The organism is Cellulosimicrobium cellulans, from assembly GCF_016907755.1.
GTDB lineage: Bacteria > Actinomycetota > Actinomycetes > Actinomycetales > Cellulomonadaceae > Cellulosimicrobium > Cellulosimicrobium cellulans_D.
Genome location: NZ_JAFBCN010000001.1, coordinates 4,480,080 through 4,592,764, shown reverse-complemented (window position 1 = coordinate 4,592,764; position 112,685 = coordinate 4,480,080). Strand labels below are relative to the sequence as shown.

At 74.5% G+C, this 112,685-nt stretch carries 99 protein-coding genes, 1 tRNA gene and 1 riboswitch (2 of these 101 cut by a window edge); of the genes, 46 read left to right on the top strand and 54 right to left on the bottom strand.

Annotated elements, in window-relative coordinates:
- On the bottom strand, nucleotides 1–914 hold the 5' portion of the coding sequence (locus JOE63_RS19850) for a sensor histidine kinase (RefSeq protein WP_204543158.1). The gene continues 337 nt to the left of window position 1, outside the view; 914 of the gene's 1,251 nt are visible here — the first part of the coding sequence; its start codon is at nucleotides 912–914; its stop codon lies off the left edge, out of view.
- 225 nt (nucleotides 915–1,139) lie between these two features.
- Here JOE63_RS19850 and JOE63_RS19845 point away from each other — a divergent pair, with 225 nt between their 5' ends.
- On the top strand, nucleotides 1,140–1,616 hold the full coding sequence (locus JOE63_RS19845; protein WP_204543157.1) for a DUF6069 family protein: 477 nt from the start codon (nucleotides 1,140–1,142) through the stop codon (nucleotides 1,614–1,616).
- A gap of 167 nt (nucleotides 1,617–1,783) precedes the next feature.
- Nucleotides 1,784–2,404 carry a dihydrofolate reductase family protein gene (locus JOE63_RS19840; RefSeq protein WP_204543156.1) on the top strand — a complete coding sequence of 207 codons (621 nt, stop codon included), beginning with the start codon at nucleotides 1,784–1,786 and terminating at the stop codon, nucleotides 2,402–2,404.
- Here the strand turns inward: JOE63_RS19840 and JOE63_RS19835 are convergent.
- The 7 genes from JOE63_RS19835 to pgi all read right to left on the bottom strand — a co-directional run bounded on the left by JOE63_RS19835 (nucleotide 2,362) and on the right by pgi (nucleotide 10,440).
- A complete protein-coding gene (locus tag JOE63_RS19835) occupies nucleotides 2,362–3,972 on the bottom strand; it encodes a fused response regulator/phosphatase (protein WP_204543154.1) in 1,611 nt (536 codons plus the stop codon). The genes JOE63_RS19840 and JOE63_RS19835 overlap by 43 nt on opposite strands.
- Entirely contained in the window at nucleotides 3,969–5,696 is a 1,728-nt protein-coding gene (locus JOE63_RS19830) for an ATP-binding protein (protein WP_204543152.1), read from the bottom strand. Before JOE63_RS19830 ends, JOE63_RS19835 begins: the two co-directional genes overlap by 4 nt.
- On the bottom strand, nucleotides 5,693–6,733 hold the full coding sequence (locus tag JOE63_RS19825) for an ATP-binding SpoIIE family protein phosphatase (RefSeq protein ID WP_204543150.1): 1,041 nt from the start codon (nucleotides 6,731–6,733) through the stop codon (nucleotides 5,693–5,695). The genes JOE63_RS19830 and JOE63_RS19825 overlap by 4 nt, the downstream gene beginning before the upstream one ends.
- Nucleotides 6,730–7,152 carry an ATP-binding protein gene (locus JOE63_RS19820; protein ID WP_087470053.1) on the bottom strand — a complete coding sequence of 141 codons (423 nt, stop codon included), beginning with the start codon at nucleotides 7,150–7,152 and terminating at the stop codon, nucleotides 6,730–6,732. The genes JOE63_RS19825 and JOE63_RS19820 overlap by 4 nt, the downstream gene beginning before the upstream one ends.
- Nucleotides 7,149–7,553, bottom strand: a complete 405-nt coding sequence (locus JOE63_RS19815; RefSeq protein ID WP_047233648.1) for an STAS domain-containing protein — start codon at nucleotides 7,551–7,553, stop codon at nucleotides 7,149–7,151. The genes JOE63_RS19820 and JOE63_RS19815 overlap by 4 nt, the downstream gene beginning before the upstream one ends.
- Nucleotides 7,550–8,389 carry an STAS domain-containing protein gene (locus JOE63_RS19810; protein WP_204543148.1) on the bottom strand — a complete coding sequence of 280 codons (840 nt, stop codon included), beginning with the start codon at nucleotides 8,387–8,389 and terminating at the stop codon, nucleotides 7,550–7,552. Before JOE63_RS19810 ends, JOE63_RS19815 begins: the two co-directional genes overlap by 4 nt.
- A gap of 323 nt (nucleotides 8,390–8,712) precedes the next feature.
- Nucleotides 8,713–10,440 (bottom strand): glucose-6-phosphate isomerase, encoded by a 1,728-nt coding sequence (pgi, locus tag JOE63_RS19805; RefSeq protein ID WP_204543146.1) that lies wholly within the window; start codon nucleotides 10,438–10,440, stop codon nucleotides 8,713–8,715.
- A 214-nt stretch (nucleotides 10,441–10,654) separates the two neighbouring features.
- On the opposite strand from pgi, the gene JOE63_RS19800 reads away from it, so the two are divergent.
- Entirely contained in the window at nucleotides 10,655–11,233 is a 579-nt protein-coding gene (locus tag JOE63_RS19800; protein WP_239576776.1) for a dienelactone hydrolase family protein, read from the top strand.
- A gap of 27 nt (nucleotides 11,234–11,260) precedes the next feature.
- Here JOE63_RS19800 and JOE63_RS19795 read toward each other — a convergent pair whose 3' ends face one another.
- The 3 genes from JOE63_RS19795 to JOE63_RS19785 all read right to left on the bottom strand — a co-directional run bounded on the left by JOE63_RS19795 (nucleotide 11,261) and on the right by JOE63_RS19785 (nucleotide 14,227).
- Nucleotides 11,261–12,484, bottom strand: coding sequence for a GNAT family N-acetyltransferase (locus JOE63_RS19795; RefSeq protein WP_204543144.1), 1,224 nt, complete (start codon nucleotides 12,482–12,484; stop codon nucleotides 11,261–11,263).
- Entirely contained in the window at nucleotides 12,481–13,665 is a 1,185-nt protein-coding gene (locus JOE63_RS19790; protein WP_204543143.1) for a GNAT family N-acetyltransferase, read from the bottom strand. The genes JOE63_RS19795 and JOE63_RS19790 overlap by 4 nt, the downstream gene beginning before the upstream one ends.
- A gap of 292 nt (nucleotides 13,666–13,957) precedes the next feature.
- Nucleotides 13,958–14,227, bottom strand: a complete 270-nt coding sequence (locus JOE63_RS19785; protein WP_087470048.1) for a GlsB/YeaQ/YmgE family stress response membrane protein — start codon at nucleotides 14,225–14,227, stop codon at nucleotides 13,958–13,960.
- Between the two features lie 174 nt (nucleotides 14,228–14,401).
- On the opposite strand from JOE63_RS19785, the gene JOE63_RS19780 reads away from it, so the two are divergent.
- Nucleotides 14,402–14,782, top strand: coding sequence for an RNA-binding S4 domain-containing protein (locus JOE63_RS19780; protein ID WP_087470047.1), 381 nt, complete (start codon nucleotides 14,402–14,404; stop codon nucleotides 14,780–14,782).
- 136 nt (nucleotides 14,783–14,918) lie between these two features.
- Here JOE63_RS19780 and JOE63_RS19775 read toward each other — a convergent pair whose 3' ends face one another.
- The 5 genes from JOE63_RS19775 to JOE63_RS19755 all read right to left on the bottom strand — a co-directional run bounded on the left by JOE63_RS19775 (nucleotide 14,919) and on the right by JOE63_RS19755 (nucleotide 19,813).
- The gene (locus JOE63_RS19775) at nucleotides 14,919–15,857 is read right to left on the bottom strand and encodes a hypothetical protein (RefSeq protein ID WP_204543142.1); all 939 of its coding nucleotides are present in this window, start codon (nucleotides 15,855–15,857) and stop codon (nucleotides 14,919–14,921) included.
- A 194-nt stretch (nucleotides 15,858–16,051) separates the two neighbouring features.
- Nucleotides 16,052–16,717, bottom strand: a complete 666-nt coding sequence (locus tag JOE63_RS19770) for a lytic polysaccharide monooxygenase (RefSeq protein ID WP_231581868.1) — start codon at nucleotides 16,715–16,717, stop codon at nucleotides 16,052–16,054.
- A 289-nt stretch (nucleotides 16,718–17,006) separates the two neighbouring features.
- The gene (locus JOE63_RS19765) at nucleotides 17,007–17,771 is read right to left on the bottom strand and encodes a lytic polysaccharide monooxygenase (RefSeq protein WP_239576774.1); all 765 of its coding nucleotides are present in this window, start codon (nucleotides 17,769–17,771) and stop codon (nucleotides 17,007–17,009) included.
- A 404-nt stretch (nucleotides 17,772–18,175) separates the two neighbouring features.
- The gene (locus JOE63_RS19760) at nucleotides 18,176–18,901 is read right to left on the bottom strand and encodes a lytic polysaccharide monooxygenase (RefSeq protein WP_204543141.1); all 726 of its coding nucleotides are present in this window, start codon (nucleotides 18,899–18,901) and stop codon (nucleotides 18,176–18,178) included.
- Nucleotides 18,902–19,234: 333 nt separating this feature from the next.
- Nucleotides 19,235–19,813 (bottom strand): 1-acyl-sn-glycerol-3-phosphate acyltransferase, encoded by a 579-nt coding sequence (locus tag JOE63_RS19755; RefSeq protein WP_087472569.1) that lies wholly within the window; start codon nucleotides 19,811–19,813, stop codon nucleotides 19,235–19,237.
- A 152-nt stretch (nucleotides 19,814–19,965) separates the two neighbouring features.
- Here JOE63_RS19755 and JOE63_RS19750 point away from each other — a divergent pair, with 152 nt between their 5' ends.
- From JOE63_RS19750 to JOE63_RS19740, 3 genes are read left to right on the top strand one after another with little or no spacing between them, the layout of a single operon-like run.
- Entirely contained in the window at nucleotides 19,966–21,171 is a 1,206-nt protein-coding gene (locus tag JOE63_RS19750) for an ROK family transcriptional regulator (protein ID WP_087470042.1), read from the top strand.
- Nucleotides 21,168–22,118 carry a polysaccharide deacetylase family protein gene (locus JOE63_RS19745; RefSeq protein ID WP_307840255.1) on the top strand — a complete coding sequence of 317 codons (951 nt, stop codon included), beginning with the start codon at nucleotides 21,168–21,170 and terminating at the stop codon, nucleotides 22,116–22,118. The genes JOE63_RS19750 and JOE63_RS19745 overlap by 4 nt, the downstream gene beginning before the upstream one ends.
- Entirely contained in the window at nucleotides 22,115–23,563 is a 1,449-nt protein-coding gene (locus JOE63_RS19740; RefSeq protein ID WP_307840254.1) for an MFS transporter, read from the top strand. The genes JOE63_RS19745 and JOE63_RS19740 overlap by 4 nt, the downstream gene beginning before the upstream one ends.
- Nucleotides 23,564–23,670: 107 nt before the next feature.
- Here the strand turns inward: JOE63_RS19740 and JOE63_RS19735 are convergent, their stop codons facing one another.
- The gene (locus JOE63_RS19735) at nucleotides 23,671–24,207 is read right to left on the bottom strand and encodes a MarR family winged helix-turn-helix transcriptional regulator (RefSeq protein WP_204543140.1); all 537 of its coding nucleotides are present in this window, start codon (nucleotides 24,205–24,207) and stop codon (nucleotides 23,671–23,673) included.
- A 91-nt stretch (nucleotides 24,208–24,298) separates the two neighbouring features.
- On the opposite strand from JOE63_RS19735, the gene JOE63_RS19730 reads away from it, so the two are divergent.
- A complete protein-coding gene (locus JOE63_RS19730; RefSeq protein ID WP_204543139.1) occupies nucleotides 24,299–25,249 on the top strand; it encodes an LLM class flavin-dependent oxidoreductase in 951 nt (316 codons plus the stop codon).
- Nucleotides 25,246–27,588, top strand: coding sequence for an LLM class flavin-dependent oxidoreductase (locus JOE63_RS19725; RefSeq protein ID WP_087470039.1), 2,343 nt, complete (start codon nucleotides 25,246–25,248; stop codon nucleotides 27,586–27,588). The genes JOE63_RS19730 and JOE63_RS19725 overlap by 4 nt, the downstream gene beginning before the upstream one ends.
- Before the next feature lie 33 nt (nucleotides 27,589–27,621).
- Here JOE63_RS19725 and JOE63_RS19720 read toward each other — a convergent pair whose 3' ends face one another.
- Nucleotides 27,622–28,851, bottom strand: coding sequence for a benzoate/H(+) symporter BenE family transporter (locus tag JOE63_RS19720; RefSeq protein WP_239576772.1), 1,230 nt, complete (start codon nucleotides 28,849–28,851; stop codon nucleotides 27,622–27,624).
- 82 nt (nucleotides 28,852–28,933) lie between these two features.
- Here JOE63_RS19720 and JOE63_RS19715 point away from each other — a divergent pair, with 82 nt between their 5' ends.
- Entirely contained in the window at nucleotides 28,934–29,554 is a 621-nt protein-coding gene (locus JOE63_RS19715; protein ID WP_307840252.1) for a helix-turn-helix domain-containing protein, read from the top strand.
- Between the two features lie 21 nt (nucleotides 29,555–29,575).
- On the opposite strand, the gene JOE63_RS19710 is transcribed toward JOE63_RS19715, so the two are convergent.
- The 3 genes from JOE63_RS19710 to JOE63_RS19700 all read right to left on the bottom strand — a co-directional run bounded on the left by JOE63_RS19710 (nucleotide 29,576) and on the right by JOE63_RS19700 (nucleotide 32,512).
- Entirely contained in the window at nucleotides 29,576–30,874 is a 1,299-nt protein-coding gene (locus JOE63_RS19710) for a PrsW family intramembrane metalloprotease (protein ID WP_307840251.1), read from the bottom strand.
- Between the two features lie 62 nt (nucleotides 30,875–30,936).
- Nucleotides 30,937–31,356, bottom strand: coding sequence for a hypothetical protein (locus tag JOE63_RS19705; RefSeq protein ID WP_087470037.1), 420 nt, complete (start codon nucleotides 31,354–31,356; stop codon nucleotides 30,937–30,939).
- Nucleotides 31,357–31,510: 154 nt separating this feature from the next.
- A complete protein-coding gene (locus tag JOE63_RS19700) occupies nucleotides 31,511–32,512 on the bottom strand; it encodes a LacI family DNA-binding transcriptional regulator (RefSeq protein ID WP_087470036.1) in 1,002 nt (333 codons plus the stop codon).
- 267 nt (nucleotides 32,513–32,779) lie between these two features.
- On the opposite strand from JOE63_RS19700, the gene JOE63_RS19695 reads away from it, so the two are divergent.
- The 6 genes from JOE63_RS19695 to aspA all read left to right on the top strand — a co-directional run bounded on the left by JOE63_RS19695 (nucleotide 32,780) and on the right by aspA (nucleotide 41,808).
- The gene (locus JOE63_RS19695; protein WP_087470035.1) at nucleotides 32,780–34,066 is read left to right on the top strand and encodes an ABC transporter substrate-binding protein; all 1,287 of its coding nucleotides are present in this window, start codon (nucleotides 32,780–32,782) and stop codon (nucleotides 34,064–34,066) included.
- 8 nt (nucleotides 34,067–34,074) lie between these two features.
- Entirely contained in the window at nucleotides 34,075–35,094 is a 1,020-nt protein-coding gene (locus JOE63_RS19690) for a carbohydrate ABC transporter permease (RefSeq protein ID WP_087470034.1), read from the top strand.
- Nucleotides 35,094–35,987, top strand: a complete 894-nt coding sequence (locus tag JOE63_RS19685; protein ID WP_087470033.1) for a carbohydrate ABC transporter permease — start codon at nucleotides 35,094–35,096, stop codon at nucleotides 35,985–35,987. Before JOE63_RS19690 ends, JOE63_RS19685 begins: the two co-directional genes overlap by 1 nt.
- A 175-nt stretch (nucleotides 35,988–36,162) precedes the next feature.
- On the top strand, nucleotides 36,163–38,640 hold the full coding sequence (locus JOE63_RS19680) for a beta-xylosidase/alpha-l-arabinosidase (RefSeq protein WP_307840334.1): 2,478 nt from the start codon (nucleotides 36,163–36,165) through the stop codon (nucleotides 38,638–38,640).
- Nucleotides 38,637–40,229 (top strand): glycoside hydrolase family 43 protein, encoded by a 1,593-nt coding sequence (locus JOE63_RS19675; protein WP_204543136.1) that lies wholly within the window; start codon nucleotides 38,637–38,639, stop codon nucleotides 40,227–40,229. The genes JOE63_RS19680 and JOE63_RS19675 overlap by 4 nt, the downstream gene beginning before the upstream one ends.
- Nucleotides 40,230–40,278: 49 nt before the next feature.
- The gene (aspA, locus tag JOE63_RS19670; RefSeq protein WP_204543135.1) at nucleotides 40,279–41,808 is read left to right on the top strand and encodes an aspartate ammonia-lyase; all 1,530 of its coding nucleotides are present in this window, start codon (nucleotides 40,279–40,281) and stop codon (nucleotides 41,806–41,808) included.
- A 120-nt stretch (nucleotides 41,809–41,928) separates the two neighbouring features.
- Here aspA and JOE63_RS19665 read toward each other — a convergent pair whose 3' ends face one another.
- Nucleotides 41,929–42,483 (bottom strand): TetR/AcrR family transcriptional regulator, encoded by a 555-nt coding sequence (locus JOE63_RS19665; RefSeq protein WP_204543134.1) that lies wholly within the window; start codon nucleotides 42,481–42,483, stop codon nucleotides 41,929–41,931.
- 61 nt (nucleotides 42,484–42,544) lie between these two features.
- Between JOE63_RS19665 and JOE63_RS19660 the strand changes: the two genes are divergently transcribed.
- The gene (locus tag JOE63_RS19660; RefSeq protein ID WP_087470029.1) at nucleotides 42,545–43,453 is read left to right on the top strand and encodes an alpha/beta fold hydrolase; all 909 of its coding nucleotides are present in this window, start codon (nucleotides 42,545–42,547) and stop codon (nucleotides 43,451–43,453) included.
- 7 nt (nucleotides 43,454–43,460) lie between these two features.
- Here the strand turns inward: JOE63_RS19660 and JOE63_RS19655 are convergent, their stop codons facing one another.
- Nucleotides 43,461–44,639, bottom strand: coding sequence for an APC family permease (locus JOE63_RS19655; protein ID WP_204543864.1), 1,179 nt, complete (start codon nucleotides 44,637–44,639; stop codon nucleotides 43,461–43,463).
- Nucleotides 44,640–44,896: 257 nt separating this feature from the next.
- Between JOE63_RS19655 and JOE63_RS19650 the strand changes: the two genes are divergently transcribed.
- Nucleotides 44,897–46,999: a hypothetical protein gene (locus JOE63_RS19650; protein ID WP_087470028.1), complete on the top strand. Its 2,103-nt coding sequence runs from the start codon at nucleotides 44,897–44,899 to the stop codon at nucleotides 46,997–46,999.
- A gap of 18 nt (nucleotides 47,000–47,017) precedes the next feature.
- Here JOE63_RS19650 and JOE63_RS19645 read toward each other — a convergent pair whose 3' ends face one another.
- On the bottom strand, nucleotides 47,018–48,310 hold the full coding sequence (locus JOE63_RS19645) for a metal-dependent hydrolase family protein (RefSeq protein WP_087470027.1): 1,293 nt from the start codon (nucleotides 48,308–48,310) through the stop codon (nucleotides 47,018–47,020).
- Between the two features lie 135 nt (nucleotides 48,311–48,445).
- Nucleotides 48,446–50,365, bottom strand: coding sequence for a glycoside hydrolase family 18 protein (locus tag JOE63_RS19640; protein ID WP_204543133.1), 1,920 nt, complete (start codon nucleotides 50,363–50,365; stop codon nucleotides 48,446–48,448).
- A gap of 160 nt (nucleotides 50,366–50,525) precedes the next feature.
- Between JOE63_RS19640 and JOE63_RS21530 the strand changes: the two genes are divergently transcribed.
- The 6 genes from JOE63_RS21530 to JOE63_RS19610 all read left to right on the top strand — a co-directional run bounded on the left by JOE63_RS21530 (nucleotide 50,526) and on the right by JOE63_RS19610 (nucleotide 57,458).
- A complete protein-coding gene (locus tag JOE63_RS21530; protein ID WP_087470025.1) occupies nucleotides 50,526–51,473 on the top strand; it encodes a cold-shock protein in 948 nt (315 codons plus the stop codon).
- A gap of 158 nt (nucleotides 51,474–51,631) precedes the next feature.
- On the top strand, nucleotides 51,632–53,029 hold the full coding sequence (locus JOE63_RS19630) for an alanine--tRNA ligase-related protein (RefSeq protein WP_204543132.1): 1,398 nt from the start codon (nucleotides 51,632–51,634) through the stop codon (nucleotides 53,027–53,029).
- Nucleotides 53,030–53,189: 160 nt separating this feature from the next.
- Nucleotides 53,190–55,073, top strand: coding sequence for a molecular chaperone DnaK (gene dnaK, locus JOE63_RS19625; protein ID WP_204543131.1), 1,884 nt, complete (start codon nucleotides 53,190–53,192; stop codon nucleotides 55,071–55,073).
- Entirely contained in the window at nucleotides 55,070–55,732 is a 663-nt protein-coding gene (grpE, locus tag JOE63_RS19620; RefSeq protein WP_087470022.1) for a nucleotide exchange factor GrpE, read from the top strand. Before dnaK ends, grpE begins: the two co-directional genes overlap by 4 nt.
- Nucleotides 55,733–55,924: 192 nt before the next feature.
- Nucleotides 55,925–56,917, top strand: coding sequence for a DnaJ C-terminal domain-containing protein (locus tag JOE63_RS19615; protein ID WP_204543130.1), 993 nt, complete (start codon nucleotides 55,925–55,927; stop codon nucleotides 56,915–56,917).
- A 139-nt stretch (nucleotides 56,918–57,056) separates the two neighbouring features.
- The gene (locus tag JOE63_RS19610) at nucleotides 57,057–57,458 is read left to right on the top strand and encodes a heat shock protein transcriptional repressor HspR (RefSeq protein ID WP_239578483.1); all 402 of its coding nucleotides are present in this window, start codon (nucleotides 57,057–57,059) and stop codon (nucleotides 57,456–57,458) included.
- 19 nt (nucleotides 57,459–57,477) lie between these two features.
- Here JOE63_RS19610 and JOE63_RS19605 read toward each other — a convergent pair whose 3' ends face one another.
- Nucleotides 57,478–58,206 carry a phosphotransferase family protein gene (locus JOE63_RS19605; protein WP_204543129.1) on the bottom strand — a complete coding sequence of 243 codons (729 nt, stop codon included), beginning with the start codon at nucleotides 58,204–58,206 and terminating at the stop codon, nucleotides 57,478–57,480.
- Between the two features lie 207 nt (nucleotides 58,207–58,413).
- Here JOE63_RS19605 and JOE63_RS19600 point away from each other — a divergent pair, with 207 nt between their 5' ends.
- Entirely contained in the window at nucleotides 58,414–58,722 is a 309-nt protein-coding gene (locus JOE63_RS19600; protein WP_204543128.1) for a DUF1540 domain-containing protein, read from the top strand.
- A gap of 115 nt (nucleotides 58,723–58,837) precedes the next feature.
- On the opposite strand, the gene JOE63_RS19595 is transcribed toward JOE63_RS19600, so the two are convergent.
- Nucleotides 58,838–59,635 carry a hypothetical protein gene (locus tag JOE63_RS19595; protein WP_239576770.1) on the bottom strand — a complete coding sequence of 266 codons (798 nt, stop codon included), beginning with the start codon at nucleotides 59,633–59,635 and terminating at the stop codon, nucleotides 58,838–58,840.
- A gap of 176 nt (nucleotides 59,636–59,811) precedes the next feature.
- On the opposite strand from JOE63_RS19595, the gene JOE63_RS19590 reads away from it, so the two are divergent.
- Nucleotides 59,812–64,737 (top strand): sigma-70 family RNA polymerase sigma factor, encoded by a 4,926-nt coding sequence (locus JOE63_RS19590; RefSeq protein ID WP_204543127.1) that lies wholly within the window; start codon nucleotides 59,812–59,814, stop codon nucleotides 64,735–64,737.
- 49 nt (nucleotides 64,738–64,786) lie between these two features.
- On the opposite strand, the gene JOE63_RS19585 is transcribed toward JOE63_RS19590, so the two are convergent.
- The 3 genes from JOE63_RS19585 to upp form a co-directional block, all read right to left on the bottom strand.
- Nucleotides 64,787–65,509 (bottom strand): NAD(P)-binding oxidoreductase, encoded by a 723-nt coding sequence (locus JOE63_RS19585; protein ID WP_087470016.1) that lies wholly within the window; start codon nucleotides 65,507–65,509, stop codon nucleotides 64,787–64,789.
- A 161-nt stretch (nucleotides 65,510–65,670) separates the two neighbouring features.
- Complete coding sequence (locus tag JOE63_RS19580; protein ID WP_087470015.1) at nucleotides 65,671–66,354, bottom strand: winged helix-turn-helix domain-containing protein; 684 nt, start codon at nucleotides 66,352–66,354, stop codon at nucleotides 65,671–65,673.
- A gap of 326 nt (nucleotides 66,355–66,680) precedes the next feature.
- On the bottom strand, nucleotides 66,681–67,316 hold the full coding sequence (gene upp / locus JOE63_RS19575; protein WP_087470014.1) for a uracil phosphoribosyltransferase: 636 nt from the start codon (nucleotides 67,314–67,316) through the stop codon (nucleotides 66,681–66,683).
- Between the two features lie 303 nt (nucleotides 67,317–67,619).
- Between upp and JOE63_RS19570 the strand changes: the two genes are divergently transcribed.
- Nucleotides 67,620–68,051 (top strand): nucleoside deaminase, encoded by a 432-nt coding sequence (locus JOE63_RS19570; protein ID WP_087472561.1) that lies wholly within the window; start codon nucleotides 67,620–67,622, stop codon nucleotides 68,049–68,051.
- A 102-nt stretch (nucleotides 68,052–68,153) separates the two neighbouring features.
- On the opposite strand, the gene JOE63_RS19565 is transcribed toward JOE63_RS19570, so the two are convergent.
- The 4 genes from JOE63_RS19565 to JOE63_RS19550 form a co-directional block, all read right to left on the bottom strand.
- A complete protein-coding gene (locus tag JOE63_RS19565; protein ID WP_087472560.1) occupies nucleotides 68,154–68,978 on the bottom strand; it encodes an NAD-dependent protein deacetylase in 825 nt (274 codons plus the stop codon).
- A 595-nt stretch (nucleotides 68,979–69,573) separates the two neighbouring features.
- On the bottom strand, nucleotides 69,574–71,661 hold the full coding sequence (locus JOE63_RS19560) for a carbohydrate-binding domain-containing protein (RefSeq protein ID WP_204543126.1): 2,088 nt from the start codon (nucleotides 71,659–71,661) through the stop codon (nucleotides 69,574–69,576).
- Nucleotides 71,661–72,545 carry a polyphosphate polymerase domain-containing protein gene (locus JOE63_RS19555; protein WP_204543124.1) on the bottom strand — a complete coding sequence of 295 codons (885 nt, stop codon included), beginning with the start codon at nucleotides 72,543–72,545 and terminating at the stop codon, nucleotides 71,661–71,663. Before JOE63_RS19555 ends, JOE63_RS19560 begins: the two co-directional genes overlap by 1 nt.
- Nucleotides 72,542–73,285, bottom strand: coding sequence for a DUF4956 domain-containing protein (locus tag JOE63_RS19550; protein WP_204543122.1), 744 nt, complete (start codon nucleotides 73,283–73,285; stop codon nucleotides 72,542–72,544). The genes JOE63_RS19555 and JOE63_RS19550 overlap by 4 nt, the downstream gene beginning before the upstream one ends.
- A gap of 235 nt (nucleotides 73,286–73,520) precedes the next feature.
- On the opposite strand from JOE63_RS19550, the gene JOE63_RS19545 reads away from it, so the two are divergent.
- The 4 genes from JOE63_RS19545 to JOE63_RS19530 all read left to right on the top strand — a co-directional run bounded on the left by JOE63_RS19545 (nucleotide 73,521) and on the right by JOE63_RS19530 (nucleotide 77,102).
- Nucleotides 73,521–74,360, top strand: coding sequence for a siderophore-interacting protein (locus tag JOE63_RS19545; protein WP_087470010.1), 840 nt, complete (start codon nucleotides 73,521–73,523; stop codon nucleotides 74,358–74,360).
- 8 nt (nucleotides 74,361–74,368) lie between these two features.
- Entirely contained in the window at nucleotides 74,369–75,388 is a 1,020-nt protein-coding gene (locus JOE63_RS19540; RefSeq protein ID WP_204543120.1) for an iron-siderophore ABC transporter substrate-binding protein, read from the top strand.
- Nucleotides 75,389–75,554: 166 nt separating this feature from the next.
- Nucleotides 75,555–75,644 (top strand) — tRNA-Ser (locus JOE63_RS19535).
- A 768-nt stretch (nucleotides 75,645–76,412) separates the two neighbouring features.
- The gene (locus tag JOE63_RS19530) at nucleotides 76,413–77,102 is read left to right on the top strand and encodes a hypothetical protein (protein ID WP_204543118.1); all 690 of its coding nucleotides are present in this window, start codon (nucleotides 76,413–76,415) and stop codon (nucleotides 77,100–77,102) included.
- A gap of 94 nt (nucleotides 77,103–77,196) precedes the next feature.
- On the opposite strand, the gene JOE63_RS19525 is transcribed toward JOE63_RS19530, so the two are convergent.
- A complete protein-coding gene (locus JOE63_RS19525; protein WP_204543862.1) occupies nucleotides 77,197–78,189 on the bottom strand; it encodes an L-lactate dehydrogenase in 993 nt (330 codons plus the stop codon).
- Between the two features lie 311 nt (nucleotides 78,190–78,500).
- Here JOE63_RS19525 and JOE63_RS19520 point away from each other — a divergent pair, with 311 nt between their 5' ends.
- On the top strand, nucleotides 78,501–80,252 hold the full coding sequence (locus tag JOE63_RS19520) for a glycosyl hydrolase family 18 protein (RefSeq protein WP_204543116.1): 1,752 nt from the start codon (nucleotides 78,501–78,503) through the stop codon (nucleotides 80,250–80,252).
- A gap of 207 nt (nucleotides 80,253–80,459) precedes the next feature.
- On the opposite strand, the gene JOE63_RS19515 is transcribed toward JOE63_RS19520, so the two are convergent.
- From JOE63_RS19515 to JOE63_RS19505, 3 genes are all read right to left on the bottom strand, one after another.
- A complete protein-coding gene (locus JOE63_RS19515; protein WP_087470005.1) occupies nucleotides 80,460–81,155 on the bottom strand; it encodes a phosphatase PAP2 family protein in 696 nt (231 codons plus the stop codon).
- Entirely contained in the window at nucleotides 81,155–81,877 is a 723-nt protein-coding gene (locus JOE63_RS19510; protein ID WP_204543115.1) for a phosphatase PAP2 family protein, read from the bottom strand. Before JOE63_RS19510 ends, JOE63_RS19515 begins: the two co-directional genes overlap by 1 nt.
- A 61-nt stretch (nucleotides 81,878–81,938) precedes the next feature.
- The gene (locus JOE63_RS19505; protein ID WP_087470003.1) at nucleotides 81,939–82,334 is read right to left on the bottom strand and encodes a RidA family protein; all 396 of its coding nucleotides are present in this window, start codon (nucleotides 82,332–82,334) and stop codon (nucleotides 81,939–81,941) included.
- A 180-nt stretch (nucleotides 82,335–82,514) separates the two neighbouring features.
- Here JOE63_RS19505 and JOE63_RS19500 point away from each other — a divergent pair, with 180 nt between their 5' ends.
- Nucleotides 82,515–83,006: an NUDIX domain-containing protein gene (locus JOE63_RS19500; RefSeq protein ID WP_204543114.1), complete on the top strand. Its 492-nt coding sequence runs from the start codon at nucleotides 82,515–82,517 to the stop codon at nucleotides 83,004–83,006.
- A 9-nt stretch (nucleotides 83,007–83,015) separates the two neighbouring features.
- Nucleotides 83,016–83,303: a hypothetical protein gene (locus tag JOE63_RS19495; RefSeq protein ID WP_204543113.1), complete on the top strand. Its 288-nt coding sequence runs from the start codon at nucleotides 83,016–83,018 to the stop codon at nucleotides 83,301–83,303.
- Here JOE63_RS19495 and JOE63_RS21525 read toward each other — a convergent pair.
- The 3 genes from JOE63_RS21525 to JOE63_RS19485 all read right to left on the bottom strand — a co-directional run bounded on the left by JOE63_RS21525 (nucleotide 83,288) and on the right by JOE63_RS19485 (nucleotide 86,223).
- The gene (locus tag JOE63_RS21525) at nucleotides 83,288–83,416 is read right to left on the bottom strand and encodes a hypothetical protein (protein ID WP_264031249.1); all 129 of its coding nucleotides are present in this window, start codon (nucleotides 83,414–83,416) and stop codon (nucleotides 83,288–83,290) included. The genes JOE63_RS19495 and JOE63_RS21525 overlap by 16 nt on opposite strands.
- 209 nt (nucleotides 83,417–83,625) lie before the next feature.
- Complete coding sequence (locus tag JOE63_RS19490) at nucleotides 83,626–84,858, bottom strand: acetyl-CoA C-acyltransferase (protein WP_204543112.1); 1,233 nt, start codon at nucleotides 84,856–84,858, stop codon at nucleotides 83,626–83,628.
- Between the two features lie 114 nt (nucleotides 84,859–84,972).
- Complete coding sequence (locus JOE63_RS19485; protein WP_204543111.1) at nucleotides 84,973–86,223, bottom strand: acyl-CoA dehydrogenase family protein; 1,251 nt, start codon at nucleotides 86,221–86,223, stop codon at nucleotides 84,973–84,975.
- Nucleotides 86,224–86,418: 195 nt separating this feature from the next.
- Here JOE63_RS19485 and JOE63_RS19480 point away from each other — a divergent pair, with 195 nt between their 5' ends.
- Together JOE63_RS19480 and JOE63_RS19475 are read left to right on the top strand one after the other, a co-directional pair.
- On the top strand, nucleotides 86,419–86,763 hold the full coding sequence (locus JOE63_RS19480) for a VOC family protein (RefSeq protein WP_204543110.1): 345 nt from the start codon (nucleotides 86,419–86,421) through the stop codon (nucleotides 86,761–86,763).
- Nucleotides 86,764–86,772: 9 nt separating this feature from the next.
- Entirely contained in the window at nucleotides 86,773–87,438 is a 666-nt protein-coding gene (locus JOE63_RS19475) for a hypothetical protein (RefSeq protein WP_204543109.1), read from the top strand.
- A gap of 28 nt (nucleotides 87,439–87,466) precedes the next feature.
- On the opposite strand, the gene pnuC is transcribed toward JOE63_RS19475, so the two are convergent.
- From pnuC to JOE63_RS19460, 3 genes are all read right to left on the bottom strand, one after another.
- The gene (gene pnuC, locus JOE63_RS19470; RefSeq protein WP_204543107.1) at nucleotides 87,467–88,168 is read right to left on the bottom strand and encodes a nicotinamide riboside transporter PnuC; all 702 of its coding nucleotides are present in this window, start codon (nucleotides 88,166–88,168) and stop codon (nucleotides 87,467–87,469) included.
- Nucleotides 88,169–88,321: 153 nt separating this feature from the next.
- Nucleotides 88,322–88,445, bottom strand: a riboswitch (FMN riboswitch).
- A 102-nt stretch (nucleotides 88,446–88,547) separates the two neighbouring features.
- Nucleotides 88,548–89,312, bottom strand: coding sequence for a TetR/AcrR family transcriptional regulator (locus JOE63_RS19465; protein ID WP_087469995.1), 765 nt, complete (start codon nucleotides 89,310–89,312; stop codon nucleotides 88,548–88,550).
- 46 nt (nucleotides 89,313–89,358) lie between these two features.
- Nucleotides 89,359–90,504, bottom strand: coding sequence for a class I SAM-dependent methyltransferase (locus JOE63_RS19460; protein WP_087469994.1), 1,146 nt, complete (start codon nucleotides 90,502–90,504; stop codon nucleotides 89,359–89,361).
- Between the two features lie 184 nt (nucleotides 90,505–90,688).
- Here JOE63_RS19460 and JOE63_RS19455 point away from each other — a divergent pair, with 184 nt between their 5' ends.
- Both JOE63_RS19455 and JOE63_RS19450 read left to right on the top strand, forming a co-directional pair.
- The gene (locus JOE63_RS19455) at nucleotides 90,689–92,212 is read left to right on the top strand and encodes a 3' terminal RNA ribose 2'-O-methyltransferase Hen1 (RefSeq protein WP_204543105.1); all 1,524 of its coding nucleotides are present in this window, start codon (nucleotides 90,689–90,691) and stop codon (nucleotides 92,210–92,212) included.
- 68 nt (nucleotides 92,213–92,280) lie between these two features.
- Nucleotides 92,281–94,935, top strand: a complete 2,655-nt coding sequence (locus JOE63_RS19450; RefSeq protein WP_204543860.1) for a polynucleotide kinase-phosphatase — start codon at nucleotides 92,281–92,283, stop codon at nucleotides 94,933–94,935.
- A gap of 18 nt (nucleotides 94,936–94,953) precedes the next feature.
- Here the strand turns inward: JOE63_RS19450 and JOE63_RS19445 are convergent, their stop codons facing one another.
- The 3 genes from JOE63_RS19445 to JOE63_RS19435 form a co-directional block, all read right to left on the bottom strand.
- Nucleotides 94,954–95,217, bottom strand: coding sequence for a hypothetical protein (locus tag JOE63_RS19445; protein WP_204543103.1), 264 nt, complete (start codon nucleotides 95,215–95,217; stop codon nucleotides 94,954–94,956).
- Between the two features lie 174 nt (nucleotides 95,218–95,391).
- Entirely contained in the window at nucleotides 95,392–95,679 is a 288-nt protein-coding gene (locus JOE63_RS19440) for a hypothetical protein (protein WP_239576766.1), read from the bottom strand.
- The gene (locus JOE63_RS19435; protein WP_204543101.1) at nucleotides 95,676–96,314 is read right to left on the bottom strand and encodes a TetR/AcrR family transcriptional regulator; all 639 of its coding nucleotides are present in this window, start codon (nucleotides 96,312–96,314) and stop codon (nucleotides 95,676–95,678) included. Before JOE63_RS19435 ends, JOE63_RS19440 begins: the two co-directional genes overlap by 4 nt.
- Before the next feature lie 146 nt (nucleotides 96,315–96,460).
- On the opposite strand from JOE63_RS19435, the gene JOE63_RS19430 reads away from it, so the two are divergent.
- A complete protein-coding gene (locus JOE63_RS19430; RefSeq protein WP_204543099.1) occupies nucleotides 96,461–98,362 on the top strand; it encodes an ABC transporter ATP-binding protein in 1,902 nt (633 codons plus the stop codon).
- A 185-nt stretch (nucleotides 98,363–98,547) separates the two neighbouring features.
- Nucleotides 98,548–99,147 carry a dihydrofolate reductase family protein gene (locus JOE63_RS19425; RefSeq protein WP_204543097.1) on the top strand — a complete coding sequence of 200 codons (600 nt, stop codon included), beginning with the start codon at nucleotides 98,548–98,550 and terminating at the stop codon, nucleotides 99,145–99,147.
- 26 nt (nucleotides 99,148–99,173) lie between these two features.
- On the opposite strand, the gene JOE63_RS19420 is transcribed toward JOE63_RS19425, so the two are convergent.
- The 3 genes from JOE63_RS19420 to JOE63_RS19410 form a co-directional block, all read right to left on the bottom strand.
- Nucleotides 99,174–99,374 (bottom strand): DUF2510 domain-containing protein, encoded by a 201-nt coding sequence (locus JOE63_RS19420; RefSeq protein ID WP_157759479.1) that lies wholly within the window; start codon nucleotides 99,372–99,374, stop codon nucleotides 99,174–99,176.
- A gap of 175 nt (nucleotides 99,375–99,549) precedes the next feature.
- Complete coding sequence (locus JOE63_RS19415) at nucleotides 99,550–100,443, bottom strand: LLM class flavin-dependent oxidoreductase (RefSeq protein ID WP_204543095.1); 894 nt, start codon at nucleotides 100,441–100,443, stop codon at nucleotides 99,550–99,552.
- A 10-nt stretch (nucleotides 100,444–100,453) separates the two neighbouring features.
- Nucleotides 100,454–100,741 (bottom strand): hypothetical protein, encoded by a 288-nt coding sequence (locus JOE63_RS19410; protein ID WP_204543094.1) that lies wholly within the window; start codon nucleotides 100,739–100,741, stop codon nucleotides 100,454–100,456.
- Between the two features lie 208 nt (nucleotides 100,742–100,949).
- On the opposite strand from JOE63_RS19410, the gene JOE63_RS19405 reads away from it, so the two are divergent.
- Nucleotides 100,950–101,249, top strand: a complete 300-nt coding sequence (locus tag JOE63_RS19405) for a Dabb family protein (RefSeq protein ID WP_087469986.1) — start codon at nucleotides 100,950–100,952, stop codon at nucleotides 101,247–101,249.
- A 157-nt stretch (nucleotides 101,250–101,406) separates the two neighbouring features.
- Nucleotides 101,407–102,330, top strand: coding sequence for an LLM class F420-dependent oxidoreductase (locus tag JOE63_RS19400; protein ID WP_204543856.1), 924 nt, complete (start codon nucleotides 101,407–101,409; stop codon nucleotides 102,328–102,330).
- Nucleotides 102,331–102,463: 133 nt separating this feature from the next.
- Here the strand turns inward: JOE63_RS19400 and JOE63_RS19395 are convergent, their stop codons facing one another.
- Entirely contained in the window at nucleotides 102,464–103,453 is a 990-nt protein-coding gene (locus JOE63_RS19395) for a hypothetical protein (RefSeq protein ID WP_087469985.1), read from the bottom strand.
- Entirely contained in the window at nucleotides 103,450–104,094 is a 645-nt protein-coding gene (locus JOE63_RS19390) for an RNA polymerase sigma factor (RefSeq protein WP_204543093.1), read from the bottom strand. Before JOE63_RS19390 ends, JOE63_RS19395 begins: the two co-directional genes overlap by 4 nt.
- A 669-nt stretch (nucleotides 104,095–104,763) precedes the next feature.
- Between JOE63_RS19390 and JOE63_RS19385 the strand changes: the two genes are divergently transcribed.
- The 4 genes from JOE63_RS19385 to JOE63_RS19370 all read left to right on the top strand — a co-directional run bounded on the left by JOE63_RS19385 (nucleotide 104,764) and on the right by JOE63_RS19370 (nucleotide 110,940).
- Nucleotides 104,764–106,596: a glycosyltransferase gene (locus JOE63_RS19385; RefSeq protein ID WP_204543092.1), complete on the top strand. Its 1,833-nt coding sequence runs from the start codon at nucleotides 104,764–104,766 to the stop codon at nucleotides 106,594–106,596.
- Nucleotides 106,593–107,324, top strand: a complete 732-nt coding sequence (locus JOE63_RS19380; protein WP_204543091.1) for an HlyD family efflux transporter periplasmic adaptor subunit — start codon at nucleotides 106,593–106,595, stop codon at nucleotides 107,322–107,324. The genes JOE63_RS19385 and JOE63_RS19380 overlap by 4 nt, the downstream gene beginning before the upstream one ends.
- Nucleotides 107,325–107,419: 95 nt before the next feature.
- On the top strand, nucleotides 107,420–109,480 hold the full coding sequence (locus JOE63_RS19375; protein WP_307840243.1) for a glycosyl hydrolase: 2,061 nt from the start codon (nucleotides 107,420–107,422) through the stop codon (nucleotides 109,478–109,480).
- A 125-nt stretch (nucleotides 109,481–109,605) separates the two neighbouring features.
- Nucleotides 109,606–110,940 (top strand): uracil-xanthine permease family protein, encoded by a 1,335-nt coding sequence (locus JOE63_RS19370; protein ID WP_204543089.1) that lies wholly within the window; start codon nucleotides 109,606–109,608, stop codon nucleotides 110,938–110,940.
- A 276-nt stretch (nucleotides 110,941–111,216) separates the two neighbouring features.
- Here JOE63_RS19370 and JOE63_RS19365 read toward each other — a convergent pair whose 3' ends face one another.
- Both JOE63_RS19365 and JOE63_RS19360 read right to left on the bottom strand, forming a co-directional pair.
- The gene (locus JOE63_RS19365; RefSeq protein ID WP_204543087.1) at nucleotides 111,217–112,059 is read right to left on the bottom strand and encodes a type IV toxin-antitoxin system AbiEi family antitoxin domain-containing protein; all 843 of its coding nucleotides are present in this window, start codon (nucleotides 112,057–112,059) and stop codon (nucleotides 111,217–111,219) included.
- A gap of 272 nt (nucleotides 112,060–112,331) precedes the next feature.
- A protein-coding gene (locus JOE63_RS19360; RefSeq protein ID WP_204543086.1) for a GNAT family N-acetyltransferase crosses the window boundary here: on the bottom strand, nucleotides 112,332–112,685 show its 3' portion. 255 nt of this gene lie beyond the right edge of the window; only the last 354 of its 609 coding nucleotides appear in the window; the start codon falls outside the window, past its right edge; it ends in the stop codon at nucleotides 112,332–112,334.

Sequence of the window (112,685 nt, the reverse complement as noted above, 5' to 3'; positions counted from 1 at the left end):
GATCGCTCGTAGGTGACGTCGCCGCCCGCCTCGCGCGCCTCGGCGACGAGGCGGTCGACGTCGTCGAGCGTGGGCTGGGGTGCCGGGGCGCCCCCGTCGACGTCGTCGGGGTCGGCACGCAGCACCCGCACGACGTCGCGCAGGTCGCCGAGCGCGGAGCTCACCCCGGCCCGGACGAGGCCCGCGGCCCGGGCGAGCTGCGCCGGGTCGGCGTCGGGGCGGTACTCGAGCGCCCCGGCCGTCGCGGCGAGGAGCGAGAGCCGGTGGGCGAGGGTGTCGTGCATCTCGCGGGCGATCCGCGTGCGCTCCGCGACCCGGGCCTCGGCGACGCGGCGCTCCTGCTCGCGCTCGGCACGCCGGGCGCGGTCGCGCAACGACCACATGAGCTGGGCCCGCGCCTGCCAGTACATGCCCCAGCCGAGCAGGGCGGCGTGCACCGCGAGGTCGCACAGGAGCCACCAGCCGAGCGGCAGGGCCTGCGGCCGCCACAGCGCCTGCACGGCGTGGCCCAGGAACCCGGCGACCGCGACCGGGACCGCGGTGCGCGCCGGGTACCAGCGCGCGACCTGCAGGGTCGCGACCGTCGAGGCGGGTGTCGCCGCGCCGGAGTACGCGGCGAGCGACGCGAGGACCAGGGCGCCGAGCACGGGGGCGTTGCGCGGGGACCGCGACCACAGCAGCGGCAGCGCCGCGAGGGCGAGGACCGCGACGAGGACGTCGAGCCAGGTGCCCGCGCCGGGCGCGTCCTGACCGACGATCCCGGCGGTCGCGAGCGCGGTGAGCGCCGCGACGGCGACCCACGCGACGGCGAACGTCCACCAGGGGACGAGCGGGCGGTTCCCGTCACGGCGGGCGGCGGCCGTCGCGAGGACGGGGCGTCGCGCGAGCGGGGGGCAGTCGGTCGGTGTGGTCATGCTCCGGACGCTAGGGGGCGGCGCGGCGGGCGACCACCGACCAAGGTCGGGGGTCACGGTCCGGCGGGAGGGTCGGGGACCGACGGGGGTCGGGACGGCCGTCGACGTCCGGCCGGTGCGGCCGACGCCGTGCGACCGCGAACGTGGGGGACGTCGGCACCCCGCCGACCGCGGCCCCGGTCGCGAGAGCCACGCGGCACCGTCGCGTGACGAAGGAGGAGTGTCATGTCCACGACGCCGACCACCACGTACCGCACCTCGGACGTCCCTCGCCGCGGCGCGTCCGCCGCGCCGGCACGTTCGACGGTCCCCGGGGCCGCACCGGCCCGGCGCCGCGTCCCCCGCTGGTCCGTCCCGCTCGTCGCCGCGGTCGTGGCCGCGGCGGTGCTGCTCGTCGGGACGGCGCTCGGCGTCGACCCGGAGGTGCGCACCGCGACCGGCACCCAGACCGTCGGGGTCGTGGCCGCGGCCGTCACGGCGCTCGTCGTCGGGTACGCCGCGTGGGGCGTGCGCGCCCTGCTCGGCCGGCTGTCCGCCCGTCGGCCCCGCCGGGGCGAGATCGCCTGGCTCGTGACGTGCGCCGTCGTGCTGCTCGTCTCGCTCCTGGGCCCCCTCGGGGCGGTGACGCCCGAAGCGGTGGCGCTCCTCGCCGCCGAGCACCTCGCCGTCGGCCTGACCCTCACGCTGGCCCTCCGCCGCTGACCCCACCCCTCGGGATCAGCCGAGCACGACGTTGCTGCCGTTATCCGCCGGATAACGACAGCAACGTCGTGCTCGACCGCGCGCGAGGTCGTGCTCGGCGGGACGATGAGTTCGCGCGGGTGCGACGGTCTGCCCCGTCGTCTCGTCCTCGACCGGAAGGCCATCCCATGACCGCGACGCTCGTGTCCACGCTGTTCCTCTCGCTCGACGGCGTCGCCGAGGTCGACCCGGCGTGGCACTTCCCGTACTTCGACGACAACATGGCGGCCGCCGTCGACGAGGACTACCAGGACGTCGACGCGCTCCTCCTCGGTCGGGTGACCTACGACAGCTTCGCGGGCGCGTGGCCCGAGCGGGAGACCGCCGGGGGCGAGGACGCGTCGTTCGCCGCGCGGCTCGGCGACATGCGCAAGGTCGTCGCGACGCGCGGCGACCAGGACCTCGGGTGGCGGCACGTCGAGCGGCTCGACGGCGACCTCGTCGACGCCGTCCGTGCCCTCAAGGAGGAGCCGGGCCTGGGCAAGGTGCTCGTCGCCGGGTCGATCTCGGTGGTGCGCCAGCTCCTCGCCGCCGGTCTGCTCGACGAGCTGCGGCTCCTCGTCCATCCCGTCGCGGCCCGCACGGGCGAGCGGCTCTTCGACGAGGGCGAGCCGTACTACCCGCTCACGCTCCTGCGGTCCGAGACGTTCCCGACGGGCGTCGTGCGCCTGGTCTACGCGCCCGCCGAGCCCCCGGCGGAGGTCACCTACGACGACGTCGCGGACAAGGTGCCGTCCGGCGACGCCTGACGCGCGACCGCCACCACGGCGACGTCGTCCTCGCGGCCGGGGTCGTCGAACGCGGCGACGAGGCGGTCGCACAGGACGGCGGGGCCGACGCCCGCGTTCTCGGAGGCGACCCGCGCCAACCGGTCGAGGGCGTCGACGAGCGACCCGCCGCGCCGCTCGACGAGCCCGTCCGTCACGAGCACCAGGAGGTCGCCCGGCCGCAGGACGTCGTGGTGGGCCGGGCGGTCGTCGGGGCTGGCCACCCCGAGGAGCCGCGAGCCGGACTTCGCCCGGTCGACGGTGCCGTCGGCCCGGACGAGGAACGCGGGCAGGTGCCCGGCGTCGGTGAGCTCCAGCGCGCCGGAGGCCGGGTCGAGCACGCACACGCACACCGTGGCGAACTCGGGGTGGTCGTCGCGCAGCGCCGCGTTGAGCAGGTCGAGCGCCGTGGCGGCGTCGTGCCCCTCGCGCAGGTACGCGCGGAGCGTCATGCGCACCTCGGCCATCACGGTCGCGGCGCGCAGGGAGTGACCCTGCACGTCGCCGATGACCACGGCGACGCGCCCGTCCGGGAGGTCGAAGGCGTCGTAGAAGTCGCCGCCGACGTCGAGGCGCGCGTCCGACGCCTCGTACCGTGCCGCCACCTCCACCTCGCCCTGCACGCGGAGGCTCGCCGGCAGGAACGCGCTCTGGAGCGCGAGGGCGATGCGGTGCTCCTCGGTGAACGTCCGCAGGTTCGCGAGCGCGACCGTCGCCGCCTCCGCGAAACGACCCGCGGCCTCGTGCTCCTCGGCGGACAGCGGCTCGGCACCGACCTCGATGCCGAGCCCGCCGACGAGCGCGCCCGCGGCGTCGACGAGCCAGAAGGTGAACCACGCCGACGGCCCCACCCCGGCCTCGGCCAGGAGCGGCCGCCACGGAGCGGGCACCTCGTCCGGCCCGAACAGCGCAGACGTCGCGCCCGTCGGCGGCAGGACCGCCGTCGGCCCCCGGCCACGGACGAGCGCGGCGCCCTCCGTCGAGCACACGGAGCGCAGCACGACACCGGCCTCGGCGACGACCATCGAGACGACCGCGCGGCCGAGGACCGCGCACGCGCCGCGTGCCGCGTGGTCGGCGACGGCCTCCGGCGACCGGGCCTCGTGGAGCGGGACGAGCGCGTCCGTGAGCGCCTCGAGCCGCCGCGCCGTGCGGCCCGCGCCGCGCTGTGCGTCCACGCGCCGGCACAGGGCGCTGATGGTCGCCAGGAACTCGTCGCGGTCGAGCGGCTCCGGCAGGTAGGCGTCCGCCCCGCCCTCGAGGCCGGCGGTGCGCGCCGCGGCGTCGACGTCGGTCGCGGACACGTGCAGGACGGGCACGTGGGCCGTCGCCGGGTCGGCCTTGAGCCGGCTGCACACCTCCCGGCCCGGGATGTCCGGGAGGTTGACGTCGAGGACGACCGCGTCGACGTGCGCCGACGCCCGGGCCAGCGCCTCGCTCCCGGTCCCGGCCTCGACGACGTCGAACCCGGCGCGGCGGAGCCAGCTCGCCATGACGTAGCGGTGCGCGGGCGTGTCGTCGACCACGAGCACGGTGCGTTCGGCGCTCATCGGGCGCTCACCTCCCGGCGCAGGGTCGCGACGAGGCGGTCGCGGTCGATGCCCGACTTCGCGAGGAACGGTGCGTCGCCGATCCCCGCGGGGGCGGGCGCGCTCGACATGAGCACCGTCGCCGTCGCGGGGTAGAGGCTCTGGATCGTCGACCGGAGGGTCACCCCGTCCGTCCCCGGGAGGCACACGTCGAGGAGCGCGACGTCGGCCGCGCCGTCGTGCAGGAGGGCCAGGGCGTGGGACGCGTCGTGCGCGACGCTGACCCGCGCCGCGTCGTCGCGGAGCATCGAGGAGACGACCGAGGCGTAGGCCCGGTCGTCGTCGACGACGAGCACGTGCCCGAGGTCGTGGTCCGCCTCGGCGGGCTCGGGTCGCGGGTCCGGCGCGACCGCCTCGTCGACGGACAGCGACGGGAGCCGCAGCGTGAACACGCTCCCCTCCCCGGGGCGCGACGTCGCCACGAGCGTCCCCCCGAGCGCCTCGGAGGTCCGGCGCGCGTAGGGCAGCCCGAGGCCCGTGCCCCGCACGGTCGGCTGGAGGCGGTTGGGGACCTGGACGAACTCCTCGAACACGGCGTCGAGCTGGTCCGCCGGGATGCCGAGGCCGGTGTCGTGGACGTCGAACCGCACGACCTCCCCGTCGGCCTCCGCCCGGAGCACGACCTCGCCGTGGTCCGTGAACTTCACCGCGTTCGTGAGGAGGTTGCGCAGCACGCGGGACAGGAGCCGGCGGTCGGTGACGAGCGTGAGCCCGGGTTCCACGACCGTCCGCAGCGCGACGCCGGTTCGCACGACGGGAAGGGTCGTCCCGCGCAGCTCGTCGAGCAGCTCCGCCACGTCCACCGGCCTGGGCGCGACGTCCTCGTGCCCGGCCTCGGCGCGCGCGAGGTCGAGCAGCTCGTCGACGAGGGTGAGGAGCGTCGCGGCGCTCTCCCGGAGGAACCCCACCTGCTGGGTCTGCTCGCCGTCGAGGTGGGAGTCGACGAGCAGCGAGGTCAGCCCGAGGATCGAGTTCACGGGCGAGCGGAGCTCGTGGCTCACGTTGCGCAGGAAGCGCGTCTTCGCCTCGTTCGCGGCGGCGAGCTCGCGACCGCGCTCGTCGAGCTCGGCGTAGAGCGCGACGACGCCCGTGTTGGTCTCCTCGAGCTCCGAGGAGAGCTGGTCGTACATCGCGAGGACGCCCCGGTTCGTCTCCTCCAGCTCCACGTTGAGGCGCCGCTGCTCCTCCTGCTGGCGCGTGAGCTCGTCGAGGGTGCGCACCAGCTCCGCGTTCTGGACGCGCAGCTCGTCGACCGCGTCGGCCACGTGCGCGGCCGCGGTGGACCGCCGCACGGCCGCGAGCGTCACCTCGTCGGTGCGCGCGGTCGCGGGGAGCGCCTTGGTGAGCAGGACGCGGGTCCCGGTCGGGTCGACCTCGAGGCCGCGGACGAGCCGGCGCGCCGCGGGGACGCCGCCGTCGCTCGAGTCGCCCTCGACGAGGAACGGCGTGCCCGCCACGATCTCGGCGCGCAGGGTCGCCTGGGGGAGCCCGGGCAGGACCCCGACGACGACGTCGGCGGTGCCGGAGGCGACGGCGGACCGGCCGATCTCCGACAGCGCGGTCGCGACGCGCACCTGGTCCTGCGTGTCCAGGCCGAGCTGCCGGCAGATCTCCCGACCCGCCCGGCGCAGCGCGATGACGTCGGAGTCGGAGCGGAGCTGGGTGACGAGGAGCGTCGTGCTCATGCGGCCCCCCGGCCGATCGGGAGCACCGCCACGCACGAGTCGTCCCGGCGCACCGCGTGGTCGCGCAGGACGACGCCGGCGACGACGAGCGGCGAGCGGGTCGCGAGACCCGGGTAGTCGGCGAGGGACCACCGGTCGGTCAGCCCGTCGCTGTGCATCACGACGACGTCCCCGGCCTCGACCGGGTAGGTGGTCTCGCGCAGCGGGCGTCCCCGGGTGCCGGCGATGCCGGGATAGCTGACGAGCCCGCGCGTCCGCGTGCCGTGGACGGTCCCGGCGATGTTGCCCAGGCCCGCGTACCGCAGCACGCCGCCGCCGGCCACCTGGGCGACGGAGACCGCGGCGCCGCGCGTGCCGCCGAGCGCCGCGTGCACGCGCTCGAGGAGGGCGACGGCCGACCCGGCCGGCGCGTCGAGGAACGCGCGCACGGCGGCGCCCGACGCCGCGGCGGCGAGCGGCCCGTGCCCCAGGCCGTCGGCGACGAGGAGGCTCGGGACGCCGTCGTCGTGGCGCACCGCGAGCGCGTCCCCGCACACCGACTGGCCCGTCATCGGCCGCGTGATGCCCGTGGGCTCGGCGAGCCCGACCACCGCCCCGTGCGCGGCGAACGTCGCCGCGATGACCGTCCCGCGCCCCGGCGACGTCCACGCGTCCCACGACGACGCGAGCCGCGGGAGCGTGCCCAGGCCGATGCCGAGCGTGCCGCGGCTCGAGACGCCGTCGCGCATGGCGGCGCCGATGTCCCGCATGCCCGGGCCCGAGTCCACCGCGAGCACCTCGAGCGCGGTGTCGTCGCCGGTGCGTCGCACGCGGACCAGCATCGAGCCGGACCCGGCGTGGCGGCACTGGTTGGTCGCGAGCTCCGAGACCACGAGCCCGATCTCGGCCGCGCGGTCGTCGTCGAGGCCGAGGCTCCGGGCCACGGTGCTCGCGCCGCGGCGCACGCTCCCGACCGCCGACGGGTGGTCCACGGTGTACCAGGTGCCGTCCTCGACGATGCTGCGGCGTTCGTCGGGTCGGGCGGGGACCGGGCTCATCGGGACCAGGTGGCGATCTCGACGCGGGTGCCCGCGCCCGGTGCCGTGTCGATCGCGAAGTGCTGGACGAGGCGGCGCGAGCCCGACAGCCCCAGGCCGAGCCCGCTCCCGCTGGTCCAGCCGTCCGTGAGCGCGAGGTCGAGGTCCGGGATGCCCGGCCCCTCGTCCGAGAACACGGCGCGCACGCCGGTCCGCGGGCCCTCGGTGACGAGCTGGACCTCGGCCTCGCCGCCCCCGCCGTAGACGAGCGTGTTGCGGGCGAGCTCGCTGGCCGCGGTGACGAGCTTGGTCTGGTCGACGAGCGACAGGCGCGCCTGCTGCGCGAGCGTCCGGACGAGCTGGCGGACCCGGACGACGTCGGAGTCCGTGCGCACGGGCACGCGCTCGGCCGTCGACGTCGGCGGGGTCGTCGTCGTCATCTCTCCTCGCGCTCGGCGGCCGCGAGGAGCACGTCCTCGGCGGACCGCTCCTCGGGCGCGAGGAGTGCGAGGCCGCGCTCGACGTCGAGTGCCGTGCGGACGTCGCCGAGCGACAGCCCGAGCTCGACCATCGTGATCGCGACGGCGGGGCGCATCCCGACGACGACGGTCGTCGCGTCGAGCACGTGGGAGATCCCCGCGACCGACGCGAGCATGCGGCCGATGAAGGAGTCGACGATCTCCAGCCCGGAGATGTCGATGATCACGCCGCGCGCTCCGGTGTCCGTGATCCGCTGGGCGAGGTCCTCCTGGAGCCGCAGGGCGGTGTCGTCCTGGAGGTCGACCTGGATCGAGACGAGGAGCGTGGAGCCGATCTTGAGGATGGGGACGGCGTCGGTCATGCCGGGAGCCCGGTCCGCCGGGTGTCGCGGCCCGCGCGCAGCGCGTCGACGAGCGCGTCCGCGAGGGTCGCGCGCGTGCGGATGTCGCCGAACTCGATGCCGAGCGCGACGATCGTCTGGGCGATCTGCGGACGGATGCCGCTGATCGTGCACTCGGCGCCCATGAGGCGCGCCGCGACGACCGTCTTGAGCAGGTGCTGCGCGACCTGGGTGTCGACCGCGGGGACACCGGTGATGTCGATGATCGCGTGCTCGCTGCCCGTGTCGACGAGCGTGTTGAGCAGCTTCTCCATGACGACCTGGGTGCGCGCCGAGTCGAGCGTGCCGACCAGCGGCACCGCGACGATGCCCTCCCAGAGCTTCACCACAGGGGTGGAGAGCTCGAGGAGCTGCTCGGCCTGCTCGGCGATGATCGCCTCGCGCGCCGCGGCGAAGGTCTCGAACGTGAAGAGACCGAGCTGGTCGACCAGGCGCAGGAGCGGGGTGACGTCCGTGCCGGCGTCCGTCACCGCGGCGAGCCGGTACAGGCCCTCCTTGAGCGCGAACACGCCGATCGCCGTCTCGCGCGGGGTGAACCCGAGGCGGGCGCGCGCGGAGGAGACGTCGGCCAGGATGCCGCGGAGCTGGTCGAACGCGGCGTCGGACAGGCTGACGCCGCCCGAGCGCAGGCCGTCGAGGAGCGTGTCGAGGATCTCGCCCTGCTCCCGCTCGAGCTCGCCGCGCGACGTGCGGCCGTGCAGCTCGTGCGCGGCGGCCTCGAGCCAGGCGCTGCGCACGTCGTCGGCGTGCTCCGTCAGGAGGTGGGCAAGGGTCTCGGGTGTGGCGGCGTCGGCCATCGGTGTCCTTCCGGGGTTGAACGACGCCGAACGGGCTCGCGGCTGTCGCGCGGTCAGTGTACGTGCGGCTCGTGCGCACGCAGCCCGGCACCGGGGAAGGAGAACGGGGCCGCGGTGCAAGGTGCCGCGAGGCCGCGACACGACCAGGGCACGAGGTGGAGGGCGCGACCTACGACCATCGTCGAGGTGCCCGCGACGCCGGACGACGGTGGCGTCGGCGAGGCGGCCGCCTGAGCACGACCCTGCGCGCCCGCGAGAACGACCTTGGTGTCGTTATCCGACGGATAACGACACCAAGGTCGTGTTCGGCGCGGAAGGGTGGGTCAGTTGCGCAGGTCGAGGTAGCGGTCGATGAGGGCCGCCGTCGACGGGTCCTGGGCGGCGAGGGCGTCCTCGTCGCCCGCGACGGCGGGCGCGATCTCGAGCGCGAGCTTCTTGCCGAGCTCGACGCCCCACTGGTCGAAGCTGTCGATGCCCCACACGACGCCCTGCACGAACGTGATGTGCTCGTAGAGCGCGATGAGCTGGCCCAGGACCGACGGCGTGAGGGCGGGCGCGAGGATCGACGTCGTCGGGCGGTTGCCCGGGAACGTCCGCGCGGACACCAGCTCCTCGGCCGTCCCCTCGGCGCGGACCTCGTCCGCCGTCTTGCCGAAGGCGAGCGCCTTGGTCTGGGCGAAGAAGTTCGCGAGGAACAGCCCGTGGACGTCCGCGCCGGGCTGGACGGCGCCGCCGTCGCCGACCTCGTCCGTCAGCGGGTGCGCCGGGTTCGCGACGGCGATGAAGTCCGCCGGGATGAGGCGCGTGCCCTGGTGGATGAGCTGGTAGAACGCGTGCTGGCCGTTGGTGCCGGGCTCGCCCCAGAAGATCTCGCCCGTCTCGGTCGTCACGGGCGAGCCGTCCCAGCGCACGCGCTTGCCGTTGGACTCCATGGTGAGCTGCTGGAGGTAGGCCGGGAACCGGTGCAGGTACTGCGCGTACGGGAGCACGGCGTGCGTGTGCGCGTCGAGGAAGTTGACGTACCAGACGTTGAGCAGCCCCATGAGGACCGGGACGTTGCGCTCGAACGGCGTGCGGCGCACGTGCTCGTCGATCGCGTGGAAGCCCGCGAGCAGCTCGGCGAACCGGTCCGGGCCGATCGCGATCGCGAGCGACGTGCCGATCGCGGAGTCGACCGAGTAGCGCCCGCCGACCCAGTCCCAGAACCCGAACGCGTTCGCCGGGTCGATGCCGAACGCCGCGACCTTGTCGAGCGCGGTCGAGACCGCGACGAAGTGCTGCGCGACGGCGGCCTGCCGCGCCTCGTCGGTGTCGTCGAGCGCGCCCACCGCAGCGAGCTCCGTCCACAGCCAGTCCCGCGCGAGGCGCGCGTTCGTCAGGGTCTCGAGCGTGCCGAACGTCTTCGACGCGACGATGAACAGCGTGGTGCGCGGGTCGAGGCCCGCCGTCTTCTCCGCGACGTCCGTCGGGTCGATGTTCGAGACGAACCGGACCTCGATGTCCTCGTGCTTGTACGGCAGCAGCGCCTCGTACGCCATGACGGGGCCCAGGTCGGAGCCGCCGATGCCGATGTTCACGACCGTGCGCACGCGCTCGCCCGTGACGCCCGTCCACTCGCCCGAGCGGACCTTGTCCGCGAACGCGTAGACCTTCGCGAGCTCCGCGTGCACGTCCGCGTCGACGTCCTGCCCGTCGACGACGAGGTGCTCGTCGTCGCCCAGCGGGGTCGGCCGGCGCAGGGCCGTGTGCAGGACGGCGCGGTCCTCGGTGACGTTGATGTGCTCGCCCGTGAACATCGCCTCGAGGCGGTCGTCGAGGCGGACCTCCTCGGCGAGACGTACGAGCAGCTCGAGCGTCTCGTCCGTGACGAGGTTCTTCGACAGGTCGACCGTGAGGTCGGCGGCCTGGTGCGTGAGGCGGCGGGCGCGGTCCGGGTCGGCCGCGAACCAGGTGCGCAGGTCCGGCTCGACGGTGTCGCGGTGGACGGTGAGCGCGGTCCAGGACGGCGTGGTGGTGGGGTCGATCGGCGGCGGCACGGGCTGCGAGGTCATGACCACCAAACTACTGACCGACGTCGTCGCACGCCCACCCCGACCGTCCCGCGGTCCATGGTCCGGTGGCCTCACGAACGGCCGCCGTCGGTCCCTGGACCCGGCCCGGGCGGGCGTGGGTGGTCCGCGCGACGATGGTGGGCGTGCGCCGTGGGGCGCGCACCGTGCGGCGACGGCGCCGCCGGGCCACCGACGGATACCGGAGGAGGGGACCATGGCCGAGGTCGTGCTGTTCCACCACGTGCAGGGGCTGACCGAGGGCGTTCGGACGATCGCGGAGTCGCTGCGCGGGGCGGGGAACGTCGTGCACACGCCGGACCTGTTCGAGGGGCGCACGTTCGCGACCCTCGACGAGGGCATGGCGCACGTCCAGGAGCTCGGGTTCGGCACCGTCCTGGAGCGCGGGCGGGCCGTCGCCGACGGCTACGACGCGGGCGTCGTCTACGCGGGGATCTCGCTCGGCGTGCTCCCCGCGCAGATGCTCGCCCAGACGCGCGCCGGCGCGAAGGGCGCGGTGCTGCTCGAGGCGTGTGTGCCGGTCTCGGAGTTCGGCGAGGCGTGGCCCGACGCCGTGCCCGTGCAGGTGCACGGGATGGACGGCGACCCGTCGTTCGCGGGCGAGGGCGACCTCGACGCCGCGCGCGAGCTCGTGGACTCCACGCCCGACGCGGAGCTGTTCGTCTACCCCGGCGACCGGCACCTGTTCACCGACCCGAGCCTGCCGTCGTACGAGCCGGAGGCCGCCGCGCTCGTCACCGAGCGGGTGATCCGCTTCCTCGACGGCATCCGCTGAGCGGCAGACGGCGCGGCGGCCTCCGGGTCAGGGGGTCGCGCCGGGCTCACGGCCGGGCTGCGGACCCGGCTCGGGTCCCGGTGGTGCGTCCAGCACGAGCTGCCACTCCGCGTCGACGCTCGCGGGCGCGAACCCGAGCGCGACGTTGATGGCGAGCATGTGCGCGTTCTCCTGCGCGTTCCACGTGTGCACGCGGCGCGAGGACGGGCGTGCGCGCGCGAGCTCGTCGAGCACGGCGACCTTGACGAGCATCCCGAGGCTGCGGCCGCGGTGCTCGCGCAGCACGAGCGTGTCCTCCTGGAACACGACCTCCGGGCGGTCGTGCGGGTACGCGACCATCGAGAACGCCGCGAGCGTGCCCGACGCCGCGTGCTCGGCGGCCGCGATGACGTAGCCCTGGCCGCGGGCGTGGATCTCCCGGGACGCCGTCCGGACGCGCTCGGCGTCCCACGGGTCCTCGGCGAGGTCCAGGCCGCCGCTCGGCGCGTCGGTGCTCATGCGCGTCTCGAGCGTGGCGAACTGGTCGATCCACTCCTCGGGGACCTCGTCCGTCCACACGTGCACGCGGTAGCCGTCGGCACGCTCCGTCGCCGTCGCCCGCAGCGGGTCGAGCACGTCGGGCGCGACCGGGAGGTCGAGCACGGAGTGGCGCAGGACCTGCTCGAGCGTGAACCCGCGCCGCAGCGCGAAGACGGTCGCTTCGTCGTGCGCCGGGACCCGTCCGCTGCCCGTCGGCGCCTCGAGCGCGTCCGGGCCGGGCGGCGGCTCGGGCGCGAACGACGAGTCGGACAGGACGACCCGCCGCCCCTCCGTCCGCGCGACCTCCAGCGCCGCGTCCCACAGCGCCGCGCCCACGCCACGACGCCGGTGGTCGGGGTCCACGCCCACGTACACGACCGCCACGTGCGTGTTGCCCTGCTGCGGCAGGGCCACCATCGACCGCCCGACGACGTCCTCGGGCCGCGGCGTCGTGCCGTGCGGGGCGTCGTCAAGCACGGCGACCCAGCGCAGCACGCGGCGGTAGCCGGTGCTCGCCATCGAGCCCGCGACGGTGGCCGCGTCCAGGGCCAGGTCGGTGTGGCCGTAGATCGCGCGGTCGATCGCGTCGCCCACGCGGACCGTGCCGTGCACGCCCCAGGCGTCCGGCGCGTCGAGGCTCGCCGGGACGGCGACGGGCTCGACGCGCACGCGCGGGCCGACCGCCGTCGGGGGTGCGGGGCGGGTCGTGGGCCCTGTCTGCGGTGCGGTCACTCGCCGTCCTCCGGGGTCGTCCTGCGCTGCCACGCGGCCCACACGCCCGCGGGCCGGAACCCGAGGGCGACATTGATCGCGAGCATGTGGTCGTTCTCCTGCGCGTTCCAGGTGTGGACGCGCCGGGTCGTGGGGCGCTCGTCGGCGAGCGCGTCGAGGTTGGCCACCTTGACGAGCATCCCGAGGCGGCGCCCGCGGTGCTCGCGGAGCACGAGCGTGTCCTCCTGGAACGCGAAGTCGTCGCGGTCGCGCGGGTACGCGAAGACGGTGAACGCGGCGAGCGCCCCGGTCGGCGCGTGCTCGGCGGCGCTCACGAGGAACCCGTTCCGCTTCTCGGCCTGCTCACCGACCCACGTGCGCACACGACGGGCGTCCCACGGGTCCTCGCCGTACTCGACGCCTCCCGTCGGCGCGTCGGTGCTCATGCGGGTGAACAGCACGGCCACCTGGTCGAGCCAGGCGTCGGGGACCTCGTCCGTCCAGGTGTGCACCCGGTAGTCAGGACCTGCGTGCTCCGACGCGGCGCCGCGGTGCGTGTCGAGGGCCTCCGAGGCCACCGGGAGGTCGAGCACCGAGTGTCGCTCGACCTGCTCCAGGACGTACCCGCGGGCCTGCAGGAAGCGTGGACCGGGCGCGTCGGCCGGGACGCGGCCCGCGCCGGTCGTCGCCTCGATCGCGCCCGGGCCCGGCGCGGGTTCCTCGCCGTGAGCCGTGTCGGAGAAGAGCACGGTGCGCCCCGCGTCGAGGTTGAGGTGCTCGCCCAGCGAGAGCAGCGCCGTCCCGATGCCGCGTCCGCGCTCGCCCGGGCGGACGAACGGGTACGCCTCGCCCAGGTGCTCGTTGCTCGTGGTCGGGCGCGACACGAAGAGGTGCGCGACGACGTCGGGCACCGCGGGCGGGACGCCGTCGGCGACCAGGGCCCCGGCGGCCGCGGAACGCACGACGACGAAGCGGCGCTTGGCCGCGTACTCCTGGTGGTCCATCCCCGAGAGCACGTCACGCGGTCGCAGCGCGAGGTCGTCGTAGCCGTGGACCTCCAGCTCGAGCTCGCGCCCGATGTCCGCCACGGCTCGGTACGCCCACGCGTCGGCGTCGTCGAGCGACGTGGGGTGCGGGGCCTCGACGAGCGCGAACCCCGGCGGGAGGGGCACCTCGAGGGCGGTGCGGGCGACGCTGCTCATGCCGTCCAGCGTGTCCCGCGCCGGCGGACGATGTCCACGCCTTTTGGTGGCACCTGGGCGGCTTGGTGGCACCTGGGCGGTGCGGTGGGGCCCACAGCGGCCCGTCGTCGTCCTCGGCGGCGGGTCGGGAGGCGTCGCGGGAGACGGGGTCGGGTGACGACGGCCGGCACGACGACGGCCGGCACGACGACGGCCGGGACGACGACGGCCCGGGCTCCCGCAGGAGCCCGGGCCGGGTGCGCCGTCGGCCGCGGCGATCGTCCGACGTCGACGTGCGCGGCCTGCTGGCGCGCTACTTGCGCGCCGAGCGGCCCGCGATCGCACCCCAGACGAGCAGCACGAGCAGCGAGCCGACGAAAGCCCAGAACCACGTGGTGAGCGAGAAGAACTCGTCGTTCGCGTTCGCGCCGAACAGCGCGCCGCCGATCCACCCGCCGAGGAGCGCTCCGAGCACGCCGACGACCAGCGTGACGATCCAGCCCCCCGCTGCCTTGCCCGGCAGGATGGCGCGTGCGATCGCGCCCATGATGAGGCCGATGAGGATCCACCCGATGAAGCTCATCCCTGTCTCCGTTCTCTGGGGGACGAAACGGCCATACAGTGAAACTGCCCCGTATGCCTGACCTCACGGTGGCACGAGGCGTCGTGGCTCGCACGCCGGGGTGTCGCGCTCAGGGTCCGCTCGCGGTCTGCTCACGGACTGCTCGTGCTCTGCCCTGGTCGCTAGGCTCGGGGCATGGCGACGACCGAGGCGACGAGCGCGCGCGTCGACAGCTGGCTCTGGGCCGTCCGGGCGTTCAAGAGCCGCTCGCAGGCGACCGCCGCGGTCAAGGCCGGGCACGTGCGGGTCAACGGCGAGCGTGCGAAGCCGGCGACGAGCGTCAAGGTGGGCGACCGCGTCGTCGTCCGCGGCGGCCCGGCAGAACGGATCCTCGTCGTGGAGAAGGTGCTGGTGAAGCGCGTCTCCGCCCCGCTCGCCGCGCAGGCCGTGATCGACCAGAGCCCGCCCCCGCCCCCCAAGGAGCTCGCCGTCCGCGTCGCCGTCCGCGAGCGCGGCGCCGGCCGCCCGACGAAGCGCGAGCGCCGCGACCTCGACCGCCTCCGGGGCCGCGGCTGACGCTGGTCCGCCGAGCGCTGCGTCTGCGGTCGAGGGATGCGTTCACGGACGCAGCGCTCGCACACAGACGCAGCACTCGCACACAGACGCAGCACTCGAGTGGCGCCCGCGAGCGGTCGCGGGAGTCGTCCTGTGCTCAGTGCAGGTCAGGGCGCGCGACGCGCACCGTCCTGAGGGCGGGGACGATCCGCCGGACGCGGTCGGCGACCTGCTGCTCGCTGCGCAGGTCAGGCGTGGTGACCCGCAGGACCCGCCAGCCCTCTTCCTCGATCGCCTCCTGCCGGCGCTTCTCCCGGTACAGCACTCTCGCCGGGTCGCCACCGGCGAGCTCGCCGTACTTGACGAAGCCGTCGAACTCGACGAGGAGCCGCCACTCGTCCCAGCCCATGTCCGCCCGGAAGTCGCCGAGGCGCGTGGGGACGACGACCTGCGTCCGGGGTGCCGGGAGGCCGTGGCGCAGGATCGCGTACCGCGTGACCGACTCTCCGGGGCTCTCCGCGCCGGGATCAGCGACTGCGAGCACCGCCCGGGCTCGCACCGCGCCACGGCTGCGCGCTTCGCGCGACCTGTGCCTCAGGTCCTCGGGGTCTGCTCCCCGTCGCAGCGCCGCGTCGGCGACGACGAGTCCCTCCCGCGCCGGGAGGGCCCTCGCGCAGTCGAGCACGGTGCGTTCGAGCGTGGTCACGGGCAGGCCGGAGACCTCGGTGAGCTCGTCCGGTGCGACGGTGACGCGGTGGCGGACCAGGTCGGACGCCGCACCGCGGCCCGGGACGTAACGCTGCACGACGTGCACGTGGGCGGGTGCGCGCCAGAGGGGCAGCCCCCAGACGAGCGCCGCGGTCGGCCCGTAGAGGCAGAAGCGACCGTCGAGCTGGCGCGCGACGGCCTGGATGCGCGCCGTGGCGAGACGATGCTCCGCTCGGGCGGGCGGAAGAGACCGGCTCGGGTCGGCGCCGAGCAGGTAGGCACCGCGGCGAAGCCGGAACGCGGTGCCCGCGTCGAGGGCGGCGAGGATCTGAGGGCGTGGGACCTCCGCCGCGAGGACCGTGCGCGGGAGCGGCTCTGATGCTGTCACGTGCGGAACGATGGCAGCGTCGCCGCGTCGGTGACGCCCGTCGCACTCACGCCTGTGGACAGGATGATCCTGTGGTCGGCGCAGGCAGCCGGAGACGGGCGGGAGCGAGCCCGAGGCGAGTGATGCGTCAGCGGCCGACGGATGCGTTCGTGGACGCATCCGTCGGCCGCTGACGCAGCGTTCGGTGGGTCAGGTCAGCAGGCGCCGAGGTCCTTCCAGACGCCCCACTGGCCGCTCTGGGCGGGGTTCTCGCCCGTCGTCCACCACTTGGCCTGGTAGTTGCGGCCGTCGTGGGAGACGTTCGCGCCGCCGAGGTACACGCCGCCCGCGGTCCAGGCCGGCGCGGTGCAGTTGCCGGGCTCGGGGTCGGTGGGCTCGGGGTCCGGGTCGCCCGGGTCCGTGCCGCCGGCGCCGATCTTGAGGTCGACGCAGTTGTAGAACGCGTTCACCGTGTTCGACACGTTCCAGCGCGCGAGGATCGTGTGGTTGCCCTCGGGCAGGCCGGTCAGCGTGTGGGAGATGTTGCTCGGGGGCTGTGCGCCGCCCTGGTTGAACGTCTTGAACAGCACGCCGTCGACGAAGTACTCCCACGTGCTCGTGTTGTGCGCCGCGGTGAGGTTCCACTGGAACGTCACCGACGTGCCGGTCTGCGTGCGGGGCCACGGCTTGCTCGTGTCGTCGAGGATGCTGAAGCCGCTGCCGCCGGAACACTTCATCGAGCCCTTGGGGGCCTCGACGGACTGCGGCTCGTACTTGATGCCGCCGCAGTCGAAGGACGTGGTGCCCTTCGCGCAGTGGTCCTGCCGGCTCGGCGGGGACGTGATCCAGCCGTGCGCGCTCGCGCTGGGTGCGATGGCCACGGGGGCGATGATCGCGACCGCGCCGACGACGGCCGCCAGGAGTACCGCTCTCAGTCTTCGCATGAGTTGTCTCGCTCTCCATCCGGTGGTGCAGGGTCCTGCGGCGCGCTTCGTCGCGGGCCGCTCTCGGATCGGGCACCTTCGACGCTACGAAATGTGCGGAGTGCGGACAATTGGGCAAAGCCCGTACGTGCTTCTGCGTACCCGGGACGTTCACGCCCGGGACGCACGACGGCGGGTGCCCTCGCCCGGAGGGGGCGAGGACACCCGCCGTCGCGGGGTCAGCGGGTCAGCAGGCGCCGATCAGCTTCCACGGGCCCCACTGCTCGGCGCCCGGGACGTTGTTCTGCGTCCACCACTTCGCCTCGAAGATGTTCCCGTTGTGCGAGACCTTCGCCCCGCCGGTGTAGGTCGCGGTCGAGGACCACGCCGCGTCGGTGCACTCGCCCGGCTCGCCCCCGCCCGGGTTCTCGCCACCGGGGTTCTCCCCGCCGGGGTTCTCCCCGCCGGGGTTCTCGCCGCCCGGGTTCGTGCCGTCCGCGGTGACCGTGAGGTCGACGCAGTTGTAGAACGCGTTCACCGTGTCGGCGACGCTCCAGCGCGCGAGGATCGTGTGGTTCCCCAGGGGCAGGCCCTTCAGGGTGTGCGAGATGTCCTTGGGGGGCTGCACGCCGCCGCCGTCGAACGACGCGAAGAGCTGGCCGTCGACGAAGTACTCCCACACGCTCGTCGCGTGGTTCGCGGTGAGCTTCCACTGGAAGGTCACGTCGCGACCGGTGGTCGTGCGGGGCCAGGGCTTCGACGCGTCGTCGAGGATCGTGTAGCCGCTGCCGCCGGAGCACTTCATCGAGCCCTTGACGGCCTCGACGGACTGCGGCTCGTACTTGAGCCCGCCGCAGTCGAAGGAGGTGGAGCCGGTGGCGCACTGGTCCTGCCGGCTCGGGGGGGACGTGATCCAGCCGTGGGCCGAGGCGCTGGGGGCGATCGCGATCGGGGCGATGATCGCGGTCGCGCCCACGACGGCGGCGAGGAGCGCCGCGCGAAGTCGCTTCATGGGGGACTCGCTTCCTGGGTCGGGGAGGGCCGACACCGTGCGGAGCCCGCACCGTCGGCCGTGACGGGGTGGACCGTAGGCAGCCGGGCGGCGTCCGCTCAACGACTACGCACGCCCGGCGCCGGGTACGGGAAGTCCCGTACCCGGTGGGTCGGTTCGCCGGAATCGTGCGCCTGCGCGGTCGTGCCCGCGCCGCCGTCGGACCCGCGCCGAGCGCCTCGGCGGGTGAGAAACATGTGGGGACCACGTAGCCCCGGTCGTCTCCGTGCGGTCCGGTCCGAGGTGCCCGGACGGCCGGGGGCTCGCGAACGGCGGAGAGCCCGGGGCGAGTGATGCGTCAGCGGCCGACGGATGCGTTCGTGGACGCATCTGTCGGCCGCTGACGCAGCGTTCGGTGGGTCAGGTCAGCAGGCGCCGAGGTCCTTCCAGACGCCCCACTGGCCGCTCTGGGCGGGGTTCTCGCCCGTCGTCCACCACTTGGCCTGGTAGTTGCGGCCGTCGTGGGAGACGTTCGCGCCGCCGAGGTACACGCCGCCCGCGGTCCAGGCCGGCGCGGTGCAGTTGCCGGGCTCCGGGTCGGTCGGCTCGGGGTCCGGGTCGGTGCCGCCGGTGCCGTTGACGTTGACGTCGACGCAGTTGTAGAACGCGTTGTTCGTGTCGGCGACGTTCCAGCGCGCGAGGATCGTGTGGTTGCCCGACGGCAGTCCGGTGAGCGTGTGCGAGACGTCGTACGCCGGGCGCTTGCCGCCGTCGTTGAACGTCGTGAAGAGCTTGCCGTCGACGAAGTACTCCCACGTGCTCGTGGCGTGCGCGACCTCGAGCTCCCACTGGAACGTCACGGTGCTGCCCACGGTCGTCCGCTTCCAGGGCCTTCCGGCGTCGTCGAGGATGTCGAACCGGCTGCCGCCGGAGCACTGCATCGAGCCCTTGACGGCCTCGACGCTCTGTGGCTCGTACTTGATCTCGCCGCAGTCGAACGAGAGGGTGCCGCTGCTGGCGCACTGTTCCTGGCGGCTCGCGGGCGAGGTGATCCAGCCGTGCGCCGAGGCGCTCGGGGCGACCACGATCGGTGCGACGATCGCGGCCGCGCCCACGACGGCGGCGACGAGGGTCGCGCGGAGTCGTCTCATGAGGGTCTCGCTTCCTGGTCGGGGTGCCGACGGCGGCACGAAGCCCGGTTCGTCGGCCTTGACCCGACGGACGCTAGGCACGCCCGCTTCCCCGGGCAACGGTTCGGCGAGGAATACGGGAGGTAGGGGTTCGCCCCTAAGCGTGCCTGCCAGGACGGACGACGGCGCAGGTCAGGGGCGCGGGACGGGTCGGGGAGCGCAGCCGGGGGGAGCGGTCGCCATGCCCGAGATGTGCGGGGACCCCGTATCGCGGATCAGGCCCCGACGGCCCCCCGAGGGCAACCACGAGAGGGCCAGGAGCTCCTCGCGGGACCCCGACGGGAGCGCCTGGCCTCAGGCGACCACGTCCTCCTCGCGCAGCCGCGGCTCGGTGCGCAGCGACGGGCGGAGGCCGGACTTGTCGGCGTAGAACGCCCGCACGACGTCCATGTCGGCGCGCACGTCGCCCGAGAGCTCGATCGTGGGGCCGAGACCGGTCGTCATGGTGGTGCGGTCGACGTACCCGAGGGTCACCGGCAGGTGCGCCTCGCGCGCGATGCGGTAGAAGCCCGACTTCCAGTACGACCCCGCGCCCCGCGTGCCCTCGGGCGTCACGACGAGCGAGAACACCTCGCCGGCCCGGAGGCGGGCGACGACGTCGGCGACGACCCGGCTCGGGTCGCGCCGGTCGACGGGGATGCCGCCGAGCGCGCGCATGAGGGGGCCCGCCGGGCCGGCGAACAGCGTGTGCTTGCCCAGCCAGCGGACGTGGATCCCCGTGCTCCAGGCGATGGCGAGCATGAGGACGAAGTCCCAGTTCGACGTGTGCGGGGCGCCGACGAGGAGCGTCGGGCGGCCGGTGTCGTACGGCTCGGAGCGCAGGGACCACCGGCTGGTCGCCCAGTAGGCGCGGGCGAGGGCTCGGCGGATCACGACGCCACGGTACAGGCCGTCCACAGGGAGACCGGTTGCCGTCGACAACCTCCGGGACCTTGGTTAGTCTCCGGGCGGGTAGGGAACCTCCCGATCTACCCGCACGGCTCGGACATGTCTGATCGACCCACCCACTGCTCGACGGAGACCAGATGGACACCACTCCCGCCGGTACACCCGCCCTCCTGCGCACCCTCAACGCCCGCGCCGTCCTCGGCGTGCTCGGCACGGGCGCGCAGGTCGCGCGGCCCGACGTCGTCGCTGCGACCGGCCTGTCCAAGACGACCGTCGCGCAGACGCTCCGGGCGCTCGAGGCGACGGGCGTCGTCACGGAGGCCGGGCTCGACCGTGACCGGCGGGGACCGGCCGCGACGCTGTACCGCGTGGATCCCGACTACGCCTTCGGCCTGGGGATCGACGTCGCGCGCGACCGGGTGCGGGTCGCGCTGGTCGACGTCACGGGGGCGGTCCGGGCCCGTGCGGAGCGCCGGGACGTCAAGCCGACGACGACGGCGCGCGCGCGTGCGGCCGCGGAGCTCGCCCGTGCGTGCGTGAGCGACGCCCAGGCACGGCTCGCGGAGGGGACGACGATCGAGGTGACGCGCGCGGTCGCGGCCGTCCCGCTCATCGTCGGGTCGGACCTGCGGACCATCCGTCGCGTCCCCGGGTACGAGAAGGGTGGGACCGGACTCGTCGACGCGCTCGAGGACGCCCTCGGGTGCCCGGTGACGCTCGAGAACGACCTCAACCTGGCAGCCCTCGCCGAGCAGCGCGACGGTGCCGCGGCCGGGACGCGCTCGTTCGTCGTGCTGGGCCTCGGCGACGGGTTCGGCGCCGGGCTGGTCCTGGACGGGAAGCTCCACCGCGGGTTCGCGGGCGGCGCCGGCGAGGTCTCGTTCCTGCCGCACCCTGCCCGGGCGCTGGGCTCCGAGGCCCTCGGCGCGTCGTCGCTCGCGGTGCTCGCGAAGGAGCACGGCCTGCCCGACGACGTGACGGTCAAGGGGCTCGTGGACCGCGCCGAGCACGGCGACGGTGCCTCGAACGACGCGCTCGACGAGGTCGCCGAGCGGATCGGCGTGGTCGCGGCCTCGGTCGCCCTGGTCGTGGAGCCCGAGCTGTTCGTGCTCACGAACCAGGCGGCGCGCGCGCCGATCGCCGACCGCGTGCGACGGTTCCTCGCGGAGAAGATCGCGGTGCTCCCCATCCGTGTCGTCTCCTCGGACCTCACGTGCGACGCCGTCGTCGTGGGCGCCGCGCGCTCGGCGAGCGACGCGCTGCGCGACGAGGTGTTCCGCACCGCCGCGGCCCACCCCGCGTCGGGCGAGGGCGCCGACGAGCGTGAGGAGGCGGCGTCGTGACCGCCGCCGCACCGGGCGGGGGAGCGCCGCCGTCGGACCTGGTCTCCCGGCTGGGCCTCGCGGCCGACGCGCGCGCGATCATCCTCAACGCCGACGACTACGGCATGTGCCGCGCCGCCAACCGCGCGGTCTCCGAGCTCCTCCTCGCCGGGCACGTCGACTCCGCGACGGTGATGGTCCCGTGCGGGTGGGCTCCGGACGCGCTCGCCTTCGCGGCCGCGCACCCCGTCGACGTCGGCGTGCACCTCGTGCTGACCAGCGAGTGGACGCGGTACCGGTGGCGCCCGCTCACCGGCACGGGCACCTCCCTGGTCGACGACGCGGGCTACTTCCCGCGCGACGTCCTCACCGTCGAGCGCCAGGCGCGCGTCGAGGACGTCGTCGCCGAGCTCACGGCCCAGCTCGACACGGCGCTCGCGGCCGGGGTCGACGTCTCGCACCTCGACAACCACATGGGCTCCGTCTACGGGCTCGAGACGGGGCGCTCGTTCCTCCCGCAGGTCTTCGAGCTCGCCGCCCGGCACCGCCTGCCGTTCCGCCTGCCCCGCACGACCGACGGGATGGTGCTGCCCCCGGGCGACTTCCAGGCCCTGCTCGACGAGGCGACGGCCGCGGCGGACGCGCTCGGCGTCGTGCTGGTCGACCGGCTGTGGACCCACCCCTTCGAGCTCGACGGCGCCGGGACGGTCGAGGAGGAGGACTACGAGAACGTCCGGGCGGACTTCCTCGACCTGCTGCGCCGCGCGCCGTCGGGGGTGACGGAGATCTTCCTCCACCCGATGCTCGACGACGACGAGCTCGGCGACGTCGCCGACTACGGCGTCGCGAAGCGCGGCTTCGAGCACCGTCTCCTCGCCGACCCGGCCGTCGCGGCCGTGATCGCCGAGGAGGGCATCGTCCGGGTCGGTTGGCGGGACCTGCGCGCGGTGCAGCGGGGCGAGCGGTGAGCGCCCCGCACGGGACGCCGTCGGGCAGCGTGCCCACGGCGGGTGGCGGGCTGCTCGCGCGGATGCGGGACCGCCGGCTCGTCGGTGCGCCCTCCCGCGCGCGGACGATCGCCTACGGCGCGTCCGCGTTCCCCTCGAACCTGCTGATGCAGACGTTCTCCGCGTTCGTCGTCTACTTCTACGTCGACCACCTCGGCGTGCGCGCCGGCTGGGTCGCCGGTGCGATGGTCGCGCACGGGATCCTCAACGCCCTGCTCAACCCCCTCGTCGGCGCGGCGTCCGACCGGCGCCGCACGCGGTGGGGCCGGCGCGTCCCCTGGATCGTGCTGGGGATCGTGCCGCTCGTCGTCGCGTTCGCGCTCGTCTGGATGCCGCCCGCCGTGGGCCCGACCGGCCTCGTCGTGTGGTTCCTCGTCGTCGTCGCGCTGTTCGACGTCGCGTACGTCGTCGTCGCGCTCAACATCTCCGCGCTGTTCCCCGAGATCTTCCGCACGACGGCGGAGCGCGCCCGCGGCAACACGCCGCGCCAGATCTTCGGCCTCGTCGGCATGATCCTCGGCACCGCCGGGGCGCCGCTGCTGTACGGCACGTTCGGGTGGACGTGGATGGCGCTGCTGCTCGCGGTCGTGAGCCTCGCGTTCTTCGTGTGGTCCCTCGCGGGGATGGTCGAGCGCCCGGTCGACGACGCCGTCGTGCGCGAGCGTGAGGCCGCCGTCGGGCTGGGGGACCAGCTCCGCTACACGTTCGCCAACCGGGCGTTCGTCACCTACGTGCTCGGGTCGCTCCTGCTCCAGAGCACGACCGCCATCGTGCTCGCCGCGATCCCGTTCTACGTGCGCTACACGCTGGGTGGCGCCGAGGCCGACGCGACGCTGCTGCTCGCCCCGATCTTCGTCGCCGCGATCCCGTCGATCGTCGGGTGGTCGTGGGTCGTGCGGAAGATCGGCCCGCGATCGGCCATGCTCTGGGTCGTCGCGGTGTACGGCCTCGCGACGTGCCTCTACCTCGTCCCGTCCACCGTGCTCGGCGCCGCGCTCGCCGGGCTCGCCGTGGGCGTCGGCGTCGCGGGGCTCATGCAGGTGCTCGAGGTCGCGCTCGCGCAGGTCATCGACGACGACGAGCGCCGCACCGGTCTGCGCCGCGAGGGCATGTACTTCGGCGCCAACGGGTTCGTCGTGCGCGGTTCCGTGATCGTCCAGGCCGTGCTCGTCGCGGGCGTGCTGTCGGCGAGCGGGTACGTCGAGGGTGCGGGCGACGTCGTGCAGCCCGACAGCGTCGCGACCGGCGTGCGCCTCCTCCTCGGTGGCGTCCCCGTGGTCCTCGCCGCGCTCGCGTTCGTGTGCTTCTGGTTCTACCCCCTCCGCGGTCGCGACCCCGAGGACACCGACGCCGCACTCACCGACGCCGGCGCGTCCCCGACGGCGGCCGACCCCCTCCCGAGATAGGAAACCGGTCGCCCCGTCGCGCCGAGCATGCCGTCATGGCCCGCTCCGGCCCCCGGACGGGCCGCAACCGCATGCTCGACCAGCGAGAGCCGCGTCGTCGACCCGAACTACCGCGGCGGGGTGGGGGCTCCGAGGGTGTGCTCGGCGACGGTGCAGGGGTCGGTGGTGGCGTCGACGTCGCGGAGGTCGCACGCGACGCGGCGCATGAGCGTGCGGAAGGCGCTGCGCTCGTCGGGCGAGAGCATGCCGAGGAGCTGCTCCTCGGCGTCGTGCACGGCGGCGGCCCAGCCGGCGAGCCGACGGCGGCCCTCGGGCGTCGCGACGACGCGGCGCGCGCGGCGGTCGGCGGGGTTCTGCTGCCGCTCGACGAGGCCTGCGGCGACGAGGTCGTCGACGAGGTAGGTCATGACGGTCCGGTCGATGCCGTGGTGCTCGGCGAGGGCGAGCTGGGTGGGGTGGTCGCCCTGCGCGACGGTGACGAGGACCTGGTAGCCGCGCGTGCCGTGCGGGACGTCGTCGAGCGCCTGCTCGACGGTCGCGCGGTAGGCGCGCAGCAGCACGCCGAGGTGCCAGCCGAGGTCCTCGAGACGGCCGGGGAGCTCGGCGGGGCCGGTCGTGGGAGCGGTCGTCGTGCTCGTGCTCATCCGCCCACCCTACCGCCGGGAATGCGGTTGCACCACCTATCTGTTGAAGATATGTTCTGTACAGCAACGTATCTTGAGATCGCGAGGAGCCATGCCCGACTACGGCCACGACCTGCGCTTCGGGTCCTTCGTCACGCCTACCGCCGCGGCGCCGCACCATGCCGTCGCGCTGGCGCAGCTCTCCGAGGAGGTGGGCCTCGACCTCGTCACGTTCCAGGACCACCCCTACCAGGCGGCGTTCCTCGACACGTGGACGCTGCTGTCCTGGGTCGCCGCGCGCACCGAGCGCGTCCGCCTCGCGGGCAACGTGCTCAACCTGCCGCTGCGCCCGCCGGCCGTCCTCGCGCGGGCCGTCGCGAGCCTCGATCGGCTCTCGGGCGGGCGCGTCGAGCTGGGACTCGGCGCGGGCGGGTTCTGGGACCCGATCGTCGCGATGGGCGGCGAGCGCCTGACGCCGGGGGAGTCGGTCGACGCGCTCTCCGAGGGCATCGACGTCGTCCGCGGGCTGTGGGACACGTCCACGCGCGACCGCCTCGTCGCGGGCGGGTCGCGCCACCACGTCGACGGCGCCAAGCGCGGGCCCGCACCCGCGCACGACGTCGAGATCTGGGTCGGCGCGCTCAAGCCCCGGATGCTGCGCCTCGTCGGGGCGAAGGCCGACGGCTGGCTCCCGTCGCTCGCGTACCTCCAGAGCTTCGAGGCGCTGGCGCAGGGCAACGCGACGATCGACGCCGCCGCCGAGGACGCGGGTCGTGACCCGCGGGCCGTGCGCAGGCTCCTCAACGTGGGCGGCCGGTTCACCGCCGACGGCGGCGCAGGGTTCCTCCAGGGCTCGCCGCGCCAGTGGGCCGAGCAGGTCGCGGAGGTGACGCTCGAGCACGGAGTGTCCACGTGGATCGTCGCGGGCGACGACCCGACGACGCTCGCCGTCGTCGGCCAGGAGGTCGCCCCTGCGGCGCGCGAGCTCGTCGCGGCCGCACGCGGCACCGCCCCGGGCGGCCCGGCGTCGGGCGTCACGAGGGACGGCGAGGACCGCGCATGACCGACTACGGCCACCCCCTCCGGTTCGGCACGTTCGTCACGCCGTCGGCGCAGGACCCGGAGGCGACGGTCGGGCTCGCCCGCCTCGCCGAGGACCTCGGCTACGACCTCGTGACGTTCCAGGACCACCCGTACCAGCCGCGCTTCCTCGACACGTGGACCCTGCTGTCGTACGTCGCGTCCGCGACGGAGCGCATCCACGTCGCGCCCGACGTCGTCAACGTCCCGATGCGCCAGCCCGCCGTGCTCGCGCGCGCCGCGGCGAGCCTCGACCTGCTGTCCGACGGGCGCGTCGACCTCGCGCTGGGCGCGGGCGCCTTCTGGGACGCCATGGTCTCGATGGGCGTCGAACGCCTGAGTCCGGGCGAGTCCGTCGACGCGCTCGCCGAGGCGATCGAGGTGGTCCGGGCGATCTGGGGCGAGGACGGCGACGGCGAGCTGTTCGTCCCCGGGCGCCACCACCGGCTCGACGGCGCGACCGCCGGGCCGGGGACCACGCGGCGCATCCCGCTCTGGCTGGGCGCGCTCGGCCCTCGCATGCTGCGCCTCGTCGGCGAGAAGGCCGACGGCTGGCTCCCGTCGCTGGGCCGCGTCGGCCTGGACGGGCTGCGCGCGGGCAACGCGCGCATCGACGAGGCCGCGACCGCCGTCGGGCGCGACCCGCGCGAGGTCACGCGCCTGCTCAACGTGGCGGGCACCTTCGAGGGCGCCGACGGCTCGGGCGGCCTGGGCGGCGCGCCCGACCTCGCCGGCCCGCCCGAGGCCTGGGTCGAGCGGCTCCTGCCGCTCGTCCTGGAGGACGGCGTCTCGACGCTGATCCTCGCGACCGACGACGAGCGCACGACCCGCCGGTTCGCCGAGGAGGTCGCGCCCGCGCTGCGGGACGCCGTCGCCGCGGGGCGCGCGACGAGCGGGACCGACACGTCCCGCGTCGTGCCGCTCGCGGTCCGCGTCGCGCGCCGCGACGGCATCGCGTACGACGACGTCCCCGCCTCGCTCGCGGAGCGCGCGGTCGAGCCGGGCGACTCCGCGTACGGGGGCGTGCGCTCGAACTACCTGCGCGGCGGGTCGCCCGGGCTCGTGCTGCGGCCCCGCGACACCGCGGAGGTCGTCGCGGCGCTCGCCTTCGCGCGCGCCCAGCCGGTGACGCGCACCGTGCCGCTGTCCGTCCGCTCGGGCGGGCACGGCATCAGCGGGCGCTCCACGAACGACGGCGGGATCGTCCTCGACCTCGGCGCGCTGGACCAGATCGAGGTGCTCGACGACGCCGCGCACCTCGTGCGCGTCGGGCCGGGCGCGCGCTGGGGCGAGGTCGCGGCGGCGCTCGCGCCGCGCGGGTGGGCGATCACGTCGGGCGACTACGGCGGCGTGGGCGTGGGCGGGCTCGCGACCGCGGGCGGCATCGGCTTCCTCGGCCGCGCCCACGGTCTGACGATCGACCACGTGCGCGCCGTCGAGGTCGTCCTCGCCGACGGGTCGGTGGTGCGGGCGAGCGCGGACGAGAACCCGGACCTGTTCTGGGCCGTGCGCGGCGCGGGGTCGCAGGTCGGGATCGTCACGTCGTTCGAGCTCGTCGCGGACGAGGTCCCGGCGGTGGGGTTCGCGCAGATGGTGCACGACGCCTCGGACCTCGCCGGGTTCCTCGAGCGCTGGGGCGCGACGGTCGAGACGTCGCCGCGCGACACGACGAGCTTCCTGATCGTCGGGCGCCCGCGCCCCGGCCAGCCCGTCGTCGCGCAGTCCATGACCATGGTCGACTCCGACGACCCGGACACCGTCCTCGCCCGCCTGCAGCCGTTCGCGGCGATCTCCCCGCTGCTCGCCCAGGCGACGGCGCAGATCGTGCCCTACGACGCCGTCGTCTCCGCACCCGCGCCCGGCCCGCACGGCGGCCAGGGCGAGCCCGTGTCGCGGTCGGGCCTGCTGGAGCACCTCACGCCCGAGGCGTCGGCCCGGCTCGCGGGGCTCGTCGCGAGCGGCGACACGTACTTCTTCCAGATCCGCTCGACGGGCGGCGCGGCGTCCGACGTCCCAGCCGACGCGACGGCGTACGCGCACCGGTCGGCGAACTTCTCGGTCGCGGCGATGGGGGCGAGCCGCTCGCGGCTCGACGCGCGCTGGGACGCGCTGGCCGACGTGTTCGAGGGCATGTACCTGAGCTTCGACACCGACCGCCGCCTCGACAGCCACCCCGCGCGGCTCGCCAACGCGTTCCCGCCCGCGACCCTGGAGCGGCTGCGGGAGGTCAAGCGCCGCGTCGACCCGACGAACGTCTTCCGCGACAACCTCCCGGTCCTCGGACCGGACCCGCTCGAGCCGGCACCGGCCCCCGCGAGGTAGAGCCTCCCGCCGCGAGGTAGAAGACGGGGGGTTCTACCTCGCGACCGGTCGTTCTACCTCGCGCGGGCCGGGATGCGCTGTCGGCGGGTCCGGCGCCCGACGGCGCACCGTGAGGACCGCGTGGACGGCCAGCCCGGCGAGGATCGCCCAGAACGCGGCGCCGATGCCCGCGACGACGGCGCCGCTCGCGGCGACGAGGAACGTCACGACCGCGGCCTCGCGTCCGCGCGGCTCGGCGACGGCGCCGGCGACGGCGGCGCCGAGCGTACCGACGAGCGCGAGCCCGGCCGCCGCCTCGACGAGCCCCGCGGGCGCGGCGGCGACGAGCGCGGCGAGGCCTGCCGACCCGACGGCGAGCACGAGGTACGCCCACCCGGCGGTGTGGGCGGCGAGCCAGCGGCGTCGGGGGTCGGGGTGCGCCTCGGGCCCTGCGGCGAGCGCGGCGGAGATCGCCGCGAGGTTGATCGTGTGGCCGCCCGCGGTCGCTCCGGCGAGGGTCGCGAGGCCGGTGACGGTCATCGTCTCGCGCCACGGCACGCGATAGCCGAACGACGCCATGACGGCGACGCCGGGCACGTTCTGCGAAGCCATCGTCACGACGTAGAGCGGGACGGCGAGCCCGACGACGGCCTGCCACGAGAGCGTGGGCGCCGTGAGGTCGAGGCGCGGCACGGCGTCGGACCAGGCGAGCGTCCCGCCGTGCACGGCCTCGTACCCGACGATCGCGAGCGTCACCGCGAGCGCGGCGGGCGCGGCCCAGCGCGGCGCGACCCGCAGCAGGACGAGCCACGTGACGATCACCGGTGCGACGAGGAGCGGTGTGGCGACGACCGCGCGCACCGGTGCGAGGCACAGGGTCAGGAGCACGCCGGCGAGCATCGCCTGGGCGATCGGCGTCGGGATGGCGGCGACGAGGCCGCCGAGGCGCGGCCAGAGGGCGGTGAGCAGGACGAGCCCGCCGACGACGCAGAACGCCCCGACCGCGGCGGGCCACCCGCCCGCGACGGCGCCCGTGCTCACGAGCAGCGCGGCGCCGGGCGTGGACCACGCGAGCGTGAGCGGGGTGCGGTGCCGGGTGGTCAGCCAGAGGATGCCGACGGCCTGCGTGACGCAGAGTGCGAGGAGTCCCGAGGCCGCCTGGTCGGGGGTCGCGCCGACGGCGCGCAGACCGGCGAGCACGACGGCGAACGAGCTCGTGAAGCCGACGAGGGCGGTCACGAGCCCGGCGAGGACGGGGCGCAGGCGGTCCGGGGCGGGGTCCATGCTGCTCCTGGCAGACGGGGGCGTTCTGTTCATGGAACGGTATCAGAGGCCCCGCGACACCCGCGCCGGTAGGCTGCGGCCCGTGAGCGACGGGGCGGGGCGCGCGGGGAGACGGCCGGACGGCGAGACCGGAGGAGCGCCCGGACGCCCGTCGGGACGAGCGGAGGACGGGACGCTCGCGGCGGTCGCCGCGCAGCTCCGGGCGCTGCGTGCCGAGCGCGGGCTCTCGTTGTCGGCGCTCGCCGCCGCGGCGGGCATCGGCAAGGGCTCGCTCTCCGAGATCGAGCACGGCGCGCGCAACCCCACGCTCGCGACCCTCTACGCCCTGGCCGGGGCGCTCGGCGTCCCGCTCGCGACGCTGCTCGCCGAGCGCGCGGGCACCGAGGTGTCGTCCGAGGGCGTCACCGCACGGCTGCTCGACGCCCACCACCTGCCCGGCGGCACGGCCGTCGAGGTCTACCACCTGCACCTGGAGCCCCACGCGGACCGGACCTCTCCGCCCCACGGGCCGGGCGTCGTCGAGCATCTGCTCATCACGCGCGGCCGCCTGCGCGCCGGGCGTCACGGGGCGGAGGCCGTGGTCGAGGAGGGCGACGAGCTGCGCTGGGTGTCCGACGCGGACCACTCCTACCGGGCGCTCGACGGCGCCCCGGTCGACGCGGTGCTCGTCATCCGGACACCGCCCCGGGGCGGCGCCGGGTAGGCGCCGGCGGAGGATGCCGGGCTAGTACGTGCCCTGGCCGGGAACCCACGCGTCGGACGTGAAGCCGGACGGCGCGCCCGGGGACCACGGGGCGGGCGGCGGCTGCGGCGTCCGCACGAGGAACGCCTGGCGCGCCGTGAGCATGAGCTGCAGCAGCGCGCGGCGCTGCCCCTCGACGCGCCACGCCTCGACCGCGCCGCGCGCGACCCGGTCGTGGAGCAGCGCGAGCTCCGTCGCCGCCTGCTGGTAGTCGCGCATCGCGTGGGCGGCGCCGGTGCCGCCCGTGCGGCGGGCCCAGTCGCGCGCCTGGCGGCGCGCGGCGAGCGTGGAGAGCATCGTGAGGTCCGCCGGCGTGACGAGGCCCGTCGGGACGTACGGCACGAGCTGGCGCTGGATCGTCGCGACCGTGCGACGGCGGTCGCGCACGAGCAGGACGATCAGCGTGACCAGCACCCCGAGCCCCGCGAGGTACGCGACCCCGAGCGCGAGCGTGCCGAACCCGGTCGAGGCGTTCCACAGCATGTGGAGCGCGATCGCCGCCGCGAGGCCGCCGATCGGCGCGAGGACCCGGCGCGGGCCGGGCGGGCTCGTGGCCGCGCTCGCGACGCCGAGCCCCGTGAGCGCGGTGCACAGCGGGTGCAGCAGGGGGGTGACGAGCGCGCGGAGCACGAACGTCGGGCCGAGCGTCCCGTCCTGCGCGGCCATGATGAAGTAGGTGACGTTCTCGACCGCCGCGAACCCGAGCGCGACCATCGCGGCGTAGATGACGCCGTCGGTCCAGCCGTCGATCTCGTGCCGGCGGAACCACAGCATCCCGAACAGCACGGCGCCCTTGAGGATCTCCTCGACGAACGGCGCCCCGAACGACGCGACGACGTACCAGCCGACCTCCTCGCCGAACAGCGGCGCGGTGAGCAGCTCGAGCCCGAGCGTGTTGAGGACCCCCGCGACGAGCGTCGCGATCCCGGCGCCCCACAGGAACGCGACGACGAGCGCGCTCGGCGGCTCCGGCTCGAGGCGGTCGAGGGCCAGGACGACGGGCACCCAGATACCGAGCGGCACGAGCGCCAGCAGCAGGCCGACGGTGAACGTCCCGACGCCGGACAGCGCCGCGAGCACGAGGCCGACCAGCAGGCACAGGCTCGCGACCGCGATCGTCACGATGACGCCCACGCGTGCCCGGCCCGGCGGGCGACCCTCCAGGACCGCGCGCGGGTCGAGCGGCACCGCGGCGCCCGCGAGACCCTGCGGGTGCGGGGGCACCGGCGTCGGCTGCGGGCGCGGCGGGGGGACGGCGGGGCCGTGCGGCGGGTAGGTCACGGGCGGTAAGGCTACGCACCCGGATGCTGCCGGGGAAAGGTGTTCGACGCCTGGACGTGTCGCTACGCGGCCACGTCGTAGCCGGACCGGACGCCGCCCCGGCGGCGCACGGTGGCGTCGTCGGGCACGATCTCGTCCGGCGGGACGACGGCGCCCGGCTCCACGAGCACGCGACGTCCGACACGCGCGCCGCTGCCTACGCGGGCGCGGTCGCCGACGCGGGTCTCGGGGGAGATGCGCACGTTGTCGCCGACGCGGACGTCCCGGCCGAGGGTGACGTCGCGGTCGATCCAGGTTCCCTCGCCGAGCTGGCAGCCGGACCCGACGACGGCCCCCTTCTCGACGTACGTGCCCGACCCGACCGGGACGGACTCGGGGACGCGCGCGTGCGGCGACACGAGGCCGCCGCCGGTGTGGCGCTCGTAGTGCATGATCTCGCCGTAGTCGTTCTCGACCTGGACGCGGCGTGCGAGGCGGGCCATGTGACCTCCTCAGGGTCTGTCGGCAGTGGTACTGCTGACATAACGTCGGAGCGGTGCGCAGGATTCCAGCCTCACCGGTGCCGACCAGGGCTCCATCTCGCGCAACCAGGGCTCTGCTTCGCCGGACCGCGGTTCTGCCTCGGCCGGCGGAGGGTCAGAGGGGGCGGGTGGTGCCGCGGACGACGAGGGTCGTGGGGAGGCGGACGTGGGGTTCGCGGGGGTTGCCCTCGACGAGGTCGACGATGAGGCGCAGCGCCTCGGCGCCCATGCGGTGGATCGGCTGGTCGACGGTCGTCAGCGGCGGGGTGGTGAGCGCGGACTCGGGGACGTTGTCGAACCCGACGACGGAGACGTCGTCGGGCACGCGCAGGCCGAGCTCGGCGGCGACCTCCATGGTGCGGATGGCGGAGAGGTCGTTCGCGGCGAAGATCGCGGTCGGCCGCTCGGGGAGCGAGAGGAGCTCGTGCGCGGGGGAGTCGGCGAGGTCCGGGCGGTAGCCGCCGACGCGGACGAGCTCGGGGTCGAACGTGACGCCGGCCTCGGCGAGGGCCTCGCGGTACCCCTGCTCGCGCAGGCGCGCGGACTCGAGGTCGGGGCGGCCGGCGAGGAAGCCGATGCGACGGTGGCCGAGGGAGAGCAGGTGCTCGGTCGCGGCGCGCGCGCCGGCGAGGTTGTCGGAGTCGACGGTGGGCGGGCCGGAGGGGCCGCGGTGCGGGTCGACGGCGACGACGGGGATGGAGTTGCCCGGCGCGACGACGGTCGGCGTGACGAGGATGGCGCCGTCGATCAGGGTGCCGCCGAGACGCGAGAGGTAGCGTTGCTCCCAGCCGACGCGGTCGTCGCGGCGCAGCCCGCCGGAATAGGCGAGCAGCTCGTAGCCGGTGCCGTCGACGGCCTCGGAGATGCCCTTGAGGAGCTCGGTCGAGAACGGCTCGAACTCGGCGACGAGGATGCCGATGACGTTGGTACGACGGCTGCGCAGGCTGCGCGCGACGATCGACGACTCGTACCCGAGCTGGTCGATGACCTCCTGGACGTGCCGGGAGGTCTCCAGAGCGACGCCGTAGCGGCCGTTGATCACCTTGGAGACCGTCGCGACGGAGACGCCGGCGGTGCGCGCGACGTCGCCGATCGTGACTCTTCCCGTGGAGCGCATGGGGAGACAGTAGCCCGTGGCGAGGCCCCTCGGCGGCGCCCCGCCGGGCGCCCGGCCTGGTCCGCGGTCGCGTCGTGGGCCGTGCGGGCGCGCTCACGCCCGCGCCCGGCGCCGGCTCGCGAGGCATCGTGTGTAAAACGTTATCGATAACGATTGACACGCGGCCCCTCCGTTTGCGAGAGTCGCCGTGGCGGCCCCGACGCGGAGGCAGCCCGGCGCGCTCGAGGCAGCGTGCGCCCTGTGCGACTCGACGAAGAGGACGGAACGATGAAGTCTCGGAAGCTCCTGGCGGCGACCGCCGTCGCGATGGCGGGCACGCTCGTGCTCTCGGCCTGCGGAGGCGGAGGCGACTCCGGCTCGGACGACGGCTCGGTCTCGATGACCTTCTGGCACAACTCCACGACCGGACCCGGCATGGAGTACTGGAAGGCCACGGCCGCGGCGTTCGAGGACGAGAACCCCGGCGTCACGATCAAGATCCAGTCCATCCAGAACGAGGACATGGACGGCAAGCTCCAGACCGCCCTGAACTCGGGTGACGCACCCGACATCTTCATGGCGCGCGGTGGCGGCAAGCTCGCGGACGTCGTGGAGGCGGGCCAGGTCAAGGACCTGACCGACCTCATCGACCCGGCGGTCGAGGAGGCGGTCGGCGGGTCGCTGAGCGCGCTCTCGGTCGACGGCAAGGTCTACGGCATGCCGGTGTCGATCCTGCCCGGTGGCATGTTCTACAGCACCGACCTGTTCGGGCAGGCCGGCATCACCGAGACCCCGGGGACGATCTCGGACCTCGAGGCGGCGACCGAGCAGCTCAAGGCCGCGGGCATCGCGCCCATCGCGCTCGGTGCCAAGGACGCGTGGCCTGCCGCGCACTGGTACTACTTCTTCGCGCTCCGCTTCTGCTCCCAGGACGCGATGAACGAGGCCGCCGCCACGCGGACCTTCGACGACCCGTGCTGGCTCGACGCCGGCAACGCGCTCGCCGACTTCGCCGCGACGGAGCCGTTCAACGAGGGCTTCCTCACCACGTCCGCGCAGCAGGGCGCCGGCTCCTCGGCCGGCCTGCTGGCGAACCACCAGGCGTCGATGGAGCTCATGGGCGCGTGGGACCCGGGCGTCATCGCGTCGCTCACGCCGGACGAGCAGCCCCTGCCCGACCTCCAGTGGTTCCCGTTCCCCGAGGTCGAGGGCGGTGACGGCGAGCCCGGCGCGATGATGGGCGGCGTCGACGGCTACTCGTGCTACGTGGACGCCCCGGACGCGTGCGCCGACTTCCTCAACTTCGCCATGTCGAAGGAGTCGCAGGAGGCCTACGCCACCGCGTTCCAGACGCTGCCCGCGAGCAAGGAGGCGCAGGGCGCGGTCGTCGACCCGGCACTCGTCTCGATCCTCGAGGCGTACAACGAGGCGCCGTACGTCTCCGTCTGGCTCGACACGCTCTACGGCCAGAACATCGGCAACGCGCTGAACACGGCCGTCGTCAACCTGCTCGCCGGCCAGGGCACGCCCGAGGACATCGTCACCGCCGTCAACGACGCGGCCGCCAAGGAGTAACCCCTTCCATGAACGTGTCCCAGGGCGAGATCTCGCCGAGCACGACGACGCCCGAGGACCGGGCCGGGGGCGGCGCGACGCCGCCCCCGGCCGCCCCGGCCGCCGCGCGGCGCCCCCCGCGCGGCGGCCGCTGGGCCCAGCGAGCCGAGATCGCGGTGCTCGCCGGGCCCGCGCTCGTCGTCTTCCTGACCTTCGTCATCGTCCCCGTGGTGATGGCGGCGTACTACGGGTTCTTCAAGTGGAAGGGCTTCGGCCCCCCGACGGAGTTCGTCGGGTTCGACAACTACCTCATCATCTTCCGCGACCCGGAGTTCCTGGCGGCGCTGGGGCACAACGCGTTCATCGTCCTGATGTCGCTCGTGCTGCAGGGCCCGGTCGCCGTGATCGTGGCGCTCATGCTCAACCGGCGCATCCGCGGCCGCTCGGTGATCCGGGTGCTCGTGTTCGTGCCGTACGTGGTGTCCGAGGTGATCGTCGGGACGGGCTTCAGCCTCATGCTCGCGACCACGGGCGCCGTGAACGACCTGCTGGAGCGCATCGGCCTCGGGTTCCTCACGGTCGACTGGCTCGCCGACCCGGACGTCGCGATCTGGACCCTGCTGCTCATCATCACGTGGAAGTACATCGGCTTCGCCGTGATCCTCTTCCTCGCGGGCCTGCAGGGCATCCCCGACGAGCTGGGGGAGGCGGCCGCGATCGACGGCGCGTCGTACTGGAAGACGCAGCGCTTCGTCACGCTCCCGCTCCTCGGCCCGACCGTCCGCATCTGGGCGTTCCTGTCGATCATCGGCTCGCTCCAGCTCTTCGACCTCGTCTACATCATCTGGGGCCAGTACGTGGCCTCGACGGCGGGGACGTCGACCATGGCGACCTACATGGTGGCGAACGGGCGCAACGCGGGGAACTACGGGTTCGGCAGCGCGGTCGCCGTGGTGCTGTTCCTCATCTCGCTCGCGGTGGCGCTCGTCTACCAGCGGTACGTCCTGCGCCGTGACACCGAGGGCGCGATCACGGAAGGGAAGAAGTGATGGCCACGGTCACCGCCGCACCCGCGCCCGAGCGCGCGCCCGGCGCCACGATCCCGAAGGAGCCTCGCGGCTCCGGCATCGGGCGCGGCGGCCCCCTCACCTACGTCGTCGCGTGGCTGCTCGTGGGCGTGTGCCTCGCCCCGATCGCGTACATCGTCGTCGGCGGGTTCCGGACGAACGCGCAGATCACGGCGGACCCGTCGGGCCTGCCCGACCCGTGGCAGCTCGAGAACTACGTCGGCGTCCTGACGAGCTCGCTGTTCTGGCAGCAGCTCGGGAACTCGCTCGTGGCAGGGCTCCTCACGACCCTCGGCGTCGTGGTGCTGGGTCTCATGGCGAGCTACGTCATCGCGCGCTACTCGTTCGCGGGACGCGGGGCGCTGTACGCGCTGTTCGCGGCGGGCCTCATGTTCCCCATGACCGTCGCGATCACCCCGCTGTACATCATGATCCGCTCGCTCGGGCTGATGAACTCCGTGGGCGGCCTGGTGCTGCCGCAGATCGCGTTCGCCCTCCCGACGACCGTCATCATCCTGGTCCCGTTCCTGCGCGCCATCCCGCGCGAGATCGAGGAGGCGGCGTCGATCGACGGGGCGAGCAGGCTCGGCTTCTTCTTCCGCATGGTCGTGCCGCTGTCCCTGCCGGGCGTCATCACCGTGGGGATCCTCGCGTTCGTCGCGAGCTGGAACAGCTACATGCTCCCGCTCTTCATCCTCAACGACGAGACGTCGTACACGCTCCCGCTGGGCGTGCAGGCGTTCGCGTCGCAGTACTCCGTGGACACCGCCCGCGTGCTCGCCTTCACCTCTCTGTCGATGATCCCCGCGCTCGTCTTCTTCTCGCTGTTCGAGCGGCGCATCGTCGGCGGGCTCTCCGGAGCCGTGAAGGGCTGACCGCGCGCCCGTCCGCACCCCGTCCCTGCCCCGCGCCGCGCGCGGGGCAGGGCCACCATCGAAGGAGAACGGTCCCGTGACCGACGTCGTCCCTGCCGTCCCGACGGCCCCCACCGGCTCCCCGGAGCAGGCCACCTCGCAGCCCGCGGCCCAGGCGCCGCGCAGCCCGCGCCCGGTGCCGCCGCAGCCGCCCACGGTCTCCGAGCGCGTGCGCGCGCTCCACGCCCGCATGACCCTCGACGAGAAGCTCGCCCAGCTCGTGGGCTACTGGCTCGACCAGAACGGCACCGTCGCCCCGATGCAGTCGGAGATGACGGCGGGGCAGCAGGACGGCGGCCGGCTCGCCGAGATCACGCGGCACGGGATGGGGCACTACACCCGCGTGTACGGCACGCGGCCGGTCGAGCCCGCGGAGCGGGCGGCGTGGCTGTGGGCGGAGCAGCGCCGACTGAAGGCGGAGACCCGGCTCGGGATCCCGGCGATCGTGCACGAGGAGTGCCTCACCGGCCTCGCCGCCTGGCGGGCCGCGACGTACCCGACGCCGCTCGCGTGGGGAGCGTCGTTCGACCCGGCGCTGGTCGAGGAGATGGCGCGCGAGGTCGGCGGGTCGATGCGTGCGCTCGGCGTGCACCAGGGCCTCGCGCCCGTGCTCGACGTCGTGCGCGACCCCCGCTGGGGCCGGGTCGACGAGTGCGTGGGCGAGGACCCGTACCTCGTCGGCACGGTCGGCACGGCGTACGTGCGCGGCCTGCAGGACGCGGGCGTGCACGCGACCCTCAAGCACTTCGTCGGGTACTCGGGCTCGCGCGCCGGGCGCAACCACGCGCCGGTGAGCGCGGGGCCGCGCGAGCTCGCCGACGTCTACCTCCCGCCGTTCGAGATGGCCGTGCGCGACGGCGGCGCCCGGTCGGTCATGGCGTCGTACGTCGACGTCGACGGCGTGCCGCTGCACGGCAGCACGGAGCACCTCACCGAGATCCTGCGCGAGCGCTGGGGGTTCGACGGCGTCGTCGTCGCGGACTACTTCGGCGTCGCGTTCCTGGAGGTCATGCACCGTGTCGCGGCCGACCGCGGGGAGGCCGCGGCGCAGGCGCTCCAGGCGGGCCTCGACGTCGAGCTCCCGACAGGAGACGCCTACCTCGCGCCGCTCGCGGAGCGCGTGCGCTCCGGCGCGCTCGACGAGGCGTGGGTCGACCGCGCCGTCCTGCGCCTGCTCAACCAGAAGGAGGAGCTCGGTCTGCTCGACCCGGGCGCGTACGCCGACGAGCCGCCGACGGAGGTCGACCTCGACACCCCGCGACAGCGCGCGACCGCGCGCCGCCTCGCGCAGGAGTCGCTCGTGCTCCTGGCGAACGACGGCGTGCTGCCGCTCGGGCGTCGAGCGCCCGACAGCGCTGACGGCGCGCCGGCCGCCCCGCGGCGCGTCGCCGTCGTCGGGCCCAACGCGGACTCGTCCGAGGCGCTGATGGGCTGCTACTCGTTCGTCAACCACGTGCTCGCGCACCACCCCGGCGTCCCGGCCGGCATCGCCCTGCCGACGGTCCTGGAGTCGCTGCGCGACGCGCTCGCGGGCACCGTCGTGACGCACGCGAGGGGCTGCGCGGTCGAGGGCGACGACGCCTCGGGGATCCCCGAGGCGGTCGCCACCGCGCGGGCCGCGGACGTCGCGGTCGTCGTCGTGGGCGACGAGGCGGGGCTCTTCGGTCGCGGCACGGTCGGCGAGGGCAACGACGTCGAGTCGCTCGAGCTCCCGGGCGTGCAGCGGCGGCTCGTCGAGGAGGTCGTCGACACCGGGACGCCCGTGGTGCTCGTGCTGCTCACCGGTCGCCCGTACGCGATCGGCTGGGCGCTGGGGGACCACGCGGGGACGGGCGGTGCGACGGCCGGTCGCCCGGCCGCCGTCCTGCAGGGCTTCTTCCCCGGCGAGGAGGGCGGGCGCGCCGTCGCGGACGTGCTCGTCGGCACGGTGAACCCGTCGGGCCGCCTGCCCGTGTCGCTGCCGCGCGCGGGCGGCGCGCAGCCGTACTCCTACCTGCACCCCGTGCTCGGCGGGCCGTCGGACGTGACGTCCGCCGACCCGACGCCGGTGCGGCCGTTCGGGTTCGGGCTGTCGTACACGCAGTTCGCGTACGCGGACCTCGAGGTCGACGCGAGCGTCGCCGCGGGCGGGACGTTCGCCGCGTCGGTGACGGTGACGAACACGGGCGACGTCGCGGGGACGGACGTCGTGCAGCTCTACGCGCGCGACGTCGTGGGGTCGGTGCCGCGCCCCGTCGCGCAGCTCCTCGGGTACGCACGCGTCGACCTCGGCGCGGGCGAGTCGCGCCGCGTGGCCTTCCGCGTCCCGACGACGCGCCTCGCGTTCTCCGACCGCCGCCTCGTGCGCGTGGTCGAGCCGGGCGACGTCGAGGTGTGGGTCGGCGCGCACGCGGGCGCGGTCGACGCCGCGCCCGGGCCCGACGACCTCGGCTCGACGACCGGCGGCGCGATCGTCAACGAGTCCGCCCCGGCCGAGCGCCGGGTCGTGCCGGGTGCGGCGACCGCGCGCGTGACGCTCGTCGTCACGGGGCCGGTGCACGAGGTGACGGCCGCGGACGAGCGGCTCGTCACGGTCGAGGTCTCCGCGCACGTCGGGGCGGGGGAGCGCGCATGACGCGCGTCCCGAACCCGATCCTGCCCGGGTGCTTCCCCGACCCGTCGGTGTGCCGCGTCGGCGACGACTTCTACCTCGTCACCTCGACGTTCGAGTACCTGCCCGGCCTGCCCGTGCTGCGCAGCCGCGACCTCGCGACGTGGGAGCACGTGGGGGACGTCGTCGACCGGTCGGGTCAGCTCGACTACGACGGCATCCGCTCGTCGGGCGGTCTGTACGCGCCGACGCTGCGCCACCACGACGGCACGTTCTGGGTCGTGTGCACGCTCGTGGACCCGGACGACGACTCCCGCGGCGGCAACTTCGTCATGACGGCGACCGACCCGGCGGGGCCGTGGTCCGACCCGGTGTGGCTGCGCGACGAGGACGGCGAACGGGTCGCCGGGATCGACCCGTCGATCTTCTTCGACGACGACGGTCGCGCGTGGCTGCACGGGACCCGGCTCGCGGGCGACCCGGAGTGGTTCCACCAGACCGAGGTGTGGGTGCGCGAGCTCGACCTCGCGACCCTCACGCTCGTGGGCCCCGAGCACGTCGTGTGGACGGGAGCCGTGCGCGGCGCGGTCTGGGCCGAGGGCCCGCACCTGTACAAGGTCGACGGCACGTACTACCTGCTCGCCGCCGAGGGCGGCACGGACTTCCACCACGCGGTGTCCGTCGCGCGGTCGTCGTCCGTGACGGGCCCCTACGAGGGGAACAAGGCCAACCCCGTGCTCACGCACCGGCACCTCGGGCGCGGCGTGGACGTCGTCGGCGTGGGGCACGCCGACCTCGTCGAGGCGCCCGACGGGTCGTGGTGGGCCGTGCTGCTCGCGATGCGCGTCTACGGCGGCTACCACTACCCGCTCGGCCGCGAGACGTTCCTCGTCCCCGTCGTGTGGGAGGAGGGCTGGCCCGTCCTCGCGCCCGGCGAGGGGCGTGTGCCCGACGCCGTGGAGGTCCCGTTCGCGTCCGCCGCGCCGCGCCCGGCGATCCAGGGTGGGGCGAGCGGGGTCGTCGGCCCGGAGGACCCGCGGTGGACGGCGGTGCGGTCGGTGCCGCGCGACGTCGCGACGCCCGCGGGCGAGGGCTGGGACCTGCCCGTGCGGCCGACGACGCTCGCCGAACCGACCGCGCCCGCATTCCTCGGGGTGCGCCAGCAGCACCGCGACGTCGACGTCACCGTCACGCTCCGCGCGCCGGAGGTCACGGGGGAGCGGGCGGGCGTCGTCGTGCGGCAGTCCGAGCGGGACCACGTGCGGCTCCTGGTCGACGGCGGACCCGGGGACGCGCGCCGCGTCGTCGCCGTGCACCGCCGCGCCGGGACGGACGAGGTGGTCGGCGAGACCACGGTGGACGCCGCGCCCGGCGAGCCGGTCGTCGTCGGGCTGCGCGTGCGCGGGCAGGACTACGGTCTCGTCGCCGGTCCGTCGGCCGACGCGGCCGCCGGTCCGCTCGAGCCGATCGCGACGGTGGACGGCCGCACGCTCGACAGCGCCGCGACGGGCGGGTTCCTCGGGCTGTGGCTCGGCGTGCACGCGACGAGCGAGGGGCAGCCCTCGACCTCCGTGGTGCGGGTCGAGCGGTTCGTCTACGAGGCGGTCGGCTGACCGGACCGCTCCGCGCGTGGCGTGCCCTGGCGGGCGATACCGTCAGGGCATGTCGAGCGCACGGACACGGGTCGAGGAGGACCTGCTGGGACCCCTCGAGGTCCCGGCGGACGCGTACTACGGGGTCCACACCGTCCGGGCCGTGGAGAACTTCCGCATCTCGGGGACGACGGTCAGCGACGTCCCCGAGATGGTCCGCGGCATGGTGATGGTCAAGAAGGCGTCGGCGCTCGCGAACCGCGAGCTGCGCACCCTCCAGCGCGACGTCGCCGACGCGATCGTCGCCGCGTGCGACGCGATCCTCGACCACGGCCGGTGCCTCGACCAGTTCCCGGTGGACGTGTTCCAGGGCGGTGCGGGCACGAGCGTCAACATGAACACCAACGAGGTCGTCGCCAACCTCGCGCTCGAGCTCGCCGGGTTCGAGAAGGGCCGCTACGACGTCATCAACCCCAACGACCACGTCAACCGCTCGCAGTCCACGAACGACGCCTACCCCACGGGGTTCCGCCTCGCGGTCCACGAGCTCGTCGCGCGGCTCCAGGGCGAGGTGCGGCAGCTCGAGCGCGCGTTCGACGAGAAGGCGTCCGAGTTCGCCGACGTCCTGAAGATGGGCCGCACCCAGCTCCAGGACGCGGTCCCCATGAGCCTCGGGCAGGAGTTCGCGGGGTTCGCCGTGAACGTCGGCGAGGAGGTCCGGCGCCTCGAGGTCGCGGGCGAGCTGCTGCTCGAGGTGAACCTCGGCGCGACCGCAATCGGCACCGGGCTCAACACGCCGCCCGGGTACCCCAAGGTCGCGACCCGCCGCCTCGCCGAGGTGAGCGGGCTGCCAACCGTGCCGGCGGAGAACCTCGTCGAGGCGACGTACGACAACGGCGCCTATCTCGCCGTCCACTCCGCGCTGAAGCGCCTCGCGGCCAAGCTGTCGAAGATCTGCAACGACCTGCGCCTGCTGTCGTCGGGGCCGCGCGCCGGCCTCGGCGAGATCAACCTGCCGGAGCTCCAGGCCGGGTCGTCGATCATGCCCGCCAAGGTGAACCCGGTGATCCCGGAGGTCGTCAACCAGGTCTGCTTCAAGGTCATGGGCAACGACGTGACGATCACGCACGCCGCGGAGGCGGGCCAGCTCCAGCTCAACGTCATGGAGCCCGTGCTCGCGCAGGCCATGTTCGAGTCGCTGCGCCTGCTCACCAACGCGTGCGTCGCGCTGCGGACCAAGTGCGTCACGGGCATCACCGCGAACGTCGAGGTGTGCCGCCGCCACGTGCTCGACTCGATCGGCATCGTCACCTACCTCAACGAGATCATCGGGCACCGCAACGGCGACCTCGTGGGTGCGGAGGCCGCGCGGACCGGCGCGTCGGTGCGCGACGTCGTCGTGGCGCGCGGCCTGCTCACGCCCGAGGAGGTGGACGCGGTGCTCACGACCGAGAACTTCCTCCGCCCGCGCTACACCGGCCGCTACTACGCCCCCGACGAGCGCGGCCTGCCGGCCGTGGGCGAGGAGGGCGAGTCGTCGCGTGTCGTCGAGTCGGACGACGCGGTGGGCGCTCCATCGGACCCGGAACCTGAAGACTGACGCCGAGATCGACCCGCCGGTCGCCAGGTCGGCCGCCTGAGGGTCGAGCGCGGACGCTCGGGTCGGTCTCGCGGCGGAGCCCTACGGGGTCACGGCGGGGTCGCGGGCGATGACGTCGGATCACGACCCCGCGAGCGCGCGAACGGCGCGCTCGATCGCGGGGCGCAGGTCGAGGCCGGGGTCGACGGTGAGCCGGTGCAGGAGCAGCCCGTCGCCGAGCGCCATGAGGGCCCGGGCGGCGGGCGCGGGGTCGGCGATGCCGACGGCGGCCACGATCTGCTCGGTCCACCGCTCGAACGCGCGGCGCTGCTGCCGCAGGGGCTCGCCGAGCTCGGGGTCGCCGGAGAGCTCGAGGAAGAGGGCGTAGCGCGCCCGGGTGCGCGCCGCGAACGGCCCGGACTGGGCCTCGGTCATCGCGCACAGGCCGTCGACCAGCGCGTCGACGCTCGTGATCGTCGGCATCGCGGTGACGTCGAGGTCGGCGCGCTCCTGCTCGGCGATCCGGTCGACGACGCCCGCGAGCAGGGCGCGGCGTGTGCGGAACCAGTTGGACGTCGACCCGGGAGGAAGGCCTGCCCGTCGGTCGACCCGCGCGTGGCTCAGCGCGCGCACGCCGTCCGCACCGAGCACCTCCACGGCCGCGTCGAGCGCTCGATCTCGGGTGGCTGCGGCCATGGACTCCCTCTCTCGACAGATCTACTATGAACATAGTAGTCGCTCGTCCGAGGGAGTCGCCATGACTACGCCCCAGCCCCGCACCACCCGCCCCGCCGGCGCCCGGGCGTGGTCGCCGCCGCTCCCGGACGCACCGGGCTTCGACCACCTCGTGGTCGAGACGCCCGGCCTGCGCACCCACGTCGCGACCATCGGCACCGGTGACCCGGTCCTGCTGCTGCACGGCTTCCCCGAGCACTGGTGGCAGTGGCACGACGTCGCGCCCGTCCTCGCCGCCGCCGGCTACCGCGTCCTGTGCCCCGACCTACGCGGGGCGGGATGGACCACCGCCGACGACGCGCACGTCGAGCGGGAGACCCGGCTCCACGACCTGCTCGCCCTGCTCGACGCCCTCGACGTCGAGCGCGCCCATCTCGTCTCGCACGACATGGGCGCGATCACCGCGATGCAGCTCTGCTACGACCACCCCGACCGGGTCCGCACGGCCGTGGAGCTCTCGGTGCCGCCCGGCTTCATGCGGCCCAGCCCCCGGCTCCTGCCCGGCTTCCGGCACCTGCCCGCCCTCGTCTGGCACCGACGGGGCGCGTCGCTGCGCGGAATCTTCTCCAGCGCGTACGTCGCCCACCCGATGTCGGAGGCGGACGTCGACGCCCACCTCGCCCCGATGCGCCGGGCGGAGGTCGACGCCGCGGTGCGTCCGCTCGTGCGGCACATGGTGCTGCCGGAGGCCGCGCGCATGATGCGGGGCGTCTACCGCCGCCGTCGGCTCCCGGTGCCGACCCTCTTCGTCTTCGGCCGCCGCGACCGGCCGTGGACCGAGGAGCTCATGGGACAGGTCTGCCGCGCGCCGGAGCGGCACGCGGACCGGGCCGAGCTCGCCTACGTCGACGACGCCGCACACTTCATCACCGACGACGCGCCGGCCGCGGTCGCCGCCCTCTCGCGCGACTGGTTCGACCGCGCGGCGTGACGTCCGGTCACGACCGCACGCGTACCGCCCGGAGGGCGACGCCTACCGCCAGCACCGCCGTCCCCGCTGCGACGCTCGGGAGCGGGAGCGTGGCGACCAGCGCGACGCAGCCGAGCGCGCCGAGCACCTGGAGCGCGCGCGGGTACAGCCGGTGCGGGGCGGTCTGGCGCAGCGCCGAGAGGTTCGCCACGAGGTAGTAGACGAGCACCCCGAACGACGAGAACCCGATCGCCCCCCGCAGGTCGGTCGTGAGCACGAGCACCACGACGACCGCACCCACGGCGAGCTCGGCCCGGTGCGGCACCCGGTGCACGGGGTGCACGGCCGCGAACCACGCGGGCAGGTCGCCCGTGCGCGCCATCGCCAGGCCGGTCCGGCTCACGCCCGCGAGCAGGGCGAGGAGGGCGCCGGCGCTCGCGGCGACGGCGCCGACGCTCACGACCGGGCCCGCCCACGTCCACGACCCGGCCGCGACGGCGTCGGCGAGGGGCGCCGCGGACGCCGCGAGCGCCTCCGGTCCGAGCACCGCGAGCAGGACCACCGCGACGACCGCGTAGAGCACGACGACGGCCCCGAGCGACACGAGGACGGCGCGCGGGATCGTGCGGCGCGGGTCGCGGACCTCCTCGCCCAGCGTCGCGACCCGCGCGTACCCCGCGAACGCGAAGAACAGCAGGCCCGCGGACTGGAGGACGCCGTACCAGCCGCCGTGCGCGCCGTCGGGGTCGAGCACCGCCGACCAGCGCGGCGCGGTGCCCGCGAGGCTCGCGACGACGGCCGTCGCGATCGCGAGGAGCGCCACCGCGACGATCGCCCGGGCGAGGCGCGCCGTCCGCGTCACGCCCCGGTAGCCCACGGCCGTGAGCAGCACGACGGCCGCGGCGGCGACGGGGCGCTCCCACCCGGGCGGGGCCGCGTACGCGGCGAGTACGAGCGCCATCGCCGCGCAGCTCGCCGTCTTGCCGACGACGAACCCCCACCCGGCGACGTACCCCCACCAGGGGCCGAGGTGCTCGCGCCCGTACACGTACGTGCCGCCTGACGTGGGGTGCTGCGCGGCGAGCTGGGCGGACGACGTCGCGTTCGCGTACGCGACGACCGCCGCCAGCGCCAGCCCGACGAGCAGCCCCGTCCCCGCCGCGGCGGCCGCGGGGGCGAACGCGGAGAACACGCCCGCGCCGACCATGGACGCGAGCCCGACGACGACGGCGTCCGTCGTGCCGAGGCGGCGCGCGAGCGAGGGCTGGCCCGGTGCGGTGGTCACCCGGACAGCGTGCCAGGGCAAGGTGTCCGGAAGGTGTCGGCGCCCGCCCCGGGGAGTGGTCGGGGCGGCGTCGGCGAGCGGGTACAGTTCCCGCCGGTGTCCCGTTCCCGGTCGTCGTCGACCGGACCCGTCGCACGGGGAGACGGGCTGTCCGCTACGGCGAGGACGGCGGTGCAGGGGTGGTCGCAGGACGGGCGCGGCGCGCAGGACGGACGCTGCGTGCCGGGTCGGGGGTCGCGCTCGTGTGCGCCGTCCTCCTCGGTGCTCCCACGGTCGCGAGCGCGGACACGGGCGACGGGCTGTCGGAGACCTCGCGCACGCGGTACGAGGTCGACGGGTCGGGCCCGGTCCGCGTGACGGTCACGACGACGATCCGCAACGAGCAGCCCGCCAGCGGGAGGTACGTCTACTACTGGGACGCGTACGGGATCCCCGTCCCGGCGGGCGCGACCGACGTCTCGGCCACGAGCGGCGGGGCCACGCTCCCGGTCACCCTCGAACCCACCGAGGACCCGTCGACCCGCATCGCCGGGGTGTCGTTCTCCCCGCTGAACTACGGGCGCGAGCGGACCGTCGAGTGGGCCTACACGATCCCGGGCGAGCCGATCCGCTCGGAGGGGTACACGCGCGTCGGGCCCGGCTACGCGACGTTCGCCGTGAACGCGGCGGGCGACCCGGGCCAGGTCACCGTCGAGATCGCCACGCCCACGTCGATGGACTTCGACAGCACGTGGGACGGCTTCACGCCGGTCCTCGAGGGGGAGACCCGCACCCACCGCGCGACCGAGAGCACGGACGACTACGGCACCTGGGCCTTCGTCTCGCTGCGCGACCCGGCCCAGGCCGACGAGACGAGCGTCGACGTCGGCGGCAACGAGCTCGTGCTGGAGAGCTTCCCGGGCGACGCCGAGTGGAGCGGCTTCGTCGAGGCGCAGGTGGTGGCCGGCATGCCCGTCCTGGAGCGCGCGGTGGGCATGCCGTGGCCGGGCAGCCTGGAGCGCATCCGTGAGGACGTGTCGCCCGGGGTGCTCGGGTACGCGTGGTTCGACTCGGCCTCCTGGGAGATCGTCATCCCCGAGGACCTGGACGCCGGGCTCCTGTTCCACGAGCTCTCGCACGCGTGGCTGGCCGGGGACCGGTTCGCGGACCGGTGGGTGTACGAGGGTCTGGCCGAGGTCGTCGGGCAGCGCGTCGCCGCCGAGACCGGCGGCCCGGCGGAGCCGCGGCCCGCGCCCGCGCGCGACGCGGCGGACGCCCTGCCGCTCGCCGCGTGGCAGGAGGTCGACCTGGACGACGGCGCGGGCGCCGCCGAGGAGTACGCCTACGCCGCGGCGTGGACCGCGATGTCGGAGCTCGTCGGGGGGCTCGACGACGACGCCCTCGGCGCGCTCGTCGCGGCGGCCCACGCGGGCGAGAGCGCCTACGACGAGCCCGGCACGCTCGACCACCCGGGCGTCACCGACGGCCGTCGTCTCCTCGACCTCGTCGAGGTGCGCGGCGGCGTGACGGGCGCCGAGGCGACGTACCGGACGTGGGTCGCCGACGCCGACGAGACCGCCCTGCTCGACGCGCGGGCCTCGGCCCGCGAGGCGTACGCCGCCCTCGACGCGGCGGACGGCGCCTGGTTGCCGCCCGCCGGCCTGCGCGCCGCGATGACCGACTGGGCGTTCGACGACGCCGAGGCGGCCCGCGGCGCGATCGGTGCCGACGCGGCGGAGGCCGCCGGCCAGGTGCAGCAGGCCGCCCGCGCCGCGGGCCTGCCCGACCCGGCCGCCGTGCGCGCCCAGTACGAGGACGCCGGGTCCGCCGAGGAGTACGTGGCGCTCGCGACCACGCTGCCCCGCGCGGTCGAGGTCGTCGGGTCCGTCGGCGACGCCGTCGTCGCCGCCTCGGGCGGTGGCCCGCTCGCGGACCTCGGGCGGCTGCTCCTGGACGTCGACGGCTCCGTCGCGGACGCCCGCGCCGCGCTCGACGACGGTCGGCTGGACGACGCCGCGACCGCGGCCGGCGACGCGTCGTCCCGCGCAGCCGCCGCGCCCTGGCTCGGGACCGGCGGCGTCCTCCTTGTCGTCGTGGCGCTCGCCGGCGCGGTCGTGCTGCTCGTCCGCCGTCGCGCACGGCGTCGCTCGCAGCCCGTGGGCGAGCCCGCCGTCGACGGCGACGAGCCCGACGAGGCGACGCCCGCTGACGGCGAGCGGCCTGTTGACGGCGAGCGGCCTGCTGACGGCGAGCGGCCTGCTGGCGGCGAGCCGACGCCGGACGAGGAGCCGGTGAGGGCGTAGCCCTTGGCAGGGGCCGCGTCAGGCGGCGGACGTGCTGACGAGCTCCTCGCCCTTGACGAGCCGCCCGTCCTTCACGATCGCGACGAACGCCTCGTCGGGACGCCCCACGAGCGACAGGTCGGCGACGGGGTCGCCGTCGACCAGCACGAGGTCGGCGATCGCGCCCTCCGCGACGACGCCGAGGCGGCCCGGGTACGGGTTGCGCGCGCCGGACATCGCGAGCAGCTCGGCGTTGCGGATCGTCGCGAGCTGGAGCACCTCGGCCGGCGAGTACCACCGGGTGAGCTTGGCGAGCATCGCGCCCTGGCGGCGCGCGAGCGCGGGCTCGAACAGCACGTCGGTGCCGAACGCGACGTCCACCCCGTGCTCGATCGCGAGCGCGTACGCCGTGTCCGTGCCCGCGACCATCTGCTCGAGCTTCTTGCGACTCGGCCCGGAGAGGGGCGGCGCGTCGTCGTCGTCGAGGAACGGCTGGAGGCACAGGCGGACGCCGCGCTCGGCGAGGAGCGCGATCGTCGGCTCGTCGAGGAGCTGTCCGTGCTCGATGCAGCGCACGCCCGCCTCGACCGCGGTGCGGACGGCGTGCGGCGTGTACGCGTGCACGGTCACGTACGTGCCGTGGTTCTCGGCGGCCTCGACCGCCGCCCGGAGCTCGGCGAACGTGTACTGCGAGACGTCGAGCGGGTCGTAGCTCGACGCGACGCCGCCGCCGGCCATGAGCTTGAGCTGCGACGCCCCGTGCATGAGCTGCTCGCGCGCGGCGCGCAGCACCTCCGCCGGGCCGTCCGCGATCGCGGCCGCGCCGATGATCTCGCCGCGGCTCAGGTGCCCGACGACGCCGCGCGGGGTCTCGTACGGGAGGCGGAAGTCGCCGTGCCCGCCGGTCTGGGAGATGAACGCGCCCGACGGGTAGATCCGCGGCCCGGGCACCACGCCCTCGTCGATCGCGCGCTTGAGCCCGAACGACGGGCCGCCCAGGTCGCGCACCGTCGTGAAGCCGCGCAGGAGCGTGTCGCGCGCGCTGACGACCGCGGCCGCGAACACGTAGCCGACGTCGGCGGTGAGCGCGACGAGCAGCGGCACGGTCGCGAAGGACGCGTGCCAGTGCGCGTCGATCAGCCCGGGGATCAGCGTGCGGCCGGTGCCGTCGATCGTCGGCGTGCCGGGCGGGACGTCGTCCTCGGTGCCGGCGGGCACCACGCGGGCGACGAGGCCGTCGCGCACCGTGACGTCCTGCGGCGGCGTGACGACACCCGCCTCGCTGTCGAACACCGCGACCCCGCGGACGACGAGCGTGCTCGTGCTGGTCATGGGACTCCTCGGGACGGTGCGGGCGGGCCATCGCGAGCGTAGCCGCGGGGCCCCAGAGCGGCGAGAGGTGAGAAGTGGCCCCCCGGGACACGCTCCGAGGGGCCACGTCTCACGTCTCGTCCGAGGACGGTGCGGTCACGGCATGCCGGCCAGGTGGGCGTCCACCGAGGTCGCGAACGCGTACCCGTTGCTCGCGTCCCAGTTGATCGACCACGTCATCGCCCCGCGGATGTCGGGCCACCGGGCCGGGGGCACGAAGCTCCCGCAGCGCGTGCCCGCGGCGAGGCAGCTCAGCGCGTCGTTCACGACCGACGGGTTCACGTACCCGCCGCCCGCCGCCTGGGTGGTGGCCGGCAGGCCGAGCGCGACCTGGTCCGGCCGCAGCGCGCTCTGGAGCTGGATGCACGACAGCGCGGTGAGGAAGTTCACCGTGCCCTGCCCGTACGCCTGCATCTGGTCGCAGCCGAGCATGGTGCCCGAGTTGTAGTACTGCGTGTGGACGATCGTGAGGATGTCCTTGATGTCGAGCGCGAGCCGGAAGTAAGAGCTGCCCGTCGACTGCATGTCGATGGTCTGCGGCGCCATCGTGATGATGAGGTCCGGCCCGACGGCCGCCCGGACCTGGCGCAGCGCCTGCCCCATGTACGTCGGGTTGACCCCGTTCTCGAGGTCGATGTCGACGCCGTCGAACCCGTACGTGTCGATGAGCCCGATCACGCTGGTCGCGAAGGCCGACGCCGCGGCCGCGCTGCCGACCGACACCGTGCCCTTCTCGCCGCCCACGGACAGGATCACGTGCTGGCCGCGCGCGTGGAGCGTCGCGACGTCGGCCTTGAGCTGGTCGTTCGTGTAGCCGCCGAGCGCGGCGGACAGGCCGGGGTCGACGCCGAACGTGACGGCGCCGGGCGTGCTCGGGACGGCGTCCGCGAACGCGACCGCGACGAGGTCGTAGGACGTCGGGACGGCCGACAGCCGCAGCGGCGTGGCCCCGTTGACGAAGTTCTGCCAGTACCCCGTGAGGAGGTGCTTCGGCAGGGCCGCGGTCTGGCAGCCGCTCGTCGAGCCCGTCACGGTGGCGGCCGGGGACTCGCCCGTCGCGTTGTAGGCGCGCACGGTGTAGGTGTGGCTCGAGCAGGCCGCGAGCCCGGTCAGCGTCGCGCTGGTCCCGGTGACGGTCGTCCGCAGGGTCGTGCCCTCGTAGACGCGGTACCCCGTGACGGTCCCGGTCGAGGCCGTCCAGGCCAGACCGAGCGAGGTGTCGGCGGTCGTCGCCACGCGCAGGGCGGTGGGCGCGCTGGGGACACCGGTCCCGCACCCGGCCGTCGTGACGGTGACGCTCCCGGAGCGGGGCGACTCGCCCGCGGTGTTGTAGGCCGCGACCGAGTACGTGTGCGGGGTGCACGCCGCGAGCCCGGAGACGGTGGCCGAGGTGCCCGTGGACGTCGCGACGACCGTGCTGCCCTCGTAGACGCGGTAGCCCGTCACCGTGCCCGAGGACGCGCCCCACGAGAGGGCGGCCGACGTCGAGGTGACCGTCCCGGCGACGGGCGTGCCCGGCGTGCCCGGCACGACGGGCGGCGGGCCGCCCGCGCCCTGGAGCGAGACGTCGTCCGCCTGGTAGGCGCCGGTGCCGTACCAGCCGTGGAGGTAGACCTGCGTGGTGCTGCTCGCGGCGGTGAACGTGACCGTGAGGCGGGTCCAGTCGGTCGCGCTCGGGGTCCAGGTCGAGGTGCCGCCGTCGACCCCCAGGTAGACGTAGCTGCCGCGCACCCAGGCGGAGAGGGTGTACTGCGTGCCGGCGACGGTCGGGACGGACTGCGAGCAGCGCGCGTTGTCGAGGCCCGCGGGGGTCCCTTGCAGCGCCTTGGTCCCCGTCCGCACGGGGGTGGAGACGACGGCTCCGGACGTTCCCGAGCAGGTCCAGGGGCTGAGCGTGCCCGACTCGAAGCCCCCGTTGGCGAGCACCTCCTCGGCGGAGGCGGGGGCGGCGGTCAGGGCGAGGCTGGAGACGAGGGCCACGGCCAGTGCCGCGGCGGCGGTGCGAAGTCTGTTCATGTCTGCTCCGTTGCAGGTCGAATCAAACTCTCAGGGAACTTAACGATGCACTCCTTATGAACCCGCACCGGGAGGAGTTCGTCAAGTGCTGCTCGCGGCGGGCGCCGAGACCTGGGGGACAATGGGTGGCAGCACTGCCTGCCAAGACGAGGAGTACTCCGTGCCCCAGGGAACTGTCCGATGGTTCGACGCCGACCGAGGGTTCGGCTTCATCGACCTCGGGAACGAGGCGGAGGACCTGTTCGTCCACGCGTCCGAGATCGTCGGCGACGACGGGCCCAAGCAGCTCCGGGAGGGGCAGGTCGTCGAGTTCGAGGTGGGCGAGGGCGACCGCGGGCCGCAGGCGCGCCACGTCCGCGTCACGGGCGACCGGGCTGCCGACGCGCCCCTGGGCGTGCTCGGCACCGTCGCCTGGTACGAGCCGACCAAGGGCTACGGCTTCGTCACGCCGGACGGTGACAGCGCCCAGATCTTCCTGCACAGCTCGGCCATCGTCGGGGGTGGCGTGGTCTCCGAGGGCCAGCGGGTCGCGTTCCTCGTCGTCGAGGGGGAGAAGGGTCCGCAGGCGGACCACCTGCTGCCGCTCGGGGCGCAGGCCGCGCAGCCCGCGACCGACGGCGCGGACGGCACCGTCTCCTGGTACGACGACGTCAAGGGCTTCGGTTTCGTCGTCCCCGACGGTGGCGGCGACGACGTCTTCGTGCACGTCAGCGCCCTGGGCCGGGGGCTGACCGAGCTCGCCGAGGGCGCGCGCGTGACGTACGACGTCGTCGCGGGCGACAAGGGGCCGAATGCCCGCAACGTGCAGCTCGTGCGCGGCTCCCGCGGCGCGCGCCCGTCCGCGGACCGTGGCCGCCCCGACCGCTCGGACCGCTCCGGCCGTCCGGGAGGGTCCGGCAGGCCGGTGCGTGGGGGTGAGGGCACCGTCGCGCGCTACGACGCGGACCGTGGCTTCGGGTTCATCACGCCCGACGCCGGGGGCGAGGACCTGTTCGTGCACGTGTCGGTCGTGCGCGACGACGAGGTCCTGGAGGAGGGCGACCGGGTCCGGTTCGCGGTGCGCCAGAGCGACCGGGGCCCGCAGGCGGACCGCGTCGAGCTGCTGTGAGCGAGGGCGGGGTCGGCGCCCGGCGCACCGACCCCGCCCGCACGGCAACGGGCGCCGGGGACGCTCAGCGCCCCTCGGCGACCTCGTGACGAGTGTCGTCCGACCGTCGTCGGCGAATTGACCTGGAGGACCGCGGGCGCCGTCCCTAGGGTCGTCGGATGAACGCCCAGGAGATCCGTTCGGCCTACCTCGAGTTCTTCGCCTCACGGGGTCACGCCGTGATCGAGCGAGCGCCCCTGGTGCTCCGCGAGGATCCGACGACGCTGTTCACGGGTGCCGGGATGCAGCCGCTGATGCCCTACCTGCTGGGTGCCCGGGAGCACGACGCCGGGCCCCTCCTGGTCGACTCGCAGCCGTGCGTCCGGGCGCAGGACATCGACGAGGTCGGGGACCGCCGGCACACGACGTTCTTCGAGATGCTGGGCAACTGGAGCCTGGGGTCCGCCGACGTGGAGCAGCAGGTCCGCTGGTTCGCCGAGTTCCTCGCGCACGTCGGCGTCGACCTCGAGCGCCTGTACGTCACGTGCTTCCGCGGGTCGCCCGAGCACGGGATCCCTCGTGACGACGAGGCCGCACGGGCCTGGGTCACGGTGTTCGCGGAGCACGGGATCGCGGCACGGCTCGTGGACGTGGGGTCCCGTGCCGACGGCGACCGTGACGGGATGCGCGGCGGCCGGGTCTTCCTCTACGACGCCGAGGAGAACTGGTGGAGCCGGGGAGGCGGCCTGGACGGCACGCCGGTCGGCGACCCCTGCGGGCCGGACTCGGAGGTCTTCTACGACCTCGGCCCCGAGCACCACGACCCGTCGGCCGGTGAGCCCCATCCCGCGAGCGACGGGGGCCGGTTCGTCGAGATCGGCAACCAGGTGTTCATGCGCTACCGCCGGACCACCGAGGGCTTCGCCCCCCTCGACGAGCCGAGCATCGACTTCGGGGGCGGGCTCGAGCGCATCGCCGCGGCCGCCATGGCGAGCCCCGACGTGTTCGACGTGAGCCTCCTGCGTCCGCTGGTGGACCGGCTCGAGGCGCTCAGCGGCCGCGCGTACGAGGACGACCCGCGCCCGTTCCGCGTGATCGCCGACCACGTCCGGGCCGCGACGTTCCTCGCCGCGGACGGGGTGCGCCCGGGCAACAAGACGCACGGGTACGTCCTGCGGCGGCTCGTCCGCCGGGCGGTGGTGCACGCCCTCCGCCTCGGCCTGGACGAGCGGTTCGCCGACGACCTCGTCGCCGTCGTGGCCGAGACGTACGGCGACGCCTACCCGGGCCTGGTCGCGCAGCGCGAGGAGCTGAGCACGGTCCTGCGCGACGAGGAGTCGCGCTTCCGTCGCACGGTGCACCGCGGGCTCCGGGAGCTCGAGAAGCTCGCGGGCGCGACGGTCACCGGGGACGACCTGTTCGTGCTGGCGGACACCTGGGGCTTCCCCGTCGAGCTGTCGGTCGACGAGGTCCGCCGCCGCGACATGGCGCTCGCCCCGGACTGGCGGGAGGGCTACACGCTGCAGCGGGAGCGCCAGCGGGCACGCTCGCGGGCGGCCCTCACGAGCGGGGAATAGTTCGCCCTGAGTGAAGGTTGAGCCTGACAGACTCAAGTTCTGGCGAGCGGGCTTGCGCGCGAGCGCACCCCGTGCCTACCTTGAGTGAAGCAGACTCAACCCGGTGTGCCCCGGCGCGCGTGCGCCGTCGGGCACCCCATCCACAACGGAGGCAGCACACATGGCACGAGCAGTCGGGATCGACCTCGGCACCACCAACTCGGTGGTCGCCGTCCTCGAGGGCGGAGAGCCCACCGTCATCGCGAACGCCGAGGGGTCGCGCACGACGCCGTCGGTGGTCGCCTTCTCCAAGACCGGCGAGGTCCTCGTCGGCGAGGTCGCCAAGCGTCAGGCGGTCACGAACGTCGACCGCACCATCAGCTCGGTGAAGCGCCACATGGGCACCGACTGGTCGGTGGAGATCGACGACAAGAACTACACCGCGCAGGAGATCTCCGCGCGCATCCTGGGCAAGCTGAAGCGCGACGCCGAGGAGTACCTGGGCGAGCCCGTCACCGACGCGGTCGTCACCGTCCCGGCGTACTTCAACGACGCCGAGCGTCAGGCGACCAAGGACGCCGGGCAGATCGCGGGCCTCAACGTGACCCGCATCGTCAACGAGCCCACCGCGGCCGCCCTCGCGTACGGCCTGGAGAAGGGCAAGGAGGACGAGCTCATCCTCGTCTTCGACCTGGGTGGCGGCACGTTCGACGTCTCGCTCCTCGAGGTCGGCAAGGACGAGGACGACTTCTCCACGATCCAGGTCCGCGCGACCTCGGGCGACAACCGCCTCGGTGGCGACGACTGGGACCAGCGCATCGTCGAGCACCTCATCAAGCAGGTGAAGAACAGCTCGGGCGTCGACCTGTCGAAGGACAAGATCGCGCTCCAGCGTCTGCGCGAGGCCGCCGAGCAGGCGAAGAAGGAGCTCTCGTCCGCGACGAGCACCACCATCTCGATGCAGTACCTCTCGATGAGCGAGAACGGCCCCATCCACCTGGACGAGAAGCTCACGCGCGCCCAGTTCCAGCAGATGACGCAGGACCTCCTCGACCGGACGAAGGCCCCGTTCCACAAGGTCATCTCCGACGCGGGCGTCTCCGTCTCCGACATCGACCACGTCGTGCTCGTGGGTGGCTCCACCCGCATGCCGGCCGTGACCGACGTCGTCAAGGAGCTCACGGGCGGCAAGGAGCCGAACAAGGGCGTCAACCCGGACGAGGTCGTCGCCGTCGGCGCGGCCCTGCAGGCCGGCGTCATCTCCGGTGACCGCAAGGACGTCCTGCTCATCGACGTCACCCCGCTGTCCCTCGGCATCGAGACCAAGGGCGGCGTGATGACCAAGCTCATCGAGCGCAACACGGCCATCCCGACCAAGCGCAGCGAGATCTTCTCGACGGCCGAGGACAACCAGCCGTCGGTGCTCATCCAGGTGTTCCAGGGCGAGCGCGAGTTCGCGCGCGACAACAAGCCGCTCGGCACGTTCGAGCTCACCGGCATCGCGCCGGCCCCGCGCGGCGTGCCGCAGATCGAGGTCACCTTCGACATCGACGCGAACGGCATCGTCCACGTCGGCGCCAAGGACCGCGGCACCGGCAAGGAGCAGAAGATGACGATCACGGGCGGCTCGGCGCTGCCCAAGGACGACATCGACCGCATGGTCAAGGAGGCCGAGGAGCACGCGGCCGAGGACAAGAAGCGTCGCGAGGAGGCGGAGACCCGCAACCAGGCCGAGGCGTTCGTGTACTCGACCGAGAAGCTCGTCTCCGAGAACAAGGAGAAGCTCCCGGCCGACGTCGTCACCGAGGTCGAGGCCGACATCGCGTCGGTGAAGTCCGCGCTCGAGGGCGAGGACGCCGACGCCGTGAAGACCGCGCACGAGAAGCTCGTCGCGTCCTCGCAGAAGATCGGCCAGGCGCTCTACGCCTCGGCCGAGCAGGAGCAGGCCGCCGGCAACCCCGGCGCCGCGCAGGACGACGCCACCGCGGCCGCGGGTGCGACGTCGGCTCCGGACGAGGACGTCGTCGACGCCGAGATCGTGGACGACGAGGACGACAAGAAGTGACGTCCCCCGAGGACCGGGGCCCCGAGGAGCAGGCCGGGCGCGAGCCCGGCCAGGGCCCCGAGGACAAGCCGTTCCAGTTCACCGACAAGCGCAAGGTCGACCCGGAGACCGGCCGCCCGCGCGAGGGCGCGGGCGCCGGCTCCGCCGGTGGCTCGGCCGGGGACGACGCGGAGACGGACCCGCTCGCGGGCCTCGACTTCGAGCCGTCCGACGAGGCCGAGGTCGACGCGGCCGTCCTGGCCGCCAAGGCCGAGGCCGCGGAGCACCTCGACGCGCTCCAGCGCGAGCGGGCGAGCTTCACGAACTACCGCAACCGCTCGCTGCGCGACCAGGAGGCCGCGCGGGCGAAGGGCGTGGAGGACGTGCTCGCCGGGCTCCTGCCGGTGCTCGACGACATCGACCGCGCACGCCAGCACGGCGAGCTCACGGGCCCGTTCGCCGCGATCGCGGAGAAGCTCGACGCGAGCCTGGGCAAGTTCGGCATCGAGCGCTACGGGAAGGTGGGGGAGGAGTTCGACCCCACCGTCCACGAGGCGCTCATGCACCAGGTCGACCCCGAGGCGACCGTGGCCACGGTGAACCTCGTCATCGAGCCGGGCTACCGGATCGGGGACCGCGTCGTGCGCGCCGCGCGCGTCTCGGTCGTCGGCCCCGAGTAGGCCGGGTCCTCCGCCCGTGCCCGACGGCGCGGCGCACCTCCCGCGCGGAGGTGCGCCCCGCCGTCGGGCACGCGAGGATCACCACGACGAGCGCATCGACGGGCACGTCGACGAGCACAGCACCACCAGCAGCACACCGACACCCGAGACACGAAGGACCAGGACCACGACCACCGACTGGAGGGAGGCGCCGTGACCGGACAGGACTGGATGGAGAAGGACTTCTACGCCGCGCTCGGCGTCCCCAAGGACGCCGACGACGCCACGATCAAGAAGGCCTATCGCAAGCTCGCGCGCAAGTACCACCCGGACCAGAACCAGGGTGACGAGGGCGCGGAGGCGAAGTTCAAGGAGATCGGCGAGGCGTACGCCGTGCTGTCGGACGCCAAGGAGCGCGAGCAGTACGACGCGATCCGGGCGATGGCCGGCGGCGGTGCCCGCTTCTCCGCGGGGCCCGGCGGCGCCGGGGGCGCAGGCTTCGAGGACGTGTTCGGCGGCATGTTCGGCGGCGGCGGCCCGGGCGGGACCCGGGTCCGCTACTCGACCGGCGGCCAGAGCGCGGGCGGCTTCGAGGACATCCTCGGCTCGATGTTCGGCGGCGCGGGCGCGCAGCAGTTCGGCGGCGGTCCCCGCCCGCGGGCCGGGTCGGACGTCGCCGCGGCCACGACCCTCCCGTTCCGCCAGGCGGTCGAGGGGTCGACCGTGACCTTCACCGTCGACGGCCGCAACGTCACCACCCGCATCCCGCCGGGCGTGCGCGACGGCCAGAAGATCCGCCTGCGCGGCAAGGGCCGCCCCGGCATGGCGGGCGGTCCGGACGGCGACCTCGTCGTCACCGTGCACGTCACCCCGCACCCGGTGTTCTCGCTCGACGGCAACAACCTGCGCGCGACCGTCCCCGTGACGTTCGCCGAGGCGGCGCTCGGGGCGACGATCGCCGTGCCCACGCTCGACGGTGCGTCGGTCAAGGTCAAGGTCCCGGCCGGGACGCCCTCGGGGCGCACGCTGCGCGTCAAGGGCCGCGGAGTGAAGACCGCGAAGGCCACCGGCGACCTGCTCGTCACCGTCCAGGTCGCGGTGCCGCAGAAGCTGTCGAAGGCCGCGCGCGAGGCGGTCGAGACGTTCGCCGCCGAGACGGACGGCCAGGACGTGCGCGCCGACCTGGTCCGCCAGGCCGCGGAGTAAGGGGGCCGTGATGGCCCACCGGAAGACTCCTGACCTCTCGGTCGGCGAGGACGCACGTGGCGTCGGGCGGGGTCCGGCGAGCGACGTCGACCAGGACGCTCCCGTCCTCGTCATCTCCCAGGCCGCGACGCTGGCGGGGATGCACCCGCAGACGCTGCGCCAGTACGACCGTCTCGGCCTCGTGGTGCCGCGCCGCACCGCGGGCCGGGGGCGGCGGTACTCGCTGCGCGACGTCGCGAAGCTGCTCGAGGTGCAGCGGCTGAGTCACGACGAGGGCATCAACCTCGCGGGCATCCAGCGCATCCTCGCGCTCGAGTCGCAGGTCGAGCGCCTGGAGCGCCGCATCGAGGCGCTCTCCGCGCGCGTCGAGCCCGGTGGCCGGGTGTTCGCGGCCGCGGCGAGCGGCGACGTCGTCGTGGTTCCGCGCGGGCGCAGCGTGCGCCGCGGGGTCGAGGAGGCGCTGCGCGAGTCCCTCGTCGAGCACGGCGAGGCGCGCGCGCTCGTCATCTGGCGACCCCGGCCCGACGACGCGGGGTCCTGACCCCCGGTCCGCCGGGGGCTCAGCTCCGGTGGGCCTCGCGCGCGACGAGCGCCGCGGCGGCCGGGACGAGCGCGACCTCCGAGGGGTCGAGGCCGGGGTCCGCGGCGCGGGTCCGCGCGGCGGCGTCGAGGTGTCGCACGAGCACCGGGTCGGCGAGGTGGAGGAACGCGTCCAGCAGGACCCGCGCGCCGGGCGCGAGCTCGTCGTCCTCGTCGGCGGCGACCTCCGCGAGCACGACGGCGGTCACGGCGAGGTCGAGGCCGGCGGGCCCGAGCCGGGCGTTCGTCCAGTCGAGGACGGCCGGGCCGTCGGCGGTGAGCACGACGTTGGCCGGGTGCAGGTCGAGGTGCACGACGCACGCCGTCCCGGCGGCCGGGTCGTCGAGGGCCGCGAAGGACGGCGCGGTGAGCGCCGCGTACGCCTGCTCGTCCGGCGCCGGCGGCGGGACCGCGTGCAGCGCGTCGTGCAGGGCGACGAGGATCCGGGCCGACGCGGCGAGCGACGTCCGGCCGCCGAGGATCGACTGGAGGAGCGTCGGGCCCCGCAGGAGCTCCATGGTGAGGTCGCCGTCCGTCGCGGCGTCGACGCGCGGGGCGGGGAAGCCAGCGGCGCGCACGTGCCGCATGACCTCGGCCGTGCCGACGGTGTCGGCCCCGGAGCGTGAGCGTCGGAGGACGCGGTCGGCGCCGACCGCGTACAGGTCGGCGTCGGCGCCCGAGAACAGCGGCGCTCCGAGCGAGGGGGCCATGAGCCGACGCTACGCCTCTCCTGCCCCTCCTGACGAGGGCCGGGCACCGGCCCGCCCACGCATTTCCGCAAGAATGTCGTGCGCTAATTCCGCGCCATTCCTGCATTTCTTAGCAAGGCCTTCCTTGCTATACATCCCGGAATTCCGGGAATACCGTGGAGGTGGAAGCCCGGCCCGCCACGGGTCCTCGGAGAACAGGAGATCGCGATGAGCAGCCTCACGGAGATGCCCCAGGTCGTCGAGTGTTCCATCGACGGGTGCGGCTACAACCACGACCACGGGTGCCACGCCGGCGCGGTGACCATCGCCGGTCACGCGGGCGACGCCGAGTGCGCGACCTTCATCCCGCTGGGGACCAAGGGCGGTCTCGAGAAGGTGCTCGCGCACGTCGGGGCGTGCCAGCGCACCGACTGCGTCCACAACTCCTCGCTCGAGTGCGCGGCCCCGTCGATCCGCGTGGGCGCCGGTGCGTCCGGCGAGGACAAGGCCGACTGCCTCACCTTCACCCCGCGCTGACGCGCGACCCCGACTCCTCGGAGGCGGCCGGTCGGCCGGTCGCCCACGCCCCCGGACGCCCCGGACCGCGCGCTCGCCCGCGTGGACCGGGGCGTCGCCGCGTCGTCGGTGGTCGTCAGCGCTGGAGCGCGTCGAGGAGCTGGACGGCGGCGGTGTGGGTGCGGGGGAGCGGTTCGAGCCAGACACGCGGGGGCCGGCGCAGGATCGCCGTGACGCCCAGCGCGAGTCCCGTGCGCTCGATGTTGTGGCGGAGCACGGTGCGCAGCGTCTCGTCGTCGGCGCCGCGTTCCCCGAGGACGACGAAGAGCCCGTCGCCGAGGGAGGCCATGGGGTGGCCGTCGCCGAAGGTGTGCGTGAGCGCGCGACCCATCGCCGCCGACCGGGCGAAGCGCTGCCACCCGGTCAGGTGGTCGAGCGCGACGTCGACGACGAGCAGGCCGTGCGTCGCGGCGGCGTCGACCCCCGCGCGCTGCGCGACGCCGTACGTCTCCCGGAGCCGTTGGACCAGGTACTGGGACGTCGCGAGACCGGACTCGGGGTCCATCACCTCGGGTGTCACGGGGGTCGCCTCGTAGCCGTCGGACCACCCGACGGCGACCGCGCGGAGCAGGTCGGTCCCGGGTTCGCGGTCGTGCGTCCGGTACAGGCACACCACGTCGTCGATGGCCTCGCCGATCCCGACCCCCGCCTCGGCCCGCACCCGGCCGAGCCGCTCGGCGGCCGGCGTCCCGTCCCGCTCCTCGCACAGCGCCTCGACGAGGGCGTCGACGGCAGGGTGGTACCAGTCGCCCGGTCGCAGCCAGATGCGCTCGGCGCTCGCCCGACGCCAGCGCTCGCGCACGGTGTCGGGAGCGGGCACGGTGTACCCGTGGAGGTGGTCCATGTAGATGAGACGGGCGAGCGGCCGATCCATGACGCGGGGTCGGCGAAGAAGTTTCCGGGACGGCGGGTCCGGGGTGAAATCGGGCGAACAGGGAGGACTCCGACCGTTACCGTTCCGTCGTCGGAAGCCCTCTGCCCCGAAGTTGGACGGGCGTCTACTATGGCCACCGTACGCCTCGGTCTGGGGCGGTCTCCGGGGCGGGTGAGATGACGCAGGCGCAGGAACGGGTGTGGAGCGAGGCGTTCAGCGACGCCGAGCTCATCACGGCCGTGCGCGGGGGCGACACCAGCGCCTACGGCGCGCTGTACGAGCGCCACGCCGCCGCGGCCCGCACGGTCGCGCGCCAGTACGTCCGGTCCACGGCCGACGCCGACGACGTCGTCTCCGACGCGTTCGCCCGCACGCTGTCGGTGCTGCAGGGCGGGGGCGGTCCCGACGTCACCTTCCGCGCCTACCTCTTCACCGTCGTCCGACGCCTCTCCTACGATCTCGTCAACGGAGCGCGCCGCACCCAGCCGACGGACGACGAGCGCACGTTCGAGACGGCGTTCGGCCCCATGGCGTCCACCGAGGACCCGACCCTCGAGGGGTTCGAGCGCTCGACGGTCACGCGCGCCTACCAGGACCTCCCCGAGCGGTGGCGCGCCGTCCTCTGGTACACGGAGGTCGAGAACCTCTCCCCGGCCGAGATCGCGCCGATCCTCGGCCTCACCGCGAACGGCGTCTCCGCGCTCGCCTACCGGGCTCGGGAGGGCCTGCGGCAGGCGTACCTCCAGCAGCACCTGACGTCTGTGCCCGCCGAGGAGTGCCGCACGGTCAACGCGCTCCTCGGGTCGTACGTGCGCGGCGGGCTCGCCAAGCGCGAGACGGCGCGCGTGGAGTCGCACCTCGAGAGCTGCGGCGAGTGCCGCGCGCTCGTGCTCGAGCTGGGCGACGTGTCGCACGGCATGCGCGCCGTCATCGCCCCGCTGGTCCTCGGCGTCGGCGCGCTCGGCCTCGTCGGGACGGCCCTCCCGACGTTCGGCGGCGCGGCCGTCGCCGGCGGTGTGGGTGCCGCCCTGCAGGGGTCGTCCAGCGGGGGCGCGGGATCCGCGGGCGGGTCCGGGGCGGCCGGCGGGTCGGGCGGAGCCGGGGCGGGTGCCGGGGGCGCTGGCGCGGCCGGGACGAGCACGGCCGGGACCGGTGCCGCCGGCGGCGCGGGTGCTGCCGCGAGCGCGGCCGGTGGTTCCGGTGGCGCGGTCGGGGCGGGCGCGGCGTCGGTCGGCGGAGCCGCGGCGGCCGCCGGCGGTGCTGCAGCCGGTAGCGGCGCGCTCGCCGCCGCTGGCGCCGGCGGTCTCGTCGCCCTCGTCACGTCGGCACCGCTCGCGGCGGCCGCCGTCACGGTCGGGGTGCTCGCGGTCGCCGGGCTCGGGGTCGCTGGTGCCCTCGGCGTGTTCTCGCCGGACCCGGTACCCACCCCGACCTCGCAGTCCTCGCCGTCCCCGTCCGCGTCCCCGACCACGGGGACCACGACGACGCCGGACCCGGCCACCGACCCGACGTCGCCCACGAACGTCCCGCCGGCCCCGACCGACGAGACCGCCGCCGGGACGGGCGACACGACCGGGACCGGCGGCGGGTCGCCCACGGACGGCACCACCCCGGTCGGGTCGACGCCGGGCACGACCACGTCGGGCGGGTCCACCGACCCCGGCACCGGTACGCCCGCGCCGACCGACCCCGGGACAGGGACGCCTGGACCGACCGACCCGGGCACGCCGGAGCCCGCCCCCGCGGACCTGGGCCTCACGCTCGGAGCCGACGTCGTCCTCGTCGCGCGGCAGCCCGCCGACGTCCGGATGACGGTCTCCAACTCCGGCGGGCGCGCGGCGCAGAACGTCGCCGTCGAGGTCGACCTGCCGCCGGGCGTGGAGACCGTGACCTCGACGGTGGTCTCGCGCGGAGCGTCGGTCGCTCCCGTGCTCCGGACGGCGGCCCTGCCCTGCGGGCCGACGGCGGGTGGCGGCACGCTCACGTGCGCCATCGGGGTGCTCGCGCCCGGCGAGGTCCGGGACCTCGTCGTCACGGTCACGGCCCGGGGCGGCGGCTCCTACGAGTTCCCCGCGCGCGTGACGGCGGATGGGCTCCCGACGGTCAGGACCAGCCTGAAGCCGCCGCCGCTCGACTACGTCGGTGCGGAGGTCCGGCTGGACGAGGAACGCGTCACGGTGCCCGCGAACCCGGGGGTCTCGCCGCTCACGCTGACGGCGACCAACACGGGCGACCGCGCCGCCCGCGGCGTGAGCTTCACGGTCCCGCGGCTGCCGGAGGGCCTGTCCGTCCGCCCGACGAGCGACGCGTGGACGTGCACCACGCAGGACTGGGCCCGCTCGCTCACGTGCGAGCGCGACGTCGTCCTGCCGGAACCGACGCGTGGTGCGGGAGCGGGCACCGAGGTGAGCCTCGACGTCGAGCTCCGGGCCGACGGCAGCTACGTGCCGTCCGCCCGCCAGGAGCCGGACGGGTCGATCCGCGTGGAGCCCGCCGCGTTCCCGGTGCAGGTCAGCGCCGGCGGCGCGGGCGGGGCTGTGACCGCGGAACGGACGATGACCGCTGAGGTGCCCCTCGCGTGGCTCGGTGCCGAGGACGTGCGCGTCCGCGCGGAGAACGTCGCCGGGGAGGTGCGGTACGTCGCGGAGGTCGTGAACACGACCGGGGCCCCGGTCACGGTCGACGTGGTCGTCCCCGACACGCCCGCCTGGTCGGACGCCGAGGTCCCGGGGCGCACGAGCGTGGACGAGAAGGCCGGACTGACGGTCGACGTGAACGCGCCCTCGGTCCCCGAGAGCATGATCCTCCTCACGCAGGAGCGGCTCCTGGCCGGCGAACCCGTTCCCGCCCGGCCCGCGAGCGACCTCGCACTCACGCTGCCGCCGCAGGCGATCGCGCCCACGGCTCCGGCGCCGTCGGTCGGGCAGTGCGTGTTCGACCCCGCGACGGACACGTCGTCCGCGCCCGTGAGCCTGACCTACGACAACCGGGCGTCGACCCTGCCGGTCGTGTTCTCCGTCGACGGCCGCCCCGACCTGACGGCGACGGTCGCGGGCGGGGCCACGCGGGTCGTCGACCTGCCGCGCGCCGGGACGCAGGCCGCGACCTACACGGTGCGCGCCGACGGCCACGAGCTCGGCAGGCACACGGTGGGCGCCGTCGACTGCTTCCGGTGGTCGGTGACGGGCAGCGCCTCCGCCGGCTGGTCCGCGGAGTCCCGGGCCGTCGTCGTGGAGGGTGCGTTCCACAACGGCCACGCGGCGACCACCGTGCGCGTCGTCATGGACGCGGGCGGCCTCGGGACGACCGAGGCCGTGGACGTCGCCCCGGGCGAGGACGCGACGCTCACGCTCGACACGGGCTCGCGCGACGTCGCGGCAGGCACGGTCGTCTTCCGTGCGACGCGGCTCGGCGGACCCGGAGGGGCGCAGACCGTGACGGCCGCGTACGACGCGGTCCGGCACGCGCCGGCGGTGGGCGCGCCGAGCGTCGGGACGTGCGTGCTCGACCCGAAGACCGAGCTCGCCTCGGCCGCGGTCTCGTTGCGCTACGACAACACGCGGTCGACGGTCCCGGTCGTCTTCTCGGTCGAGGGCCGGCGAGACCTGACGCGCACGGTCGACGGCGGTCGTGCCGTGACCGTCGACGTGCCGGGTGGCGTGGGCCAGGAGACGCTGCGGCTCGCGGTGCTCGCGGACGGTGCTCCGCTCACGAGCCACGACGTCGCGGGCGTCGACTGCTTCGACTGGGATCAGGTCACCGGTGCGGCGACCGCGACGGCGACCTGGGTGGTGCCCTCCGGCGCCGGGGTCGGGACGTCCGTCGTGACCGGCACGTTCCACAACCCGTACGCTGCGACCACGCTGCGCGTGGGGATGTCGACGCCGCACGGCGACGCCGCGCCGGTCGACGTGGCCCCGGGCGCGGACGCGACGTTCACCGTGGACGCGAAGGCGCTGTCCGTCCCGGCCGGGACGGCGACGTTCACGGTCGAGCGCGCGGCGCACACCGGTCCGGGCCCGAAGACGGTCGAGGCCCGGTATGCCGCCGTGACGTACGCCCCGCGCTGGGCGACCTCCGCGACGGTCGACGCCCGCTGGCAGGACGGGTCGGTCAAGCTCGTCGGCACGCTGACCAACGACTCGCCCGAGACCGTCGACGTGGTCATGTCGGCCGCGGGCCACGGGGACTCGGCTCCCGCGCAGCAGGTCGCGCCCGGCGCGACCGTGACGCTCACCGTGGACACGCGCGCGCTCGACGTGAAGCCCGGCTCCGTCACGTTCCGCCAGTCGCGCACCGTGCTCGGCACGCCCTTCGCGGACGCGCGCCTCACCGCGCGGTACCAGGGCGACGGCTACCGGCCCGACTGGTCGGCGACCCCGACCGTGTCCGCGCGGTGCACCGCCGGGACGGGTGGGGTCGTGCTCACCGTCGGGCTGCGCAACGACTCGGCCGAGGCGATGCACGTCGTCGCCCGCACGCCGTTCGGCGACCGCGACCTGGGCGACGTCGCCCCCGGGGCGAGCGCGGGCGCCGACCTCGCGACCGGGGCGCTCGCGGTCAAGGCCGGCAAGGTCGAGCTCGCGCTGTCGCGCACGGTGCTCGGGGTGCCCTTCGCCGAGACGCTCCCGGTCCGCTACGACGCGGTCGACTGCGCCGTCGAGGAGCCGACGGCGAGCCTCGTCCTCGGCGACCCGTACTACGACGCGCAGCGCGGCCACTCGTACCGCGCCGTGTCGGTGCTGCTCGACAACTCCGGCTCGAACGTCCCGGTGACGTTCCGGGTCACGGGGAACGCCAAGGGCGAGTGGACCGTCGGGGCCGGGGAGCGCCGCACCGAGAGCCTGGGCGAGGCCCCCTGGTCCGGGGCGACGTACGTCGTCCACGCGGGCTCGTGGACGGAGCAGCTCAAGGTCGACGACTTCACGGCCGTGGCCGCGTGCGCCCCGGAGTGGGAGGCGGGCGTCTGGTACGACCACGACACCGAGGTCTCCTACCGCGGCTGGAACTACACGGCGCGCAACGGCAGCGTCTTCGTGCGGCCGGACCACGACCCGCTCGGGCTGTTCTGGCAGCGCGGCGCGCGCTGCGGCGAGGGCTGAGGGCCGCGACGTCTCGCTCGCCGGTGACGGCGCGTGGTCGACGAGCGGGCTACGGCAGGACGTCCGCGAGCGCGTCGTCCACGGGCCGGTCGCCGCCGACGAGGTCGAGGACGAGCCCGGCGGACCGCGGCTCGTGGAGCACCGCGGCGAGGACGAGCGCGACGTCGTCGCGCGTCACGTCCGAGCGCTCTCCGACGGCGGCCCCGGGCTTGCGGCGCTTGCCGCGCGGCTTGTCCGTGTCCCCGACGGGCGCGAGCGCGACGAGGCCGACGCCCGGGTCGTCGGTGAGGTGTCCGGGGCGCACGATGGTCCAGGCGAGGTCGGCGCGGGCGCGCAGGTCGTCCTCGGCTGCGGCCTTGGCGCGCAGGTAGGCCCAGAACACGTCGTCGACGTCGTCGGGCCGTTCGTCGGCGCGCGCCGCCTCGACGCCGCGGGACGAGACGAGGACGTAGCGCCCGACGCCCGCGCGCTCGGCGGCGTCGGCGAGCAGCGCCGCGCCCGCCCGGTCGACCGTGTCCTTGCGCGGTGCCCCGCTGCCGGGACCGGCGCCGGCCGCGAACACGACGGCGTCCACGCCCTCCAGCTCGAACGACACCGCGACGGCGTCGTCCTTCTCGAGGTCGATGAGCGCGACGTGCGCGCCGAGCTCGGTGAGGTCCGTGATCTGCGCGGCGGACCGCACGAAGGCGACGACGTCGTCTCCCCGCTCCACCAGGGTCCGGGCCAGGCGACGGCCGACCTGGCCGTGACCTCCCGCGATGACTGTGCGCATGGGCCGAACGTATCGCCGTGCGGGCGAGTGCGCCCGGCGAGCGGCGGAGCCCTGGGCGGCCCTGCCGCCGGGACGCCGGGCGTCCTGGGGCGGGGTTGCGCTGCCGGGCGCGTGGTCCCCCACGTACCCCCACGTCGACCGCGGCCCGGCAGCGCGGGTCCTCAGGCGGCGTCCCCCGTGCCGCCGAGGACGACGGGGGTCTGCGGGTCGAACCGGTAGCCGAGCCCGCGGACCGTGGTGATGACGTGCTCCAGCCCGAGCTTCTCGCGCAGGCGGCGCACGTGGACGTCGATGGTGCGGCTGCCCGCGGCGACCTCGTGGTCGGCCCACACGGTCTCGAGCAGCTCGGCCCGTGTCACGACGCGGTGCGCCGTCCGGGCGAGGTAGGACAGGAGCTCGAGCTCCCGGAAGGTCAGGCGCGCGGACCGGCCCTCGACCGTGACCGTGCGGCCCGCGGGGTCGATGACGACGCGCGGCACGGGCGACAGGGTCGCGAGCCGCTCGCGGAAGGCCGCGATGTCCTGCACGGGCGACGACGTCGCCGTCGTGGGCTCCGCGAGGGCGAGGGCCGTGTACGTCTCGGCGCTCGGCAGCCAGTCGCGCGCGAGCTCGCCCAGGGCCTCGGCGAGCTCGACGAGCTGAGCCTGCGGCTGCTCGCCCGGCGCGGCGTCGACGCCGACGTAGAGCACGAAGCCGGGGTTGCGGCGGGGGGCGGCGTCCGCCGAGGCCGGGCGGGTGGGCGCGACCGCGGCGTGCGGCGCGGCGGGGCGCTGCGGTGCGAGGGCTCGGGGCGCGGCGGCGCGGGCCGAGGTGCGGCGGGCGGGACGGGTAGCGGTGAGCGTCATGGTGGCTCCGGGTGCGTCGGGCCGACGGCGTCGCCGGGGAACCGGCGGGTCGGCAGGGGTCGAGGGCTGAACCGAGGTGCGGGAGAGGGTTCAGGCCTGACAACAGACGCACATGACCGCGCCCGGGAGCGCGCCGGACGGCGCGCTGGCGGGACGGGTCGAGGTGCTCACGGGAGCGAGCATGGCAGCGGACCGCACGGTACGCCAAGGGGAGCCCGGGAACTTCTCAGCATGCGGACCGTGGGAGTCTCGCGTTCCGGGCTCAGGCGCCGACGTCGGGTGACGCGGCCGAGGTGGGTCGCGCGCGTCCGCCCAGGTGGGACGGGTCAGACGACGCCGTAGAGGCGGTCCCCGGCGTCGCCGAGGCCCGGGACGATGTACGCCTTCTCGTTGAGGCGCTCGTCGACCGCCGCGACCACGAGGTGGACGTCCACGCGGTCGCCGACCGCGTTCTCCAGCACCTGGATCCCCTCGGGAGCCGCGAGGAGGCAGACCGCCGTGACGTCGCGCGCCCCGCGCGCGAAGACGTAGTCGATCGCGGCCACGAGCGTGCCGCCCGTCGCGAGCATCGGGTCCAGGAGGAACACGTGCCGACCCGTCAGGTCGTCGGGGAGGCGGTTCGCGTACGTGACGGCCTCGAGCGTCTCCTCGTCGCGCTGCATGCCGAGGAACCCGACCTCCGCCGTCGGCAGGAGGCGCGTCATCCCCTCGAGCATCCCCAGACCTGCGCGCAGGATCGGCACGACGAGCGGGCGGGGCTCGGCGAGGCGCACGCCGACCGTCGTCGTGACCGGCGTCTCGATCTCGTGCGGCTCGACACGCACGTCGCGCGTGGCCTCGTAGGCGAGCAGCGTGACCAGCTCGTCGACGAGGAGCCGGAACGTCGGGGACGCCGTCTCCTTGTTCCGCAGGACGGTCAGCTTGTGGGCCACGAGCGGGTGGTCGGCGACGTGCAGGCGCATGGCGACAACGGTATCCGACCGTGGGCCCTCCCGTACCGCCCGGTAACCGCCCGCCGTGCGCGAGTTGTCAGCGCCACACCGGTCTATAGCCTGGTGAGACGCTGACAGCTCACCCCACCCGGAGGTCCCGTGCCCGACGACGTCGCTCACCCCGGCGAACCCGCTCACCCGGGCGAGGGACCGGCGTCGGGCACGACGGCGGTCGGTGGTTCCCCGGAGCCGCGCGGGCTCGACCTGCCGTGGGCGGACGGGACGTTCCCGCCGGGCACGGTCGCGGAGCGCCGTCAGGTCTGGGACGCGCTCATGGGGCTCGCGCTGCACGAGGCGACCCACGCGCTCGCGAGCGACGACGTGCCCGTGGGGGCGCTCGTCGTCGGGCCGGACGGGCGGCTGCTGGGCGTGGGACGCAACCGGCGCGAGGAGACCGGCGACCCGACCGCGCACGCCGAGGTGCTCGCGCTGCGGCAGGCCGCCGCGACGCTCGGGGAGTGGCGGCTCGAGGGCTGCACGCTCGTCGTCACGCTCGAACCCTGCGTCATGTGCGCCGGGGCGCTCGTCCTCGCGCGCGTCGAGCGGCTCGTGCTCGGCGCGTGGGACCCCAAGGCCGGCGCGACCGGATCGGTCTGGGACCTCGTGCGCGACCAGCGCGCCAACCACGCCGTCGAGGTGGTCGGCGGCGTCCGCGAGGACGAGTGCGCCCGCCTCCTGCGCGCCTTCTTCGCGGCCCAGCGCTGAGACCCGCTGCCGCGGCGGCCGCCGACCACGACCCCGCACCCCGTCGAGCACGACGTTGCTGTCGTTCTCGGCCGGATGACGAGAGCAACGTCGTGCTCGGCGTCAGCGGGGGAGGGTCGCGGCGAGCGTCGTGAGGGTCTCGGTGGTGCCGGCGTCGACCTTGAGCGTCGCGAGCGGGTCGCCGCGCGTCCAGCCGCGGTTGACGATCACGACCGGCTTGCCCGCCTTCGCCGCGTACCGCACGAACCGCAGGCCGCTCATCACCGTCAGCGACGACCCCGCCACGAGCAGCGCGTCACCCTCGTCGACCATCGCGTACGCCCGCTCCACCCGCTCGCGCGGCACGTTCTCGCCGAAGTACACGATCTCCGGCTTGAGCACCCCGCCGCAGAACTCGCACGGCGCGGGCCGGAAGTGCGACGTCTGCTCGATCACCGCGTCCGCGTCCGGCGCGATCTCCACGTCCGCGACGTCGCCGATGCTCTCGATGAACCCCGGGTTGAGCGCCGTCAGCCGGTCCGCGAGGTGCTCGCGCGAGATGACGCGCCCGCACTGCAGGCAGATCACGCGGTCGTAGCGGCCGTGCAGGTCGATGACGTTCCGGCTGCCCGCGTCCTCGTGCAGCAGGTCCACGTTCTGCGTGATCAGCCCGACCAGCACCCCCGCGTCCTCCAGCCGCGCCAGCGCGCGGTGGCCCGCGTTGGGCTGCGTGCGGTGCACGTGCTGCCAACCGACGTGGTTGCGCGCCCAGTAGTGGCGCCGGAACGCCTCGTCCTGCACGAACTGCTGGTACGTCATCGGGTTGCGCGGCGGCGAGTCCGGGCCGCGGTAGTCCGGGATGCCCGAGTCCGTCGACAGACCCGCACCCGTCAGCGCCGTGACCCGCAGCCCGCGCAGCAGCTGCACGGCGTCCTCCGCCGTCCCCAGCGGCGGCTCCGGCTCCGTGCCCGACGGCGGCGGCTGGCTCGGGCGCCACGCGAGCCGCGACGTCAGGGTCGGGACGGTCGACCGCGGCAGGTCCGCGGAGGACGTCGCCACGTGCGCAGGAGAAGCGGTCGAGGGTTCGGTCGAGCGCGGGGGAGTCGGGTCGGTGGGCACGCCTCCCACGGTACGACGGCCCGCGAGGTAGAGCCGTGGTCAGCCGAGGTAGAGCCCTGGTCGCCCGAGGTAGAGGCGTGGTCACCCTGCCCGACGGCGTGTGGTCGGGTTGGGTGGTCGGGGTGGGTGGTGGTGCCGCGTCTACCATCCGCCGCTCGTTCCTCGCGGCTCCCGCCAGGCCCGCCACGACGCGGCACCACCACCCACCCCGCCCGACGTCGTCTCGCCCTGGTCGTTGCTCACCCGGGCGACTGCCCGGACGGTCTCGACATGCCCGGTGTGGCGTGACCACACCTCGGCCTCGCCTGACCAGGGCTCTCCCTCGACAGACCACGTTCTGCCATCGGCGGGGCTCTGCCCGGCGGCCGGGGTGGCCGCCGGGCAGGACGCTCGGATCAGGGCTGTCCGGGCCGGATGACGTCGGTCAGGACTCGGCGGTGCCGTCCTGGGGCGTGGCGCCGTCCTGGGTGCCCGGACGACCGCTGCCAGGCCGGCCGCCCATGCCGCCGCCGGTCCACTCGCCCGCGACGGCGGTTGCTGAGCCCGCCGGAGTCGTCACCGTGTAGGTGTCGCCGGTCGTCACGTCGGGCGAGGAGAAGACGACGTTCGCGGTCTCCTTGGTGACCGTGTGCTCGGCGAGGACGGTGCCGTCGGCGGTCGTGACGGTGACGGTGTCGCCGGCGCTCGCGGACACGTTCGCCGCGAGCCAGCCCTGCGCGGAGTCCGTGGACGGCACGACGACCATGCCCGCGCTGCCCGCCGCGAGGAGCGAGCCGCCGCTGACGGTGAACGTGCCGTTGACGTCGAGCGCGCCGTTGCCGTCGTTCGTCGGACCCTGGACGACGATCTCGCCGCCCGTGACGGTGAGCGAGCCGTTCGAGTCGATCCCGTCGCCGCCCGCGTCGACGGTGAGGGTGCCGCCGGAGATCGTCAGCGTCGAGCCGTCGTCGGTGTCCATGCCACCGCCCATGCCGCCGCCCGCGCCGCCGGGGCCGCCCGGGGGCATCTCGGTGCCGTCGGGGAGCTCGCCGCCCTGCGGGGGTTCGGGCATCTGGCCGTCGGCGGGCATCTCCGGCGGGGTGCCGTCGGCCGCAGCGCCGTCCGGGGGCTCCGGCATCGTGCCGTCCGCGGTCGTGCCGGGCGCGGTCGCGTCGGGCGCCGAGCCGGTCGAGCCGTCGCCTCCGGTCGAACCGTCGCTGCCGGTGGAGCCGTCGTCGCCGATCGAGCCGCCGCCGGTCGCGCCGTCGGTCGCGGTCGCCGTCTCGTCGGTCGTCGACCCCACGGTCGCGTTGAGGCCGTCGTCGCTCGCCGTGACGTCGAGGTCGCCGCCGGAGATCGTGATGGCTGCGCCCTCGATGCCCTCGACGGACGTCGTGACGGTGAGGTCGCCGCCCGAGACGGTGACGTCCCCGTCGGCGTGGACGCCGTCGTCGCCGGACGACAGCTCGACGGTCCCGCCCGAGACGGAGACGGCGCCGTCGGAGTGCAGCGCGTCGTCGGCGGCATCCACGGTGACGGTCGCGTCGTCGCCGACCACGACGCCGACGTCGCCCTTGAGGCCCTTCGCGGAGGCGTCCTCGGCGACGGTCGCGCCGGCGCCGCCCGCGGCGGTCACGGACAGCGTCCCGCCGGAGACGATGACGTCGGTGACGGCCTGGACTCCGTCGTCGCCCGACGCGATGGTGATCGACCCGCCGCGCACGTCGACGAACCCGAGGGTCTCGTCGCCGTCCTCGGTGGACTTCAGCCCGTCCTTCGCGGCGGTGACGTCGAGCGTGCCGCCCGTGACGACCAGGTAGTCCTTGCCGCGGATCCCGTCGTCGCCGGCCTCGACCGTCAGCTCGCCGCCTGCGACGACGAGGCCGTCCTTGGAGACGATGCCGTCGTTCGCGTGCGACGTCACGGTGAGCGCCCCGTCGCCTCCGATCAGGAGGTCGGCCGTCGAGAACAGCGCGCCGTCGGGCTCGCCGTCGGCGTCCTGGGCGGAGTACGTCTCGGCGTCGGTGAGGCTGTTGGTCGACCCGTCCGCGAGGACCACGGCGACCTTCTCCGCGTCCTGCACGTTCACCGCGGCGTTGGTCGTGGACGTGATGTGGGCGCCGTCGAGCACGAGCTGGACCAGCCCGTCCTCCGCGGTGTCGACGACGACCTGCCCCTCCAGCGTGCCGCTCAGCACGTACGTGCCGGGGGCGGTGATGGTGACGGTCGAGCCGTCGACGGTCACGCCGTCGCCGTCCGCCGTGGCGGTGTCGCCGTCCAGCGCGACGGTCACCGCGGAGGACTCGTCGTACGCGAGGTCGGTGTCGTCCACCGTCACCTCGGCGTTGTCCGCGCGGGCCTGGTCAGGGGTGAGCCCGGCGACGGCGTCGGACACGACGCTCGCGGTGGTCGTCGCGTTCGTGTCGGTCGTCGCGGTGTCCGTGGTCGCGGTGCTGCCCAGCACGGAGCAGCTCGCGAGGACGGCGGCCGCCGCGGCGGCGGCGAGGGTGGTCAGGGGTCGGCGGATGCGCATCAGAGGCTCCTGTCGTCGTGCTCGGGCGTGCGGGCGGGAAGGGTCGTGGTCCCCGCGGGCGCGGTCGCGCCGGGGGAGGGGGAGAGGTGGCGGCGGATCACGCGCCGCCACGGGCCGTCGGGCAGATCGGGGCGCAGGAGCGCCAGCCCGGTGCCGTACTTGGAGATCCGCTCGGGCCGGTGGCCGTGCCGCCACAGCAGGCGGTCGAGGTCCGACGGCGTGGAGCCGCCCTTGGTCTCGACGACCACCAGGTGCGGGACCCGCCACGTGAGCGGCGCGTGCGCGCCCGGCTGGTCGAGCTGCCACGCGAGGCCCGTGTCGACCGTGGCGCGCGCGGCGCCGTCGGCCCGGGGGAGGAGCAGGGTCGTGCGGCGGTACCGCGACACGAGGCCGGGCGCGAGCGCGCGCTCCGGCACGCCGTCGATGCCCTCGGCCGCGAGGGTCCGCCCGACGAACGTGCGACCCGCGCCGAGCGCCGTCGGGCGGTCGTCGTGCGCGACGCGCTGCTTGAGCGTCGTGCCGCGCGCGGCGCGGGTCTTGACCTCGAGGAAGGTCGTGCCCGAGTCCAGGTAGGTCCGGGTGCGGACCTTGAACCGCCGACGGCGGCGCGTCGCCGTGAGGCGGAACGACGCGAGGTCGGGGGTGTCGAAGTACACCGACTCGTACGCCGCGCTGCGCGCGCCGTCGATCTCGAGGACGCGGGCGGTGGTCGTGCGGGCGAGAGCGTCGAGCACCGTCACCGCGTCGTCGACCGGTAGGACGTACTTGCGGTCGACCCGGGTGAGCAGCGCGGCAGCGTCCACGAGCTCGTCGAGGCCGACGCCGTCGAGCGGGTAGAGGACGGCGCGGACGCGGTCGTCCGCCGTCACGGTCCGGGGACTCATGCCCGCACCTCTTTCCGCTCGGGTCGGGTCGCCGGTGCGGGCGTGGTGGCCGCTGCCCGGGTGGGAGGGGTCGGCGGGATCGCCTGGGCGACCGGCGCGAAGGGCGCGGCCTCGCGCGGGGCCGGGAGCACGGCGTCGGGCACGAGGAGGTGCGCGGCGGCCGCCGGGGCAGGAGCCGGCGTCGCACGACGGCCGGTGCACGGCTCGGTGTAGCGGACGTCCACCCAGGTGGTGTCGTTGACGAGGTCGAGGCGCTGGACGCTCACGCCGCGGACCTCGGCGCCGAGGAGCTCCTCCAGGTAGCGGGTGAGCTCGGCGCGGTCGGTGAGCGCGCGGTCGACGACGACGCTCTGGCTCTGCGCGCGGCGCAGGACCCGCGGGTGGTCGACGACGGCCATCACGCCGACGACGAGCGCCATTCCCGCGAGGGACAGCCAGCCGGTCGTCGCGCCGAGGCCGCCGAGGAGTCCGAGCGCGAGGGCCGCGAAGTAGTACGCGACCTCGGTCTGCGACAGCTCGGTCGAGCGGAGCCGGATGATCGACAGGACGCCGAAGAGCCCGAGCCCCAGCCCGGCGCCGACGCTGCTCGTCGCGAGCGTCGCCGCGACCGCGAGCACCCCCACGTTGACCCCGAGGTACGCGACCACGAGGTCGCGCCGGCGGTGCCGGGGGAAGTAGAGGCCGAACGCGAGGACGGTGACCGCGACGAGGTCGACGAGGTACAGGACGGGCTGGGACACGAGGCCTCCGGGAGCCGGGGCGCTGGGCGCCGTGGTCGAGGACGTTCCCATTCCGCCGGAGGAGTCTGTGCGGTCGCTGTGGAGGGCACAGGGCGGGTGTATGAGTCCCGTTCGGCCGGGAGACGCCCGTCGTTCACCTGCGCCGGCGCGCCGGACCGGCTCTCGTGACCGGGGTCACGGCCGCGCGTCCAGGCGGCGATGTTAGCCTCACCTAAGTCACCGACGAGAGGTTGTCATGTCGACCACCACCGCGCCCGCGCCGCGGCGCGCCCGCCCCCAGACCGTCCTCGAGGTCCTCGAGACCGCGCGGCTCTCCCCGCACCTCGTCCGGGTCGTGGCCGGGGGCGACGGATTCGCGGCGTTCACGACGAACGAGCACAGCGACAAGTACGTCAAGATCATCTTCGCCAAGCCGGAGCTCGGGCTCGAGCCGCCCTTCGACCTTGCGGCGCTGCGCGAGAAGCTCGCGCCCGAGGACCTGCCGGTCACCCGCACGTACACCGTGCGGTGGGTCGACGAGGCGGCGCAACGCCTCGCGATCGACTTCGTCGTGCACGGCGACGAGGGCCTCGCCGGGCCGTGGGCCGCGCGCGCGAAGCCCGGCGACCGCATCGTCTTCTCCGGCCCCGGCGGCGGCTACGCGCCCGACCCTGCCGCCGACTGGCACCTGCTCGCGGGCGACGACTCCGCGCTCCCCGCGATCGCCGCCGCGCTCGAGGCCATGCCGCATGACGCCGTCGGGCACGCCGTGCTGGAGGTCGGCACCGAGGCGGACCGCCTCCCGCTCGAGGCGCCCGCCGGCGTCGAGGTCACCTGGGTGCTGCGCGGCGACGCGCCCGCCGGGACGACGACGCTCCTGCCCGACGCCGTCGCCGACCTCGCGTGGCGCGAGGGCCGCGTGCACGTCTTCGCGCACGGCGAGCGCGAGGCCATGAAGGCCTTGCGCCGCGTGTTCGCGGAGCGCGGCGTCCCGCGCGCCGACCTGTCGCTCTCCGGCTACTGGGCCTACGGCCGCGCGGAGGACCGCTTCCAGGCGGAGAAGCGCGAGCCCGTCGGCAAGATCTTCGAGGACTGAGGAGTCCCATGCACCGCACCACCCTGCGCCGCGCGCTCGCGGCGACGTCCGCGCTCGCCGTCCTCGCGCTCGCCGCGTGCTCGTCCGGGGACGGCTCCGGCGAGGACGACGCCGCGCCCTCGGGCAGCGCGAGCGCCGACGGCGCCGCGGACGCCTTCCCCGTGACGATCCCGACCGCGTTCGGGGACGTCGAGATCCCCGAGGCGCCGGAGCGCGTCGTCGCCCTGGGCTGGGGCGACGCCGAGACCGCGCTCGCGCTCGGCGTCCAGCCCGTCGGGGCGAGCGACTGGCTCGCGTTCGGCGGCGACGGCGTCGGCCCCTGGCTCGACGGCGCGTACGACGAGTCGCCCGAGATCATCGGGACGCTCGAACCCTCGTACGAGCAGATCGCCGTGCTCGAACCCGACGTCATCCTCGACGTGAAGTCGTCCGGCGACCCCGAGCGGTACGAGCGGCTGTCCGAGATCGCGCCGACCGTCGCGATCCCCGAGGGCGGCGAGGCCTACCTCACGCCCATGGAGGACCAGGTCGGCATGATCGCCGCCGCGCTCGGGCGCAGCGAGGCCGGCGACGAGCTGCTCGCCGAGGTCGACAACGCCTTCGCTGCCGCGCGCGACGAGCACCCCGAGTTCGCGGGCAAGACCGCCGTCATCGGGTCGTACTGGGCCGAGGGCTTCGGCGCCTACGTCTCGACGTCCAGCCGCGGCGAGTTCATGCAGGGCCTCGGGTTCAGCACCAAGCCCGAGATCGACGCGGCCGCCGGCGAGGAGTTCTCCGCCAACCTCGGCACCGAGAACGTCGACCTGCTCGACGCCGACCTCACGGTGATCCAGCCCATCGGCTTCACCGCCGCCGAAGTCGAGGCCCTCCCGATCTTCCAGACCGTGCCGTCCGTGGCGGACGGGCGCTACGTCGTGTTCGACGACAAGGACCTCTCCAACGCCTTCTCGCTCGGCACGCCCACGGCCGTGATCTACGCGATCGACAACGTCACCCCGCTGTTCGCGGACGCGCTCGGCGGGTCGTGACGCCCGTGCCCGACGGCGCGGGGCGGGGCCGGGCGGTCCGCCTCGCACGGTCGCCGGGCGGGTCTCGGCTCGGGGTGCGGGCCGGGGTCGTCGGGCGGTCTGACCGGCCGATTCGGTGTCCGGGGGTCTGACCAGGTATCCTTCCTGGGCCGGGTTTCCCGGCATTGGTAGCGTGTCCGAGTGGCCTAAGGAGCACGCCTCGAAAGCGTGTGTGGGTGAAAGTCCACCGTGAGTTCGAATCTCACCGCTACCGCCACCGAAGGGCCCCGACCGCAGGATTCTGCGGTCGGGGCCCTTCGTCGTGCGGAGGTCACGAGAACTCACTCTGTGACGCTCGGCGACCGTCGCTCCCGCCGCAGAGCCAGTCGGTCGGTGACGACCCCGTAGGTCCCGCGCCACGTGCGTCTGCGGGGTCGGTGCGCGACGCCCTACGGCCATCCGTGCGCGGGCCTCCGCCAACCTCCTGCGCTTCGTCATCTCCAGCGCAGCTGGTCCTGCCACCAGAACCCGCCGAGGGGCCCGACCATCCGCGCGTCAGCCTCGCGCACGCGTCGGCGCAGCTCGCTGCCGGCACCTGAAGGCGCGCGACGAACGAGGTCCTCGAGGATGTCGCGCGTCTGCGCGAGGGGCCTGTGGTACCCGCAGCACTCCCAGATCCCGCAGCTCGTGACGGGCGGCTCGACCACTGCGGGGGCTCGCTCCCAGACGGTCAAGGCGACGAGGACCGACCCGCGTGGCAGGTCGGTCTGGCGTTCGTACCGGAGGACTGCGGCTCGGGCTGAGCCCGACAGATCGGCGCCGCCGACCTTGGGCCGTCGCACCGGTGCCCTCGGCCGTTCGAGCAGATGAGCTTCTGCGCGGAGCAGAGCAGGGCGCCTACGCGGCATGTCCCTTCGGGGTGATGTGCATGGCGACAGGGTAGGGCAGCTGTGCTGTCGAGACCGCGGGAACAGCGTCTACGACAGACGGATCGTCCCCGGGAAACGGATTGACCGCCGGGTGCTGCCGCAGGCACGGTTCTCGCGTGACGACGCTGCGGATCGAGCCGGTGCTCGAGGTTCTCGGAGACACCGAGCTCGATCTCTGGCCTGTCGTCGGGCGTGACGGCTTCTGGTACCAGGCCCTGCACGGTGATCTCACCGACCGTGAGGTGGGGACGGCGGTGCACCAGATCTTGCGGTGGTTCTTCACCGACGACGAGGGCGATCCTGCATCGACGGTCGAGGAGTACCTCGCCCGCGCGCTGGCCCCGCACGACCCCGACGATGCCCAGCCGTTGGCGATGGGCGGCCTGCAGTTCACCGACACGGTCACCGGCTCGACGATCCTGCCCGGCTGCTGCTGCTCGATCGACGAACGCTCCGAGCTCGTCGACGTGCTGGGTGGGAGGGCGGCCACCTGCTGGTTCGGGCACGACCCCGACGTGGTCCTCACGGTCCGCGACGGACTCGTCGAGGTCGTCCAGGACGCGCAGGACCTGAGTCGACCTGTGCTGCGGTTCCCCCTGGACCAGGTGCGCGCTGCACTCGCCCGTGCCGAGGAGGACCTTGATCGGTTCTGCGACCTCGTCGCGACCTGGGCTGCTGAACACACCCCGGCACATGCCGAGGCGCTACCCGCTGGAGTTGCCCGGGCCTTGAGCGCTGGATCTCATCGCAGCATCGACGGGGCGAAGGCCCGGACCGACACGTCGGCTGGTCGTGCGGGCTCGTAGCCGCCGCCCGTGAGGTGCAGCGCGCCTCGTCGGCGAGGCTCCTCCGTCCGTCTCCGCCGTGGGGAGGCGCGACGTCGGGGAGTCAGGACGTGCCTCAGAGCCCGACCTGTCCCGCTGCGGCACGCAGGGTGTCGGCGGAACGGTGCAGCGCGGCGAGCTCGGCGTCGGACAGGGGCGTCGGCAGCAAGGTCCCGGCGCCGCCGTGGCTGACCATCGTCGGGACGGAGAGGCACACGTCGTCGATGCCTCGGTACCCGTTCAGGAGCGAGGAGACCGGCATGACGCGGTGCTCGTCGTTGGTGATCGCCTCGACGATGCGGGAGGCGGCGAGGCCGATCGCGTAGGCGGTGGCGCCCTTGCCGGCGATGATGTCGTAGGCGGAGTGGACGACGTCGTGCGCGATGGCCCGGCGCACCTCCTCGGTCAGCGGCTCCCGGCCGTCGAACGGGTCGAGCTCCAGGAGCGGCACGCCGCCGATCGTCGCGGACGACCACAGGGGCACGGCGGTGTCGCCGTGCTCGCCGGCGACGTAGGCGTGCACGTTCTGCACGGCCACGCCGACGTGGTCGGCGATGAGGTACCGGAACCGCGAGGAGTCCAGCACCGCGCCGGACCCGAGGACCTGCGCGCGCGGCAGCCCGGAGTACCGCAGGGCGGCGTAGGTGACCACGTCCACCGGGTTGGTGACCATGAGGTACACGGCCTGGGGCGCGACCTCGACGAGCTGGGGCATGAGCGTGCGCGCCAGGCCGACGGTCTTGGCCGCGAGGTCCATGCGCGTCTGCCCGGGCTGCTGCTTGGCGCCTGCCGTGACCACGACGACGTCCGCTCCCGCGCAGACCGCGACGTCGTCGGAGCCCTCCACGCGCGCCATGGGCATGAACTGGATGCCGTGGGCGAGGTCGAGGGCCTGGGCGCGGACCTTTGCCGTGTCGACGTCGTACAGGGCCACCTCCCGCGCCGCACCGCGGATCAGGACGGCGTAGGCCAAGGTCGCGCCGACCGAGCCGGCCCCGACCACGGCGACCTTCGCCGTCGTGCCTGTCTGGATCCCGCCTGTCCCGGTTCTCGTCTCACCGGTCTGGATGTCGCTCCGCTCCTGCCTCACCGCAGTCACTCCCTCGTCGCGTGCGTCGCATGAGAAGTACGGGCCGCTTCCAGGCTAGGACGTCTCGCCGGACGGGCACGGGGAGCGTGTGATCGGCCGTTGGCCGGGCAGAGGCCGGCGGACTCCTGGACGGGTGTCCACCGGCCCCGAGCCGGCCGTCCAACGCAGGAATCTCCGCGCGGGCGATTTTCGTTCGGACCCTGGCGTAAACACCCCGTGTCCAGGTAAGTTGCAGGAGACCGAACAAATCCCGGGGTCCCCAGCCCGGGCCGAAGAGCAACGAGGCCTTCATGAACGATCGATCGACACCCAGCGCGGCCTCCTCGGGCCGCTCGCTCGCCAAGACCTCGCCCGCACCGACCGCCCGCTCGCGCGTGGTCGCGACCACCGCCGTCGTCGGGGCGCTCGCCCTGACCGCGGCCACCTTCGCGTCGCCCGCGGTGGCGGCGCCGCAGCCGACGGCGAAGCCGGCGGCCTCGGTCGCCGGGCCGTCGGACATCAACGGGTTCCGCAGCGTCGGCTACGTCATGGCCGACTCGCGCGTGACCCGCGACTTCCACGTGGCCGACCTCGTGCGCACCGGCGCGATCGAGGACCTCACGCACATCAACTACGCGTTCGGGAACGTCACGACCGACCTCGTGTGCGACATCGCCGACGTCCCCGGCGAGGGTGACCCCCTCAACGACTTCGTCGCGGAGGTCCCGGCCAAGGACTCCGTCGACGGCAAGGCCGACAAGCCCGGTCAGGCGCTCGCGGGCAACTTCAACCAGCTCAAGAAGCTCAAGGTCGTCAGCCCCGACACCAAGATCCTCGTCTCGCTCGGCGGCTGGACCTGGTCCGACAACTTCTCCGAGGCGGCGTCGACGGCCGAGGGTCGCACGGCACTCGTCGACTCGTGCCTCGACATCTACATCGACGGCGACCTGCCGGTCGTCGACGGCAAGGGCGGCCCGGGTGCCGCGGCCGGCATCTTCGACGGCATCGACATCGACTGGGAGTGGCCGGTCACCGGTGGCGAGACGGCGAACGCCCGCCCCGAGGACAAGGAGAACTTCCTGCTCCTCATGGAGGAGTTCCGCACCGAGCTCGACGCGCGCGGCGCGGCGAACGGCGAGGACTACCTCCTGACGGCGTTCGCGCCGGCGGGCGGCTGGAACGCGGGCCAGGGCGGCTGGCTCGACCCGCGCCTGTTCGCGGTCGTGGACTTCCTCAACGTCCAGGGCTACGACTTCCACGGCGGCTGGGTGCCGAACCAGACGGGCCACCAGGGCAACCTGCACCCGGACGGCACGCAGAACTGGGGCCTCGGGCTCGACGGCGCGCTCGGCATGTACGTCAACGCGGGCGCCGACCCGTCGCAGGTCAACGCGGGCCTCGCCGCCTACGGGCACGGCTGGTACGGCGTCGAGGACGGCTCGCAGGGCTGGCAGCCCGCCGCGGGCTACGTCGGCACCAAGACCTACGCGGAGCTGCGCTCGTTCGACGGCGAGCAGTACTTCGACCCGGAGATCGGCGCGAGCTGGCTCTACGACGGCGACCAGTGGTGGAGCTACGACGACCCGGCGTCCGTGACGGCCAAGGCCGAGTTCGTCGCGACGCAGGGCTACGGCGGCGCGATGTGGTGGGACCTCTCGGGCGACTACCGCAACGAGCTGGGTGACGCGCTGGGCTCGACGTTCCGCGCGGCGACCCCCGGCCCGGGCGTGGCCGACCAGTGCGCCGTGCCCTGGTACGGCACGGGCGTCTACACCGGTGGCGAGGTCGTCTCGCACGAGGGCTCGGAGTACAAGGCCCAGTGGTGGACCCGCAACCAGGAGCCGGGCTCGTCGTCCGCGTGGAAGAAGATCGGCCCGTGCGGCACGGCGCCCGAGGTCGCGGTCGCGGACTGCGCCCCGGCATGGTCGCGCGAGACCGTCTACACCGGCGGCCAGACCGTGTCCCGCGCCGGGGTGAACTACACGGCCCAGTGGTGGACCACGGGCGAGCTGCCCGGGTCCGTGACGTGGGGCTCGTGGGACCCGGTGGGTCTCTGCGCGTGAGCTGACGGGTCGTCCGAGCGCGCGCATCGCCCGGACGACCACCGCACGACGACTGCGGGCCCGGTCTCAGGACCGGGCCCGCAGTCGTCGTCCGGGGACAGTACGCACAGACCAGGCCTCTACCTCGCGGGACCGGGCCTCTGCTTCGCGGGACCAGGCCTCTACCTCGGCCGACCGGGCCTCGACCTCGCGCGGTGGGTGTCGCCCTCAGCGCTGTGCGCGGACGTCTCGGCGCAGGTAGTTCCAGGCGAGGACGCAGCAGACGACGCCGTTGACCAGGCCCACCACCACGTCGGCCGGGCCGTGGGCGCCGCGGTAGAGGCGGGACAGGCCCACCGCGAGCGGCACGAGGCAGCACAGGACCGTGACGACGACGCGCAGGACGGGGTGCGTGATGCGCTGCGCGAGCAGGGCGAGGGTGAGGTAGAACGCCGCGGACGCGCCGGTGTGGCCGGACGGGAAGCTCGACGTGGGCGGCGCCTCGTCGAGCCGCGAGACGTCGGGGCGCTCGCGCCCCACGACGATCGACGACGTGAGGAAGATCAGCGCCTGGAGCGCGACGGCGAGCGCGGGCACGACGGCGAACCACCACTGTCGGGTGCGCCACCAGACGAGCAGGATCGTCAGCACGGTCCCGCCGATGATGAACTCGGTCGTCCCGATGAGGGAGAACAGGTCGGTCACGGTGTCCCAGAAGGGCGTGCGCCGCTCCTCCAGCCAGCGGTTCATCCCGACCTCGCCGGGCAGGTCGCCCAGCGGGCCCGTCACGAGGAACCCGGTCGCGACGATGAGCACCCACAGGACCGCGCCGGGGAGGAACGCCCGGAGCCCGACGTCGCGCAGCACCTCCTTCGCGGTGGGCCGGGTCGTGTCGAGCTCGTAGCGGTGCACGAAGGGATGCATCAGACCTCGTTCCTGGGAGCGGAGCCGGAAGAGCGGGCGGTCCGGGCGGACGCCCACCCGTGGTAGCCGACGGCGGACGCCCCTGCGACCGCGCCGCCGAAGAGGATGCCGCCGACGACGTCGGACGGGTAGTGCGCACCGAGCAGCACGCGGTCGGCCGCGGTGACGAGGGCGAGCACCGTCGCGCCGGCGACGACGGCGGCGCGGCCACGACGACCGAGCAGCGGCCACACGAGCACCGTGAGGCTCACGCCGACGGCGGCGGCGTTCATCGCGTGCCCGGACGGGAAGCTGGACCCGGGCACGACGGTCACCGCGTCCTCGACGACGGGACGCGCGCGGTCCACGAGCTCCTTCGCGCCGAGCCCGAGCGCCCACGCGCCCCAGATCGTCCCGGCCGCCCAGGCCGCGCGCGTCCCGAGGCCGCGGCGCCGCCAGGCCCAGAGGCACACGCCCATCGCGGCGAGGTTCATCCACCGCGCGGCGAGCACCTCCTGCCCCACGAGCAGGGTGCGCTCGAACGCGGGCCGCTCGCCCGTGAACCCGGTCGCCGCGGCGACGGCGGCGCGGTCGGCCTCGACGACGAGCCCCGACTCCGCGCGCACGAGCCACGCGAGCACGAGCACCGGGACGGAGGCCGCGATCCCGTACGCCGCGGCCCGCCCCAGGGCGCGCCTCCTGGCGCGCCCGAGCGAGCGGCGCGGGGCAGGGTCGGCGGGCACCCCCGGACGGTAGCCGGGGCGACGGCCGCACGCTCGTGGAGAGGGGGTCAGCCCGGACGGGTCACGCGGGCAGGGCGGCGACCGCCTCGATCTCGACGAGAGCACCGGGCCGGCCGATCCCCACCCGCAGGACCGTCACCGCCGCCGGGTGCGGACCCCAGACCTCGCCGACGGCGGCGAAGCCCGCCATGAGGTCGGCCTCGGGGTCGAGGTAGACGGCGAGCCGCGCGACGTCCTGCGGCCCGGCGCCCGCCTCGGCCAGCACGGCGAGGACGTTGCGCAGCGCCTGCGCGGTCTGGGCCGCGATGCCGCCCTCGACGATCGCGCCCTCGGCGTCGGTCCCGTTCTGGCCGCCGACGTAGAGCGTGCGACCGGTCTCGACGATCGTGCCCTGGGAGAACGCCGGGTTGCGGTGCAGCCCGGCCGGGTTGAGGTGCGTGACGCTCGGCGTGGTCATGGTCGTCCCCTCCTGCGGTCTGGTCCTGAGACGGCCGACGCTACGCGCGGCCACCCACAGGCCACGGCGGAGACGGCGCCCGGTCCTCCGGCACCGCCCAGGCCCGCGAACCACTCACGGGGAGGCCCCGGGCACGGCCTCCGACGGGCCGTCCCGCCGTCGGCTGTGTAGGAAGGAGGGGTGAAGCAGTCAGCAGGGCTCGTGCTCTACCGGTTCCGTGACGACGTCGTCGAGGTGCTCCTCGGGCACATGGGCGGCCCGCTGTGGGCGCGCAAGGACGCGGGTGGCTGGACGATCCCCAAGGGCGAGGTGGAGCCCGGTGAGGACGGTCGTGCCGCGGCGCTGCGCGAGTTCGCGGAGGAGCTCGGCGTCCCGGCCCCGCCGGCGGAGGTGCCCGACCTCGACCTCGGGACCGTGCGCCAGCGCGCCGGGAAGCTCGTCGCGGCGTGGGCACGCGAGGCGGACCTCGACGTCACGGCGATCTCCAGCAACACGTTCGCGCTGGAGTGGCCCCCGCGCTCGGGGCGGATGCAGGAGTTCCCCGAGCTCGACCGGGCCGGCTGGTTCCCGCTCGCGAGGGCTCGTGGCCTCGTCGTCGCGGGCCAGGTCCCGCTGCTCGACCGCCTCGAAGAGCGTCTGGCGGACGACCGCGACCGTGCCGTCGAGCCGTAGGCTCCGGGCGTGGCGCTGTATCACCACGGACTCTCGAAGCCGCCGCGCAACCAGCGACGACGCCGCTGGTGGGCGGTCGCGGTGCTGGTGCTGTCCGCTCTGGTCGGCCCCTTCGTCGTCGCGGGCGCGGTCCAGGGCTGGGTCGCGGGCGACGTCCCCGAGGCGCTGATGCTGACCCTGGTCTCGATCCTCTGCCTCAGCGGGGTCGGGAGCGCCGTCTGGGGCTTCGTCGACTCGTTCCGCGGCGAGGGCCCGCGGGACGGGCCGGACGGCGGCCCGGCTCAGCCGAGCAGGTAGGGCGCCGCGGCGAACCCGGCGGCGAGGCCGACGAGCACGACGGCGGCGGCGGACAGGTGCGAGTGGCGCGCGCGGCTCGCGGTGCGGCGGGCTGCCTCGGTCACGGTGGTCATGACGGTCCTCTCGTCGGGGGGGCGTTTCCAGGGAGAGAGACCGCGCCCGACGCGATCCATGACGCGATTTCGGCCGACCTCGGCGCGATCTGCGTCACACCGTGGCGGCCGAAACGCGCCGACCCTGGTGCAGCATCGTGCACCAGGGTCGGGTGGTTCGCTCGGGCAAGCGCGTGCGGCGGACTATCGCGCCGCGCCTGACGAGGCCGTCAGGCGCGCAGGATCAGGGCGTCGCCCTGCCCGCCGCCCCCGCACAGCGCCGCCGCGCCGATGCCACCGCCGCGGCGCTTCAGCGCGAGCGCGAGGTGCAGCGCGAGCCGGGCGCCCGACGCACCGACGGGGTGGCCGAGCGCGATGGCGCCGCCGTCGGTGTTCACGACGTCCGCGTCGATGCCGAGGTCGGCGACCGACTGGAGCGCCACCGCCGCGAACGCCTCGTTGATCTCGACGAGGTCGAGGTCCGCGGCAGCGACGCCCTCGCGCTTCACGGCGGCCTCGATGGCCCGCGCCGGCTGGGAGTGCAGCGAGCTGTCCGGCCCCGCGACCTGGCCCGCGGCCCCGATCTCGGCGAGCCACGACAGCCCGTTGCGCTTGGCGAAGGCGCGGCTCGCGACGACGACCGCCGCCGCGCCGTCGGACAGCGGCGAGCTGGACCCCGCGGTGATGGTCCCGTCCGTGACGAAGGCCGGGCGCAGGCGCTCCAGGGCCTCGAGCGTCGTGTCGGCGCGCACGCCCTCGTCGTGCGCGACGACGACCGGCTCGCCCCGGCGCTGCGGCACCTCGACCGGCGTGATCTCCTCGGCGAGGCGCCCGGCGTCGCGCGCGGCGGCGGCCCGCTGGTGCGAGCGCAGGGCGAACGCGTCCTGTTCCGGTCGTCCGATGCCGCGCGTCGCGCAACCGCGGTCGGTGAGCTCGCCCATGACCTCGCCGCTGAACGGGTCGTTGAGGCCGTCGTGCGTGAGCGAGTCGGCCATCGTCACGTCCCCGAACGCGAACCCGGAGCGCGACCCGACCACCAGGTGCGGCGCGTTCGTCATGGACTCCTGGCCGCCCGCGACGACGACGCTCGCCTCGCCCGTGCGGACCAGGCGGGCCGCGTCGATGATCGCGGTGAGCCCCGAGAGGCACAGCTTGTTGATCGTCACGGTGGGCACGTCCCAGCCGATCCCCGCGAGGATCGCGGCCTGGCGCGCGGGCCCCTGCTTGGCGCCCGCCTGGACGACCTGCCCGACGATCACCGTGTCGACCTGCTCCGGCGCGACACCCGACGCCGCGAGCGCGCCGCGGATCGCGTGCGCGCCGAGCTCGGCGGCGGACAGCGAGGCGAGGCCCCCACGAAAACGCGCGAACGGGGTGCGCGCGCCGTGCAGGAGGACCGGGGTGACCTCGTCCTCGGGGGTGACGGCTGCGCCGTCGGGCAGTGTGGTGGCGTCGGTGCTCATGGGACTCCGATCCGGGAGGGCGAGGAGACGGGGCGAACAGGAAGGAGCCCCGGCGCCGCGAGGAGGGGCGAGCGGCGCCGGGGAGCGGGGGGAGGGCGTGCGCCCTCGGGACCGTCAGACGAACGCGGAGACGCCCGTGATGTCGCGCCCGACGATGAGCGCCTGGACGGACTCGGTGCCCTCGTACGTGTGCAGGGCCTCGACGTCGGCGAAGTGCCGCGCGACGCGGTTCCGCAGCAGGATGCCGTTGCCGCCCAGCAGGTCGCGCGCGCTCGCCGCGACCTCGCGCGCCCCGCGCGTGCACGTGTACTTGGCGAGCGACGCCTGCGGACCGGTGAGCGTCCCGGCCTCATCGAGCCGCGTCATCTGCGCGACGAGGAGCTGGAGCTGCGTGATCGTCGAGAGCATCCTGGTCAGGCGCTCCTGGACCATCTGGTTCGCGGCGAGCGGGCGGCCGAACTGGACGCGCTGCTTCGCGTACGCGACCGCGGCCTCGTAGCAGGCCACCGCGTGCCCGACGGCGGCCCACGCCACCCCGAGGCGCGTCGCGAAGAGCACGCGCGAGGTGTCCTTGAACGACCGCGCGCCCGGCAGGGCGTTCTCGGCAGGGACGAACACGTCGTCGAGCACGACGTGCGCCTGCCAGATCGCGCGCAGCGACACCTTGCCGGTGATGGTCGTGCCGGTGTAGCCGGGGGTGTCCTGCGGCACGACGAACCCGTGGACCTGGTTGTCGGCTCTGTCCTCGGTGTCGCCGACCAGCCGCGCCCACACGACCGTGATGTGGCCCGACGACCCGTTGCCGATCCACTTCTTCTCGCCGTTCAGCACGTAGCCCTCGACGCCGTCGCGGGTCTCCTTGCGCGCCGTCGTCTCGAGCGAGACGGAGTCCGAGCCGTGGGTGGGCTCGGTGAGCGCGAACGCGCCGAGGATCTCCCCGCGCGCCATGGGCTCGGCGTACTTCGCCTTCTGCTCGTCGGAGCCGAGCATCTGGATGCTGCGCAGCGCGAGGCCGCCCTGGACGCCGCAGATCGTCGCGACGGAGCCGTCGCCGCGCGACATCTCCATCGCGGCGAGTCCCGCGCCGAGCAGGCTCACGCGCGGGCGGCCCTCGACGTCGACGCCGTCGCGCAGGAGGTCGAGCTCGCCCATGCGCTTGACGAGGTCGGACGGGACCTCGGCGCGCTCCCAGTAGTCGTCGATGACCGGGAGCACCTCGTCCTGGACGAACTGCCGGACGCGCTGCTGGTGGGCGCGGTCCGCCTCGGTCGCGTCGGCGAACGCGCCGGCGTAGTCGAGGTCGAGCGGGGTCGCGAGGTCGTAGGTGGGCTCGGTGACTCCGGGCATGATCGGGGTGGTGGGCATCGGTGCTCCCCTGGGAGGGCGGCTGCGGTCGGTCGTGCGCGACCGGCTCCGGCGCGGGTTCCCGGGTGCGGGCCCGGCGTCGGCGGCGGTCTCTCCCATAGTGCAGCGATACCGGGTATCAGTCAATCTGAGACGGCGTATCGCATCGGATCGTGACGCCGTGCGACCCCGCGGGCCCCGTCCTACCGTCGAGAGATGTCCCTCGACCTGTTCGTGACGATGCACGTGCGCGACCACGACCCCGCGCGCGACTGGTACGCCCGCCTCCTGGGTGCGGACCCGACGTTCGTCGCGACGCCCACCGAGTCCGTCTGGGAGCTCGCCGAGCGCCGGTGGCTCGTCGTCGAGCAGGTGCCCGAGCACGCCGGCCACGGCGTGGTCACCGTGTTCCGCGACGACGTCGACGCGTTCCTCGCCGCGGCGTCCGGCCGGGGGATCGAGCCGGACCGCCGCGAGACGTACGACGGCGGGATCGTGAAGACCGTGTTCCGCGACCCGGACGGCAACGAGCTCGGGATCAGCGGTGCGCTCCCGTCGTAGGGTGCGGGAATGACGGGCGCGCGGGTGGACTGGGACGACAACGCCTCCGCGGGCGCGTGGATCGCGGCGCGGCTCGGAGAGTTCGGCCCGCGCGTCGACGGCACCGTCCCCCGCGGGTTCGCGGCGTACGCGTGCGTCCCGCACCCCGAGTGGGACGACGACGTCACGCTCGCGACGCGGACCGACGCCCTGGTCGGGGTGCTCGCGCCCTTCACCGGGGACCAGCCCGTGCACCTCGCCCTGTGGACGGGCCACGCGTTCCTCTACGACCACGGCACGGACCCGCGCGCGAGCTCGGGCGTCGCGCCGCTGGTCGGGTGGCCCGAGGACGAGCCGCGGCCGACCCCCGAGGAGATCGAGCGTGCGGTCGCCGAGGCGTGGGAGCAGCTCACGCCGACGCTCGTCGAGCGCCCGGCCGCCCCGATGCTCCTGCTCCCGCACCGTGAGTACCACCTGTGGACGGGGGCGCTCGCCGACGTCGGCGCGTTCCGCGACCACGAGCAGCCGCCCAACCTGTGGTGGCCCGAGGACCGGTCGTGGTTCGTCGGGACCGAGATCGACGCCGCCGCCACCTACGTGGGCGGGAACGACGCGCTCGTCGAGGCGATCTGCGCGGACCCGGCGCTGCGCGCGAGCCGGGCCGCGCCGTCGGACAGGATGCTGTTCGACGACTGACCCGCGGTCACGGCTGCCGGCCCGTGGTTCAGGCGGGTGCGCCCGCCGCCTCGGTGGCCTCGGCCGTCGCGCGCCGGTTGATGCGCCACCACACGAAGAACCCGACGAGCGTGAACGCGCCGTAGAACACGTACATGAACGCGGACGCGTAGAAGCCGGCCGAGATCAGCAGCGGCACGCCCACGACGTCCACCGCGACCCAGATCAGCCAGAACTCGACCCAGCCCTTCGCCATGCCGTACGTCGCGAGCAACGAGCCCATGAAGATCCACGCGTCGGCCCAGACGGGCTCGTACGACTCGAGCGCGCGGAACAGGGGCGTGAGCAGCGCCGTCCCGCCGACGAGCGCGACGACGAGGAACGCGCGCTGACGCCACGACGCCCAGCGCGGCACGACGGCGACGCCGTGGCTGTCCGCGTCGGTCTCGCCGAGCCGAGCCTGGGTCCGGCGCCACTGCACCCACCCGTACACCGACACGACCACGAACATGACCTGCCGCCCGGCCTGGCCGAGCAGGTTCACGGGGTTGGGGGTCGCGAACACCGCGCCGAGGAACACCGTGAGCAGCAGCAGGTTGCCGACGATGCCCACCGGCCACGCCCACACCTTGCGCCGCATGCCGCCCAGCGCCGACGCCAGGCCGAACCCGTTGCCCACGATCTCGCGCCACAGCAGGTGCTGGTCGCCGATCGTGAGCTGCGCGTCGAACAGCGCGTGGATCAGGTCCATCGGATGTCCTCGTCCTCCCGGGCACGGCGGCTCCGGGGTGAGGGCGGGCGGCGGGGCCGGGCGCCCAGGGCGGCCCGACGGCGTCGCTCACCACGGCGAGGCCGCGCCCCGTCGCGCGGGCTCGTGGGAGCCCGGCCGAGGACGGCCGCGCCGCACGTGCTTCCTCCCATCCGGACTGTCACCGTCGGTCCTGGAGTTCCACCAGGTCAACCGCGCGTGGGCGCGGGTCGCGGACTGTCACCGCCGGCTCGGAATTGCACCGACCCCGGAGCACGTTCGTGCGTACTGCGTTCTGCAACCGCCGATGCTACCGGCGCATTCCCCGCGCGCGGAGCGCGCCGCGGACCGTCCCACGGGCTGGGACGGGAGGCGGACGGGCTCAGGCGAGGGCGTCGCGCACGGCGCGCGCGACGTCGTCCGCGACGCCCTGGGCGTCCGTCCCGGCCTCGACCACGGTGACGACGACACGGCGCCCGGGCACACCGTCCCCGGTGCCGCGACGATCGGCCGACGCGGCGTCGTCCGGTGCGGCGTACCGGCCGACGGCGGCGCGGCGCAGGTCCGCGAACGCCTCCTCGAGCTGGGGGCGCAGGTCCTGGTCGGGGGAGCGCAGCCACCGGCGCAGGAGCGCGTTGTGCACGGCGACGACCGACGCGGCGAACGCGATGGACGCGGTCGAGCGGCGCTCGTCGGGCGGGAGCGCGTCGCGCAGGTACGCGGTGAACGCGCGCTCGTAGCGATGGGTCGTGACCAGCTCGCGGTCGCGCAGCGCCGGCACCTGCTGGAGGAGCTGCCACCGCGCGAGCGACGTCTCCCGCTGCCCGACGTGGTGGTCGAACACGAGCCGCGCCGCGCGGCACACCTCGACGTACGGGTCGACGGCGGGGTCCGGCGTGAGCCGTCCCTCGGCGTCGGGCACGGGTCGGGTCGCGGCCAGCATGACGACGACCTCGTCGAGCAGGAGCTCGTGGTCCGCGAAGACCACGTCCTCCTTGGAGCCGTAGCGGCGGAAGAAGGTGGCGCGGCTGACCTGGGCGGCGTCGGCGATCTCCTCGACGGTCGTCTGCTCGTACCCCTTGCGGGTGAAGAGCTCGATCGCTGCGTCGACGGCCTGGGCATGGGTGCGGCTGCGGACGTCGGTCATGCACCGGACGGTACACCGGTACCGGTCGCGCGCCTCGTCCGGGCGGTCAGGGCAGCAGCCGGTAGAACCGGAAGAAGGAGAAGTCGTCCACGGGCAGCACCTCGACGTCCGCGAACCCGGCGTCGCGCGCGTAGCGGCGCAGCGTCGCGGGGCGCATGACGGTCCCGGTGCCGACGGACGGCGGGGACGACAGCCCGTCGGGGAGGCACACGAAGAGGCTGTACCCGTACATGACCCGGTCGACGTCGTCGGCGGGCGCGGTGAACTCCTCGCCGACGGCCTCGTCCATGACGACCACGACGCCGTCGGGCCGGACCGCGCGACGGACGGCGTCGAGCACCGCGGCGGGGCGCGGCATGTCGTGGACGCACTCGAACGCGAACGCGGCGTCGAACGGCAGCCCGGCGGGCTCGACGAGCCCGAGCTCGGCGGCGTCGGTGAGGTGGAAGGTCACGCGGTCGGCGAGCCCCGCCTCCTCGGCTGCGGCGCGGGCCGCCGCGACCGATGGCCGGTCGACGTCGACGCCGTGGAGCACCGCGTCCGGGTACGCGCGCGCGAGCGCGAGCGTCGACCACCCGAACCCGCACCCGACGTCGACCACCCGCGCCCCGGGTCGGCTCAGCGCGTCGTGGACCGCGGGGACCCGCGCGAGAGTCGGCGCGAGCTCGCGCTCGAACCACGGCCGGTTGACCTCGGCCTGGGCCTCGCGCGCGTCGTCGCCGAGCTGGTCCCAGGACACGCCGCCGCCCGTGCGGTACGCGTCGAGCAGGTGCGGGAGCTGTGGGCCGATCGCGCCGACGAAGCGTGCGAGCGGCGCGACGTACGCGAGCGAGGTCGTGTCGGTGAGCACCTCCGCGTGCGCGGCCGGCAGGGAGTAGAGGCGCTCGCGGGCGGCCGCGGCCGGGTCGGCGGCGAGCGCGGGGCCGGCGCCCGGGTCCTCGGCGGCGAGGATCCCGCTGGCCGCCTGCTGCTCCAGCCACTCGCGCGCGTACCGTTCGTGGGTGCGGGTGCGCTCGGCGAGCCCGGTCGAGGTGAGAGGGCCGGCGTCGACGAGCGCGCGGTACCACCCGAGCCGGTCGCCGACGTGGACGGACAGGACGTCGATCGCGCCGAGCGTCGCGGCGAACAGGCGCTCGGCGAACGCGTCGGCGTCCCCCGGGCCCGGGGGCCCGTTCTCGGCTGTGGCGACCATGCGCGGCCTCCGGCTGGACGTTGGCCGGGCGCGTGCCGTGGGCAGCGGCGCCCGTGGTTCGACGGTAGACCTCCGGAGCGTCCGCGTCGATGGCCGGAGCGGCTGAAACTTCGGTCGTCCACAGGCCGCGCGGTCGTCGACAATCCCGGTGCCCTGCCCGCCGCCGGATGGCACCATGGCGGCCATGCTCGTGACCCTCGCCGCGACGGCGTCCCCGGGGACGCTCGACGACGCCACCGACCTCGGGTTCCTGCTGCACAAGCACCCGGACCGCGCCCAGGTGTTCGACCTGCCCGTGGGCCGCGCGCACGTCTTCTACCCCGAGGCGACGGCGGAGCGGTGCGAGGTCGCGCTGCTGCTCGAGGTCGACCCGGTGGGGATCGTGCGGAACAAGCGCTTCGGCGGCGGGGACGCCTTCGCGCTCGCGCAGTACGTCAACGACCGGCCCTACGCCGCGTCGTCGATGGTCGCGGTCGCGCTGGGGAAGGTGTTCGCGACGGCGATGGCCGGCCGGTGCGACGCGCGGCCGGGCCTCGTGGACGTCGAGCTCCCGCTGGACGTGCACGTGCCCTCGCTGCCGTGCCGGGGCGGGGCCGACCTCGCGCGGCGGCTGTTCGAGCCGCTGGGCTGGCACGTCACCGCGACCGCGGAGCCGCTCGACCCGACCGTCCCGGCATGGGGCGCCTCGCGGTACGTGGACCTGCGCCTGCGCGGCACGCGCCGTCTCGCCGACGCGCTCGCGCAGCTCTACGTGCTGCTGCCCGTGCTCGACGACGCCAAGCACTACTGGGTCTCCACGGACGAGGTGGACAAGCTCGTGCGCGCGGGCGGCGGCTGGCTCGCCGACCACCCCGAGCGCGCGCAGATCCTGCGGCGCTACCTCGCGCACCAGCGCCGCTACGTCGAGGACGCGACGGCGCGTCTCGCCGCGCTCGACGGCGACGCGCTCGTGGACGCGGTCGAGCCCGACGGCGGCGCCTCGCCCGACGACGCGGCGTCAGCCGGGTCCGACGCGCCGGAGCCGCCGCTCGCCCGGCAGCGCGCGGACGCGGTGCTCGCGGTCCTGCACGAGGTCGGCGCGCGGACCGTCGTCGACCTCGGGTGCGGGGAGGGCGCGCTCCTGCGCCGCCTCGCCGCCGACCGGACGTTCACCCGCGTCCTCGGCACCGACGTCTCCGCGCGCGAGCTCGAGCGCGCCGCCGCGCGGCTGCGCCTGCACGACGCGAGCGACGCCGAGCGCGAGCGCGTGCGCCTGCTCCAGTCGTCCCTCACCTACACCGACGACCGGGTCACGGGGTTCGACGCCGCGGTTCTCATGGAGGTCGTCGAGCACGTGGAGCCGTCGCGCCTCGACGCGCTGGCGCACGCGGTGCTGGGGCACGCGCGACCGCGCACCGTCGTCGTCACGACGCCCAACGCCGAGTACAACGTGCACTACCCGAACCTGCTCGACGGGCCGGGCGGACGCCCGGTGCGGCACCCCGACCACCGGTTCGAGTGGACGCGCGCCGAGCTGCGCGCGTGGGCTGCCGCGGTCGCCGACCGGTACGGGTACACGGTCGAGCACCGCGACGTCGGCCCGATCTCCCCGGACGTCGGGGCGCCCACGCAGCTCGTGGTCCTCACGCTCGTGCCGGAGGGTGCCGTCGAGCAGGGCGGGACGACCGCGGCAGGACCTGGCACGCGCGACGGGGAGGAGGCCCGATGAGCGAGCGCACGACGGCGCGGACGAGCGAGCCCGCGGCCGAGGACGCGACGGAGCCCACGACCGAGAGCATGGGGGCGACGCGCGACCTGCGCGTCCCCGCGTCGAGCCTCGTGGTGCTCGTCGGCGTCTCCGGCTCGGGGAAGTCGACGTTCGCTCGCGAGCGGTTCGGACCGTACGAGACGGTGTCGTCGGACGTGTGCCGCGGGCTCGTGTCGAACGACGAGAACGACCAGGCGGCCACGAGGGCTGCGTTCGAGGTGCTCGAGACCATCGTGTCGAAGCGGCTCGAGGCGAACCTGCTCACCGTCGTCGACGCGACGAACGTGCAGCGCGAGGCGCGCAAGCCCCTCGTCGCGCTGGCGCGCGCCCACGACGTCCTGCCCGTCGCGATCGTCCTCGACGTGCCGGAGAAGGTCGCGGTCGAGCGCAACGCCGCGCGCGCGGACCGCGGGTTCGGCGCGCACGTCGTGAAGCGGCAGCGCGCGGCGCTGCGGTCGTCGCTCAAGAGCCTGCAGCGCGAGGGGTTCCGCACCGTGCACGTGCTGCACGGGGAGGACGACGTCGCGGCGGCGCGCATCGTGCGCACGCCGCTGCTCACCGACCGTCGCGACGAGCACGGCCCGTTCGACGCGATCGGTGACGTGCACGGCTGCCTCGACGAGCTGGTGACGCTCCTCGGGAAGCTGGGCTACGCCGTCGTGCGCGACGACGCGGGCCGGCCCGTCGATGCCGCGCACCCCGAGGCCCGTCGCGCGATCTTCCTCGGCGACCTGGTCGACCGCGGCCCGGACTCCCCGGGAGTGCTGCGGCTCGCCATGGGCATGGTCCGGGCGGGTCACGCGCTCGCGGTGCCGGGCAACCACGAGCACAAGCTCGTCCGCGCGCTCGGCGGTCGTGACGTCAAGGTCTCCCACGGCCTGGAGACGACGCTCGCCCAGCTCGCCGAGGAGCCCGAGGAGTTCCGGCGCGAGGTCGCGGAGTTCTGCCGCGACCTCGTCTCCCACCTCGTGCTCGACGACGGCCGGCTCGTCGTCGCGCACGCCGGGCTCAAGGAGTCCTACCAGGGGCGCGCGTCGGGCCGGGTGCGGAGCTTCGCGCTCTACGGGGACACGACCGGCGAGACCGACGAGTTCGGCCTGCCCGTGCGCTACCCGTGGGCGGACGACTACCGCGGTCGCGCCATGGTCCTCTACGGGCACACGCCGACGCCCGACGCCGAGTGGGTCAACAACACGATGTGCCTCGACACCGGGTGCGTGTTCGGCGGGAGGCTGTCCGCGCTGCGCTACCCGGAGAAGGAGCTGGTGCAGGTCCCCGCGGCGCGCGAGTACTACGCGCCCGCGCGCCCGTTCCTGCCCGACGACGCGGTGGACGGGGGAGCGCCGGCGCGCGAGCCCGACCTGCTCTCCGTGGCCGACGTGCTCGGGCGCCGCGCCGTCGAGACCGCGACGCACGGGCGCGTGACCGTCGGCGAGGAGCAGGCGGCCGGCGCGCTGGAGGTGATGAGCCGGTTCGCCGTCGACCCGCGACTGCTGCTGTACCTGCCGCCGACCATGAGCCCCGTCGCGACCTCGACGCGGCCCGGCCTGCTCGAGCACCCCGACGGCGCGTTCGCCGCGTTCGCCCGCGACGGCGTCGACCGGGTCGTGTGCGAGGAGAAGCACATGGGGTCGCGCGCGGTCCTGCTGGTCGCGCGCGACTCGGGGTCGGCGGACGGGTCGCGCGTCGTCGCCGAGCGGTTCGGGATCGACGCGCCCGGCGCGGTGCACACGCGGACGGGACGGTCGTTCCTCGACGAGCCGACGACGGCGCTGCTGCTCGGGCGCGTCGCCGCGGCCCTCGACGCGGCCGGGACGTGGGACGCGCTCGGCGCCGACTGGGTGCTGCTCGACGCCGAGGTCCTGCCGTGGTCGCTCAAGGCCGACCAGCTCCTGCGCGACCAGTACGCGAGCGTCGGGGCCGCCGCGCGGGCCGTCATGCCGTCGGCGCTCGCGGCCCTCGCCGCGGCGGAGGCGCGGGGTGTCGACGTCGGTGAGCTCCGGCGTCGGACCGCGCGGCGGTCGACCGGCGCCGAGCTGTTCGTCGAGTCGTACCGGCGGTACCGGTGGGACACGGGGGCCACCGGGTCGGACGACCTCGACCCGCTGCGCGGCGTGCAGGTCGCGCCGTTCCAGGTGCTCGCGAGCGGGACGTCCGCGCGGCCCGGGCCCGCGGAGGCGTCCGGGACGACGTACGCCGAGCGCGACCACCTGTGGCACCTCGACGTCGCGGACGAGCTCGTCGCGGCCGACCCGGCACTGTTCCGCACGACGCGGCGCGTCGTCGTCGACCTCGCCGACGACACGTCGCGTGCCGAGGGGACGGCCTGGTGGGAGGCGCTCACGGCGGCCGGAGGTGAGGGCATGGTGGTCAAGCCGCTCGCCAACCTCGTGCGGCGCCGGGGCGCGCCCGGGAAGGGTGGTGGGCTCGTGCAGCCCGGGCTCAAGGTCCGTGGCCGCGAGTACCTGCGCATCATCTACGGCCCCGAGTACACGGAGGAGCGCAACCTCGAACGGCTGCGCGAACGGTCGCTCGGGCGCAAGCGCTCGCTCGCGCTGCGCGAGTACGCGCTCGGCCTCGAGGCGCTCGACCGGGTGGCGCGCGGCGAGCCGACCTGGCGCGTCCACGAGCCGGTGTTCGCGGTGCTGGCGCTGGAGTCGGAGCCTGTCGACCCTCGACTGTGACGGGTGGCGTGCGGGGCGTCAGCCGCCCATGAAGGCGTTCATCGCGAGGACGGAGAAGAGGACCGCGGCACCGAGCACCGCCACCGCGACGAGCCAGCCGTTCGCCCGCTCGACCGGCGGCACGGCCGGGCGCTGCTCGGGGTCGGCGTCACGGCGTCGCGCAGCGCGACGCGCGGTGAAGCGCAGGCCGCGTGCGGCCGCGCGCGCAGACGACTGCTCGGGGGACGGCTCGGGGAGCTGCTCGGGGGACGCAGCGTCCCGGGCGTGGGTCGGGGTCGTCACGGGAGCGCCTCCGGAGGTCTCGGCGCCGCTGCCCGACGCCGTGCCTCCAGTCTTCCCGGCGACCCGCCCGCGGCGCGTCGCCCGTCCGGTGGATCCTGCGGTCCACCGGGGTGCGACCTCCGGATGACGAGGGGTGCCTCCCCGTGGGCCGCGCGGGTCACGTCCCCCGGGGACTCAGCGGGGCGCGTTCTCCTGGTAGCGGGGCCGGCCGCCGCGTGCGGCGCGCTGGAGGTAGCGGACCTCGCGGAGCGCGACGGCGGCGGCGACCAGGAGCGGGAACCACGCCCAGACGCGGCCGCGCAGCACGAGCACGAGGCACACGAGCGCGACGGCGATCCCGCCGAAGACCGTCCCGACGCTCGCCCACCGCACGCCCGTGCGCACGTCGTCGGCCCGCTGCCACCAGCGCCGCAGGCGCTCGCCGATACCGGGCCGCGGGGCCGGGCCCGGTGCGGAGGTCACGGGCGGGCCTCACGGGCGAGCGTGACGCCCTCGATGCTGCGGACGGCCATGCGCAGCGCGTCCGCGCGGGAGATCTCCCCGTCGCCGGCCATGGACCAGGCGTTGAACAACGTCCACCACAGGGTGCGGACGATCCACGAGACGCTGAGCTGGTCGTCGACGACGCCGCTCTCCTGCCCGCGGCGCAACAGCTCCCGGACGGGCTCCTCGGCGTCCTCGGCCTCCGCCCAGAACTCTGCCTCGCCGTCCGACATCTCGTTGAACAGGACCATGTACCAGGGGCCCAGGTCGAAGTACTCGAAGGCGAGGCGACGCAGGGCCGCGGCGGGGCGGCCGTCGTCGAGCCGGGCCGCGACGATCGCGGCGCGCGTGCGCTCGACGGCCTCGGCGCCGATCGCCTCGACGAGGTCGGCGCGCTCGGGGAAGTAGCGGTGCAGCGTCGTGCGTCCCACCTGCGCGGCCTGGGCGACGTCGCCGAGCGACGCGGACTTGTCCGTGCTGAGCACCGCGACCGCGGCGTCGAGGATCGCGCGCCGCGTGCGGGCGCGCGTGCCGCTCTCCGGGGGGCCGCCGTCGGCCGCCTCGGTGGGGACTGCCGCGGTGGTGGCCTCCCGCGCGCTGGTTCGTGCCGTCACGCGGCCCACGATAGCCCTCCTGACCCTGGAACACCTCTTGCCACTAGTGGAACAAGCATGTTCCACTAGTGGAAACTCCTGTTCCATCACTCCGGACCCACCCCGCCTGCGTCAACCACAGTTGACACGGAGAGAGGATGTCAACCATGGTTGACGCCATGTCCACGACCGACGCCCCCGACCCGCCGACCACGACGCCCGCCACGACCGCCGCTCCGAAAAGTCCGTTCCTCCCGCGCCTCAAGGTGCTCTGGGAGTTCGTCCGGCCGCACCGTCGCACGCTCCTGCTCGGGCTCGTCCTGGGGCTGGGCACCACCGCCGCTGCTCTGGCGACCCCGATGGTCACCAAGTGGGTCCTCGACACCCTCGGGACGGGGGAGTCGCTGACCCCGGCGGTCCTCACGCTCGTCGGGCTGCTCGTCGTCGGCCTCGTGCTCGGCCTGTGGCAGTGGATCCTGCTCGGCACGCTCGCCGAGCGGGTCGTGCTCGACGCGCGGTCGTCCATGGTCCGGCGCTACTTCCGCGCGCGGATCGGCGCGCTCACCGGGCGCCCGACGGGCGAGCTCGTCACGCGTGTCACGTCCGACACCGTGCTGCTGCGCGAGGCGGCGTCGTCGAGCATCGTCAACCTCGTCAACTTCGCCGTGTCGCTCGTCGGGACGGTCATCCTCATGGGCGTGCTCGACATCGTGCTGCTCGGCACGACGCTCGGCGCGATCGTCGTCATCGCCGTGCTCGTGGGGGCGCTCATGCCGCGGATCGCCAAGGCGCAGGAGAAGGCGCAGGAGTCGCTCGGCAGCCTCGGCGGGACGCTCGAGGGCGGCCTCCGCGCGATCCGCACGATCAAGGCCAGCCGGGCCGAGGGCCGCCAGATCGACCGCGTGCTCGACGACGCGCAGGCGTCCGCACGGCACAGCGTCCGGGCCGTGCGCACGGAGGCGGTCGCGTGGACCATCGCGGGCGGCGGGATCCAGCTCGCGATCATCGTCATCCTCGCGCTCGGCGCGTGGCGCGTCGACGAGGGGCTGCTCGCCGTGTCGAGCCTCGTCGCGTTCCTCCTCTACGCGTTCCAGATCGTCGAGCCCGTCACCGGGCTGACCATGAACGTCACCCAGCTCCAGGCCGGCATCGCCGCCGCGGGCCGGATCAGCGAGGTCCAGGCGATCGAGCCGGAGGAGGACGACGACGCGGCCCGGCCGGTCCAGGCGGGCTCGACGTCGCTCGACCCGGCCCGCGCGGAGGCGGGCCGACCGGCCGAGGCGGGTGCGGCGTCGAGCACCGACGGGAACGCGACCGGGACGCCGCGGCTGTCCCTGCGGGGCGTCACGGCGCGCTACCTGCCCGGCGGCGAGCCCGTGGTCCGTGACCTCGACCTCGACGTGCCGCACCGCGGGCAGGTCGCGATCGTCGGGCCGTCGGGCGCGGGCAAGACCACGACGTTCTCGCTGCTGCTGCGGTTCCTCCAGCCCGAGTCCGGGCAGATCCTCCTCGACGGCGTGCCGTACGACGACCTCACGTTCGACGACGTCCGGCGCCGTTTCGCGTACGTCGAGCAGGAGACACCTGTCGTGCCGGGGACGATCCGCGAGAACCTGCACCTCTCCGACCCCGGCGCCACCGACGAGGCCATGTGGGCCGCGCTCGCGAAGGTCCGGCTGGAGGCCAAGGTGCGCTCGCTCGCCGACGGGCTCGACACCTCCCTCGTCGGGACGACCGTCTCGGGTGGCGAGCGCCAGCGCGTCGCCCTCGCGCGCGCCGTCCTGCACGCGCCCGACGTCTTGCTCCTCGACGAGGCGACGGCCCAGGTCGACGGGCTCACCGAGGCCGCCGTGCACGCCGTCATCGAGGACCTCGCCCGCGACCGCGCCGTCGTGACCATCGCGCACCGGCTGTCCACCGTGATCGACGCCGACCTCATCCTCGTCATGGAGGACGGTCGCGTCCGGGCGCGCGGCACCCACGCCGAGCTCCTCGCGACCGACGAGCTCTACCGCGAGCTCGTCGCCGCCCTCCGCATCGCGACCGAGGAGGTCGCGACCCCGAGGTAGCCGCGGCGCCCGCCGTGGGATGCGCTCCCGCACGAGCGATGCGTCCAGGAACGCATCGTTCGAGCGCGGACGCAGCACTCGTGCTCGGTAGCGCGATGAGTTCCGGGTGCGCGGGCGGTCGGAGGTGGCGTCAGGCTGGACGACGGCGGTCGCGGCTCGCGCGGACCGCGGAGGGTGAGGGTGGCATGGGGAACGTGACGTGCGACGTGGCGGTGTCGGTGGACGGGTTCTCGTCCCGGCCCGACCAGACGCTGGAGCACCCCTTCGGCGAGGGCGTGGACCTGCACCGGTGGATGACCGAGACGGCCGACGAGAACGCCGCCGAGATGGAGGCGATCGTCGCGGCGGGGGCGTTCGTCATGGGGCGGAACATGTTCACGGCGGGCCGCGGTGAGTGGGACCTCGACTGGCGTGGCTGGTGGGGGCCGGAGCCGCCGTACCACGGGCCGGTGTTCGTCCTCACCCACCACCCGCGGGAGCCGCTCGTCATGGAGGGCGGGACCACGTTCTTCTTCGTCACCGACGGCATCGAGTCCGCCGTCGCGCAGGCGCGAGAGGCGGCGGGCGACCGGGACGTCTCCATCGCGGGCGGCGCCGCGACCATCAACCAGACGATCGCGGCCGGCCTCCTCGACGAGCTCCGCCTGCACGTCGTGCCGCAGGTCCTCGGGCACGGGGACCGCGTGCTCGACGGCGTCCCGCCCCTCGCGCTCGAGACCGTCGCCGTGCGCGCGGCGTCGCTCGTCACGCACGTCACCTACTGGGTGCGGGGCCCGCTCGGCTGACGGGCCGCGTCGTCGTCGGCGGGGCCTCAGCCGAGCACGGCGAGCAGGAGCGGGGCGGCGACGACGAGCACGACGACCGACCCGACGACGAGGACCCGCCGCCACAGCCCCGTGTCCTCCGACGGGCGGCGCGCGCGGGTGCGGTCGGTCCACGCCGCGCCGTCGTACCAGCGCTCGCTCCCGGAGCCCGGCGCGTCCGCGTACCACCCCGCCGCTGCCTTGCGCACGTCGCCTCCTCGCGCCACGAACCGGTGAGCCACTCTTCTACTGGCCTGTGTCACCGAGCTCCCACCTCTTTCACGCAGCAGGGCCTCGCGAGGTTCCTTCCGGTCGCGAATCACCGCGTCCGCGGCGCCGTGGCCCGACGGCCGTGGGTTCGTCGCCGGGGCGGGAAGTGAACTGTCAGAGGCCGGCCACCTCGGCGGCGCCGTCGGTCGCGATCCGCTCGAAGACGCGCGCGTCGGCGGCGAACTGCGTGTCGGGGATGGGCCGGTGGAGGACGATCTCCGTGATGCCGACCTCCGCGTAGCCGTGCGCGGTCTCGACGAACGCGTCGACCGACTCCAGCGCGGGGTCCGGCGTGAACCCGGTGAGCAGGATCCGCTCGACGGACGCCGGGTCGCGCCCGGCGTCGGCGCACGCAACCTCGAGCCGCTCGACCTGCTCACGGACCGCCGCGCGGGACTGAGCCGGGGTGGCGTCGTCTCCCAGGCGGCCGTCGCCCGTCGTCACCCACGCCTGCCCGTAGCGCGCGGCGAGCCGCAGCCCGCGCGGACCCGTCGCGGCGATCGCGAACGGCACGCGCGGGGACTGGACCGGGCCGGGGATGGTCCGCGCCTCGTGCGCGCGGTAGTGGCCCTCGTCGTGCGTCACCGCGGGCTCGGTGAGCAGCCGGTCCAGCAGGACCGTGAAGTCACGCAGGCGGTCGGCGCGCTCGCGGGCGGACCACGGCTCGCCGCCGAGGACCGTCGCGTCGAAGCCCGTCGTTCCCGCACCGAGACCGACCGTCACGCGCCCGCCCGAGAGGTCGTCGAGGGTCATCACGTCCTTCGCGAACGTCACCGGCTCCCGGAAGTTCGGCGACGACACGAGCGTGCCCAGCCGCACTCGCTCCGTCACGCCCGCCGCGGCGGCGAGCGTCGGGACGGCGCCGAACCACGGCCCGTCGCGGAACGTCCGCCACGACAGGTGGTCGTACGTGTAGGCGGCATGGAACCCGAGGTCGTCGGCCTCGCGCCACACGTCGCGGCCCTCGCGCCACGGGTAGATCGGCAGGATCACGGTGCTCACGCGCATGGTCGCCAGCCTAGGGACACAGACCGACGCTGTCCGTCCGTGCGCTGTAGCGGAGGAACGGTGACGTGGTTCCCTCGGGGCAGAGGTCGACGTCCGTGGCGAGCGCGCGGCCCGTCTCGACGAGGAAGCGGCAGACGACGTCGAACGTGGCCTGGTCCTGGATCTCGCGGGCGTCGACGTCGAAGGAGATCGCGTCTCCGGACCACAGGAACAGGTTCACCGACACCGTCGCGTCGGGGCGGACGAAGATCGTCGGGAGCGCCCCGTCCTCGGTCGGACGAAGACCGTCGGTACCCATCGGTCGACCGTCCTGTTCCACCCTCCAACCGAGCGCCCGGTACCGCGGGAGGAGGAGAGCATGGTCGGCTCCGGTCGTCCCGTGCACTACTCCGTCCGGAAGGCATCCGTCGACGCTCTCGTCGAAGTGTCTGGAGACGTCGCGCCAGGGGATCCGCACGCCGCGAGACTAGCGGGCACTGATCCTGGGCCCCGTCTACGGTGTCGGTGTGATCCAGCACACCGTCGCCTTCCGCCTCGTCCACCCCGCCGGCAGCGCCGAGGAGGCCGAGTTCCTCGGCACCGCGCGCCGCACGCTCACCGCGATCCCGGGGGTGCGGGACTTCACGGTCTCGCGCCAGGTGAGCGGCAAGAGCCCGTTGACGTTCCAGTTCTCCATGGTGTTCGACGACGACGCCGCGTACGCCGCGTACGACGCCCACCCGGACCACCGCGGGTTCGTCGCGGACCGCTGGGTGCCCGAGGTCGCGGAGTTCCAGGAGCTCGACCTCGTCCCGCTCGCCGACTGACGGTACTGTCGCCCGTGACGTCGCCGAGGTAGAACGTCACGTCGCGAGGTAGAGCTCTGCGCGTTCTACCTCGTGACGTGACGTTCTACCTCGCGGGAAGGGGGTTCCTGCGGGTGGGGGCAGTCGCCCGGTGTGGCAGGGTGACGGCATGACCCAGATCGACCTGCGCATCTTCACCGAGCCCCAGCAGGGCGCCTCCTACGACGACCTCCTCGCGGTCGCGAAGGCGACCGAGGACCTCGGGTTCGACGCCTTCTTCCGCTCCGACCACTACCTCGTCATGGGCGACGGCGACGGCCTGCCCGGCCCGACCGACGCGTGGACGACGCTCGCGGGCCTGGCCCGGGAGACGAGCCGTATCCGGCTCGGCACGCTCGTGTCGTCGGCGACGTTCCGCCACCCCGGCGTGCTGGCGATCCAGGTCGCGCAGGTCGACCAGATGTCGGGCGGGCGCGTCGAGCTCGGGCTCGGTGCGGGCTGGTTCGCGCGCGAGCACGAGGCCTACGGCATCCCGTTCCCGGAGAAGCGGTTCGGGATCCTCGAGGAGCAGCTCGCGGTGATCACCGGGCTGTGGGAGACGCCGGTCGGCGAGACGTTCTCCTTCAGCGGCGAGCACTACACGCTCACGGACTCCCCGGCCCTGCCGAAGCCCGCGCAGGAGCGCGTCCCGGTGATCGTCGGCGGCCACGGTCCCCGCCGCACCCCGGCGCTCGCGGCCCGCTACGCGAGCGAGTTCAACGCCGCGTTCCCGGACCCGGGCGTGCTGCCCGAGCGCTTCGAGAACGTGCGCGCCGCGTGCCTCGACGCCGACCGCGACCCCGACTCGCTCGTCTACTCGGCGGCGTTCGTCGTGGCGGTCGGCAAGGACGAGGCCGAGTTCCGCCGTCGTGCCGACGCGATCGGTCGCGAGCCCGACGAGGTGCGTCGCAACGGCCTCGCGGGCACGGTGAGCGAGGTCGCGGACAAGATCGCCGCCGCGGCGGAGCAGGGCGCGACACGCTTCTACCTCCAGGTGCTCGACCTGCACGACCTCGACCACCTCGACCTCATCGCGAGCCAGGTCGTGCCGCAGCTGCCCTGACGCCCCACGCCCGCGTCGCGACGAGCGGTCCGTCGCGACGCGGGGGAGGGGTCAAGGGGGAGGATGCAGCCGCACCCGCACGGCCGACGTCGGCTCGCCCTCGGAAGGCGGGCCGTCAGCCGGCGGTGGTCGCTCAGCCGGCGGTGGTCGGCCCGTAGACGGTGACCTGGAAGCTGCCGCCGACGAACAGGTCGACGCGCGCACAGGTGACGCTGTCGTCAGGCACGCTCGTCGTCGGGAACGTGCCGTCGATCGCCGACAGGGCCTCGTCGGCGACGGCCCGGGCCTCGTCGAGCGGGACGCACCGGTCGGTGATCCCGCCCTTCAGCGCTGCCACGATCCCGGCGACCAGCGGGTCCTCCAGGATCCCGTCCGAGTCGGCCGTGCCGCCGACCACGACCGCTCGGCCGCCGACGTCGACCGTCACGCCAGCGCACACCTGCGCCCCGTCCACGGGCTCGGGCAGCGCGTCCCGCTCGCCGACTGACCAGTCCTCCAGCCCGAGCCGGTCGAGCTCCTCCTCGGCCCAGGTGACGCCCTCGGCGACGGTCCGGCACGCGCTCGCCCCGCCGTCGACCCGGTCGGTCACGCTCTGCTGCAGCTCGACCACGGCGGGATCCAGCGCCGAGCGGCCCTCGAGCCGCTCGACGCCGTCGGGTACCTGGTCGGCCGGGGCGACGTACGTCTGGCCGTCCCAGGCGAAGGCCACGGCGTCCTCGATCGGGGGCAGGCCCCGCTCCGCGAGGAGCGTGGTGCAGTCTGCGTACGGGTCGCCGGTGAGCCAGGGCCCGGCCGCGTCGACGTCGAGCCCCTCCGCGGCGTCCGGGCTCCACGCGCTCACGCAGGTGACGCCCTCGCCCGACGAGCCGCGGAAGGCCTGGATCGCCGCATACGCGACGCCGCCGCCCGCGAGCACCGTGGCCAGGCCGACCGCGACCGCGCCACGGCGCCCGAGCCGTCGCCGACGCGACGGCGGAGCGACGGGGGCCGCGTTCGTGGGGTCGAGCGTGGTGGTCATGAGGATCTCCTCCCGCAGGGCGGCGAACGCCGCCTCGTCCACGGCACCGAGATCCGCGCGTCGGGCCGGGTCCGCGCTGCGCAGCCGCATGATCGGGTCCGTCATCGTGCCTCCTCGGTTCCGGGGCGGGGCCGTCCCCACCCGCCGACCACGTGTCCGGTCGCGTCGTCCCGTTTCCTCAGCGGTGCCGACGCCGGTGCGCCGGGCGCCACGAGGCCGTCGAGCTGCTCGGACAGCCGTCGGCGCGCCCGGTGCAGGCGCACCCGGACCGCAGCCCGCGAGATGCCGAGCACCAGGGCGATCTCGTCGCGCGCGAGCTCCTCCCACGCGACCAGGCGCAGCAGCTCCTGGTCATCAGGGCCGAGCCGTGCGAGCGCGCGCTCGACGTCGCTCACCTCGCCGGTCGGCGGTGGGGTGGCCTCCGCGACCTCGGCGCGGAGCCTGTCGGCGAGGGCGAGCCGGCGCCGCGCACCCCGGTGGAGGTTCGCCAGGACGCGGCGTGCGACGCCGAACATCCACGGTCGCGCGTCGTCCCCGACCGGGACGTCGTCGAGGCGTCGCCAGGCGACGAGGAACGCCTCGGCGACGACGTCGGCGGCGTCGGACGGGTCGGCCACGCGCCGCACCGCGTAGGCGAGCAGGGGACGGTGCGTGGCCTCGAACAGGGCGGTGAACCGGGCCGCGCGGTCGTCGTCCGGCGGTGGGGCCGACGGGATCCGCTCGGGTGGGCGGTCAGGGGCGGGCATCCGGGGTCCTCTCGACCGGGTGACGTGGACGACCGTCTCATGTCCGGTGCTCGCCGGTGCGTTACACCCTCCCGGTGCGGCGGCGGTGACCGTCCCGCGGTGCGCGACGGCGCGATCCCGGTGGACGACCGGCTCGCCCTCCGAGGCGTCCACCCGTCGGACGTGCGGCGCGTCGGCGCCGTGAATTCTCCGTTTCCGCCCGTGAACGGCGCGTTTCCGGGTCGTGCGGACCGCCGTTCGGGTGAGCGCTCACCGCGTGGGGCGGGACGGCGCCGGGCGGGGACGGGAGCGGCGCCGCGCCAACGATCCGGGCCGCGAGGACGGTGCAGCACCGGGTCCCGACCGGTCCGTTCACATTCGCCGCCGTGCGCCGAGACGGTGGCGGCCACCGCTCGCGCGACCCGTGACACGACCGCCTCGTACCGCTACCTTCGGCGCAGACGACGAGGTGGCCCGCTCACAGCGGGCCACCTCGACCCGTCTCCGGGTCTCTCCGCACGAGGGCACCGGCAGGGGGCTCGACAGCACCGCCGCGCACGCACTCACGACGCCGACGACGTCGCCGCACCCGGGCTCAGGAAGCCGGCGGGCATCCGCTCGCCGACCTCCCGCCCGATTCCCGACCCGCGAGGTCCCCGCACGGGACCTGTCGAGAGCCGAGGACCCGCGATGGCCGTCTCCGAGTTCGACCGCCTGGTCGTCACCCCGCGCCGCACGCAGCACGTGCGGCCCGTCCCGTCCGGCCCGCGGGCCGACCCCGACCGACCTGCCGGACCGCCGCGCGACGAGAACTCCGCCGCGCGCTCGCCGTCGCTCGTCATGATCATGCTGCTCGCGACGCTCGGCGTCGTCGCGTACGCGGTGTTCCTCCTCAACCCGGCGAACCGCGGCGACGCGCTGCCGTACGTCATGGTCATCACCGCCGAGTCCGTGCTCGTCGCCCAGGCGCTGCTGGCGATGTGGACCGTCCTGTCCAGCGGCCACGACCCCCGCGGGTTCTCGTTCCACCACGCGAAGGACCGTCTGTTCGACGTCCCGGAGATCCTCCGCGACGGCGCCGAGGACGACCCGACGCGCTGGAACCTCTACCTGCACGACCGCCCCGTCACCGTCGACGTCCTCATCACGACCTACGGCGAGGACCTCGACACCGTCGCGCGCACGGTGCGTGCCGCGGTCGCGGTCCGGGGCACGCACCGCACGTGGGTGCTCGACGACGGCCGCTCCGACGACGTCCGCGACCTCGCCGCCCAGCTCGGTGCGCGCTACGTGCGACGGCTGTCGAGCAACGGCGCCAAGGCCGGCAACGTGAACCACGCCCTCGCCATCGCCAAGGGCGACTACTTCGTCATCCTCGACGCCGACTTCGTCGCGCGGCCCGAGCTCCTGGTGGAGACCGTGCCGTTCTTCGTCAAGGACGACGTCGCGTTCGTCCAGACGCCGCAGACCTACGGGAACCTCGACAACCTCATCTCGCGCGGCGCCGGGTACATGCAGGCCGTGTTCTACCGGTTCGTCCAGCCCGGCCGGAACCGCTTCAACGCCGCGTTCTGCGTGGGGACCAACGTGATCTTCCGCCGCGCCGCGATCGACGACATCGGCGGCATGCACACCGACTCGAAGTCCGAGGACGTGTGGACGTCGCTCATGCTCCACGAGCGCGGGTGGCGCACGATCTACATCCCCACGACGCTCGCCGTCGGCGACACCCCGGAGACCGTCGAGGCGTACACCAAGCAGCAGCTGCGCTGGGCGACCGGCGGGTTCGAGATCCTGCTCCAGCACAACCCGCTCAGCCCGCGCCGCACCCTCACGCTCGACCAGCGGCTCCAGTACACCGTCACCGCGACGCACTACCTCGCCGGCATCGCGCCGCTCGTGCTGCTGCTCGTGCCGCCGCTGCAGATCTACCTCGACCTCACGCCCATGAACCTCACCATCTCGTGGGGCACGTGGCTGCTCTACTACGCGGGGTTCTACGTCCTGCAGATCGCCATCGCGTTCTTCACGCTCGGGTCGTTCCGGTGGGAGGTGCTCATGCTCGCGTCCGTGTCCTTCCCCATCTACACCAAGGCCCTGTGGAACGCGCTGACCGGCAAGGAGCAGGCGTGGCACGTGACCGGGAGCAAGGGGAAGGTCACGTCGCCGTTCAACTACATGATCCCGCAGGTGCTGTTCTTCGCGTTCCTGCTCGTGACGTCGGTGGTGGGGGTCTGGAAGGAGTGGGGCGACCCGATGCCGAGCCTCGCGCTCGCGTGGAACGTCACCAACACGCTCATCCTCGGGGCGTTCGTCGTGACGGCCCTCCGGGAGTCGCGGTCTGCCCAGCGCGCGGCGCGCGCCGTGCGGCGGCGAGAAGGGACGGTCGCGGCCGTCGTCGACGAGGCGTTGTCGGAGCGCCTCGGCGTCGAGGTGACGGTCGGCGTCGGGACGCGGGCCGGGAGGCGGCGGGCGCGCCGTGGCGGGAACACGTCGTCCGGACCTGTCGGAGGTGTCGCATGACCTGGTCGAACCGGATCCGCCTCGGGGCGGGACTGCTCGTGGTGCTGCTCGTGTGCGCGGCGCTCACGCTCGTCATGAACCGTCGCCTGGGGCAGGCGACGAGCACGACGGCGACCATCCGGGCGGAGGTGCTCGACGTCGGCAGCGACTACGCGGGGACCGTCACCGCGGCCGAGGTCGCCGAGGGGGACGAGGTCGCCGCGGGCGACCCGCTGTTCACCGTGAGCAGCCTGACGCTCCAGCACGACATCGCGCTCGGGCTCGTCAGCGCGGACACGTCCGCGTACCAGGTGGCGCCCGACGGCACCATCACGCTCGTCGCGCCCTACGACGCCGTGGTCACCCACGTCGCGGCCCGGGAGGGCGGGTTCGTCCAGGCGGGCGAGGTCGTCGCCTCGCTCGAGCGAGAGGGGTCGCTGTTCGTGGACGCCCGCCTGACGCTCGACCCGAGCGACTTCGCGCGCGTGCGCCAGGGCGCGGAGGTCACGGTCGTCCTGCCGAACCAGGCGGAGGTCGCGGGCGAGGTCGCGGCGGTCGCGGTGCAGAACACCGCCAACCAGGCGGAGGCCACGATCGAGGTCACGAGCGACGCGCTCGTGCGCGGTGCCGAGCACGGCCTCGTCGCATCGGGCACGCCGGTCACGGCGAGCATCGAGCTGCACGACGACGGCCCGCTCGCCGGGGTCGACGAGTCGTTCGGCGCGTTCCTCCGCAAGGTGGGGCTGTGACGCCCCGCCGAGGTCGACCCGTGCGTCGCGAGGTCGACCTCCCGAGGGTCGGCCTCGGACGCTCGGGCCGATCTCGCGGCCGGGTGGTCGGGGCGGTGCTCGCGTCGGTAGCCCTTGCCGCGGGGTGCGGGCTGTTCGAGCCGGACGCGTCGCCCGGGGCGACGGGGCCGCCCGGTGCGGGCTCCGCCGTCGGGTACCCCGCTGCGGACCTGACGGGCACCGTGCCGGACGTGGACCCGTCGATCCTGCCGCAGGAGTCCCTCGCGCCGATGCCCGCCGCCCGGCTCGCCGACGGGCTGGTCCCGCCGACCAACCGGTGGTTCTCCGGGCTGGTGTTCGGCGACGAGCCGCTGCCCGTGTTCCCCGTGCCGCTCGGGTTCGGCGTGACCGACGGCGGGTTCGCGTTCGGCCTGCCCGACGTCGAGGTCACCGAGCAGTCGATCCTCGGCCCGTACGTGCCGCAGGTCGGGGTCGACGTCGGGGCGTCGTCGGTCGAGGTCACCGCCTACGACACCGCGTCCGTCACGCTCGACCTGCTCGACGGCGCAGGTTCCGCCGTCGGGACCGTGACTCTCGTCGAGGGGTCGCCCGTGCTGCGGTACACCGCGGCGACGGACCAGACGGCGGCGCTCACGGTCGCGTTCGCGGAGGTGGGCGGAGCGGTCAGCGCCGAGGCCGGCGGGCGTGAGTACGTGCTCGTCGGGGCGGACGACGCGCTGTCGGGCGGCGGTCGGTCGCTCGACCTGGCGGAGGGAGACTCCGTGGCCTGGTTCCCCGTGCCCGACGGCGCCCCGGACGGCGCGGTCGCGACGCTCGCCGAGGCGGCGGCGCACCCCGTGACGGGCACGACGCTCGCCTACGGCGTGGCGGGCGACGCCGTCACCACGGCGATCACGTACGAGACCGGCGGCGACGCGCCCGGCTCGGCGACCGTCGTCGTGCGGCTGCCGCACCAGCGCGAGAGCGAGGGCGCGACGTGCGGCCTCGGCACCTACGCGACCGTGCGCGGGACGGTCGACGTGTGCACGGCGAGCACCCTCGCGTGGACGAGCCCCGCCGTCGAACCCGCCGGGACGCTCGACGTGACCGCGCTGGGCGAGGACGAGAAGACCGAGCTCGCCGACCAGGTGCGCGCCGACGCCGCGGCCCTCCCACCGCGGCCGTCCGACACCTACTTCGGCGGCAAGGCGCTCGCGCGCGACGCGAACCTCCTGTCGCTCGCCGAGCAGCTCGGGCTCGACGACGTCGCGGCACCGCTGCGCGACGACCTCTCCGCCGCGCTCCGGGAGTGGACGCAGCCGGACGGCTGCGAGGAGCGCGACGCACGCTGCTTCGTGTACGACCCCGAGGTGCGCAGCGTGGTCGGGAAGACCCCGTCCTTCGGGTCGGACGAGCTCAACGACCACCACTTCCACTACGGGTACCTCCTCTACGCCGCGGGCGTGGTGGCGGCCGACGACCCGGCGCTCGCCGCCGACCTCGCGCCCGTGCTCGACCTGCTCGCGGCGGACGTCGCGTCCGGTGCGGGCGACGAGGACCTCCCGGCGCTGCGCGTGTTCGACGCGTACGCGGGCCACTCGTGGGCGTCGGGGTACGCGCCCTTCGCGGACGGGAACAACCAGGAGTCCGCGTCCGAGGCGGTGTCGGCGTGGAACGGGCTGGCGCTGTGGGCGCGGGCGTCGGGGGACGCGACGCTCGAGACGCAGGCGCGCTGGTTGTTGTCCGCCGAGGCGTCGTCGGCGCGCGCGTACTGGACGGATTTCGACCGCGACGACCCGGCGATCGACGGGTTCGGGCACGCCGTGACCTCGCTCGTGTGGGGCGGCAAGCGCGACTGGGCCACGTGGTTCAGCGCCGAGCCGAGCGCGATGCTCGGCATCGTCGTGCTGCCGATGCAGCCCGTGGCGGGGTACCTCGCGGGCGACGGGCAGCGCATCCGGGCCAACCTCGACGAGGCGCTCGCCGGCTCGCGCGACGACCCCGCGACGTGGGACGTGCTGTTCGGCGACCAGCTCCTCATGTACGCGGCGCTCGCGGGCCCGGACGACGCCGCGGCCGCCCTGGACGTCGCGCGCACCCTCCCGGTGGGACGCATCGACGACGGCAACACCCGCAGCTACCTCCTCGCGTGGCTCCTGGTGCACGCGGCCGCGTAGTCCGTCGACCGTCGAACCCGGGGTCGTTCCTCACCGGACCGCTCGCGTGAGGAGCGACCCCGGGTTCGACACTGGCACTACCCTGCTCCGGGGGTCTTCACACGAACTTCACGGACGGGAGAGACATGAGCGCCATCGGGTGGCGGTTGCACGGGAACGGGAAGACGGTCGCGCCGGGGGACGTCGTCGACCCCGACGAGCGGCTGACCTGGCCGCGGACCATCGGGATCGGCATGCAGCACGTCGTCGCCATGTTCGGCGCGACGTTCCTCGTGCCGCTGCTCACCGGGTTCTCGCCCGCGACGACGCTGTTCTTCTCCGCGATCGGTACCGTCGGGTTCCTGCTCATCACGGGCAACCGCCTGCCGAGCTACCTCGGGTCGAGCTTCGCGTTCATCGCCCCGATCGGCGCCGCGACCGCGTCGCAGGGCCAGTCGGTGGCCGTCGGCGGCATCCTCGTCACCGGCCTCGTGCTCGCCGCTGTCGGCCTGCTCGTGCACGTCGCGGGCGCGCGGTGGATCGACATCGTCATGCCGCCGATCGTCACCGGCACGATCGTCGCGCTCATCGGCCTCAACCTCGCCCCCGCGGCGTGGGGGAACTTCCAGCAGGCGCCGGTCACGGCCGTCGTCACGCTGGCCGCGATCATCCTCGTCAGCGTCCTGTTCAAGGGGATCATCGGGCGCCTCTCGATCCTCGTCGGCGTGATCGTCGGGTACGTCGTGGCCGTGCTCCAGGGGGAGGTGTCGTTCGACGCGGTGCGCCAGGCCGACTGGATCGGGCTCCCCGAGTTCGTCACGCCCACGTTCGACGTCGCCGTGCTCGGCCTGTTCGTCCCGGTCGTGCTCGTGCTCATCGCGGAGAACGTCGGGCACGTGAAGTCGGTCGCGGCGATGACCGGCAAGAACCTCGACGACCTCACCGGCCGCGCGCTCCTCGCGGACGGCGTCGCGACGACGCTCGCGGGCGTCGGCGGCGGGTCGGGCACCACGACGTACGCCGAGAACATCGGCGTCATGGCCGCGACGCGCGTCTACTCGACCGCGGCGTACTGGGTCGCGGCGGCGACCGCGCTGGTGCTCTCGCTCTCGCCGAAGTTCGGCGCGCTCATCGCGACCATCCCCGCCGGCGTCCTGGGCGGCGCGGCGACGATGCTCTACGGCATGATCGGCATCCTCGGCGCGCGCATCTGGGTGCAGAACAAGGTCGACTTCTCCAACCCGGTCAACCTCACGACGGCCGCCGTGCCGCTCGTCATCGGCATCGCCAACTTCACGTGGGCCGTCGGTGACCTGACGTTCGAGGGCATCGCGCTCGGCACCGCCGCGGCCCTCGTGATCTATCACCTGATGCGGACCATCGCGCGGTGGCGCGGCACGACCCAGGAGCCCGCCAGCCCGGCGTCGGCCCCCGGAGGCGACGAGCCGATCGTCCACGACGCGACCGAGGACGCCCGCTGACCGCCAACCCCGGTTTCGGCGACTCACGTCGCCGAACCCGGGGTTGCGCGTCATGGAGACGTCACCGTGACGCGCAAGGACGGTTTCGCGGGTCGACGGTGCCCCCGAACCCGAGGTTCGAGGGTGGTTGCCGCGGAGTGCGCGACAGGCGCCGTCCTCGTCACGCTGCGCGACGACGGCCAGCCGCGAGGAGTGCCCGTCGCACGATGGTCGCCGAGCGCCCGGGCACGCGTGCATCCGAAGACGTGAGTCGGAGCAGCGCCGCGACGTCGGCGGTCACAGGTCGTTGTGACGTTCTCGGTCGGCGAACGCGGCGCTCGGCGTGTCGTGGAACTCCGCGCCGTCGACCTCGGCGACGACCCGGCGGCCGTCGTCGAGGCGCCAGCCGAGGTCGCCGCGCCGTTCCCGCCCGCTCGACCCGACCAAGGGGGCCTGGAGCATGTCCGGCGGGACGCCACCGTCGACGCAGTCGAGCCGCACCCCGGTCTCGAGCGGCGACTCGGACCGACCGTCCGCGAGCTCCCACCACGAGTGGGTCCGGGCCACGCCTCGCCGCCCGCGGGCATGGTCGTGCGCGCGAGCGAGCCCGTCGGAAGAGAGCAGACCGAGGTGCAACGCCGAGTCCATGACCGCCACGGCCCACGGGCGGTCGAGCTCGGGCACGGCCTGGTCCAGCGCCCACTCCGGTGCGGCCACGTACCGATCGCCGACGCGCGTGACGGTCATGCCGTCGTCGAACATGCGCAGCCGGATGCCGTCCCGCGACTCGAAGGAGCGGGCACCCGGCAACGTGGCCTGGGGTACGACGCGCGCGGGCAGCCCCGCGACTCCGAGCAGCGCGAGCGCGCACGGTCCGACCGCGATCGACTCGGGCCCGAACGCGAGCAGCGCGGCCCAGGCAGCACGCCGTCGGCGGTGATCGACCGGCCTGGACGCGACCGGCGCGGGCTCGGTGTCGTGGACGCCCCGCGTGACGTGCCGCCAGCTCCCGGTCCGCCGGAGACGACGCAGCACGTCGGGGCTCACGCCGGCGTCGCGGCACTGTCCCGTCGTGATCAGGCTCTCCTGACGGGACGCGACGCGGAGGGCCTCGTCCGGGACGAGAGTTCGCGCTGGCATGTCGAGATCACACCGGGAACCAGCCCCGCCGCGCTTCGATCACCGGCGTCCTGTGGACGGGCCACCAAGGATGCGCTCCTGTGGACGCGCAGGATGCCTGCGCCACGTCGCCAGGAGGGACTCCCTCTGCTGAGAGGGACTGTGAGACGCGGCGAGTCCGGGGTTTCCGGGTACTCGGCGGCGAACGTAGCCCGCAACCCAGGGTTCGGCGGGGACGGTGCCGCCGAACCCCGGGTTCGGCGCCGATGGGGGCGGCGGGGTCCAGGACCGGGTCAGAGGCGGAGGCCCAGGACCAGGCCCTCCGTGACGTCGAGGCGGGTGAAGCCGAGGTGCTCGTAGAAGCCGATCGCGGAGACGTTGTCCTCCGCGACGCCGAGGTGGACGCCCGGGGCCCCGGCGGCGCGGAGCGCGTCGAACAGGGCCTCCATCAGCCGGCGGCCGTTGCCGCCGCCCTGCGCGGCGGGCAGCAGGTCGACGTGGAGGTGCGCCGGGTAGTCGGGGAGCACAGCGGGGTCGGTGAGGTGCGGGCGGTGGATCTGGCGGACGAGCGCCTCGTCGCGCGAGCCCTGCGGGAAGCTGCCGAGCGGGTACCGCTCGCGCAGCGGCGGCCACCACTCCCGCTCGGA

Bases quoted from the DNA above. Each gene is read 5' to 3' on its own strand.
- JOE63_RS19845 (WP_204543157.1), top strand. From the start codon at position 1,140: ATGTCCACGACGCCGACCACCACGTACCGCACCTCGGACGTCCCTCGC.
- JOE63_RS19840 (WP_204543156.1), top strand. From the start codon at position 1,784: ATGACCGCGACGCTCGTGTCCACGCTGTTCCTCTCGCTCGACGGCGTC.
- JOE63_RS19835 (WP_204543154.1), bottom strand. From the start codon at position 3,972: ATGAGCGCCGAACGCACCGTGCTCGTGGTCGACGACACGCCCGCGCAC.
- JOE63_RS19830 (WP_204543152.1), bottom strand. From the start codon at position 5,696: ATGAGCACGACGCTCCTCGTCACCCAGCTCCGCTCCGACTCCGACGTC.
- JOE63_RS19825 (WP_204543150.1), bottom strand. From the start codon at position 6,733: ATGAGCCCGGTCCCCGCCCGACCCGACGAACGCCGCAGCATCGTCGAG.
- JOE63_RS19820 (WP_087470053.1), bottom strand. From the start codon at position 7,152: ATGACGACGACGACCCCGCCGACGTCGACGGCCGAGCGCGTGCCCGTG.
- JOE63_RS19815 (WP_047233648.1), bottom strand. From the start codon at position 7,553: ATGACCGACGCCGTCCCCATCCTCAAGATCGGCTCCACGCTCCTCGTC.
- JOE63_RS19810 (WP_204543148.1), bottom strand. From the start codon at position 8,389: ATGGCCGACGCCGCCACACCCGAGACCCTTGCCCACCTCCTGACGGAG.
- pgi (WP_204543146.1), bottom strand. From the start codon at position 10,440: ATGACCTCGCAGCCCGTGCCGCCGCCGATCGACCCCACCACCACGCCG.
- JOE63_RS19800 (WP_239576776.1), top strand. From the start codon at position 10,655: ATGGCCGAGGTCGTGCTGTTCCACCACGTGCAGGGGCTGACCGAGGGC.
- JOE63_RS19790 (WP_204543143.1), bottom strand. From the start codon at position 13,665: ATGAGCAGCGTCGCCCGCACCGCCCTCGAGGTGCCCCTCCCGCCGGGG.
- JOE63_RS19785 (WP_087470048.1), bottom strand. From the start codon at position 14,227: ATGAGCTTCATCGGGTGGATCCTCATCGGCCTCATCATGGGCGCGATC.
- JOE63_RS19780 (WP_087470047.1), top strand. From the start codon at position 14,402: ATGGCGACGACCGAGGCGACGAGCGCGCGCGTCGACAGCTGGCTCTGG.
- JOE63_RS19765 (WP_239576774.1), bottom strand. From the start codon at position 17,771: ATGAAGCGACTTCGCGCGGCGCTCCTCGCCGCCGTCGTGGGCGCGACC.
- JOE63_RS19760 (WP_204543141.1), bottom strand. From the start codon at position 18,901: ATGAGACGACTCCGCGCGACCCTCGTCGCCGCCGTCGTGGGCGCGGCC.
- JOE63_RS19750 (WP_087470042.1), top strand. From the start codon at position 19,966: ATGGACACCACTCCCGCCGGTACACCCGCCCTCCTGCGCACCCTCAAC.
- JOE63_RS19735 (WP_204543140.1), bottom strand. From the start codon at position 24,207: ATGAGCACGAGCACGACGACCGCTCCCACGACCGGCCCCGCCGAGCTC.
- JOE63_RS19730 (WP_204543139.1), top strand. From the start codon at position 24,299: ATGCCCGACTACGGCCACGACCTGCGCTTCGGGTCCTTCGTCACGCCT.
- JOE63_RS19725 (WP_087470039.1), top strand. From the start codon at position 25,246: ATGACCGACTACGGCCACCCCCTCCGGTTCGGCACGTTCGTCACGCCG.
- JOE63_RS19720 (WP_239576772.1), bottom strand. From the start codon at position 28,851: ATGGACCCCGCCCCGGACCGCCTGCGCCCCGTCCTCGCCGGGCTCGTG.
- JOE63_RS19705 (WP_087470037.1), bottom strand. From the start codon at position 31,356: ATGGCCCGCCTCGCACGCCGCGTCCAGGTCGAGAACGACTACGGCGAG.
- JOE63_RS19700 (WP_087470036.1), bottom strand. From the start codon at position 32,512: ATGCGCTCCACGGGAAGAGTCACGATCGGCGACGTCGCGCGCACCGCC.
- JOE63_RS19695 (WP_087470035.1), top strand. From the start codon at position 32,780: ATGAAGTCTCGGAAGCTCCTGGCGGCGACCGCCGTCGCGATGGCGGGC.
- JOE63_RS19690 (WP_087470034.1), top strand. From the start codon at position 34,075: ATGAACGTGTCCCAGGGCGAGATCTCGCCGAGCACGACGACGCCCGAG.
- JOE63_RS19685 (WP_087470033.1), top strand. From the start codon at position 35,094: ATGGCCACGGTCACCGCCGCACCCGCGCCCGAGCGCGCGCCCGGCGCC.
- JOE63_RS19675 (WP_204543136.1), top strand. From the start codon at position 38,637: ATGACGCGCGTCCCGAACCCGATCCTGCCCGGGTGCTTCCCCGACCCG.
- aspA (WP_204543135.1), top strand. From the start codon at position 40,279: ATGTCGAGCGCACGGACACGGGTCGAGGAGGACCTGCTGGGACCCCTC.
- JOE63_RS19665 (WP_204543134.1), bottom strand. From the start codon at position 42,483: ATGGCCGCAGCCACCCGAGATCGAGCGCTCGACGCGGCCGTGGAGGTG.
- JOE63_RS19660 (WP_087470029.1), top strand. From the start codon at position 42,545: ATGACTACGCCCCAGCCCCGCACCACCCGCCCCGCCGGCGCCCGGGCG.
- JOE63_RS19655 (WP_204543864.1), bottom strand. From the start codon at position 44,639: ATGGTCGGCGCGGGCGTGTTCTCCGCGTTCGCCCCCGCGGCCGCCGCG.
- JOE63_RS19645 (WP_087470027.1), bottom strand. From the start codon at position 48,310: ATGACCAGCACGAGCACGCTCGTCGTCCGCGGGGTCGCGGTGTTCGAC.
- JOE63_RS19640 (WP_204543133.1), bottom strand. From the start codon at position 50,365: ATGAACAGACTTCGCACCGCCGCCGCGGCACTGGCCGTGGCCCTCGTC.
- JOE63_RS19630 (WP_204543132.1), top strand. From the start codon at position 51,632: ATGAACGCCCAGGAGATCCGTTCGGCCTACCTCGAGTTCTTCGCCTCA.
- dnaK (WP_204543131.1), top strand. From the start codon at position 53,190: ATGGCACGAGCAGTCGGGATCGACCTCGGCACCACCAACTCGGTGGTC.
- JOE63_RS19610 (WP_239578483.1), top strand. From the start codon at position 57,057: ATGCACCCGCAGACGCTGCGCCAGTACGACCGTCTCGGCCTCGTGGTG.
- JOE63_RS19605 (WP_204543129.1), bottom strand. From the start codon at position 58,206: ATGGCCCCCTCGCTCGGAGCGCCGCTGTTCTCGGGCGCCGACGCCGAC.
- JOE63_RS19600 (WP_204543128.1), top strand. From the start codon at position 58,414: ATGAGCAGCCTCACGGAGATGCCCCAGGTCGTCGAGTGTTCCATCGAC.
- JOE63_RS19595 (WP_239576770.1), bottom strand. From the start codon at position 59,635: ATGGATCGGCCGCTCGCCCGTCTCATCTACATGGACCACCTCCACGGG.
- JOE63_RS19590 (WP_204543127.1), top strand. From the start codon at position 59,812: ATGACGCAGGCGCAGGAACGGGTGTGGAGCGAGGCGTTCAGCGACGCC.
- JOE63_RS19585 (WP_087470016.1), bottom strand. From the start codon at position 65,509: ATGCGCACAGTCATCGCGGGAGGTCACGGCCAGGTCGGCCGTCGCCTG.
- JOE63_RS19580 (WP_087470015.1), bottom strand. From the start codon at position 66,354: ATGACGCTCACCGCTACCCGTCCCGCCCGCCGCACCTCGGCCCGCGCC.
- upp (WP_087470014.1), bottom strand. From the start codon at position 67,316: ATGCGCCTGCACGTCGCCGACCACCCGCTCGTGGCCCACAAGCTGACC.
- JOE63_RS19570 (WP_087472561.1), top strand. From the start codon at position 67,620: ATGGGGCTCGCGCTGCACGAGGCGACCCACGCGCTCGCGAGCGACGAC.
- JOE63_RS19560 (WP_204543126.1), bottom strand. From the start codon at position 71,661: ATGCGCATCCGCCGACCCCTGACCACCCTCGCCGCCGCCGCGGCGGCC.
- JOE63_RS19555 (WP_204543124.1), bottom strand. From the start codon at position 72,545: ATGAGTCCCCGGACCGTGACGGCGGACGACCGCGTCCGCGCCGTCCTC.
- JOE63_RS19545 (WP_087470010.1), top strand. From the start codon at position 73,521: ATGTCGACCACCACCGCGCCCGCGCCGCGGCGCGCCCGCCCCCAGACC.
- JOE63_RS19540 (WP_204543120.1), top strand. From the start codon at position 74,369: ATGCACCGCACCACCCTGCGCCGCGCGCTCGCGGCGACGTCCGCGCTC.
- JOE63_RS19520 (WP_204543116.1), top strand. From the start codon at position 78,501: ATGAACGATCGATCGACACCCAGCGCGGCCTCCTCGGGCCGCTCGCTC.
- JOE63_RS19515 (WP_087470005.1), bottom strand. From the start codon at position 81,155: ATGCATCCCTTCGTGCACCGCTACGAGCTCGACACGACCCGGCCCACC.
- JOE63_RS19505 (WP_087470003.1), bottom strand. From the start codon at position 82,334: ATGACCACGCCGAGCGTCACGCACCTCAACCCGGCCGGGCTGCACCGC.
- JOE63_RS21525 (WP_264031249.1), bottom strand. From the start codon at position 83,416: ATGACCACCGTGACCGAGGCAGCCCGCCGCACCGCGAGCCGCGCGCGC.
- JOE63_RS19490 (WP_204543112.1), bottom strand. From the start codon at position 84,858: ATGAGCACCGACGCCACCACACTGCCCGACGGCGCAGCCGTCACCCCC.
- JOE63_RS19485 (WP_204543111.1), bottom strand. From the start codon at position 86,223: ATGCCCACCACCCCGATCATGCCCGGAGTCACCGAGCCCACCTACGAC.
- JOE63_RS19480 (WP_204543110.1), top strand. From the start codon at position 86,419: ATGTCCCTCGACCTGTTCGTGACGATGCACGTGCGCGACCACGACCCC.
- JOE63_RS19475 (WP_204543109.1), top strand. From the start codon at position 86,773: ATGACGGGCGCGCGGGTGGACTGGGACGACAACGCCTCCGCGGGCGCG.
- pnuC (WP_204543107.1), bottom strand. From the start codon at position 88,168: ATGGACCTGATCCACGCGCTGTTCGACGCGCAGCTCACGATCGGCGAC.
- JOE63_RS19465 (WP_087469995.1), bottom strand. From the start codon at position 89,312: ATGACCGACGTCCGCAGCCGCACCCATGCCCAGGCCGTCGACGCAGCG.
- JOE63_RS19460 (WP_087469994.1), bottom strand. From the start codon at position 90,504: ATGGTCGCCACAGCCGAGAACGGGCCCCCGGGCCCGGGGGACGCCGAC.
- JOE63_RS19455 (WP_204543105.1), top strand. From the start codon at position 90,689: ATGCTCGTGACCCTCGCCGCGACGGCGTCCCCGGGGACGCTCGACGAC.
- JOE63_RS19450 (WP_204543860.1), top strand. From the start codon at position 92,281: ATGGGGGCGACGCGCGACCTGCGCGTCCCCGCGTCGAGCCTCGTGGTG.
- JOE63_RS19430 (WP_204543099.1), top strand. From the start codon at position 96,461: ATGGTTGACGCCATGTCCACGACCGACGCCCCCGACCCGCCGACCACG.
- JOE63_RS19425 (WP_204543097.1), top strand. From the start codon at position 98,548: ATGGGGAACGTGACGTGCGACGTGGCGGTGTCGGTGGACGGGTTCTCG.
- JOE63_RS19415 (WP_204543095.1), bottom strand. From the start codon at position 100,443: ATGCGCGTGAGCACCGTGATCCTGCCGATCTACCCGTGGCGCGAGGGC.
- JOE63_RS19410 (WP_204543094.1), bottom strand. From the start codon at position 100,741: ATGGGTACCGACGGTCTTCGTCCGACCGAGGACGGGGCGCTCCCGACG.
- JOE63_RS19395 (WP_087469985.1), bottom strand. From the start codon at position 103,453: ATGACGGACCCGATCATGCGGCTGCGCAGCGCGGACCCGGCCCGACGC.
- JOE63_RS19390 (WP_204543093.1), bottom strand. From the start codon at position 104,094: ATGCCCGCCCCTGACCGCCCACCCGAGCGGATCCCGTCGGCCCCACCG.
- JOE63_RS19385 (WP_204543092.1), top strand. From the start codon at position 104,764: ATGGCCGTCTCCGAGTTCGACCGCCTGGTCGTCACCCCGCGCCGCACG.
- JOE63_RS19380 (WP_204543091.1), top strand. From the start codon at position 106,593: ATGACCTGGTCGAACCGGATCCGCCTCGGGGCGGGACTGCTCGTGGTG.
- JOE63_RS19370 (WP_204543089.1), top strand. From the start codon at position 109,606: ATGAGCGCCATCGGGTGGCGGTTGCACGGGAACGGGAAGACGGTCGCG.
- JOE63_RS19365 (WP_204543087.1), bottom strand. From the start codon at position 112,059: ATGCCAGCGCGAACTCTCGTCCCGGACGAGGCCCTCCGCGTCGCGTCC.